We start from the raw sequence: 114,079 nt of genomic DNA on the forward strand, positions 1-114,079 counted from the left end.
GGGCACATGATCTGGGCCGAAAGGCTGTTCAACCACGACCTCAGCTGCGACGATTTCGCCGCCGAGACGTAGTATGGCTTCCTGAACACGGGCGACCAGAACACGGGCTTCTTCAACACCGTCAAGCCCGACGACATCCTGGTGTTCAATAAGCCCTGCAAGCGCTCTGTATGGGACAAGGCTGACGTGCCGTCGTTCCTGCGCTTCGCCATCACCGAGTGGGTCTATGACGACCGCATGACCGATGCCGAGAAGAAGGCAAACCCTCTCTTCTACGTCGCTGGCGGCTATCTCAAGAAAATCCCCTACCAGGAGGCTTTTCAGGAGGCATGGCGCAAGGCATCGGTATCCGACCGCAAGCGCGTGCTGGCGCTGCCGAACTTTGACGCTGCGGTGTTCAAGGACATCAGCGGCATTGATGTGGAGGCGGTGTAATGGCTCGCGTTCGTCAACCCGAAATGACCGGCTGCAAACCACTGCCGCTCAAGTACAAAGAAACTCCGGTCGTCAACGCGGCCGGAACACCCCTCGGCATGTGCGAAAAGTGCCAAGGCTCCGGTGAAATCTGCACGGCCGAGCGCAAGACATTCGACAAGCGCACCGGCGCGGCGGTGTTCGAATGCCTGCCTGAATTCCCTGGCTCCCTCCGCCGTCAACGCGAGAGGGGGGGGTATACAGTTGTTGGCACATGTTGCACCGGATGCAAAGGAGCTGGGCTCTACACGAAGGGGAGCGTTAAGTCATGAACCTTATCTCCTCCCTCAAGAGCGTCCTTGGTTTCGGCCCTGCACTGCCACGGGTGCCGACCATTAAAAAGAAATGCCGGAAAACCCGGGCTATCTGGTTGACCGTCCGGCAGGGCCACATCACCCAACGGGAAATCGCCAACATGGGCGATAACTGCCCATCTAAAACCATCCACCGCTTGCGACTGGATGGCGTGCTGTTCGCCGACCCCGACGACCCGAAGGGGTTTCGCTGGGCGAAGAGCGCCAACGGCGGCCCGGACCACAAGATCTACCTGTGGACCAACAAGCTGCCTCCCGCGCTGGAGCGCCGTAAGAAGCCTCGGCCGTCCGGCAACAGATGAGTTTGCAGCTCTTCTTGCTGGGCCTCGCCTTGTTCATGATCACCGTCATCTTCATGGCCGTCCATGTCCTGACAAGGCAACCACGTAAACTAACGAAAGACGACTAAGTGAAACTCGAAACTGTCCAATGCCTGGCAGAGGGCGAACCCCTCCGCCTGCTCCAAGCCGAAGTCGATGCCGACGACGGCAACCAGACAACTGCGGCTGCCCGGCTGGGCCTGTCACCCAGCCTGGTCAATGCCACCCTGCGCGGTGCCATCGCGGTCGGCCCGCGCGTGCTTTCAGCCCTCGGGCTGGAGGCGCGCCGGGTCATCATCGCCAAGCCCAAGGGAAAGTAAGCTGCATGTGCACCAACCTAGCTTACTGCTTGATGAGCGACACGCCCGGAGGCACATCATCCCAGCCCTGAAGGCATCTGGTGTCGTCAATCGTCAGGATTTGCTTGTCCACTGACACCTTGCATCGGCGAGAGGACCCAGCGGGGTAGGTCACCTGCAACTCGCCGCTGGTCAGGCGCATCCATTTCGCTTCGACGACCATAGCTTGCTTGTTTAGGAATGAGATGGCGCCCCCGTCCTCGACCTGCACGAAGAGTGGCTTGTGCGCCCGGCTAAATTCAGGGCTTTCCCACCGGCCCAGCAGCTCCTTCTGGGGGTCGGGTTTGACCTCTTCGGCGGGGGATTGGCTGCATGCGGTTAGAAAGCCCAAGGCAAAGAGGGCTATGCCGGCGCTACGTTTCAAGCGTCACCTATGAATGAGGGTTCGAACGTGGACGCTTATCCAAAAATCACGAGTTTTGACGGGCCACCGCCGAGGGCTCTGAATCCACCTCGACAGTCAAAATCATGGTGATTCCGGCACAGAATCGCCGGTATTAACCGACGTAAAGCCCCGTTAAAGAAGTAGTCGCCGTATTGCAAAACTCGTAACATCTGCGGGCATGGAACAAACTGCCCGCAATCCGCGTATATTCTCTTCGCCGCCGCCAAAGGGTGGGGCCATGATTTACGGATACGCGAGAGTTTCTACAGAAGGACAGGACCTGGCCGACCAGCTTGAGCGGTTGGCCAAGGCAGGATGTCAGCAGATATTTCATGAGAAGCGCAGCGGCAAGAACGCCGATCGGGCAGAGCTTCAGTCCATGCTTTTGGGTCTGCGGGCAGGCGACACGGTACTCGCCACGGTCACCGACCGCATCGCGCGCGACCCCTTGGACATGCTGACCATCCTGCGCACGGTGAAGGGAGCCGGCGCCGGCCTGCGGCTGCTCGATGAGCCATTCATCGACACCACATCGGAAATGTCAGACCTTATCCTGTATGTCGTCGGCTGGGCCGCTCAGTGGCAGCGGCGGAACATCCTGCGTAACACCGCTATCGGCCGTGAGCGGGCTATGGCTCGGGGCGTGAAGTTCGGGCGCAAACCAAAGCTGTGCGCGGACGCTCGGCGGGCGGCACTGGACCGGCTCAAGGCTGGGGAGAACCCGCGCCAGGTGGCAGCAGCATTCGGGGTGAGCGAAAGCACCATCGCGCGACTGCGAGAGGTTAAGCCAATATGATGGTTTTCAACGTGTCCCGCGCTGCATTGAGAACGAAAAACACCTCATTATACACATAGCCATAGTCTCGCGGGTGGCCTCGCTTCATGGCGATGGGTAAAGCTTTGGTAAGCTGCTGGCGGGTCCAGCCTAGGCGCTGGGCGGCACGTAGGTAGGCGTGTTCGGTGATATACATGGCATAGGGCTTCTCGTTCTATGCCTTATACCTCGGGGCATTAAGCCGTCTGGCACAATTCCTGACAAGTGAGCTTAATCCTTGCCAGCCGAATCCAGCCGCCCCTATAATCAATCATCGCAAGTACTGGACGCCCTTCTGGTTATAAGCCTGAGTTTATTGGTCAGGCCGAAGAGCTGTGCCGTATCGGCGCCATTGACCTTGACCTGGCTGAGCACTTCGGCGTTCACGTTGATACCATCTACGAGTGGAAGAAAGCGCACCCCGAGTTTTCCGAGGCCATAAAGAGGGGCAAGGCGGTTACTGACCGGCGCGTGGCTGAAAAGCTCATCGACCGGGCTATGGGCGCCCATTATTTCCAGCAAAAGGAAGTGAAGCTCAAGAGCGTCAAGTACGATCCGAAAACCTCCAAGAAGGTATCGGAAGAGGAGCGTGTCGAAGTCGTCACACTTGAAATGACCGCACCGCCTGACACACCCGCCATCATCTTCTTCCTGAAGAACCGCCGGCCAGACCTTTGGCGAGACAAGCAGGACCTCACCCTCGGCGGCGACCCCGAAAAACCACTGGTCGTTAAGTGGCAAGACTAGCCTATCGAAATCATCCTGCCCTACCGGCCTCGGGCGCAATTCAGGGCGTATCACCAGCGCACCGAGCGCAATGCCCTGCTCGTCGCACACCGGCGCTTTGGCAAGACGGTCGGCTGCATCAATGACGACATCCGCGCCTGCCTGGTCTCATCCCACTGGCAGACCGGTGAACGGCTGCCCAACTACCGCGCCGCCTATATCGCCCCGCTGCTCAAGCAGGCCAAGGCCATCGCTTGGGATTATGTCAAGCAATACACCGCTCCCATCCCCGGCATTGCCTACAACGAAACGGAACTTCGTTGTGATTTCCCCAATGGCGCCCGCTACCGGTTATTCGGCGCTGATAACCCCGACGGTATGCGCGGGCTCTATCTCGATCGCGCGACGGAAGACGAGCCGGCCGACATGCGGCACGGCTTCCATACCACCATCATCCTGCCCTCACTGGCCGACCGGCAAGGCCGCTGGACGAAGATAGGGACGCCCAAGGGCCACAACGAGTTCTACGACGACTACCAGCGGGCACTAGGCGACCCAGACACGTTTGTAGGGCTCTACAGGGCCTCAGAGACCGGCGTATTGCCCGCGGCCGAGTTGGCAATGCTCCGGGCGTCCATGAGCGCCGACCAGTATGCGCAGGAGCTGGAATGCAGCTTCGAAGCCGCCATCCAGGGCGCCTATTTCGCCCGTGAAATGCAGACGCTGGAAGAGAATGGCCAGATTACCGCCGTGCCTCACGACCCGGCCCTGCTGGTGGACGTGTGGTTCGACCTGGGCTTCAACGATGCCACCTCGATGTGGTTCATCCAGAGCGAGCGCAACGGGTTCCGGCACCGTGTCATCCGCTACTACGGGAACAGCGGCGAGAAGATGGCGCACTATGCCGGCATCCTGAACGACCTGAAGGCCAAGGGCTACAACTTCGGGCGCATCGTCATGCCGCATGACGCCAAGGCCAAAGACCTTCGCACCGGGCAATCCATCGAAGAGATTATGGCCGGTTACGGCATCAAGGTGGAGGTGTTGCCCCGGACTGACGATGTGGTGCGGGACATAGAGCTGTGCCGGACGATGCTGCTGCGGTGCTGGTTTGACCGGGAGAATACCAAGGAGGGCGTCGAGGCGCTTAAACAGTACCGGAAGCAATATGACGACAAGCGCAAGGTGTTCCAGTCACACCCCTACCACGATTGGACCTCCAACCCGGCCGACGCTTTCCGGCAGTTTGCCGTGGGTTTTCAGACCCAAACCTTTACCGCGAATTGGCGTGGCGGCAACGGCGGCAGCGCTTGGACGCGATAAAGGTATTGCGGTAAACCTTTACTTATTGTCTACTTGGGTACAACGAAAGTAATAAACATGCCCACCGCACCACGCTTTACGAATAAGAACGAAAGCCTCGGCCTTCCCGCCGACGCCACCAAGGAACAGATTGCCGCCGCCAAGGCCAAGCAGAAGCAGGAAAATGAAGCCGCAGCAGCCGCCGACGCTGAAGCGGCTCGCGTGGCGGCACAGACCGGTGAACAGCAAGCCATTGCTGCCGAAGACGAGCTGTACGCCAAGGCGCTGAACGAGCGCGCTGACCTGACCCTCGTCCCGCTCTCCAAGATTGAGGGCAACCACACCGTCAAGCGCGTGGGTGACAAGGTCTACCCCGGCAACATGGTCATTGCTGAACGTCTGTAACGCACATCGACTGGCGAGATACCCGCAACGAGGCTGACCGGCACCAATATGCCCGCGACCTTTTCGAGAGCTTCATAGGCTCTCCGCTGTATTGCGCCTTTTTCGATGGGGCAGCCGAGGCCTTTGATTTTGACGAAGGTAAGCAGTGGACGGAGGAAGAGGAGGACGAATTAGCTAGGAACGGCCTCGTCCCCTACGTCTCCAACCAACTCGCCTTCCGCATCGACAACGTAAGCGGCACTGAGGTGATGACGCGCACGCGCTCGCGGTTCGACGCCAAGTCGGCCGACGAAAAGGCCCAGGAATCGGCCACCGCCATCACTGACCTCATCCTGTTCCTCCAGGACGCCAACAACAGCAGCTCCAAATGGTCACAGGCGATGCGCAAGGGGCGCGTGTGCGGACTCGCATGGCACCACATCATCCCGGTCAACGATACCATTGAGGAGGAAATCCCCAGCTCGCTTGATGTGGTTTACGACCCGCTGGACATGTCCATGGATTTCTCGAAGAGCCGTGGGCGCGGCCTGGTTGGCTGGCATACCCGTGATGAGCTGTTCATGAAGTACCCCAATAAGGGTGCCGAGATCGACGCAGCCACCGGCACATGGAACTCCGCGAACATGATGTGCCCCAGGGGGATGGTCAGCAGCCGCATGACCTTTGCTAACTGTGGTTATTTCGACAAGGCATCCAAAAAAGTGATGCTGGTGCGGTTTTATTACCGGGTGCCGAAGAAGTTTTATACCTACCTCTCCAAGGACAACCTCATCGTCAACACCTTCTATAAGGCTGAGGCCGAGAAGGAATCCAAGGACAAGAACGGCGGCTATTCCACGAATGACGGGTATCAGCTGCGCTGCTGCGTGTTCGCAGGCGGTGTCCTGTTTGACGAGTTCGAATATCCCTACCAGCTCGACTATTACCGGGGTGCCTTCCCCCTCACGCCGATCTGCCTGAAACGGGAGGAGAATACCGGCATCCCGTTCGGCATGGTCCGGGCCTCCAAGGACGACCAGAAGCTCTACAACAAGAAAATGAGCAAGCTGAACTGGTATCTGTCCGCCCGGCAGGTGGTGGCGGATTCTGATGCCGTTGATGACCCCAATCAGCTTGTTAGCGAAGTCGCGCGGCCGGACGGCATCATCTTCAAGCGGAAGGGCTCCAGCCTCGAAATCCAGAAGAACCTGGACGAAGTGGCGGCGCACCAAAGCTCCCTGCAAATCCACGTCCAGAACATCGAGCGCAACATGGGCGTGTTTGATGAATCGGCTGGCGCCGAGACCAACGCGTCCAGCGGCAAGGCTATCCAGCTCCGCAAGGCCGGCACACAGACCACCCAGGCGCTGCCGATCGACCTGCTGCGGCTGGCTAAGCGTGATGCAAGCCGCAAGATGGCGACGATGGCGCAGATGAAGTTCGATGACCGCATGGTTTTCACCATTCGCGGTTCGGATGGTCAGCCCCAGCAGCGGGTCATCAACGCGCCGGTGCTGGGCGCCGATGGCAAGCCGGAGAAGGACCCGGATGGCAATGTTGTCCGTCAGGCCGACATTCGCGGGCTCAACTTCGACGTGACACTGGAAGAAATGCCCGACGTTGCCACGGTGGACGAGGATGCCAAGCAGCGCTTGGGCGACATGATCGCCAACGGCGCCAACGTGCAGGCTCTCACGCCCGGAATGCTGAAGACCATCGGCATCCCCGAGACGAACGCGCTCTACCAGGAAGTCGCTCAGGGCTTCCAACAGAAGATCCAACAGGCCGAAGCGACCGCGAAGGAAAACGAGCAGCTCAAGGCTCTCGTTGCCAAGCTTCAGGGCCAACCTATTCAGGGCGCCAAACCGCCCTCAATGCCTGCCGGCGGCGTGCCCGGTAATGCCCAATGAAGGGGATTTGAGTGATGACGACACCTAGCGATGACCAACAACCTTTAGAGCAACCGGGCGAGACGGATGGTGCTGGCGAAGCCGAAGATGGCTGGACCAAGCCCGAGACCGACCCCGCTCTGGTAGAAGAAGCCCCCAAGGCAGAAGCTGAGCCCGAAGAGGAAGGCGAGACAGCCAAGGAAGAGGAAGAGCCCACGGAGGCGGTGACGGACAAGATTCCGGATACCGAATTCCTGAAGCAGCAGACGAAGGACCTTCGCGATAAGTACTCCGCGACGAAAGGCGAAGCGGAAACGCTTCGCAAGGCAATCCGGAAGCTCGAAGCGGACGGCCTGCTCGACCGGGATGAGATTGCAACCGCTGTAGGCGTTGAACGCGGCTACATCGACGCAGTTATTGACCGGAAAGAGCTGCCCGAACCAGGCGAAGACGGCCATATCCAGCAACTGCAAGCCCGGTTTGCGGAGGATTACCATAATCCCACCGTCCAGCGCGGCTTGACGAAGGTATATGGCGACAAGACTGCGCAGGGCGAAATCCTACAGGCTTTTGACTTCGCTGTGGCCAATGACCCGGAACTCCGGGCGAAATACGAGCAAACGTCGCCTGACGACGTGCTTTACTTCGCCATGGATGAAGGTAAGGCCGCGCTCGAAGATTTCCGGGAGGTACAGACGAATGGTGGTGGCGCTCGCGCGCTTGCCGCCAAGCTCCGTGCCGCCAACGCCGAAATCGCTGCGCTGAAGGCAAACCCGAAACCTGTCACCACTCAGGCAGAAACTGAAAACACACCCGCTGCGGAACAAGAGGAGCTTCCGGCGCCTAAGAGCGCCCGTGAGGCTCGTGTTCGAGCGTTTATAAACTAAAAAAAGGGTAAAGTCGTGTCTACAGCGACTATTGCAACTAACGGTACTCTCGCCCGCAAACAGTGGGCGGATACCGCACTTACGCAGCACTTCAACAAGTTCCCGCTGCTCAACATCATGGCCGACGGTAACGGCGGCATGACCCTCAAAGGCGCCATCATCAAGGAAACCCTTGAATCCGGCGAAGGTGACACGAAGGATTACGCTTTCCGCGCTCCGACCAGCACCTCGACGGTGAAGACGGGCGACCAGCGCCTGGAAGGCACCGGCAGCTCCATCACCTACGGTAAGGACAGCATCACGCTGAACGAGTACGGCGATGAGCTTCAGGTGAAAAACCGCACCATGAACAAGACCCGGACCAAGATCGATGTCGATAAGGACACCAGTGAAGCTCTGGGTGAGCAATCTGGCCGCTTTGCCATGGTGAAGGTGCTCCAGGCCCTGACCGACGTGACTGCCGGCCGGACGCAGAAGCGTTACCTCTACGGTTCCGCCGAAGCCAACTACAACGCGACCCACGCGACCGCGCTGGCCAACGTGGATGCGACCGACGACAAGCTGTCGCTGGACCTCCTCGGCGACGCCATCACGAAGTTCCGCACGCAGTCCACCGGCATCGGCTTCATGCAGCCCGCGGAAGTCATCCTCAAGGACGACTCCGTGGTCGAGAAGTTCATCGGTCTCTTCCACCCGGCCGCCATCCGCGACCTGAAGAAGGACACGAACTTCAAGACCGCCGTCCTCCAGAAGGACAACGCGCTGTTCGACGTCATCTCCGGCTCGAACTTCGTCGGCGAGTACGAAGGCTGCCTCATTTACGGTCTCGACCCCGTCGATACCGAGAATGATGTGCTCCTTCTCTCCGGTGTTGGTGCAGCTGGCATCAACGTGGCGCACAACCTCATCCTGGGTAAGGGTGCCATGGTGGTCGCCTACGGCAAGGAGGCCGAACCGGACACGTCCATCAAGTACAGCATGAGCAACAACGGCAACATGATCGTCACCAAGGTAGGTGATGACCATGGCCGCGACACTCTGTGGGCCTGGCGGAACGTGATGGGCTTCAAGAAGCTCGTTGATGGCAACACCAACGAAGACTATGCGGCTGCTCACCTGTTCACGAGCGCCAAGGGCGGTCTGTAGGTGACATCATGAACAAGAACCTCTCTCTGTTCATGGGTCTGGCGATGTTGGGCGCAGCTTTCTGCGCCCACGCCGCCGATACCAGCAGCACCATCACCTCGCGCAAGGCGCCCGATCTGGGCGGAATGGCCCCTATCGTGGGGTACGTCGAAGCGGTCTCCCTGGTTTCCGGGAGCCAGAGCTTCACGTTCGACATTCCCGCCCCGCGTGGCTCCTCCAATATCCTGGGCGTCAACTTCACGACCACGGATGTGAGCGGCACAGCTAAGCCGCTGACGGTTAGCCGCAGTGGCGCGACTGTCACCGTGACCGGCAGCAACGCGACATCCGGTACGCTGGCGGTGGGTGACACCGTCCGTGCCGTGGTGGTCTATCAACGATAACGAAAGTCTCAGAAAATGAGTCAACTCAACCTTCAACTGGCTGACGGCACCGTCCGGCCCTGCGCGGCCGACGTGGCCGTGGTCGCCGTGACCGCTGGCGGCGGAACGAAGACGGTGACGTTCAACAACGTGAAGAAAATTCAGGTTGTGAAAAGCGTCTCCATCACCAGCTCCGCCAACGTCCGTCGTGGCGCTTCCGGTGCGGTGACGATCGGCACCGGTACGAGCGCCAACGTGCTGACGATTGCTGATGGCAGCTATGCCAACGGCGATACCATCATCGCGGAAGTGATCGGCTACAACGGCTAATCCCTTGGGGGCGGGAAAATGCCCCTAGTAAATTTATGAAAGCACGTGGACGTGAATGCTGCTGAGATTATCGCCAACATCAAAAGCCAGGCGCTGGTAGGCAATACCGGTGCCGTTGACGACCTCGACCGCATCCTCCGCTACTTGAACAAGGGCTACAGCCTGGTCTACGCCCGCTGCGCCAAGGCCTGCCCGTCGCTTTACCGCAAGACGCAGGAAGTGACGGTGACGGACGGCGCCGGGGATTTCGCTGAACCCGTTCACGAAGTCCTTGCCGTCTTCGACAAAAACAACGGCTACCGCAGGCTCGATCGACGCTCTACCGCTGATGTCGAGCTTGAAGATGCCGGCCTGTCCGCCACGGGCACGCCGTGCAGTTACGATGTGCGGTTCGGTGGCCTGGAGACTTATCCTCTCAACAGCACCGTCCTCAAAGTGCCTTACATCCCGCCTCCGGCCGCGCTGACGGCGGACACCCTGGAGGCTGACATTCTCATCCCCGTGGTGCATCACGAAGTTCTCGAATGGGCGGCGCTGTATACGCTCGCCTATGATGAACGGGACAAGCTTGTCGGTTCCGAGCTGCAATTCACCAAGGGCACGTTTGACGGCCTGATGGACAGTCTCATCCTGTTCCTGCTCGGCCAGCGCCCGGCTGCTGAAACCCGGGTGAAGGGCCACTAATGGTCGCCACCCGCCCCGGTATCTTTGAGGGAGGGCTGCTGACTCTGTTTCCGCGCCAGCTAGCCAATTCGTCGCTGAGCCCCACGCTGCTCAATTCATCCCAGAACGCCCGCCAGCTCCTCAACATCCTTCCGAACAAGAAGAAGGCGGGTTCCGGGTCGCTGCGCTTCGGCATGGGCAAGAAAGGTCCGGCGGCGCCTGCTGATACGCTGGACGGCTGGCAGTTCCGCCGTGCCGACGGGACGATCGAGACGCTGCATCTAGGGGACGACTTCACCTTGCGTCGCTTTGACGAGAGCCTGAACACCTATGCGACGGTCAAGTCCGGTCTCTCATCGTCTGGCCTTCTCGGCGCCACACAGTTCAACGGAAAGCTGATTTTCTACAACGGCGTCGACCCGAACTTCGCCTATGACGGCACCACAGTGACGGACCTTGGCGAGTATGTGCAAGACCTCCAGGCCTCGACCTATACGTGGGTGGCCAACAACAGCATTTCCCTGGTGCCGGCGCCCGGTCGCACCGATTATCCGGTCGGCAGGAAGGTTCGCGTCACCTTCGCGGTCGCTGGCGTAGTCGTGGGCACGATAACGTCCTCAACGCTCGTCGGAACCGTTCGCACCCTGGTGGTGAGCGGCACACCTTTTCCGGGCTCATCCCAAGCCATCTCGTCAGTGGAATACTTCAACACTCCGCCACCGTTCTCCTTCATGTGGACGGCCAACGACATCCTGTGGGCACTGAGTGGCGGCGTTTCGAAGCCTCGGGTGTACCGCGGGTCTGAGGGCATGAAGGTGTTCTACACCTCCGCCGCCAACAACGAGAATGCCTGGTTCGACCAAGGCACCGTCGATAGCACACAGGAGGTCGCCTTCCTGAACATCCAGAACAAGGCCGGCGTGTTTGACGAGCTTCTGGCTATCTCGGATTTCAACGGCGCGATGGTCTTCCATGGGCGACTGAAAACGTACCTCTACCAGGGTTATGACCCCAGCCAGATCGGCGGCTTCATCCCCCTTAAAACGTTGGAAATCGGCCTCGTCCACCAAAAACTGGTACAGAAAATGCCGAACGATGTGGCGTTCGTCTCGCCCTACGGGTTGCGGACGCTTTCGGTGCAGGTGCAGACGGACGGCGTCGAGGTCACAGCCGACATCGGCAGCAACCAGGATTCCGAATTCGGCCGAAAGATTGCCGCGCTGATGGTCGACGATACCTCTTACCGCCTCGCCCGGAGCTTCAATTATCCGCGGGACGGGCTGTTTGGCTACAAGCTCGATGACGACAACCTGATGGTGTACGTCCTCAACGATAAGGCGAAGGGCTGGACGCAATTCGCCGGCTATTTCGCCGATGCCAATGCATTTATCCCACTCGGCGACGGTCGTCTGATGATTATGTGCGCCGACCAGGCCTATTGCTACGCCAACGGCACCGACCCGCTGGTTGGCGAGGACTATTCGGACGACGGGAACGCCATCAACGCGCTCTGGTGGGTGCCATGGCAGTCGCGCGGTGGGCGGTGGGGTAACAGGGCTTGGGAAATCCTGCTGGAGGATACCGCCAACATCACCTTCAATCTCGATCGCATGGTCGATTTCAACGAGCAGAACGTCGTGACGACTCAGGTTGTTGCTGCCGGGGGCGGGTCGCAATGGGACGAAGCTCAATGGGACGAAGACGGATGGGGCGCCGGTACGATGAACCCCGTCGTCTCCGACAAGTTTCTCGCCGACAAGGCCTTTAGTGTGAGAATATCGTTTTCAGCTACGAGCGGTCCAATAAACCTGCTCGGATTTAGACCAATCGGAAGATAAGTATGTGCGCAGTAAACTCATTCTCTTAGCTAGTGCGGCAGCACTTATAGCTGCTTCTGTCCATGCGGCCAATTGGGAGCGCCCCTCTGGCGGTTATACTCCCACAAACCACTCCGTCAACACGACCAAGTATCAGACAGACCGTGCTAATGGCGTCGCCATTTCCTCGGTCAAGGTGGATGGCGACCTGAACAAGGCCTTTCAGGGCTTAAACGACATCGATGCGCGGACAGCGCCCAGCGTTGTTGGCCAATCGGGCAAGTTTCTCACGAATAACGGAGCGAACTCTGTGTGGGGCTTGGTCTCCACCTCGGCGATCGACAGTGGCCCGGCACCCGCGGGTTACGTTCTTGTCGCTGACGGCGTCAGCGGCACCTCGTTCGGGCTGCTGGACGCCTCCAGCTTCCCCGTCAACGTCACCTCCGGCACCTACGTCCTGCCGACGCTGACGTTGAATAGCGCTGGCATAGTGACCGCGGTCACGCGCACCGACACGGTTTCCGTGACGAACGTTGGCATTTCCAACTCGCTGTTCGTAAGCGGCACCGCCACGGTAAGCGGGTCCGTAACCGTGAATGGCGCGCTGTCGGTTAACGGGAAGGCCACGAACCGCGCTTTTGCCAAAGCGTGGGTTTCTTTCAACGGCGTGGGAGGCGCGACTATCCTCTCCTCTCACAACATCGGATCGGTCGTGAAAAACTCGACCGGCCAGTACACCGTGACGCTCTCGCCAACGATGGCGGACATCAATTATGCGGTGATCATCACCTCTGAGAATGCCTCCGGTGCGTGGTCGGGGCTGGGCAGCCGGTCGTCGTCCGCCTTTGACGTGAAGGTACAGGGAACGGGCGGGTTCGCGGACTCTGGTTACGTCTCGGCGGTCGTCTACGCATATTAATGAACCTCATCCCCGCCACCTTGGGCATGCTGGACTACACGGGCATGTTGGAGCATCCGGAGGCGCGCGAGTTCATGAGCCTTTGGGGTGGCGGAGAATATGCGGTTCTTGATGACGGGGAGCCTTACGGTCTCGTCGCCATCAAGGAACATCCCGAGAGTCCGACCTGGGGCTGGGGTAACGCATGGGTTATTCCTGCCCGCCGTGGTCATTGGCTCACCGACGAAGTGCGCGAGAAGCTTAAAGCCTTTCTATTGGCGCACTACGACTTATTCCTCGCCGCAACCGATAACCCCGTGTGCGGTCGCTTCCTGCGGCGGAATGGCTTTAATATATATTGCCAGAAGGACAGCGTAAGCTATTATTCACTTGCAAGAGAAGTTCAGTAGTTGGGATTAAGCTCACCTAAGACGCCGATAACGCCTATTCCCGCACAGGCTGATTTTGAGACGCAGATTGACAACGTCGCTGGTACCAAGGTTGAGCGCGTAAAACAACCGGACGGCACCTACGCTACGGTGCGCAGTGCGCTCCCCCTCTCGGCCGAAGACCAAGCCCTCCAGGACACCTACAAGGGCATCGCGCAAAGCTCGCTCGACTGGATGACGAAGCTGTCGACCGACTACAACCCCGACGACATCCCGTGGCTCAAGGATTATTTGGCCGACTATAAGGCCACCAACCTCAAGGCCATCAACGACAATGCCGCATCCACGGCCACGTCCGACGAGAAGGCGCTGGCGCGATTCGGGCAGGCGGACAGTACCGCTGCGGCACAGGCGCGGTCAGCGCGGTTCGGCGTTGTTTCCGGTCAGAAAGACCAACTCTCCCGCGACATGAGCGGCATCGCGCAGACCGCCCGCGATTCCGAGCTATCCAAGCAAGGCAGCCTCTACAGCCTCGCGACGGGTGCTCTGAATCAGCAATCCGCGACCCAGATTGGGTCTCTCGCCAATCTGGTCAGCTCCGGACTTACCCAGCAGGGCAATACCCAGAACTTCAACAACAGCGTCGCGGCGACGATTGGCTCCAACAACGCCGCCAAGGCTGCATCGCAACAGGCGGGCTTCAACAATCTGGTCGGCCTCGCATCCCTCGCTGCGGCTCCATTCACAGGTGGCGCCAGTCTCGCGGTGCCCGGACTGTTTGGGGCTGCCGGTGGCGGCGCCTCCGCTGGCGCCAGCACGGGCCTCAGCAGCTTTGGTGGATGGAACACCTACGGCGACGGCACAAGAATCAAATGGAGTTAGGGTCAGACAATGCCACTCGCATCACCGGAACTCGCTAGCCTGACATCGCTCGCAAAGCTTGTCGGCGGCGACAATCTGCCCACTGGGGCACTGCAAACGGCAGCGGAGGCGCCGAACCTCCTGGACGCGCAAGCCAAGCGCTATCAAGGGATTTCCGACCAGTTCAAGGAAGGCCAGCTCACGCCCCTCACGGCCATTATCAAGGGTGTGACCGGTCAAGTGGCGGCGTCCAAGTCCGAAAAAGCCCAGGCTCAACGGGACGCCAAGCAAGCCAAGCTCGATGAACTACTCCAGTGGAAGGCGAATAACGAAAAGCACCAGGCCGAAGTCCAGCAAATGTTGGCGGCGCACCAAGAGGCGTCCCTCACTGGCAACCAGCTCGCTCAATCCATCGACCAGCTCGCCACCGGTGACGAATCCGGAGTGCGCAACTGGCTGGCATCGAACCCAGAGACAGCCAAGATGATGAGCCAGCGCCTCGGTGCGCCGGTGGAGAGCGCGACCTTTACCAAGCTCAACGGCGTCGACACGCTTATTCCCTACGGCCGCGATGCGCAGGGCAACACCGTGACCGGCGAGGCCATCCCGGTCGACACGCTGTTAAAGGGATACGCGCCAGAGGCTTATCAGGCCCGCTACGCCACCCGGCAGGAGCAGGCGCTGAACGACGCCAAGATCAAGACAGAGACGGCCCAGGGGAATTATTATGATGCGCAGGCTGGCGCCAAGACCAATCCACCTGCCAAACCCATCCCGCCAACAGCTGCAAAAATGCAAGGGGAAACGCTACAAATCATCGGCTCTCTCGGACAAACCAACGACAACATCGACAAGATCCTCGCCGACATCAATTCCGGCCAGCTCAAGACCGACCTCGTCAACCGTACGGTTTCAGGCGCAGCCAACTTCACTGGCAACAGCACCCCGCAAAGTCGGGCATTGGCGACCTACCAATCCAACGTCAAAAAAATGGTCAATGATAGCCTGCTGCTGGCGAAAGGTGTGCAGACGGAGGGTGATGCCCAACGCGCCGCCGCCGCCATCATGGCTGCTCCCTTCGACACCGCTGCGGTAGCGGAACGCCTGGCTGAACTACGCCAAATCAATTCTCGTTCGGCCGACCTCCATAAGGCGGCCAACGACCAGATGCGCTCGGAATATGGTCATGACCCTATGGATTACAGCGCCTATGAGCCCCGGACGAAGGCGCCAGCGGCGGCGGCACCGGCAGAGGCAGCGCCCACCTACGCACGGAACCTGAAAACGGGCGAACGCCTGATGTTGCAAGGCGGGCAATGGGTACCGGCAAAATAAATGGCAATTCCACCACTCCCGGCCGGTTTTGAGGTTGAAAACCAGGCTGCTCCGCCGTTGCCGGCTGGTTTCGAGCTGGAGGGAAGCGAAAATGCCGCTCCTCATAGCCGTAAAACGCTTCTCGGGACGGTATCGGCAGGTATTAAAGCCGCTGGCGCCGGTGCCATCGGCACCATGGCGAATGTCATCGACCCCACGCCCATGTTCGGCATGGAAAAGGTCGCCAATCCCATTCGGCCCGACCTCGAAAAGACCAAAACGGCCGCCGCACAGGTTGTCGACCAGCAGCGGGCGCAATATGCGCCGGGCTTTGTCGGCCAAGCCACCGGCTCGCTGGCCGAAGTCGCCGCAAACCCGCTGAACTATGTTGGCGGTGAGGCCAAGGCGTTGGCATCCGGCGCCGAAAGGGCTGCGGTGGGAGTTGGCAAGCGCCTTATCGGCAGTGCCGCTACAGGAGCTGCCAGCGGCTATATTCAGGGCGTCGGCAGTGAGGACAGCCGGAACACCAATGCCGCCGTGGGTGGTGTGCTCAATACAGGTGTAGCAGCCGCAAGTGGGATTGCAAGAGCGGCTAAAAATGGGATTTCCGGATTATTAAACGTCGACGGCTCTGCTGCAACGGAACTCGCCAAGCAGGGCATCGAGGTTAGCCCGGCCACGGCTGGGAGCACGCCCGCCAAAAGCTACGTACGGACGTATCTTGCTAATAGCTGGTTCGGAGGCGGCAAAGTCGCGCAAGCCGCTGGAAGGGTTAGGGGGCAGACGGACGCTGCGCTAGAAAATATCATAAAGCAGGCTGGCAATCCGGATGATTTCTTTACGTCCGGGGCAAAGGTGCGCTCGAGCATCGATGAAAGCCGAAATGCATTCAAAGAGGAAGCTGGGAAACTAGCCGATCAGTGGGAGTCACTCACCGACAAGAGCCAATTGGCCTCTGCACCAAATGTCCTGGGCTTGGGCGCGAAAATAGATAGCTCGGTCGAGGGACTAGCCTCGGTTCAGGCGGTCCGGGGAGCGAACTCAGAGGCGCAAGGTGTCATCAAAAGCGTCACCGATGCCGTGGATGCAGACAGCCGCCGAGGTAAGCTTACGCTCGGAGCCTTATTGCAGATGCGCAGGGACGTTGGTGCCCAGTTGAGCGATCTGCCATTTACGGATGTGCGTCAGGGTGCATTAAAGAAGCTCTATGGAGCGTTATCCGCGGATGTCGAGGGTGCTTTGGCACAACAAGGCACCAAGACGAAAAACGCCGGTTACATCGTCCAATCCAAGGATGGTTATTTCATGCGTCAAGGCTCTTTCGCAGATGGGGGAGCGCAGGGAGACTTTGTTAAGAACCCTGGTGCCGCGACGTTGCTCTCCAAGTCTGATGCTGCGAAGATCGTCGCATATAATCCGGACAAATATGAATTGTCTCCTGCGACGAGCGGAAGCTTCAAGCAAAATGACGCCCTCGCTGGATTCAAACAATTCAACGCGTTCTACAAGCGCGGGATCGGCGATCTTGAACAGCTCGATGCGAAGTTTGGCAATGGCCGGTCAGCGGAGGAGACCTTTAACGCTATCGTAAAAGGGACCAAACAGGACGTCGCGACCACTGGGAGGCTCTTAGAACGTATGTCCCCCGTAGGACGTCAGAACTTGCAAGCATCAGTCCTGCAGCGGCTAGGAGTAAAGCAGGGCGACGCTGCAATCGACAACGTATCGACCGAGACCTTCGTGAACAATTACGCCAAGTTGTCATCTCAGGCAAAGGCGCTTTTAGTACCTGACACGGGACAGCGTGAGCAATTCGATCTCCTAACCCGAAACTGGCAGCGCATCGCCCCTCTGGTGAAGGCGATACCCGAGAACGGTTTCAAGGGAGCTGCAATTGCAATTGATGGAGGCACACTTAGCACCGCCGCCATAGGTGCATTCATAAACCCTGCTACCTTGCTAGCCGCAGCGGCCAAATTTGGCGGCGACAGACTGCTAAGCACAATGCTTACGAAACCGCAGGCAGTGGCAAAAATCAATGCCACCCTCAAGGCCAATTCGGCGCCGGCTGCGAAAACGCTGCTCAAGCTCTTTGCCGACTACGGTATCAAAATGAGTACGGTGGCTATTGGGCGGTCGCTGGCTCCAGACCAGACTACCGAACCCACTGCCCCAGCTACCCCGGCCGCCGCCTCTGCGCTTGTGCCGAGAGGAGACCTCGCGACAACTCCCCCAACCGAACCCCCAAACTTCGGTGTAGGAAATATTGACCTCAACCGGAGACCGGTCGTCAAGAATGCTGACGGCAGCGTCAGCACGGTACGGTCGATCTCGTTCCGTGAGGATGGGCGGGAAATCCTAATACCGACGGTCTCAGACGACGGCCATATAATGTCGGAAGCTGAGGCGATTGACGCCTACCACAAGACAGGAAAATTCCTCGGAAAGTTCAATTCGGTCAGCGAAGCCAACGCGTATGCTGAAAAACTTCATGTGGACCAAGCCAAACTGTATGTCCCAGACCACGTAGTCGACAGGATTATCGGAATTGAGAGCGGCGGGCGCGCCAATGCTCAAAATCCAAATAGCAGCGCGCGTGGCGCCGGGCAGTTCATCAAAAGCACATGGCTGAGCCTGATGAAGGGTGAACCGGAAGCTGACGGCAAATCCCCGCGCGAGATCCTTTCCTTGCGGGATGACCCGGCTATCAGCCGGCGCATGGTCGGGAAGTACGCAAACCAGAATAGCGAGGTTCTGGCCAAGCGCGGTGTGGAAGCCAGCCCGGCCACCATTTACCTGTCGCACTTTCTCGACGGCCCCGTTGCCGCCAAACTGGCTAAGGCGAACCCGGACACTCCGGTCCTGAAGATTGTCGGGATGAGCGCTGTGAAGGCCAACCCGACCATTCTGAAGGGTCGAACGGCCGGAGAAGTGTTAGCGTGGGCAGACCGTAAAACCCGGGCTAAACCAGTTCAAAGCTCCCAAAGTGTTTTACAGGCTCGGTCCCTAATGGTTTAATCAGCCATAATGAAAGTTTTATTTAATGGCTGCTTTGAACGATAGCGTAATGCAATCTTCCTCTACTTCCCCACAAACAGTTCCTTATACCGGCACTGCCGGCTCTTCCACCCCGGTCGCGTCGAACATAGTCCGCTTGGTTTCAAGCTCGGATTGCTATTGGAAAGCCTCAGCTGCTGGCACAGCGGCCACCAGCAGTAACGGTGAATTCTTACCGGCAGGGGTTGTCGAATATAAAAAGGTCAACCTCGGCGACATCATCTCGGCGGTCCAAGCCTCAGCCGCTGGAAACCTCTATGTAAGCCAGCAAGTCTAATGGTGCAGCGCGCCAGCTTTGTTGGGCGGATGGGGCCGCCAAGCCGCAGGCGAGGCACCAGCTACTCGGCATATCCAGCTTTAGCGTCTGCTGTCGCTGCATCCAAGGCTGGGCTCGGCCGCGCGAAAATCCTTTGTGTGGGGGACAGCACCACGGCGGGGTCTGGCGGGCAGGTTGTCAGCAACTCCTACCCGGACAAGCTAAAGAACCTGCTGGCCTCTGATGGCGCCTACCAGAACAACCGCTTCAGCGACGCCAACCTGGCTCTCAGCTTCGATACCCGCATTTCATATGGCGCGGGTTGGGCCACCAACGGCACCAAGTGCCTCGGTGGCTCCACATACCGCAACAGCACCACCAGCAATCCGATTGTCTTCACGCCGCTGACGGCTTTCGATTCCGTCGATATTTACCTCTACGCAGCCTCCAGCGTGAATGTGACCATTGGGGGTGGCACAACGGTCACCGTGTCCGGGGGCGGTGGTGGCGCCATCTACAAGAAAACCGTGACCGTAGCGCAGGCTGGCCTGCCCGCTGGTATCTACCCCGTTTCCATCGTCGCCGTAGGTGATGCCGTCTACGCAGGCGCTGACTGCTACGTGGCCAGCACCGGCATCGACGTGCTGAACGTAGGAGCCAGCGGTTACACTAGCACTGACCTTGCCACCACGCTCTATTCCGTGGCCTCGGTGCTGCCCACCATCGCTCCCCACCTGACCATCATCAACGTCGGAATCAACGATTACAACAATGCCTCCCCAGTGTCGGAAGCTACCTATAAGGCGAATGTGCAAGCGCTCATTGACGCTGCGCAGAACGCCGGTTCTGACGTGCAACTGGTCATTCCAAACCGCATAGGTTCCTCAAACGCAGCAAATGAAGTGGCGTTTCAGCAGTACATCCGCGACCTCGTGACCTTGAACGGCTTACAGCCTGCCCTCGATGTCGGGAGCGTCCTCGGCACCTACGCGGCGGCCAATGCAGCCGGGTACATGAACGATACACTGCACCCCAGCTCGGCCGGCTACACCTTGATAGCGCAGATGTTCTACAACGCGCTGCGGGCGGTCGTTACCTATAACTATGACAGTGCAGCAACGGCCTTGTTCGCCCGCATGACTGCGCCGCCGACCCTTGCCCAGCGCAATCGCATTAATACCCTCATCACCAGCCTCAAAACGGCGGGCGTCTGGGGCAAGCTGGACTGCCTGTATGTCATGGCAGCCCCTAACGCCCAGGCCGCCAATCTCAACTGGATTAGCCCCAACTTCACCCTCACGCCTGTCAACAGCCCAGTATTCACCGCAAACCAGGGTTACTACGGCGACGGCGCATCGAGCTATCTCAAAACCGGCTTTAATCCCGCAGTCGGCACCAATAACTACACGCTCAACAGCGCGTCGTTCGGTGTGTGGATCAATGTGAGCAGCACAGCCTCTGCCACCCTGACCGACATCGGACAATTCGATGGGTCGAACGGCTCGCTGCTTCGGGCCTTCTCCGCCAGCTCATTTGTGGGCAGCCGTCTGAACTCCGCTTCCACTGCCACTACGACCCCGACAACAGTAACGGACGCAAAAGGCATGACCTCGGCCTCTCGGCTTGCTAACGGCAGCTACACGACTTACCGAGACGGCAGCCCCCTGGCCGCGCAATCAGTTGCCAGCTCTGCCATCGCATCGGTTGAATTCGTCCTCGGTGCCCTGAACACGAACGGGACCATCACGCAATATACGCAACGTCCTATGTCAGCCACCGTCATCGGTGGCGGCCTAACAGGTACCGAAGTAGCAGCCCGCGATGCAGCGTTGGCTACCTACCGCACATCCGTGGGGCTCTCATAATGAGTGGAAAGCCGACAGTAGAAAGCATGATGCTCGATGCCATTAACGAATTGAAGCTCACGCTCAGGGCCATTCAAATCGACCTTTCAGCAACCCGCGACCTGGCCGCAGGCGCCCATAAACGCATCGACGTGCGAGAAGGCAAGGAGAAGGGCCTCATGGTCGGCATCGCCATGTCCGGCCTATGCGGCGGTGGTGTGGGCGCCGCCATTGTCAAATTCTTACCACTGCTGTTTTCCTGATGGCCACCGCCACTTGGCCCCTAGCTGCTGCCAAGCTCGGCGTAACCGAAGGCGGTTATTGGGATGACCCAGTAGGCGGACCTACAAATCGTGGCATCACGTTGAACACGCTCCGCTCAAACAGGAAGGTGCTCGGTCTTTCCGCGGCAGACGCGGTGACCCTAGCCACCCTCAAGGCTCTCACCGAAGACGACGCCCGGAAAATCTGGAAGGCAGGATATTGGGACCGCGCTTGCTGCGACCGGCTTCCTGTAGGCCTCGATTATGCGGTTTTCGACGTCGCCATTAACTCCGGCCCGGCAAAGGCCATAGAACTACTCCAAGCAGCACAGGGACTGCATGCTGATGGGATATTTGGCCCGCTGACGGAAAGTTCCATGAAACGCGCCAATATACCCTTGACCATTGCCCGTCTCGGCGCCCTACGCCTGCAATTCATGACCAAACTGAAGAATTGGAAGCCAAACTCGGCGGGCTGGGCGGTGCGGGTGGCGACCGTCACAGCTGATGCGATTGCGCTAGCCTGACGCGATTTCGGCGTGGTATTTTGTTACCACAAGGAAAGAAACTCGGATGAACGATATCAAAGGTATTTTTGAGAGCAAGACCATTTGGTCACTGCTGGTTGGACTGGCTGCAACCCTGCTCCTGAAGGCCGGTTACACGGTTGGTGATGCGGACCAAACGGCAATCGTCAACTACGCTCTGCAGGGTGTAGAGCTGGTCAGCTATGTGGCCGGGATTGTCTTCCGCATCAAGGCCACCAAGGCTATCGCCTAAATGTCATGGACTGCCGCTGCTGCCGCTCTTCTGAAGGCGCTGGAGCCGTATTTTCCAGCGCTGGCGGCTTTCGTGGCAGGCTGGAAGTCGGAAGCGGCTCACCAGGACGCCAAGGAGCTGAAACGTGTTGAAGAAGCCACACGGGCCGCTGCTATTACTGACCATCTGTCTGATGATGATGTCGTGCGCCAGCTCAAGAAGCGCGGCATGTATCGCGTATCAGGCAAATAGGCCGTCCGTGATTGAGGGAGACACCGCGGCTACGCTTCGCGGCGTCCTCAAGCTGGACCTAGCCATGGATGCCGCCTGCCGCTAGCATCCGAGCAGCTTGGCAACCGCGGAATGAGCTATGAACGTCAAATGGTATTTCAAGTTTCGACAGATATCCCCTCGGCCGCCCGGGAAATGGGTTCTTTGCGGGCCGTACGAAAGTCGGGACAAGGCGATGGCGGAACGCGGCAACAGCAAAGCATGGGACGCTGAGGTCACGGTGCCATTTAGCGCGTCTTCGAAAGAAGCGGCAGAGGCGCACCCGGCATAGCTGGGTTCAATCGCTCCGGTCGCTGAAATCAATCAGTGACGCGTGCCGAAGCATCTCTTCGCCGCGTAGGTGCTTCACCTTCCCCACAAGGCCCGGCTGTACCCACTGAGTGGCCGGTCTCTTCATCCCCGCTGGTGCCTGTCCGGGATGCTCCTGCACCCACTCCCAAAGCTGCTCCCGCTTCTCGCGATTTAGGGTGATGAATGCGGACCCGACATATTCGCCCGTCACGCGGTCTGCCATCAAGGCAAAGGCTGGCTTGCCGGTCTCCCGCTCCACGCCCAGCAGGTTGAACTCACCGACCGTGTAGCACTTCGCCTTCAGCCAGCTGGTCGTGTCACCACTGCGGTATTTGCTGCCCAACCGCTTTGAGACCAGGCCTTCCACGCCCGCCTCGCCAACCAGGTGGAATAGGGATAGGGCGTCGCCGGGCATTGGCTCACTGAACTGGATGTGTCCTCCGGCCGGAATCATGCTGGAAAGGATCTCACGCCGGTCCTCAACCGGCATGTCCCGCAGGTCGTGGCCATTCAGGTAAAGCAGGTCAAAGGTCACCAGATACAGGTCTTCCGGGCGCCTTGTGATTGACGAACGGAGGGCGGCGAAATCAGAAAGTCCGGCTTCATTGGTGACAATGATTTCGCCGTCTATTATCGCGTCTTCCACGCTGAGCTTCTGTGACGCCCTCACCAGCGGCTTGTATTTCGCCGTCCAGTCGGCGCCCCTCCGGGTGTAGATGCGCGTGCCGGCGCTCTCGATGATGAGCTGTGAGCGGTAGCCGTCGAATTTGACCTCGTGAATCCATTCGCCGCGCTCGGGAGGCTTCTCCACAAGCGTCGGCATCATCGGCGGTATAAAGGCTAGCCGGCCGTCCGGCGTCCTACGCACCCTCTACACTCCACACATCCCGGCGTATTCAATACCAAGGACGGGTTTCGGTTCCATTAGCAACAGATCATGTTGCCACTATCGTTAACGAGGACCGCCACTATGCCGCTTCGTGGGCTCTTCGCTGGCCGAGGTGGCCGCAAATGAAGTCATAAGCATGAACAAATTATTAAGCGCAGGCATGTAAGGGTTAACGCCAGACAACCATCTGAATGCATCGTGTTCGAGATTCGGACTTGAAAGGCACGACCCATGAGCTACTTCACATACCAGATGCTCCGCGACTTTCTGGCGGACAGCGCAAACCTTGTAAGCGTTGCGACAGCGTTGGTGGCTATCGGCTACTGGTTGCGTCGTCGTAGGGGCGGCCCTTCAAAGTGATTGAGAACAAAAACCCGCCTTAAGGCGGGTTGTGGTAGGCCGAGCGTGATAAACAACGCCCAGAGGGGGCACGTCGCGGTCTGCCATCTGCCTCCGTTGTTGGTGACGGTGGGCTGCACCATAAGCCAGAAGCAAGGAACCCATGAAAGTGGACGTTGGGCTGCTGGACTATTCCCTGCCTGATAAGGCGCGATAGGAACCCCAAAACGATGACGCACCCCTCGGGGCGCGTCAAAGCATTTCGTTATTCGGCCGCCTCAAGCTGCTTCTCCTGCTGGAACGCGGTGTTCCAGAGATAGTCAGCAGCCTGGCCGGCATAGCTCGCCGCGGTGAAGATGGCCCGGTTGTCCTGTTTGAGCACCTTCAGCCAGCTCTCGATGTAGCTGGCCGACCGGAACCCGGCTTCAATGTTAAGCCTGGCGCACAGGAAGGCGCTTCCCAGCTCCGCGATTATCTCCTCGAAGCTGTATTGCTCGTCCCCAAACCGTTTGCCGAGTTTCCGGCCGCACCGCTTCTCATGGGCGGTTGCATGCGTGAACTCGTGCATCAGGGTCTGCCAGTAGGCTTCGTCGTCCACGAAGGTCGACGGCGCCGGCATCTGCACCTCATCTTTCGACGGGATGTAGCAAGCCCGGTTCCCGCCGTGCTGGACGTGAACGCCACAGCCGCGTGCCAGCTTGACCTTGGGCGAACCCTGGTCCTGCGGTTCGGGCTCGGCGCTTTGCTGCGGGCCAAGATAGTCGGCCGGCACCTTGTCGAGTTGGGAGAGGTTGAACACCGGGTAGGTCTTGACGATGGTTCCCGGCTTGCCGTCCTCCTCGCCATCACCCTTGCGCATGACGTGCTTGGTGAAGATGACGTAGGTGGCCTTCTCGCCCTTCTTGACCGAAGCCCCGATGCTGCTCAACTGCTGGTAAGTGCAGAATTGCAGGTTATGGTAGCCAAGGGCTTGGGCAGTCATCCACAGCAACAGGATATTCCCGCCGCTGTAGCGCCTGCCGGTGACAAGGTTGGTAGGAATCATGCCGACGCCATGAAGTTGGTCGTCTTTCCAAGGGCGTACCCAAGGCGGAACTCCGTCTTCAAGCTGCTTAATGACGGTAGCGGTGACAGTGTTGTAGAGGTCGTTGATTTTCATGTGAGCCTCGCTGGAGGCCGCACGGATATCTAGCCGAAGTTTCCTGCGGCCGCACAAAAGGAGGGAAGATGTTTAAGGCTAGATGTGCCTATATTAGCCCATGTCCTTATTCGCAACCATCTTATTCATCTATGGGATTTGCCGGGCTATGAAATTCATGATTACGGCTTTCACTGAACCCTTTCGAATATTATACTGGGTTCTCACGGAGTTTTTAAATCTCCTCCTTGACGGCGGCAAAACCATTGGCATGTATTGGGGTCTGGGGAATAAGAAGCGCGGCATTCATGGTGATGCCAAATTCCAGAGTTGGAAGGACTTAAAGAAGACCAACCATGCTAAACCCGATGGCTGGTACGTTGGCCTTGTCGATGGTCGGCGTGTATTCACTGACAACGAAGCCTGCGCCATCGGCGTAGCCCCGCGCCGCACCGGCAAGTCCAACATGGGCAAGGCCCAAATCCTCGCCCAAGCCGTGCGCAAGGTTAAACCGGACCTGGTGGTGTTCGACCCGCATGGCGATTTAAGACCGGCCACACTCAGCCGCCTTCGGGCTGAAGGCTACAAGGATTATTTCCTGAACTTCGAGGACCCGCTAAAAAGCGATCACCACAATCCCATCTCGTTCGTCCGCACCAACCCCTTCCACCAAGCGAAGGACTGCGACCAGGTTATGAAGCTCGTCATGACGCCGGACAAAAAGTCCGACCACGAGCACTTCACCGATTTCCCCCGGCTGGTGATGGCGGGACTTATCGCCTACCAGCAACGCAAGAACCTTCCTGAAGCCAAGATTCACAAGGTCGTCGACCTGATGATTGCCGACGAGAAAAGCCGTGCGGCCGTCTTTGACGACATGGTGAAAAACGGCGGTGTGGTCGAGCGCGCGGCAGTAACGGCGTTCCGCAATGCCGGTGATAAGGAGCGCGGCAGCTTTGGCACCACCATGGCCCGGAAGCTGGGCATCTGGCTGCGGCCGGGCTTCGTCCACATTACCGGCCAAGACGGCTTCACCTGGCACGACGTATTCCTCGACCCGCAGCCCGTGGTCGTGTTCATCACCACCGGGGGCAGCGATATCGAGGGCGCAGCCGCCCGCCTGATTCTCGGCAATGCCATCAACACCCGTCTCCAGCTCTGGCCGGACGTGGTGGCGAATCACTCCGGCGCCGGGCAGCCGCGCTTTCCGAAGGAGCTGAAGGTGCTGGTGGACGAAACCCGCTTGCTGGGCAACTGCGCGGCCATCGTCACTGCCATCACCGAAACCGGCAAGATGGGCGTGAGCCTGATGATGTGGGTTCTCGGGCTACGCGACATCTTCGACATCTACCCGGAAGCCTCAGTGGTCGTGAACAGCTGCAACGCGCTGATATTCGGCGGCGGCATGGAAATGAGTACCTACGAGGATTTCAGCCGCCGCATCGGCGACTACACCATCGACAACCCCGGCCATTCCCAGAGCGAACACGGCGAAAGCCAGAGCGCAAGTGCGCAGGCCAGACGGCGCCAGAAGGCTGACGAGCTGGCCAACATGCCGAACACAAAGCTAGTGGCCATCATGGGCAACGTATCGGTGCAGCCGGACAAGCCCTTCAGGATTGTGGGTAAAGGCGACAACGCCCGATTGGAATTCCTCTAGGCCGACTTCGGCTTGCGATTGCGCTTGGCGGTCTTGGGCTTATCGACATGGCCATAGGGCATTTGCACCTCGGCCTGGGGTGGCGCGTCCATGTTGTTCGCGTAAACCCCCATGAACGTCTCGTGGTGGCGGGTTTTATATTCGTGAACGCGGGTGTGGTAGGCGTGCAGCTCGTTATGGAGATTGTCGCGCCTGCGCTGGTACTCGTCCTCCAGCCACTGCGGCCTATCCATCGCTCCCATCGGTCTAGTCATCGGCAATGCCAGCCCCTTTCCCCTTGCTGCGCTGCTCAACACTGAGGTCGTAGGCGGCAAGCATCTGCTCCTGCCCGGACGCGACCAGGTAAGCCCGGAACTCGTCAAAGGTAATCTCGTCGCTCATCAAGGCTTCCACCATTTCCTCGGCGGTCACGCCTTGCCCAAGGTTCAGCTCGTTCAATTTATGCAGTTGCCTTTTGATGGAGTTCTGGAACGTTTCCTCGGCCCGGTCCATATCCTGCTCGTTGCCGAAAAGGTCCAACAGCTCGTTACGGCGCAAATGAGCTTCCCGCTCCGCAGCCTGTTCGGCGGCCTCTGCAACTGCGGCGGTATGCTCATACGCCACCTGGTCGCGCTGCAAGATGGTCGCGGCCAGCTTTGCCCGCTCGACGCGGGACGACGCCGCCTCGGCCTCCTTGCGCCCCTGCGTCTTCAGCTCGAAGCCGAGAATGTTGACGCCGAAGCCCTTCAGCCGCCCACGTGAGGTCTGGTGGTCCTTTAAGTCGTGCTCGGCCTGGAAGGCGTTCTGCTTGGCATTTTCGGTTTGGACAAGGTGAACGCTGGCCTCAAGGTGGGCGTCCTCACGTGCCTTGGTCGCTCGCTCTAGCTTCTCCTCGGCTTCCTTTAGCCGGGTGCGCGAGTCCCGCAGATAATTGAGGTTGGTGGTGACCTCGAATATCTTCCGGACCCGGTAGCCGTGGGGCGTGCCGGTATATTCTGCCTCGTCGCCATCATCGATTAGCGCGGCTTGCGCCATCTCTTCCTCGCTGGGCTCTTCATCCTCGCCGGGCAACGTATCAACATCCGGCTCCGCTTCAAGTTCTTCCTCGGGCTGCTGCGGCTCCAGCTCATTGTCATTATCGAAGCCGCGGTGCTCGCCGGCAGGCTCTAACCCGCGCTCAAGGTTGGTGCGTCGGTCGATGCGGATGTCGTAGCCGTGTTCGGCCAGCACATCATTGCACTCCTTCTCCCACACCTTGCGAAGCCATTGCGTGGCGTTCGCCTCAAGCCCGGCCTTCATCCGCTTGGTCCGGCTTGCGCCCATCAACGCCACGCTCTCGCCAGTCTCAATATCCCGGTCGAGCAGGATGACATGGTAGTGCGGGTTATGCGGCTTGTCGGTGTGGTAGAATGCTGCCGCACGGGAGCGGCCCTCGCCGGTGATGGCCCACAGGAATCGCTCCGCCGCTTCCTCGCGGTGTTCCTCGGACATTTCAGCGGGGAGGCTGAGGAGGATCTTGTCACCCAGCCGGGCGTTCTTCCGGGCCAACGCCTCCTCGTGGCGCTCGATGTAATCCCGGATGGCATAGCGATCGGCCGCCATGTTGATGTGGATAATCTTGCCGCACTTGTTGTCATTGGCGGCATAGTTGGCAGACGCAGCAAGGTAGCCGCCACCCTGCTCGGCGCGGTTCACGGATGAGTGCTCTAGGCGGAAATAACCTTGCTTGGCCATGCTCGAATCTACAACAAGCGCAGCACCTGGGGACAATTTGCGGAGCGAATTGTCTAACTGCGCTATCCCTACATGGCCCAGCGTATCGCTAACCCTTCCTCCCCGCACTCCCTACAACGGGGATTAACGGGGCTAGGGTTGGGACTCAGCGCTCGGGGACTTGGTGATGGTGGTCGTAGTGGCCACCCACATGGCGCCGTCCTCGGCTGGTAGGGCAATCACCGCGTCTTCAGGCAGAGGCGGCTCCTCTGGCGCCGGTGGGGCGAGCTGGAACGGGGCCTCGGGAATGAGGTGGTAGTCGTCAAACGCAGCCGCCATCCTTATCGCCCCTGCGCGCTGCACCTGGTCTTCGAGTTCATCCGCGAATGGGTGGACTTCCATCATGTGGCTGCCGGTGGTGAGGCATATACGGTCTTCGAGGGGGTTGACGGGAGGGCGCCCCACCCGTGGCTGAGTCGGCTGCGAGGGGGCGGGGATATTGTCGATGACGGTGACCTGAACGGGCGTGTGGGACGGCTGGGGCGAGGTTGGTGGTGCCCGGTGGACAGGCTGCCAAGGGGCTGCCCGTGGCTGTACTTCGCGCGGAGTTTGCTGCGGTGGCTTTGCGGGCACACTTGCCCGCGACTGCACCCAATAAAAAAGCCGCTTGCTTATCCAGACGGCCACTAACAGGATGATGCCTACAAGCCACGCAATCAACTCCAGCATCAGACCGAAAATCTTCATGGCATCCAACATCCGCAGTAGGTATGCCGCCAAGCTTGCGGCAACAGCGAACCTGAAGCAGAAGTCCCATTCAATCAACTCCCTCAATTCGCTGGTGCTGCTGTTGCCCGCTGGCGAATTTCACTTGGCGATGCTCGACAAAGCAGCAACAAAATTGCCGGTGGTCGGCCATGACGTGACGCTGGAGCAAGTCGCCAAGCTGCATTTCTTCGACGTGCTCAACGATGACGATGAACCGGCCTTCGGGATGACTGAGCCGTTCCTCGTCAGGAAAAGCCACCTTGAAGCTTTGGAGCGGTGGGCGGACTGGAAGACGCTGCAAGGGTATCTGGCGCCGCTGGGTCTTGAACCGGCGATAGTGTTCCGCAACACTCCCATGCGCGTGCAGCGGGGAATCGAGGAGCCATTCTACGTGGGGGACTTGCGCATCATGTTCAACGACGGCCCGGACATCGCCATATCGTAATGGCCGGACAGAAAGCCTACGATTTCAAGCAGGGCGCCACGCTGGTCGGGCTGGCCGTGCTGGTGTGTGCGGCGAACTGGCTCTCGGTCTACTATCTGAAATACCCCTTCCTCTACTGCTGGGGGACGCCGGTGGTCTGGCCGGTGTATCTCGCCTTTGGAAATATCCTCAACGTGGTGGCGATTTGCGTCTTCGCCTATCAGGCATTCAGGTATAACATAAAAGGTATGATAGCGGCCGCAGTGGCCGTTGTTCTAGTCATGGGAATACCCATATACGCTGTGACCCTGTTTAAGCTGGGTGGCAGCTGTGGGGTTTGAGGAGCTGGTGTGGATGCGCGAGGGCATGGCGAAAGAGCGCGGTATTCAGATGTGGCACGAGTATTCGGAGCCCGAAGCCGCAGAGCTGTTTCGCATGAACCTCACCACGCTTAAGGAATTGCGTTATGCGAACAAGGTGCCCCATACCAGTCGCGGCCCTCGGATTAAACGGTATTTCGGGTTTCAGATAATCGACTACATCCTCTTTGGTGATGCATGGCGCGATACAGTAAGAAGCTCTTCCAGTGCGGCGACTTCTGGCTCTCCCAGCGAGAGCGTAGTCCCGCATGGTACCGCACGTCCTACGATGCAAAAGCCCGACGCACAGTCCGCGTTAGCCTTGGCACGGAAAGCCTTGAGCGGGCAAAAGAAGCTTTAACCGAGTGGTATCTGCTCAACCGCAAGCCGGTTGACGAGAAGCCGCAGGACGCCATTCTGGCGGACGTGCTGCGCCGGTACTATACCGAGCACGGCAGCAAGTCCCGCTCGAAGGACCAGGCGCGTGTGGGCGTCAATCACTGGCTCGACTTTTGGGAAACCGCAACCGTCGCCGAACTGCGCGACGTGAAGCGGCAAGAGGAATTTCACGCCTACCTGTTCAAGCGCAAGCTGACCCCCAGCTCGGTCAACCGAATTATTGGCGTGGGCAAGTCGGCGCTCAACCGCGCGTGGAAGCGCGGGGAGCTTCAGCAGCCGCCTTACATCGCCCGCGTGAAGGAGAAGGCTGCCGCGCCTCGCGGGCGGCCGATGACGGTGGAGGAGCTTCAGCAGCTTTATCACCACGCCTCGCCGCACCTGAAAACCTTCATCCGCTGGATGCTCGGCACCGCCGCCCGGCCGGAAGCCATCGTGACGCTAGATAGCTCGCAAGTCTCGTGGACAAGCCGCACCATCAAGCTGAACCCGGACGGCCGGGTGGAGACGAAGAAGCGGCGCCCGGTCATCCGCCTGCCCGAGCCTCTGCATAAGGAGCGATTTGAGGGGCTTTTGGTCAAATACAAGGGCGAGGCGGTCGGCTCCATCAAAACCGCCTGGAACGCCGCGCGGGAGCGTGCAGGGCTGGACGAAGCGTGCAAGCCTTACTCCCTCCGCCACACGGCCTCGAAGTGGATGCGCAAGCATGGCGTGTCCATGGATGAGGTCGGCCAGCAGCTCGGCCACCGGGAGAAGGGTGTTGCCGTCACGGCTATCTACACCGCCGACGACCCGGCGTATCTGCGCAAGGCGGCGAAGGCTTTGGGGGCGCTGGTGGTCGAAGCTACCAAGCCGCCGAAGGTGGTTGCGACCCACTTGCGCGCCACCAAAAAGAAAGTGGCCGAGCTGCCTGCCCCGTAAACCTTTGATTTTATTGGAGGTCGATGGTGCTGCGAGAGAGGATTGAACTCTCGACCTCTCCCTTACCAAGGGAGTGCTCTACCACTGAGCTACCGCAGCCGCTGATGGCGGGGCTTCTGCCATATCGAACCGGCAAGCGCAAGGCCAAGAACAACGCTTCTGTGAATGGCTTTGCCGGATAGCTTTTATTGACATGGCGGCGCCACAATGTTGGCTATCCCTGAAAGCGGGTTGGCCGGGCGCCAGCCGTGGCGGGACAATGAACGACAAGACAAATCCACCGAAGAACAGCGGAACAACCCGCAAGAACCGGCTCGCCGAGCAGTTGCGGGCCAACCTGCAGAAGCGCAAGGCGCAGTCGCGCTCGCGCCGGACAGGCGAGGCCGACCAGCGGCCCGACGGGCTCGGCGCGGCCAAGGAAATGAAGAAAGATTAACTCAAATCGGCCACTCTCAGGCCGGGGTGGGCGAAATCCTATTTCTTGAACCAAATTGGTCAATGGTCTAGACGGGCCGATACTCAAACGATTGAACCGGCCCTTTTCTGGCCGAGAGGGACAGTCTCCAATGGATCGCATCAGAATTGTCGGCGGCAACAAGCTTGCCGGAAGCATTCCGATCTCGGGCGCGAAAAACGCCGCCCTGCCGCTGATGATCGCCTCGCTTCTGACCGACGACACGCTGACACTGGAAAACGTGCCGCATCTGGCCGATGTCGAGCAGTTGATCCGCATCCTCGGCAATCATGGCGTCGACTATTCGGTCAATGGCCGCCGTGAGAAGCAGAATGAGGGCTATTCGCGCACCATCAACTTCTCCGCCCGCAACATCGTCGACACGACGGCGCCTTACGAACTGGTGTCGAAAATGCGCGCCTCGTTCTGGGTGATCGGCCCGCTGCTGGCCCGCATGGGCGAGGCCAAGGTGTCGCTGCCCGGCGGCTGCGCCATCGGCACGCGCCCGGTTGATCTGTTCCTCGAAGGCCTGCAGGCGCTGGGCGCCGACATTGATGTCGATACCGGCTACGTCATCGCCAAGACCCGGAACGGCCGCCTTGTCGGCAACCGCTATGTCTTCCCGAAAGTCTCGGTCGGCGCCACCCATGTGCTGATGATGGCGGCGTCGCTGGCCAAGGGCGAGACGGTGCTTGAAAACGCCGCCTGCGAGCCGGAGATCGTCAATCTCGCCGAATGCCTGAACGCGATGGGCGCCAGGATTTCCGGCGCCGGCACGCCGACCATCACCATCGACGGCGTCGAAGCCCTGTCGGGCGCGCGCGTGCGTGTCATCCCCGACCGCATCGAGACCGGCACCTATGCCATGGCGGTGGCGATGACCGGCGGCGACGTCGTGCTGGAAGGCGCACGGCCGGAGCTGCTGCAGACGGCGCTCGACGTGATTTCCCAGACGGGTGCGGAGATCACCCAGACCAATTCCGGCATCCGCGTGAAGCGCAATGGCGCCGGCATTTCACCCGTCGACGTGACGACGGCCCCCTTCCCGGCCTTCCCGACCGATCTGCAGGCGCAGTTCATGGGCCTGATGACCATGGCCAAGGGCAAATCGCGCATCACCGAGACGATCTTCGAAAACCGCTTCATGCACGTCCAGGAACTGGCTCGGCTCGGCGCCCACATCACGCTCTCGGGGCAGACGGCGATCGTCGACGGCGTGGCGAAGCTGAAGGGCGCGCCAGTCATGGCGACCGACCTTCGCGCTTCCGTCTCGCTGGTCATCGCCGGGCTGGCGGCCGAAGGCGAAACCACGGTCAACCGTGTCTATCATCTCGACCGCGGTTTCGAGCGGCTGGAGGAAAAGCTGTCCAACTGCGGCGCGGTGATCGAACGTATTTCCGCCTGACGGTCGGACAGCAGCAGCTTCTGGCAAAGGGCGGCTCATAGCGCTGCCGCCCGTCTGCCCGCAGCGCAAACCCGAGGCAATGCCTCGGGCGGACGTCGTGGGGTGGTTGCACCGACCGGAAAGACCGCCTAACAGAGGCTGAAACCAACCTGTAGGTCGAAAATCCGGATGACCGCCCTCAAGCTTATCGCGCTCGACGACCAGGATCTGAGCATCGTCTCGGCCCATCTCCAGGACGCCGTGATGAAGGTCTCGGACCTCGAATTCCTGCCCAAGGCCAAACGCTTCGTCCTGACCATGAACCGTTTCGTGTGGGAGGCCAAATCCGGCCTGTTTCGCCAGCACAACGAACGACGGCAGGCCGTGCTGCATTTCGACCGGGTGCTGGGCGCCAAGACCAACGGCATCGCCCGCGACAAGCCCGCCGAAATTCTTTCCTTGCTGGCGATCAGCTTTATCGAGATCAGCAAGCCCGCGGGCATCGTCGAACTGATCTTTTCGGGCGGCGGCACAATCATGCTCGATGTCGAATGCATCGAAGCCCGCCTTGCCGATATTGGCGGTGCGTGGGAAGCCACCTCGCGCCCCATCCACAGGGCTTGAGCATACGATGGCCATCACGCTTGCCCAGTCCGACGCCGATTTCGAGCAGCGTTTCGCCGCGTTTCTCACGACCAAGCGCGAGGTGTCGGCCGACGTCGACGCCGTGGTGCGAGACATCATCGCGCGCGTGCGTGCCGAGGGCGATGCGGCACTGATCGACTACACGCGGAAATTCGGCGGAGGCGACCTCGCCAAGCTCGGCATTGCCGTCTCGGCGGAAGACATCGCCGGCGCCTATGCCGAGGCCGATCCGGCCACGGTCGAGGCGCTGAAATTCGCACGCGACCGCATCCGGTCCCATCACCAGCGGCAAAAGCCCCAGGACGAACGCTACACGGATGCCGTCGGCGTCGAGCTCGGCTCGCGTTGGACGGCGGTCGAAGCGGTCGGACTCTATGTGCCGGGCGGCACGGCAAGCTATCCGAGCTCGGTGCTGATGAACGCCGTGCCGGCCAAGGTAGCCGGCGTCGAGCGCATCGTCATGGTCGTGCCGGCACCGCACGGCGTCGTCAACCCGCTGGTGCTGGTGGCGGCGGATATATCGGGCGTCTCCGAAATCTACCGCGTCGGCGGCGCGCAAGCGATCGCGGCACTCGCCTATGGTACGCAGACGATAAAGCCCGTCGCCAAGATCGTCGGTCCAGGCAATGCCTATGTCGCCGCAGCCAAGCGGCAGGTGTTCGGCACGGTCGGCATCGACATGATCGCCGGCCCTTCCGAAGTGCTCGTCGTGGCGGACAGCGACAACGATCCGGACTGGATCGCCGCCGATCTGCTCGCCCAGGCCGAACATGACGTGTCGGCGCAGTCGATCCTGATCACCGACGACCCAGCATTCGGCAAGGCGGTCGAACGGGCGGTCGAACGCCAGCTGCGGAGCCTGCCGCGCGCGGAAACGGCGGCCCAGAGCTGGCGCGATTTCGGCGCCGTCATCCTGGTTGCGACGGTCGAGGCCGCGCTGCCGCTGGTCGACCGCATCGCCGCCGAACATGTCGAGCTGGCCATCGAGGATGCCGAAGGCTTCCTGGCGAAGATGCGCAACGCGGGCGCGGTTTTCCTCGGCCGCCACACGCCCGAGGTCATCGGCGACTATGTCGGCGGCTCCAACCACGTGCTGCCGACGGCGCGCTCGGCGCGCTTCTCGTCCGGCCTGTCCGTGCTCGACTTCGTCAAGCGCACCTCGGTCCTCAAACTCGGACCGGAGCAGTTGCGCGTGCTGGCACCGGCGGCGATCGCACTCGCGCAGGCGGAAGGGCTTGACGCGCATGGCCGCTCTGTCGCCATACGGCTGAACATGTAGGCCAGTATGACGGGCTCCGGTCAAACCCGCGCAAAACTGATCGATGTCGAACTCGATGAGTCGATCGGCCGTTCGACGCCCGATGTCGAGCATGAGCGGGCGGTGGCGATCTTCGACCTGATCGAGGAGAATAGTTTTCAGCCTGTCAACGACAGCGGTGCGGGTCCCTACCGGCTGAAGCTGTCGCTGGCCGAGTCCCGCCTGGTCTTTGCCGTGGCACGCGAGGACGGCACCGCCGTCGTCACCCACATCCTGTCGCTGACGCCGCTCAGGCGCATCGTCAAGGATTACTACATGATCTGCGAGAGCTATTACGACGCCATCCGCTCCTCGACGCCGAGCCATATCGAGGCGATCGACATGGGCCGCCGTGGCCTGCACAATGAGGGCTCGCAGACGCTGATGGATCGGCTCTCCGGCAAGATCGACATCGACTTCGACACGGCGCGACGGCTGTTCACGCTGGTCTGCGTGCTGCACTGGCGGGGCTGATCCTGGCCCCCGGCGCCCTGCCCCGCTCGGTTCTGTTCCTGTGCGGCATGAATGCCGTGCGCTCGCCGATGGCCGAGCAGCTGGCGCGCCGGATGCTGCCCGCCACCGTCTTCGTCGCCTCGGCCGGCGTGCGCGCCGGCGAGCGCGACCCGTTCGTCGATGCCGTGCTTGCCGAGGACGGGCTGTCGCTGGGTGAGCGTCATCCAAGGACGCTGAACGATCTCGAGGACGACTATTTCGACCTGATCGTGACACTGGCGCCGGAGGCCCACCATGCCGCGCTCGAACTCACGCGCTCGCTTGCCGTCGAGGTGGAATACTGGCCGACGCCGGATCCGACCGATGCCGGCGGCACGCGCGAACACATCATGGCCAGCTATCGCGACGTGCGCGAGCGGCTGAAAGCCCGGATCTACAGCCGGTTCACCGTTCCGAGGCCTGGCGATTAAGCGTGTTCACAAGCGACAGATTATCATATAGGTTCCGCCGAAATTCCAGCCGGGGCGCTGGAACTGCCATCCAAGCAAAGGTATCGAATGCCGAAGGAAGAAGTCCTCGAGTTTCCGGGTATCGTCACGGAATTGTTGCCCAACGCGATGTTCAGGGTGAAGCTCGAAAACGAACACGAGATCATCGCCCATACCGCCGGCCGCATGCGCAAGAACCGCATCCGCGTGCTGACCGGCGACAAGGTTCTGGTCGAGATGACGCCATACGACCTGACCAAGGGCCGCATCACCTACCGCTTCAAGTAAGATCAAGACCCGGCCGGTAAAGCGATGAGCATTTTGCAAAAGCTGGTGCTTGCCTCGGGTTCGCCGCGCCGCATCGAACTCCTGCAGCAGGCCGGCATCGAGCCGGACCGCATCCTGCCAGCCGATATCGACGAAACGCCGCTGCGTGCCGAGCATCCGCGCTCGCTGGCCAAACGGCTGTCGAAGGAAAAGGCCGAGAAGGCGTTCGCGTCGCTGAAGTCCGAGACGGACCATGCGCCGAGCTTCGTGCTGGCGGCTGACACGGTGGTCGCCGTCGGGCGGCGCATCCTGCCCAAGGCCGAGACGCTGGATGACGCCGCCAACTGCCTCGGGCTGTTGTCCGGACGTTCGCACCGGGTCTATTCCGGCATCTGCCTGATCACGCCGGGCGGCAAACTGCGGCAGCGACTGGTCGAGACGCGGGTGCGTTTCAAGCGGCTGCCGCGCGAGGAGATCGACGCCTATGTCGCGTCCGGCGAATGGCGCGGAAAGGCCGGCGGCTATGCCGTGCAAGGATTGGCCGGCGCCTTCGTCGTCAAGCTCGTCGGCTCCTACACCAACATTGTCGGCCTGCCGCTCTACGAGACGGTGGCGCTGCTGTCGGGCGAAGGTTTCAAGACGCATCAAAACTGGTTGTCCGCGCGACCATGAGCCTCGACGACAAGGTCACGCCCCTGCGGCCCAAGCGCCCGTGCCCGGAATGCGGCAAGCCATCGGCGCGCGAGACCTATCCATTCTGCTCGACGCGCTGCAAGGACATCGACCTCAACCGCTGGCTGAAGGGTGCCTATGTCATCTCGGCCCGCGACGACGAGGAAGAACCGGACGCCGACGAGCCGAAGTAGACGAGCGCCGGTCAGGCGGCTTCGTTCTTGCGTTTGACGCGCGCCCAGGCCGGCAGCCAGTCGCCATGTGCGGCCAGGAGATCATCGACCAGTGACCAGATCTGGTCGAGATCGAGTTCGGCCGCGGTGTGCGGATCCATCATCGCCGCGTGATAGATGTGGTCGCGGTTTTCGCTCATCAGCGCCCGCACCGTCAGTTCCTGTACGTTGATGTTGGTGCGGATCAGCGCCGTCAATTGCGGCGGCAGGTCGCCTATATAGGTCGGCTGGATGCCGGACGCATCGACCAGGCACGGCACTTCGGCGGCGCAATCACGCGGCAGCGAGGTGATGCAGCCATTGTTGCGCACATTGCCGTAGATGACCGACGGTTCGCCGGTCCAGACCGAATTCATGATCGAGGAGGCATATTCCTTCGACTCTTCGACCTCGATGCGCTGGGCCGAGCGGTAGGCCTGCGCCTGGTCCTTCCAACGCTCGATCTGCTCGACGCAGCGCTTGGGGTATTCATCGAGCGGAATGCCGTATTTCTCGATCAAATCGGGACGGCCGTCCTTGATGAAATAGGGCGTGTATTCGGCGAAATGCTCCGAGCTCTCGGTGACGAAATAGCCCAGCCGCGTCAGCATCTCATAGCGCACCTTGTTCGGACAGCGCGGATTCCAGCCGGGTTTGGGCGCGCGGCCTTCGCGATAGGCACGCACGAGATCGGGATAGAGGTCGCGATAGGATCCATCCGGCTGGCGATGCTCGAACTGCAGGTAGAAAGCCATGTGGTTGATGCCGGCCGAGCGGTAGCGGATCTCGTCATAGGGAAGGTCGAGATCGTGTGCCAGTTCCATCGCCGTACCTTGCACCGAGTGGCACAGCCCGACCTGCCTGATCTCGGGATATTTCTCCGAGATCGCCCAGGTGTTGATCGCCATGGGGTTGACATATTGCAGCATGATGGCCCGCGGGCAGACGGCAAGCATGTCCTCGCAGATCTTCCACAGATGCGGCACGGTCCTGAGGCCGCGCATGATGCCGCCGACGCCGAGCGTATCGGCGATGGTCTGGCGCAGGCCATATGTCTTCGGCACCTCGAAATCCGTGACGGTGCAGGGCTCATAGCCGCCGATCTGGAAGGCGACGACGACGAAATCGGCGTCCGCCAGCGCCTTGCGCTGGTCCGTGTAGGTCTCGGCCATCGCCTTGACGCCGAGTGTGGCGATCAGTTTGTTGACGACGACGGCGCTTTCTTCCAGCCGCTGCGGATTGATGTCCATCAGCGCGATCGTGGCGCCCGAAAGCGCCGGGCGCTGCAGCACGTCGCCGACGATGTTCTTCATGAACACCGTCGAGCCGGCGCCGATGAAAGTGATCCTGGGATGTCTTGCCACGTTAACCTCCGGCATATGTTCAGGCCACGTCGAAAGCGGCCCTGACGAGCCGTTCGGTGTAGGCGGTCTTGGGATGGGTGAGGACCTGGTCGACAGGTCCCTGCTCGACGATCTTGCCGTGCTGCATGACGATGACGCGGTGGCAGAGCGCCCGCACCACCTTCAGGTCGTGCGAGATGAAGAGATAGCTCAAGCCACGCTCGTCCTGCAGCTTGCGCAGCAGGTCGATGATCTGCGCCTGGACGGAGAGATCCAGCGCCGACGTCGGCTCGTCGAGCAGGATGAATTCGGGTTCGAGCGCGATGGCCCGGGCGATGGCGATGCGCTGCCGCTGGCCGCCGGAAAATTCATGCGGAAACCGCGACAGGATATCGCCCGGCATGCCCGCGCTGACCAACGCCTCGCGCACCCGTTCGACCCGCTCGCGGCGCGTTGCGCCGATGCCGTTGACGACCAGCCCTTCCTCGATGATCTGGCCGATCGTCATGCGTGGGTTAAGCGAGGAGAACGGGTCCTGGAAGACGATCTGCATGCGCGACCGCAGCGGCCGCATCTGCGTTCGCGACAGGCCATGGATCGGCTGGCCATCGAAGCGGATCTCACCGCGTTTCGCTTCGGTCAGCCGGAGCAGCGCCTGGCCGAACGTGGTCTTGCCGGAGCCGGATTCGCCGACCAGCCCAAGCGTCTCATGGCGGCAAAGCTTGAGGTCGAGGTCGTCGACCGCGACCAGTTCACGCCAGTCCGGCTTCAAGAACGTGCCGTGGCGCAGCATGAAGCAGACGCGCACGCCATTCGCTTCGAGGATGGTGCCAGAGCCCGCGGGCAACGGTTGCGGCCGTCCTCTTGGTTCGGAAGCAAGCAATCGCCTGGTGTAGGGATGCCGCGGATCGGCGAACAAGCGTTCAGTGACGTTGTGCTCGCACATTTCGCCATGCTGCATCACATAGACGTAGTCGGAAAACTTGCGCACCACGGTGAGGTCGTGGGTGATCAGGATCACCGCCATCCGCAGCTCTTTCTGCAGATTGCGGATCAGGTTGAGGATCTGCGCCTGGACCGTGACGTCGAGCGCGGTCGTCGGCTCATCGGCGATCAGCACGTCGGGATCGTTGGCGAGCGCCATGGCGATCATCACGCGCTGCCGTTGCCCACCCGAGAGCTGGTGCGGATATTGCTTGAGCCGCGCCTCGGGCTCGGGAATCTGCACATGCCGCAGCAGTTCGAGAGCGCGCGCCCAGGCTTGTTTGCGGCTCACCTTGCGATGCACCCGGATCGCTTCGACGATCTGGCTGCCGACCGTGTAAATCGGGTTGAGCGAGCTCATCGGCTCCTGGAAGATCATCGAGATGCGGTTGCCGCGCAGCTTGCGCCGGGCGCTCTCGGGGAATTTCAGAATGTCCTGTCCGTCATAACAGACGCTCGATTTCGGTGACACCGTTGCGCGGCGCGACAGCAGGCCCATGACGGTGCGCGCCGTCACCGATTTGCCGGAACCGGATTCGCCGACGATCGCGATCGTCTCGCCGCGATAGAGCTGGAACGAGATGTCCTTGACCGCCTCGACGGTACCGTGCTCGACCTTGAAGGCGACCTCGATGTTGCGGGCGTCGATGACGGGCTCTCCCTGGCGCCCATCATGATCGAGGCGAAAGGCTGGTGCGAAGGGCTCGGCGAGTACGACGGTCATTCCTGTCCCCTCAATACGGATCGACGGCATCGCGCAGGCCGTCGCCGAGCGCGTTGAAGGCGAAGACGGTGACCAGCACGAAACCGACCGGCGACAGGATCCAGGGATAGGTACCGATGACGGAATAGGTCGCGGTGTCCTGAAGCATCAGCCCCCAGGAGATCAGGGGCGGCTTGACGGCAAAACCGAGGAAACCGAGGAAGGATTCGAGCAGCACAACCGTCGGGATGGCCAGCGTCACGGCGACGATCACGTGGCTCATCACATTGGGGAAGATGTGCTGCAGGATGATGCGCCGGTCGGTGGAGCCGACCGCCATGGCGGCGCGCACATATTCGATGCGCGCCAGCGCCAGTGTCTTGCCGCGCACCTCGCGCGACATCTGCGCCCAGCCCAACGCCGACATGACGATGATGACAAAGCCGAGGAACACATTGGTCGGCGCGGTGACAGGGATCAGCGTCGTCAGCGCCAGATAGAGCGGCAGTTGTGGGAAGGCGAGCACCAGTTCGACGAAGCGCTGCATCCAGACGTCGAACCGGCCGCCGAAATAGCCCGACACCATGCCGACAGTGGTACCGATGACCGTGATGATGAAGACCACCGTCAGCGCGATCATCAGCGAGACGCGCGAACCATGGATGGCGCGCGACAGCACGTCCCGGCCGAATTTGTCGGTGCCGAGGAAATGCACCGGCTGGCCGTCCGTCGAGGCGAACAAGTGCCGGTTCGCCGGGATCAGCCCGAAGAGCTTGTAGGGCGCGCCCTCGACGAAGAAGCCAAGCAGCCTCGGGTGGTCGTAGTCGGGGCCGACGATGGGCTGGAAGGTGACCGGATCGAGATCGGCCGAATCGGCCAGCGCATAGACCCTAGGCCGCGCGACGAAATTACCATCCTTGTCGTGGAAGGACGGCAGCTGCGGCGGGGCGAAGCCGACATCGGTCGCCTTCGGATCCATCGGGGCCAGGAATTCGGCGAACACGGCCATCACCAGCAGTAGCACGACCAGCCAAAGCCCAGCCATCCCGGTCCAGGAGCGCTTCAGCCGGCGCCAGACAAGCGCCATGTAGCTCTCATTGCCGCGTGCGGGCGCTACTGTGGCTCGCTCGGCCGGCAGTGGCGGTGGTGAAGGCTCTCGCGCCAGCATCTAGCCCTCCCCGAACTGGCGCACGCGCGGATCGAGCAGGACGAGCAGCATGTCGGCGATGATGTTGCCGACGATCAGCGTCGCCGACAGCACCATCATGAAGGTGGCTGTGACATAGACGTCGCCGACCGCCATCGAACCGACGATCGCCGGACCGACGGTCGGCAGCGCGAAGATGATCGCCGTCTCGATCTCGCCGGTCAGCATGTATGGCAGCACCACGCCCTGGTACATGACGAGCGGATGCAAGGCATTGGGCACGGCGTGGCGCATGACGACGGCACTGCCGGTCAGGCCCTTGGCTCTCGCCGTCTCGACATATTGCGCGTTGAGCGTGTCGAGCAGATTGCCGCGCATGACGCGCATATTGTAGGCGAGGCCGCCGAAGGTGGCGATCGCCACCACCGGCCAGACATGCTTGACCAGGTCGACGAATTTGGCCCACGACCATGGCGCGCCGCCATATTGCGGCGAGAAGAATGAGCCGATCTCCGACACGTTGAACTGGAAGACCAGGAAATAGACGATGATCAGCGCCATCAGGAAGCGCGGCACCGTCATGCCGAGAAAGGCGATGGCCGACAGCGTGGAATCGATCCAGGTGTATTGCCGGGTCGCGGCCCATATGCCGAAAGTGATGCCGAGCACCGAGGCGAGCAGATGGCAGACCAGCGCGAGCAGCAGCGTGCGCGGCAGGCGCTCGCCGACGACCTCGGCCACCGGCTTGTTGTAATAGAGGCTGTAGCCGAAATCGCCGCGGGTGACGACGCCGCCGATCCAGTTGAGATACTGGACGGGCAGCGGCTTATCGAGGCCGTGTTCGACGCGATAGGCCTGGGCCTGTGCGTCGGCCTCCGCGAAGGAGGCTCCGCCCTGGTTGATCAGCTGCGAGCGGATGTAATCGGCATAATCGCCAGGCGGCGCCTGGATGATGGCAAAGGTGACGAGACTCAAAATAGCGAGAACCGGGATTGCCGACGCTATGCGCATGAGCAGGAATCGCAGCATGGACGGTCCGCTTCCTCATCTCGCCGGACGCTCCCCTGGAGGGGCGTTCGGAGGGTTGGTTTGTCCCGGCCGCGCCCTCGACGCGGCCGGGTGTCTCTCAGTCGGGGGAGGTAACTTGCATCGGCCCTTAAACTTACATCGGGCCCTTGTCTCCAGGCTTGCCGGGAAGCTCTTCGGGGAACAATTCGTATTTCGCCTGTTTGTCGGCCGCGACGAAGACCCGTTCGCGGATGATCGAATCCTCGGCCCAGTTGAACATGAAGATCGGCGTGCCCTGCGGGATGTTGGAGAAGCGCTTGTTGACGATCAAGGCGCCGGGATATTCCGTCAGGCCGACATTGTAGACGTGCTCGGTCGAGATCTTCTGGAAGTCCCGCATCAGACTGGCGCGCTGGTTGTTATCCGCCGACGAGACGAACTTGTTGACGATGTCGACGAGGTCCTTCTCGAAAGGCATCAGGTCGACCTCGCCGCTTTCCGGCGCGCGGTGATCCCAGCTGGTCTTGGGGCCGACCGGAGCGAGTTGCACGGTGTTCTGCACCACGGAGGTCAGCTCCTGCTCATTGCGCCGGATCAGCCAGTCGAAGCGGCCTGAATATTGCGTGGCATCGCGCTGGGTGCCGTTAAGCCCGTTGAGCACGATCCGGAGGCCAAGCTTCTCCATCTGCGCGACCACGCCTTCGGCGAGGCTCTTGTCGGTCGTGTAGTCGTTGTTGACCAGCATCACGATTTCGACGTTCTTGCCGTCGGCGGTACCGGCCGGGAAGTTGACGATGCCGTCACCGTCTGTGTCCTTCAGACCAGCCTTGGCGAGTTCGGCCTTGGCGCCCTCGAGGTCGAATGGATAGTAGACGGTGGACTTGCGGTCATAGAAGCTGGTGCCCGAGGAGAGGCCGCCTGGATAGATCGCGGTGAACGGCCCCTTGACGAGGGAATCGCCCAACGCCTTGCGGTCAAGCGCCATGGTGACGGCTTTGCGGAAATCCTCGTTGCGGTTCAGTTCGCGGATCGCCTGGCCGCGCTCGTCCGGATTGCCCCAGCCATTGGCGGAGAAGTTCAGGCGCAGATTGTAGCCGATCAGCCGCGGGCCGAAGGCAAGGCGCGCCGGCGCGTTCGCCTCCGCCGCGCGCTTCAGCGAGGCGACGAAGTTTTCCGGCTGCTCGAGGTTGGAGAAGTCGCCGGCGCCGGCGACCGCCTGAACGTCGCGGTCGGCCCAGGTCGACAGTTTGTAATGCAGCTCGTTGAGATAGGGCAGCTGGTTGCCCTTCTCGTCCACTTTCCAATAGTAGGGATTGCGGCGCATGACGATGATGTCGTCGGCCCGATATTCGACCGGCACCCAGGCGCCCATGACAGGCATGTTCATATATTCGGGCGGGAAGGCGTTCTTGAACTGATCGTAGGTGTTCTTCGAATATTTCGGGTGCTGCGGCTTCAAGATATGCGCGGGACCGGGGCAGAAGGTGCCATAGGCCATTGCATAGAGGTGCTGTTTCGGGAAGGCGTCCTTGAAGGTCCATTCGACCGTGTAGTCGTCGATCTTCTTCAGCGTCGTGCCGACGCCGAAGGTTTCCTGGGTGGCGCCATTGAGCGGCGAGACGTTGGGATCCATGACCTCGTCGTCCCAGTAGAACATGACGTCGTCGGCGTTGAACGGCACGCCGTCGGACCATTTGGCACCTTCGACGAGATGCATGGTCAGCTTGTGGCCATCGGCTGACCAATCCCAGCTTTTGGCAAGATTGGGCAGCGGCTCGGTGTCCTTCGCCTCAACCTGGAACAGCGGCGCGGTGCGCGTCAGGCACTCGGAAAGGCCGATGTCGATGCCGCCCCACCCTTGGGTCTGGCCGGCGCCGTAGTTCCAGCCTTCGGGCCGGCCGCCGATGACATGGCGCATCGTATCGCCGTAGACGCCGATGCCGTCCGGCATGTTGGCGGTCTTAAAGACAAGCGGCTCTTTCGGCAGCCGATCTTTCACCGGCGGCAGCTTGCCGGCCTTGACGTATTTTTCCGTGACCCAATCGGGCTCGTGATAGTCGGGCAGCGCCTTGAACTCCAGGATGGAGTCGCGCGGCACGTACTTGATCTTGCCCTCGGCCGGAAACGTCGCCGGAACCGGTGGGATTGTCGGCTCGGAAGCGAAAGCGTTGAGCGCCGGAACGGAGACGCTCAGCGCCAGTCCGGCGGCAATGCCAATGCTGCGTAGGTTCCTCATTGTCTCCTCCCTCCTGTTCACACGTTTGCTGCTGCTCGTATCTTGCCTGGACGGCAGACTGCGGTGGATTTGCCTCCCGTGGATCCGCCGCCGCGCCCGGTTCTCAGACGGCCTGCTTCAGCGCGGCCTTTTCGGCGCGCAGTTCCTCGATCGAGCGCACGCTTCGCCGCGCGGCTCCGGCCCATTCCCGCGTCTTGACCGTGGATTTCGACAGCCTCTCCTTGGCTGCCGGAACCGCGTGGGCATATTGCGGCAGCCATTGCGCCTGGGCGACGACCATTTCGTCTACCATCTGCCAGACCTCCTCCGGCGTCGACACCGCGCCGACCAGCGGATCATGCAGCACGGCAAGCTTCAGAAGATCGATGTCGCCAGATATGGCCGCGTGGACCGACATGCGCTGGACGTTGATCGAGGCCATGCAAGTAGCGGCACAGGCTTCCGGCAACGTGATGCCGGCGGCCATGTTGATGCCGAAACGATCGACGAAACCGGGTGACTCGATGATGGCGTCCCGTGGCAGATTGGTGATCACGCCGTCATTCCTGACGTTGAAGTGGCCACGATAGACGCGGTTGGTTTCCAGCGCCTCCAATATGTGGCTCGCATGCTCATTCGAGCGCCTTGATGCGTCGATCGGTTTCGACGCCGCTTCGAGGAATTGCGGATATTCGGTCTCGAACCAGTTGCGGGTTTCCGTGGAATAGCGGAGGTAGCCGCCGGTCTCGCCATGGATCCAGTCGGACATGTCGATCCAGCGCGTGATCTCGTCGGGGCGCTTGCGGTACCAAGGCAGATATTCGGAGAGATGGCCGTTGCTTTCGGTCGAATAGACGCCGAAGCGCTTGAGCACATCGATGCGCAGCTTTTCCTGCTGGGAATAGACCGGATGTGCCTCGAAGGCGGCAATTAGCTCATCCCTATCAATCTTGCGGCCGTTCAGCCGCAAATCGATGAACCAGGTCTGGTGGTTGATGCCGGAACAGACATAGTCGAGTTCCCGCGGCGATTTCGCGCCCAGCACCTCGGCGATCTGTTCGGCTCCGTGCTGGACGCCATGGCAGAGACCGACCGTGTCGACCTTGCCGTATTCGATCGCCGCCCAGGTGTTCATCGCCATCGGGTTGGCATAGTTGAGGAATTTGGCGTTGGTATCGGCGACTTCGCGGATGTCCTTGCAGAAATCCAGGATCACCGGAATGTTGCGCTGACCGTAGAGAATACCGCCGGCGCAGATCGTGTCGCCGACGCATTGGTCGATGCCGTATCTCAAGGGAATGCGGATATCATCGGCATAGGCTTCGAGGCCGCCGACCCGCACGCAGCTGATGATGTAGCGCGCGCCCTCGAGCGCCTTGCGGCGGTCGGTCGTCGCGGTCACCCTCGTTGGCAGATTGTTTGCCTCGACAATTCTGTCGAGGATCGCCTTGATCATCGCGAGATTGTGCTCGCTGACGTCGGTCAGCGCGAATTCAATGTCCTTGAATTCCGGCACGCACAATATGTCGGTGAACAGCTTCTTGGTGAAACCGACGCTGCCGGCGCCGATAATAGCGATTTTGAAACTCATCACCTTCACCTCGGTCCAATCGAATGCTAGGCAAGGAGCAGCAAGGGAAGAAAGATGGCCACACGCCTTTGGGCGCATGCCATTCAAGCCGGAATCCGGCTTTTCTCTCCTCCGCCCGCTCCTCGTTCGCGGGTTATTCGCGTTCTTCGAGGCGTGATTATGCGCTTATTCGCGGGCGCGACCAGAGAAGGATTATGCTTTCAGGGGTAATTTTGTGCTGCGGGATTTGATCGCTAACGGAGAGTCGATGCGGACGGTCTCGCTGCCGCGCGGCCGCCAGCGCCTGCATGCCATGCCGACGAGTACGGGCTATGAGGTGCGCGAGGACGTGACCTATGACTGGGACGGGCGAAAGCGCGGTCAGACACCGTTCACCGTCCTGCAGCATACGATCGGCGGTACCGGCCGGTTGCGCTACGAAAACCGCGATTACCGCCTGCAGACGAACGACACGCTGCTGGTGCTGGTGCCGCACAACCACCGCTACTGGCTGGCCAGGGGCGAGCGCTGGGAATATTTCTGGATCTCGATGAACGGCGAGGAGGCGTTGCGCGTCCACAAGTCGATCCTCGACGTGTCGGGTCCGGTCTTTCGGCTGCAGCCGGCGACGATCGATCATCTCGCCGATTGCAGTCTGCGTCTTATCAAAGGGGCCGCTTCTCCAGGCGCTGCTTCGGCGATCGCCTACGAGGCGGCGATGGCGCTCTACGACGATGTGTTCGGCTCGCACGCCTTTGCCGAAAAACAGAGTGCCATGCAGCCGGTCATCGATCATATCAACGCCAATCTCGACAAAGCCCTGCCGGTGGCGGACCTTGTCCAGATCAGCGGACTGAGCCGGGCTCATTTCTCACGCTGCTTCGCCGAGAGCGAAGGCCTGCCGCCCGCCGAGTTCGTGCTGCAGCAGCGGCTGCAGCGGGCGGCGAAATTGCTGACCAAGGCGGATTTCCTGCCGGTGAAGGAAGTGGCAATTCTATGCGGGTTCGAGGATGCGAATTATTTTTCGAAGGTCTTTCGCCGCCTCTACGGCACGACGCCCAGCCAGTTCCGCACCACCGGCATGTATGCCAGCTTGCGAACGCCGGCCAGGCGCGGCGCCAAGGTGTCGGACGACGAGACGTGACGCCGCTTGAGACCTAATCAGGCCGCGTGCAGGCTGCCGCCGTCCAGCCACTCGAGTTCGGCCGGCGAAAGCGCGATGTCCAGCGCCCGCAGGCTGTCGTCCAGTTCGCCCAGCGTGCGCGGCCCGATCAACGGGACCGATGGGAAAGGCTGGTTGAGGACATAGGCCAGCGCAATATGGATCGGGCTCTTGCGCAGCCTGGCGGCGAGTTCGATCGCCCGGTCGCGGCGGCCGAAATTGCGCTCGGAGTACCAGACCCGCACCAGTTCCTCGCTGTCCAGCCTGTCGCGCCCGGCGCGGTCGGTGAAGAAGCCGCGTCCCTGGCTCGACCAGGCGAAATTCGGCATCTGCCTGGATGTCAGCCAGGCTTTCCAGTCGTCGGTGGAGGAGGTGATGCAGCCGGCCCAGATCGGCTCCAGCATTTCGGCCAGCGAAAAATTGTTGGAGAGCGCGCCGGGCTTCTGCTTGCCAGTGCGCTCGGCATAGGCAATGGCCTCGTCCATGCGCTGCATCGTCCAGTTGGAGCCGCCGAAGGGACCGCGAATACGCCCGGCCTTGACCTCCGCGTCCATGGCGTCGACGAACTCGCCGACCGGCACGTCCGGATTGTCGCGATGCATGAAATAGATGTCGACATGGTCGGTCTGCAGACGGTCGAGCGACTGGGCAAGCTGCTTTGCGATCACGTCGGGATAGCAGAGCGGCGAGTGCGCGCCTTTGGCGATGATCACCGACTGCTCGCGCACGCCACGGTTTCTCAGCCATTGTCCGAGCAGCGTCTCGGTGTAGCCGCCGCCGTAGACGTAGCCGGTGTCGAACAGATTGCCGCCAGCCTCGAAAAAGGCGTCGAGCAGGATCGACCCGGAGGAGAAGGTGCGGAAATCCTCGAAGCCGAGCGCCACCACGGAGGTGGGTTTCGGCAGGCCCGGAATGGTGCGCTTGCCGATCGCGGTGCCGCCGGGCCGCAGAGGTCGGCCGGAGATGGTGTTGGTGCGCAGCGCGGCCTTCTCGATCTCGTACTCCAGCCCCACCGCCGCGCGCCATCTGTCTAGCACGCGCAAGGTGCCGAGGCTGTCGGCCCAGCCCATGCCCGGCCAGGCGAATTCCTGTCGCCCGGCGCGGATCGCCTCGCCGGCGGCATCGACCTCGAAGGAATAGACATGGCGCTTCTCGTTGACGCTGATGGTCTCTTGCGCGCCGTCGGAGCCGATCACGTCGATCCGGCCGAGGCCGACATCGCGGTCGCCGCCGGCGAACCAGAAGTCCGGCACCTCAATGCGGCCCTTGGTGCCGAAGATGCGCAGGACGTTGTCCTGGTTTAGCGAGATACTGCAGGAAACCTCGGCGACGATGCCACCGGGGAAATGCAGGACAGCGGAGGCCCACTCGTCAACGCCGGACTGGCCAAGGTGGGCGGCGCCCACCACCTTGTCGGGTTCGGCGAATGGCTCTCCCGCGGCAGCGCCGGCAATGAGGCGCACCATCGACACGGGATAGCCGCCGACGTCGAGGATGCCGCCGCCGGCGAGGTCGTTGGCGTAGAGCCGGTGCTCCGGCATGAAATCAGGCATGGCGAAGCCGAAGCTCGACTTGATCATCCTGATCTCGCCGATGACGCCGGACTTGACCAGGCCCACCAGTTGCTGCGTCTGCGGATGCAGCCGGTACATGAAGGCTTCGCCGAGAAAGGTGCCGGCCTTGCGCGCCGCATGCATCATGGCGTCGGCCTCGAAGGCGGTCAGCCCGAGCGGCTTTTCGCAAAGCACATGTTTTCCGGCTTCCGCCGCCCGGATCGCCCATTGCGCGTGGCCGGGATGCGGCACCGCGATATAGATCGCGTCGATTTCCGGATCGGCGAGAAGAGCGTCATAACCGTCGAGGATGCGGGCGCCGGGAAAGCTCTCGGCCAGGCCCGGCTTGCCGGGGTTACGCGCGCCGATGGCGACCAGTTTCCCGGTGCGCGAACCGGCGACGCCGCCGGCAAAAGCCTTGGCAATGCCGCCTGGCCCAAGAATCCCCCAGCGAATGGGCGTTGATGCAGTCATGTCATTCTCCTTGCGGGCTTGGAAAGGGGCGGCCGGTCAGCGCAGCCGCAGCCCCTTTTCGTCGAACAGGTAGGATTTGCGGATGGAAACGGTGACCTCCGAGGTGTCGGGAACCTTTGCCGCGTCGCGCTGGATCACCACATCCTCGCCATGGGTCGTTCGGGCATAGAGAAAGCTCGTGCCGCCGAGGTGCTCGACCACGTCGATGGCGGCGGTGAGGTCGGCGTCGCCTTCACCGGCGCTGCCAAAATGTTCCGGCCGCACGCCGACGATGACTTTGCTACCCAGTTCAGGCCCTGCGCATTTCAACGGTTGCGTGATGCGGGTCTTCTCCTCGCCCGCCAGCTCGACCACGACCCCTTTTTCATCACGCCCGACAATATGGGCCTTGATGAAATTCATCTTCGGCGAACCGACAAAGCCGGCCACGAACATATTGTCGGGATCGTCATAGAGTTCCAGCGGCCGGCCGATCTGCTCGATATGGCCGGCGCGCAGCACGATGATCCGGTCGGCCAGCGTCATCGCCTCGGTCTGGTCGTGGGTGACATAGACCATGGTGGCGCCGAGTTCCTTGTGCAGCCTTGAAATCTCGACCCGCATCTGGACACGCAGTTCGGCATCGAGATTGGAGAGCGGCTCGTCGAACAGGAACACTTGCGGCTCGCGCACGATGGCGCGACCGATGGCGACACGCTGGCGCTGGCCACCGGAAAGTTTCTTCGGACGGCGGTCCATCAATTCGCTGATGCGCAGTATCTCGGCCGCGCGCTTCACCCGCCGCTCGGTATCGGCCTTGGGGTTGCCGGTCATGCGCAGCCCGAAGGAGAGGTTCTGCTCGACGTTCATATGCGGATAGAGCGCGTAGGACTGGAACACCATGGCGATGCCGCGGTCGGCCGGCTCGACATCGTTGACCACCTTGCCGCCGATGGCGATCTCGCCGCCGCTGATGTCCTCCAGCCCGGCGATCATCCTGAGCAGCGTGGACTTGCCGCAGCCCGACGGGCCGACGAAGACGACAAACTCGCCATCGGCGATGTCGATGTTGGCACCGTGGACGACTTCGAACGCGCCGAAGCGCTTGGCGACATTGGTGAGCGTGACGGTTGCCATTCTGCCCCTTACTTGACCGCGCCGGCGGCGATGCCGGCGATGAAATGACGCTGCAGGAGCACGAAGACGATGAGCATCGGCACGGTCAGCATGACCGCGCCCGCCATGATGCCGCCCCACGACACTTTGGTCAGGCCGATCAGCGTGCCAAGCGCCACGGGTGCTGTCATCGAACCCGGCTGGCTGTTGATCAGAAGTGGCCACAGATAATTATTCCAGGAGGCGAGGAACAGGATGATGCAGAGCGCCGCCAGCATCGGCCGCGCCAGCGGCAAGGCGATGAAGACGAAGATCCGCCACTCCTTGACGCCCTCGACGCGGGCCGCATCGAACAGATCGTCCGGCATCATCGAAAAACTCTGGCGCATGAACAGCACGCCCAGCGAATTGAACAGCGGCGGCACGATCAGCGCCACCCAGGTGTTGGCAAGCTTGAAGTCGCGCGCCACCATGATGAATTGCGGGATCAGCACCACCGCATAGGGCAGCGTGATGGTGCCCAGGATGATGGCCACGACCACGCTTTTGCCGAAGAACTGGTAGCGGGCCAGCGCCCAGCCGGCCATCGAGGTCAACAGCACCGACAAGACGGTGTAGGTCACCGCCACGCAAACGGAGATGACGATGGCGCCGACGAAGTCTGTGTCGCGCTGCAAATTGTTGAAATTGTCGATGAAATTGCCGCGCGGCAACAGTTCGATGCCCGGGCTGAATATGCCATTGTCGGGCATGGTCGAGAACACCACCATCATCCACAGCGGAAACAACCAGATCAGCGCCAGCGGCGTCAGGAACAGGTGCAGTGCGATGCTTCGTTTCAGTCTTGCCGACGAGAGCGAACTCATTTCGGTTCCCTCGTCAGCCATAGCTGCACCAGCGTGATGGCGATCGCCAGCCCGGCCATGGTGTAGGCGACGGCAGAGGCATAGCCGAAATTGAGCGAGCGGAAGCCCTGGCGGTAAAGCAGCAGACCGAGTGTCTCGGTGCCGCCGCCCGGCCCGCCACGCTCGGTGATCAGGAACGGCTCGGTGAACAATTGCATGGTGCCGATGATCGACAGCACGGCGCAGAAGACGATGACCGGCTTCAACAGCGGCAGGGTGATGTAGAAGAATTGCTTGAGCTTGCTTACCCGGTCGAGCGTCGCTGCCTCGTAGACATCCTCGGGAATGGACTGCATGCCGGCCAGCAGGATGATGGCGTTGTAGCCGGCCCAGCGCCAGGTGACCGCGATCATGATCAGCGCCATGGCCGGCGTGACATTGGAAAACCAGTCGACCTTGGGCAGGCCGATGCTGTTCAGCAGCTTGTTGACGATCCCGAAATCGAGGCTGAACATCAGCCGGAACACCGCCGAATAAGCGACCTCGCCGACCACCACCGGGGCGAAGAAGGCGAAGCGGTAGAGGCCGCGCGCCTTGAGCAGCGGCGAATTCAGAAGCACCGCCATCACCATGGCCAGCGCCATCATCACCGGAACCTGGATGACGAGGATGAGCAGCGTGTTCTTCAGCGCGTTGAAGAAGGCGGGGTCGCCGATCAGCCGGCCCCAGTTGAAACCGGGCGCGAAGCGCCACGGCACGGTGCGCGTCGCCTGGAACGAGATCAGGAACGAGGAGATGATCGGCCACACCCAGAAGATGGCGAAGATCAGGAGATAGGGCGTAAGGAAGCGATAGGCCGTGGCATTGCGTGCGCGCATCTTTTGTCCTCCTTCATCCCTGGTGTTGAAAGCAAGCGTGCAAGCGGCGGGTCCAGGACGGCATAGCTGCCGTCCCGGACCCCGTCCTGGGAGTTCAGGACTTGACAGGCAGCCCAGTCGCCGAGGCGATCTGGCTGGCGGCATCGTCGAGTGCCGCCTTGGCGTCGGGATATCCGCCGGCGAGATATTTGGTCTGCACGGCGCGCACGATGATCTCGGCATCGCTCTGGAACTGCGTGCCGCGGCTCGGAACGACCTTGGGCAAGGTGCCCAGAATATCCTTCCACACCGCCTGGCCGCCCCAGTAGGGCTGGCCCTGGCTGACATAAGGGTCGTTCAGGGCCGAGACCAGCGATGGGACGAGGCCGAACTCCTTCAGCATGGTGATCTGGCCTTCATTGGTGCCGAGCGTGTATTTCAAATACTCGTAGGCCGCTTCCTTGTTCTTCGACGCCGAGGTGATGGCGAGCGACGAACCGCCGAGATTGGCGGCGTGCGGCCCGTCCGCGGTCAGGCTCGGCATCAGGTAGACGCCCCACTTGCCGTTTTCGCCGGCCGATTCGGTGCGGATGGTGCCTTCGTACCAGCCGCCATAGACCTGGGTGGCGACGGTTCCGGCGGTGTTGTTGGTGATCTTGGTGCCCCAGTCGGCCGACGAGACGATGCCCGCGTCCTTCATCTCCTTGACCTTGGTCATGGCGTCGACGCATTTGGGCTGGTTGACCGTGATCGACTGGCCGTCCTCGGCGAAATAGGCACAGCCCTGTTCGTTGGAGATCATACGGAAGAATTCACTGTCGCCGTTGAAATCGGCATTGGTCATCGAGACCCCTGGATTGGCGGCCTGGATTTTCTTGCCGGCGGCGATGAAATCGTCCCAGGTCTTGATCGATGCCGGATCGACGCCGGCCTTTTCATAGAAGTCGCGGCGATAGAAGGCGGCGACCGGGCCGGAATCCCACGGCATGGCATAGGCCTTGTCGCCGACTTCGAGTTCGGTACGCTTGAAATCGGGGAATTTCTTCTGGTCTTCCGCCGTGTAGCCCAACGTGTGCAGGTCGACGAAACAGTCGGGAAACTGGCTCCAGTAATTCTCGGCCTCGCCGTTCTCGATGGTCACGATATCGGGCAGGCCGACGCCGCCGGCCGCGCACCCGGCGATCGACTTGTCATAGGTCGGCTGGTTGCCGAGATCCTGGACCGTGACCTTGATGTCGGGATGGACCTTGTTGAAACCGGCAACCGTTGCCTTCAGCGACGAGGCGGCGATGTTCCAGCTCCAGATGGTGATTTCGCCGGATTGCGCGAAGGCCGGGGCTGAGCCCAAGGCAAGCGCTAGCGCGGCGCAGGACAGTGTGATGCGCATTGAAATCCTCCCATTTCATTTGCTCTCTCTGCGAGCCTGGCTAGACTAGGCACCGGCAAAGGCCTGTCCCGGACAAAGGGAATACAAAATTGGCGGAAAGTAAGATGCCCGAACGGCCGTTTTACCAGCCTGGTGCCAGCAGTGTGGAAGGCCTGCCGCTGCTGTTGCAGATGTTCCACACCAATCCGCTGGTGATGCTGAAGCCGCATTGGCATGCCCAGGTCGAGGTGAATTTCATCGTCCGCGGCTCCGTCCACTACCGCATGAACGAGCACGAAATCTCGCTCTCGGCCGGCGAGATGTGCCTGTTCTGGGGCGGCCTGCCGCACCAGATGGACGATTTGAGCGACGACGCCGTCTATGCCGGCGCGCACCTGCCGCTGGTGCATTTCTTCCGGCTGCACCTGCCGGCGGATATACGCCACCGGCTGATGACGGGTGCGACGCTGGTGACAAGCGCCACCGATCAATCCGACAATGACAATTTCGCCCGCTGGAACCGCTACGCCCGTTCGGGCGACCCGGCCAAGACCGAGCATGCCGTCAACGAACTCCTGCTGCGGCTGGAGCGGGTGCGGTTCGAGCCCTATCGGCTGGTGCCGGAAAACGCCGCCGGGCAGGAGGCGGGCAGCCCCTTCGACCAGCAGTCCTCACGCAATGTCGGGCGCATGTGCGATTTCATCGCCGAAAATTTCCTCTACGACATCGATTGCATGAACATAGCGGCCGCCGCCGATATCCACCCCAAATACGCCATGAGCCTGTTCAAGAAATCAACCGGCATGACGCTCAACGAATACGTCAACCTGTTGCGGCTGAGCTACGCGCAGGCGCTTCTGATGCATCAGGACGCCAATGTGCTGCGGGTCGCCATGGACTCGGGCTTCGGCTCGCTCAGCGCCTTCAACAAATCCTTCCGCAAGCTGGCCGGCATGACCCCATCCGACTTCCGCAAGGGGCTGCCAAGCGCCAGATAGGCGGGCGCACGGCATGGAAACCGACCCATCGGGCGACATTTCTTTTCCTGCGGGAAATCCACATCTGGGCGCTGGACAGGCCGGATTCCCATGCTATAACCCACGCGCTTTCAAGGGGCGCCCACGGTGCCTTCATGAAATCCGGAGCGCGAGTTTTCGTTAGCCGGAACAGGCCCAGATAGCTCAGTTGGTAGAGCAGCGGACTGAAAATCCGCGTGTCGGTGGTTCGAATCCGCCTCTGGGCACCATCATTTTAAAAATCCAAGCGCTTATGGCGTGACCACCTGATCGCTATCAATCGCATGCGCCTGTTGCAGGCGCGTTCGCGTGTCGTCGCTTAGGTTTTCTTGTCGCCATCGGGATTTGGTGCCGGTGCCTCTCGCACGTCTCGCGGTGGCGGATCGACATGCTCAGGCTCTGACGGCGCTTCGTTGTCCGGCCGACGGACGGGTGGCTGCGGGCCGGGCTTCGGCTGTGGTTCTTGGATCTTGGCTGGCATATCCAGTTAACCGCAACCACAGGCTCTTGTTCCCTTGTGTCTTAAAGAACCGGGAGGCCAAAGCCTTCTGTCGGCTTGGTGCGGGTGCCCGCCCTGTCACAAAGATCGATGGACGGAACGACTTTGCCTTCGCAGGGCTTGTGGAAGATTCAATTTGCTTGGTGATCCCACAACCCTAGGGCAAACTCCCTGCCGGGGCTGCAGGAGGTGAAATGAGAGCACGCGCAGCAACGCTTGGGGATCTCGAGGATGTCTTCCATGGCCTGTCGAAGCGGATGTCGGACGAGTACGCGGCGGCCGGCAAGGACAGCAAGATCGCCTACGACAATCTGATGATGAATTTGAAGGAAGGCCGCGCGCACGCGCTTGTCGAGGGCGAGAAGGCCGTGGCGATCATCGCCTGGCATGAAAACAGCGACGCCGCCGATACGCTGTTCGCCGCGCGGGAGGATTTCTTCCGCGGCTCGACCGTCCGTTTCTGCAAGCGGCATATCAGGCATATCCAGGCGCTTGCCGGCAACCTTCCAATCCACTCGCGCAGTTGGCTCCAAGGGCCCGACGTCGCCAGGTGGTTCGGCATTATCGGCTATGTCGAGCGCGGCCAGGAAAACGGCGCAAAGCTGTTCGAACTGCCGCCTGCGCGCTGAATAGAAATTCTACCGCACCGCGAACGCCGCCTGCACCGCCCGGTTGACCGTCACCGGCAGGATCGACATGTGGTTTTCGCCGGCATGGAGTTCGAAGCTTGCCCGCAGGCCCGGGAGCGCGTCGAGGCGTTCCGCCATCGCCCTGGCGAATTCGTCGGTAAGGATGAGCTTTTTCTGCGCCAGGCGCTTTTCCTCGTCTTCCGCGCCGACCTGGAACGGCGCCAGCTTTTCGGTCTCATACTCTCCGGCCGACAGGATTACGTCGGCCTTCAGGCCGTCGGGAACAGCGGCTTCGAACCTTTCGAGAAAGCGGTCGATAACGCGATCTTCCCAATAGATGGCAGGGCTGGCCGCAATGAAGGTGCTGAATGAGAGCGGGCGGGTAAACAGGGCGTAGAGCGCGAACAGGCCACCGAAAGAGTGGCCGTAAAGTGCCTGGCGGCTCTCGTCGATCCTGGTCCGGGTGGCGACCCACGGCTTCAGCTCGGCTTCGATGAAGGCCAGAAAATCCCCCGCCCCGCCGGTCCTGACTTCCGGCGTGCCCTCGTGGAAGGGCGGATAGGTCCTGCCCGGCGGTGGCCCCAGATCCCATGAGCGGCGCAGCGGGTCATAGGCGCCCTCGACGGGGTAGCCGATGGCGATGATGACGCCCCAGCCGACATTGGTGCCGGCGGGATAGAAGGCCTGCGCGCGCATCGCGTCGACCGCAGTGCCGATAACGGCGTTGCCGTCGGTCATGTAGAGCACCGGCCAGCCGGCCTCGGGCATTGGCCCCGACGGCACATGGATGAAGACCCGCCAGGGATCGCCTCCGCTTTTGCCAACGAAGTCGTGGACGGTGGTGTCGGCAATCAAGGCTGGCGTCGCCATCGGCTTGGATATCTCCACGGGACAAGGCTCAGCGGCGGCGCAAGAGCCACATCAGGACGGGGCCGCCGATCAGCGTCGCGACGAGGCCGGCCGGAATCTGGCGCGGGAAGATGGCGGTGCGGCCGATCCAGTCGGCGCAGACCATGATCAGCGCGCCGGCAAGCATCGCGCCGATCGCTTGCGGCAGCGCACGCGACAGGCCAAGGCGCCACGCCAGGTGCGGCGCCATAAGGCCGATGAAGGTCAGCGGCCCGACGACCAGGGTCGAGGCGGCGGTGAGCGCTGCCACCATCAAAAGCACCAGCAGCCGTGTTGCCTTGAGGTTGACCCCGAGGCTTTGTACCGCGGCGGAGCCGAGCGGCAGCATGTCCAGCCAGCGCAGGAAGAACGGTGCGAGCAGGAACAGGCAAAAGGCAAACGTCGAGGTCAGAAGCGCCGAGCCGGCGTCGACGCCGTAGGTTGAGCCGGTGAGCCAATTGAGCAAAAGCATGGCGCGCGGATCGCCCGTGGCGGTGAGCACCAGGATCAGCGCGTCGAACAGGGCCGTCAAGGCGACACCGGCAAGCAGCAGCCGCTCTGGCGCATAGGCGGTACGGCGGCCGATCGCCAGCGTCACCAGAAGGGCGGCGAAGGCGCCGATCGTGGCGGCCAGGGTCTGTACCGGGCGGCTGGCATCGGCGAGCGCGAACAGCGCCACCATCATGCCGAGCGCAGCGCCGGCGCTGATGCCGAGCACTTCGGGGCTGGCCATCGGATTGCCGGTCAGCCGCTGCATCATCAGCCCGGCCAGCGCCAGCATGGCGCCGGCGGCAAGTGCCGCGGACACTCGAGGCAGCCGCCAGGCCAGCAAGGGCCGCAGCTGATCGCCGGACGCGAATGTCCAACCATCGGTGCCCGGCCCGTAGAGCAGCGCCAGCACGAGCAGCAAAAGCAGGAGGCCGCCGATCGCCGCCAGCACAAGGCCGGGCCTTTTCGTTCTGGGCAAGCGCTCGGCGGCGAGTGCCGGTGCTTCCGCGCCAAGCGCGAGGCGCGGCAGAAGCCAAAGAAGCAGAGGCGCGCCGAGAAGCGCCGTCATCGCGCCGGTCGGCAGCAGGTCGCCCTGTGGCCCGGTCGCGACCTGCACTCCCTGGTCCGCGGCCCACAGCAGTGCCGCGCCGATCAGCGGCGCCATCACCAGTTGCTGGCCTAGCCGGCGGGCGCCGCCGATGCGCGCGAGCGTGGCGGCGGCAAGGCCGACGAAGCCGATGACGCCGATGGCGGCAACGACGAAAGCGATCAGGGCGACCGCCGCCGCCAGTCCGGCGAAGCGATAGGCACCGAGCGGGACGCCGAGGCTGCGCGCGCCTTCGTCGTCGAGGCCAAGCAGAGTCAGCGGCCGCGCCATGAGGCCGATCGCCAGCGCGGCACCGCCAAGGCGCGGCAAGAGCCACCGCGTCACCGACCAGTCCTGCTGGCCGAGCGAACCGGCGCCCCAGAGGAACAGGCTGGCCAGCCATTCATGCCGAAGCACCACAAACGCAGCACCGATGGCGCCGGCATAAAGGCTGACGACCAGCCCGGCCAACACGACCGAAAGCGGCGACAGGCCCTTGTGCCAGGAGAGCGCCAGGACCGCCGCAAGGGCAGTGAAGGCGCCGGCAAGCGCCACCCATTCGCGGCCGAAGGCAAGCAGCGACGGCGCCAGAAGCGTCGCCAGCGCCAGCGCCAGATAGGCGCCGGCCGAGACGCCGACGGTTTCGGGCGAGGCGAGCGGATTGCGCAAAACCTGCTGCAGCACCGTCCCGGCCAGTCCGAGGGCCGCACCGCAGAGAAGGCTGACGGCGAGCCGGGGCAGGAAAGCGTAGTGGACGAGCACCTGCCTGATATCCTCGACATCGGGGCTTGCGAGCGCCCCCAGCCAGAGTGCCGGCGGCAATTGCACGCTCATGTTGGAGAGGGTCGCGGCGCCGGCCGCGCAGAGAAGCACGACGCAAAGCAGGATCGCGCCCAGGGGATATCCGCCTGGTATGCGAGGCGACGGGGTGCGACCGCGGACGAGGACGGCATTGTCGGGCAAGATCGCTTCCTGCTCAACCACGGGCGGTCTCCGCCGTCAGCGCCGCGGCCAGCAGGCGGGCAAAACGGCTCGCCGAGGGCAGCGTGCCGAACATCAGCACCGCAGGCAGGCGCATGATCGAGCCGTTGCGCACGAACGGCATGGCATTCCAGACCGGGCTCTCGGTCAGCGTTCCGCCCGCCCCTTCGGGCAAGGGTTCGAGATAGGCAAGGCGCGCATCATCAGACGTTGCCAGCCCGTCGATGCCGACGGTTGCAAATCCCCAGTAATTGGTCTCTCCGGCCCAGGCGTTGCGGATGCCGATGCGGTCGAACACCGCCTGAAACAGGCTTTTTTCGCCATAGACGCGCACATTGCGCGGATCGAGGAAGCTGACGACATAGATCGGCCGCGCCGAAAGCGGTTCCAGCTGCTGCTTGATGGTCGAAAAATGCGCCTCCGTCGCCGCTATCAGCGCCTCGCCCTCCCTTTCCTTGCCGACAAGCCCGGCCAATTGCCGGGTCGCCTCGATGGCGCGCTGATAGGGCTGACCGCCCGGCGTATAGATGCCGATCGTCGTCACCGGTGCCACGGGCTCGAGCAGCGGCTTGATGCCGTCGAGATAAGGGATGGAGAGGATGATGTCGGGACGAAGCTGTTGCAGGAATTCGAGATTGGGCTCCAGGATCGTGCCGATGTCGGCGACTTGGGGCGGCAGCGGCGGCTCGACCACCCACCTTTCCCAGACCTCACGGTCGGCGATAGCGACCGGCGTGATGCCGAGCATGAGCAAGGTCTCCGCCAAGCCGTCATCGAGGCAGACGATGCGCGGCGGGCTGGCCGCGGCTGGCGTCACGACGCCGGTGAACGGCAGAGTGAACAGCGCGAGCGCGTGGCGACGCGTGATCCGGACGCGCGGACGATTGACCTCTCCTGGCCGGGGTTGATGATCTGTATTCAACTTGGCTTGCCTGTTGCCCGGGGCCCTGGTCTCCGGCGACCAATCCGAGTTGACTATTAAACAGGATATTCTTAGTCAAGTTTTAAGACGAGGCCGGCGGCGACAAACCCCAAGAAGGCAGGTGACGCGATCCGGCAACAGCTCCTAAAATCCGTCAGCAAACTATCCCCGAAAAGGGGCCGGAGGCGGTGCCGGGCGCATCCGCCACAGCGTGATCGGGTTGCGCTCGGCAGGCGTTGATGGTTTGTTGCCGGTCAGCGGAGATCAAGTGATGCGAGAATCCATGGGTCAAGACGAATACGGGTCGGCGAACCCCTTCGATCCGGACGACCTGCCGAATTTGAACGCGATCGGACCAGGGATCGGCAATAACGACTTCGAGAAGTACGCGGTCGCCGTGATCATCGTGTTCGGCGCCCTGATCATCGGCGGCTTGATGGCCGCGTCGATGACTTTCGGCCACCGCAACGGGTTCCTGTTCGCGCTGGGCGGTGCCACGTCGGCCTGGATATCGGGAAACGCGCTGCTGCTCGACCGGCCACGCATCTATGCGCTGTTCGTCGGCATCGCCGCCTTGATGCTGATCGCGTCGACCATCACGCTGGTGACCTGACGGCTCCCGGGCCATGAGGCGGAGGCCGGTCCCGAAAGGCGGAATCCGGCCTCATGCGGAAAGCAACGGTCTTGCGGCCTATCAATATCCGAGCGCTTCGCCGGCTGCCGCGCGGCTGTCGATGGCGCCATTGTAGCGCGCGCCGCCGCCCTTCTCGATTTCCGCCAGGCTCTTGCCGCCGACGAGAATGCCCGCCGCCTGGCCCCAGCTCTGGTCACTGAGATCGAGGCGATAGCCCATCCCGGCCAGCAGTCTTTCTGTATCCGGCGAAAGGCCGAACGGCTCGACATAGACGGTATCGGGCAGCCATTGGTGATGAATGCGCGGCGCGTCGATCGCCTCCTGGATGTTCATGCCGTGGTCGATCACGTTGACGATGGCTTCCAGCGTGATGGTGATGATGCGCGAGCCGCCTGGGCTGCCGATGACCATGAACGGCTTGCCATCCTTGGCCACCACGGTCGGGCTCATCGAGGACAGCGGCGTCTTCTTCGGCTGGATGGCATTGGCTTCGCCCTGGACGAGGCCATAGAGGTTGGGCACGCCGGGTTTCTGGGTGAAGTCGTCCATCTCGTTGTTGAGCAGGATGCCGGTGCCGTCGGCGACCACGCCGGCACCGAACGAACCGTTGAGCGTGTAGGTGACCGCGACCGCGTTGCCGTCCTTGTCGATGATCGAATAGTGCGTCGTCTCCTTCGACTCGCCGAAGCCCTTCGGCATCAGATCCTGCGACACGCCGGCGCGGAACGGATCGATCTTGTCGCGGATGTCCTTGGCATAGGCTTTGTCCAGCAGCCTAGAGACGGGGTTGTCGACGAAATCGGGATCGCCGAGCGCGGAGTTGCGGTCGACATAGGCGTGGCGCATCGCCTCGACCATGACGTGGACGGTCTCGGCCGAGCCGGCGCCGAGATAGGACAGCGGATAGCCTTCCAGCACGTTGAGGATTTCGCAGATGATGACGCCGCCTGAGCTCGGCGGCGGCGAAGAGATGATCTCGTAGCCGCGATAGGAGCAGGTGACGGGCTTCAACTCGCGCACCGCGTATTGTTCGAAATCGCCCTTGGCCAGGATACCGCCCTTGGCGCCGCTCGCCTTGACGATGACGTCGGCGATGGCGCCCTTGTAAAAGGCATCGGGACCTCTCTCGGAAATGGTCGAGAGCGACGCGGCAAGGTCGGGCTGAACCAGCTTCTCGCCGACGCCATAGGGCTTGCCATCGGTTTTGAGGAAGGCCGCCGCCGCCGCTGGGTCCTTCGCCAACCTTTCGGCGCTGCCGGCGAACGAAGCCGCATCGCCCTGGTTGAGGACGAACCCGTCTCTGGCATAGGCGATCGCCGGCGCCATCAGGTCCTGCCTGGACAAGGTGCCATATTTCTGGCGCGCCATCTCGAAACCAGCCACCGAGCCTGGTACGCCGACCGCGAGATAGCCGTCCAGGCTAGCGCCCTTCACCGGGTTGCCGTCCTTGTCGAGATACATGGTCTTGGTCGCGGCAAGCGGCGCCCGCTCGCGGAAATCGAGGAAGGTCGATTTGCCGTCCTTGAAGCGGATGGTCATGAAGCCACCGCCACCGATATTACCGGCATTGGGATAGACGACGGCCAAGGCATAGCCGACGGCGACCGCCGCATCGACGGCATTGCCGCCCTTTTTCAACACCTCGACGCCGACTTCGGAAGCCAGATGCTGGGCCGTGACGACCATGCCGTTCTCGCCCTTGGCCGGTGCCGGCGACGCGGCGAAAGCCGATGGCGAAAAGGCGAAGGCGATGGAAAGACCGAGGGCGATCAATGTCCTACGGGTGAGATGCATGGCGGGTTCTCCAAGTGGTGCTTGCCTAGAAGAGCTACTTGGAGCGATCGAGTCCATCTTCAATAAAGACATTCACGGGTTGGTGACTGCTCGCTTGTGGTGGAGATGCAGGGCAGAGGAGGCATGAAGGATCGCCAACTTTCGGACGTCGGCGCGACAGCGTCCCCTCTGTCCTGCCGGACATCTCCCCCGCAAAGGGGAAGATCGGCTCTACCTCAAACGATCCCGCCGGAACCACCTGCGACGGCTGGCCGCTCCGCCGCGATCTTGGCGCGATAGCCCGCCGCCCGGTATGCGGCGACCGGATCGATGGCGCCACCTGTCTTCAGCCGTGCCATGGCAAGGATCGGCTCGACATCGGTTCGGTAGGCCGCCTTCAGCGTCTGCGTCGCCATCAGCGCGTCATTGCCGTCCTGGAACCCTTCAAGCGCCTTTCGGTCGACCAGCAGCGCCTGCGTATAGGCGCGCTGCACCTCGACCGCCGACAGCATCAGGCTTTCGATCGGATCGGTGACATTGTGGCTCTGGTCGAGCATATGGGCGGGGTCGAACCCCTCGGGGCCTGACAGCTCGGCATCGACCAATTCGTTGAAAACCAGGAACAGCCGATAGGGGTCGATCGACCCGGCATCGAGGTCGTCGTCGCCATATTTCGAATCGTTGAAGTGGAAGCCGCCGAGTTTTTTGAACTGAATCAGCCGTGAGACGATCATCTCGATGTTGACGTTGGGCGCATGATGGCCGAGGTCGACCAGGCAGAAGGCCTTGTCGCCGAGCTCCCTTGATATGATGTAGTTGGTGCCCCAGTCCTGCACGACGGTGGAGTAAAAGGCAGGTTCATACATCTTGTGTTCGGTGAACAGCTTCCAGTCGTCCGGCAGCCCGGCATAGATCTCCTTCATCGCGTCGAGATAGCGCTCGAACGCCTTGGCGAAATTGACCTGGCCGGGGAAGTTGGAGCCGTCGCCGATCCACACCGTCAGCGCCTTCGACCCAAGCGTCTTGCCGATCTCGATGCATTCGAGATTGTGCTCGACCGCCTGACGACGCGTGTCGGCGTCGGCATGCGACAGCGAACCGAATTTGTAGGAAAGCGTCTGGTCCTTCGCGTCGGAAAAGGTGTTGGAGTTCATCGCATCGAAGCCAAGCCCGAAGCGGGAGGCCGCCTGCCTCAGCCGGTTCGGATCGGCCTTGTCCCAAGGAATGTGCAGCGACACGGTCGGCGTCGCCTGCGTCAACTGCTGGATGACAGCGCAATCCTCGATCTTGTCGAAGATGTCGCGCGGCTCACCGGCGCCGGGAAAGCGGGCGAAGCGGGTGCCGCCGGTGCCGACGCCCCAGGACGGGATCGCGACCGCGAACTTTTCCACCTTGTCGCGGATAGAGTCGATGGCGATGCCGCGTCGGTCGAGGCGCTCGCCGAGCGAGGCATAGTCACGCTCGAGGTCAACCTTGCGCGCGGCGTTACTGCTGGCGACGATGTCGGCGGAGATGATGGATTCGGACACTGCTGTTCCTCCCAGAATGCATTCGGTCGGCGGCGCCCCTCATCCGCCTGCCGGAAACTTCTCCCCGTATAGCGACGGGAGAGAAGGGGCCAGCGTGAGCGCCGGCGAGCGGCTACCGCGTAAAGCTCTGTGCGTTGCCGGCGTCGACGTTGATGATGTTGCCTGTCGACTTGGCCGACATGTCGGAGGCGAGGAAATAGATCGCCTCGGCGATGTCTTCCGGGAAGACGGAGCGCTTCAGCATCGAACGCGAGCGGTAGTGCTCTTCCAGATCGTCGGTCGACATCTTGTAGGCGGCGGCACGCTGTTCCTTCCACTCGCCGGTCCATATCTTCGAGCCGCGCAGCACCGCATCCGGGTTGACGACATTGACCCTGATCTGGGCTTCCGCGCCCTCCAGCGCCAGGCAGCGGGCGAGATGAATTTCGGCGGCCTTGGCGGTGCAGTAGGCGGCGGCGTTGGGCGATGCCGCCAGGCCATTCTTGGAGGCGACAAAGACGACGTTGCCGCCGATCTTCTGTACCCGGAACAGCCGGAATGCTTCTCTGGAGACCAGGAAATAGCCTGTGGACAGGATGTCCATGTTCTTGTTCCACAGCGCCAGGGTCGTCTCCTCGATCGGCGCCGACGATGCCAAGCCGGCATTCGAGACCAGAATGTCGATGCCGCCGAACTCGACGGCCGTCTCGGCGAAGCCTGCGACGACCTGGTCCTCCGAGGTGACGTTGATGAGAACTGGGCGGACGAAATCCCTGCCATAGGCTTTTGCCAGTTCCTCGTTGGCGCCGGCGAGTGCCGCCTCGTCGATATCGGCCAGCACGACGCAGGCGCCTTCGCGCAGCAGGCGGTTGGCCGTGGCGCGGCCGATGCCGCCGGCGCCGCCGGTGACCAGCGCGACCTGGCCGGCGAGAGACTTCGGCTTCGGCATGCGCTGCAGCTTCAAATCCTCGAGCAGCCAATACTCGATGTCAAAGGCCTCCTGCGCCGGCAGGCCGACATAGGACGAGACGGTCGACGCACCGCGCATGACGTTGATGGCGTTGACGTAGAATTCGCCCGAGATGCGCGCTGTCGCCTTGTCGCCGGCGAAGGTGAACATGCCGACGCCGGGCATCAGATAGACCACCGCGTTGGGGTCGCGGATAGCAGGCGAGTCCGCATGCTTGCAGCTGTCGTAGTAGGCTTGGTAGCCGACACGATATTCGGCAATGTCGTCGGCGAGTCGCGCGATGACGGCATCGACGTCGGGCTTTGCGGGATCGAATTCGATCACCAGCGGGCGGATCTTGGTGCGCAGGAAGTGGTCCGGGCACGAGGTGCCGAGGGCTGCCAGCGGGCGCAAATCCCTGGAGTTCACGAATTCGAGCACGGCGGGCGAGTCATCGAAGTGGCCAAGCTTGTGGCTCTTTTCCGAGACCAGGCCGCGAATCCTGGGCATCAGCTTGGCGGCAATCGCTCGGCGGGCAGCCGCATCGAGCGACTTCACTACCTCCCCACCGAAGATCGCCACGCCTTCGGAGCGGCGCTCGAACCACTCTATCGCTTGGTTGATCACCGAAATCGTCGTTTCGTAGCACTCCTTCGGCGTATCGCCCCAGGTGAACAGGCCGTGGCTTTCGAGGATGACGCCCTTGGCGGTGGGGTGTTCGACGCAGAATTTCTCCAGCCACAGGCCGAGTTCGAAGCCCGGCCGCTTCCACGGCAGCCAGCCAATGGCACCGCCGAATATCTCGTTCGTCAGCACCCTGGAATCCTTGGCGGCGGCGATGGCGATGATGGCATCGGGATGCATGTGGTCGACAAAAGGCTTCGGCACATAGGCGTGCAGCGGCGTGTCGATCGAGGCCGCGCGCGGATTGAGGTTGAAGGTGCAGTGGGGAAGATAGCCCACCATCTCGTCCTCGTGCTCGACGCCGCGATAAAGCCCCTTCAGCGCCCGCAGCTTGTCCATGTAGAGCGTTGCAAAGCCATCAAGCTTGATCGAGGCGCTGTCGCCGCCCGACCCCTTCACCCACAGCACTTCCACATCCTGGCCGGTGAGCGGATCCTTCTGCCATATCTTCGAGGAGGTGTTGCCGCCGCCATAATTGGTGACGCGCTTGTCGGAGCCGAGCGTGTTCGAGCGATAGACCAGCAGCTCGGGCTCGCTCATCCCCTTCGCCTTCGCGTCGTCCCACAGATTGGCGAGGCGCGAGCCGGAGCGCTTGTCGAGCATAGTAATCCTCCCTTTGGAGCGCGCACCATGCGCTCCTTTTTCGCTCGGGAATGTCTACGCAAGAGGCGAGCTTGTCAATCACAAACGATCAATATCAATCATATTGCACTGCACAATGAAATTATATGATCGGAAATGATTGACACTGCTCGGTTTGGGTGCCTAGATGCTCAGGCAGGGAGGAACCATGCACGAAAAAGAGCGCCACAGGATCATTCTGTCCGCCGTCCAGGAAAAACCTGTGGTGACGGTGCAGGAAATGGTCGACCTGACGGAATCGTCCGAGGCGACGATCCGGCGCGACATCGCGGCTCTCCATGTCCAAAAGCGCCTGCGCCGTGTACGCGGTGGTGCCGAGGCGATCTCGCCGCCGCAGTTCATCGGGCTGGCCGGCCGCCCCTTTTCCGTCAACGAAACCCTCAACGCGGCGCAGAAGCGGGCGATCGCTCGTGAAGCGGTCGAGTTGTGCAAGGACGGCGAGCCGATCATCATCAATGGCGGTACCACCACCTTCCAGATGGTGCATTTCCTGACCGGCCTCCGCATGCCGATCTTCACCAATTCGTTCCCGATCGCCGAGCACCTGCTCAAGCACTCCAAGAACACGGTCATGCTGTCGGGTGGCACCATCTACCGCGAGCAGAACATCATCCTGTCGCCCTTCGACAATGACGTGACGCGCAATTTCTACGCACGCCGCATGTTCATGGGCGCTCAAGGGCTGGGGCCGCTCGGCCTGATGGAAGGCGATCCACTGCTGATCCAGGCGGAGCAGAAGCTGATCGACCAGGCCGACGAGTTGGTGGTGCTGGTCGATTCCTCGAAATTCCGCAAACGCTCCAGCCTGATCCTGTGCGGTCTTTCGCGCATTGCCACCGTCATCACCGACGACGGCATCGAGGACCGCGAGGCAAAGATGCTGGAAGCCGCGGGGGTGACGTTGATCGTCGCCCGCAAGTCGACAAAAGAAGAATCTTCACTGCAGGCCTGAGACACCTCACGCCCGCAGCGGCGATGGAATGCAACGCTCAAGGGAGGAAATTCGATGAGCTTCTTGAAGAAATTGATGGTGACGGCGGCCTTCTCGGCCGCCATGTTCGTGAATGCCGCCTACGCGGAAAACGTCAAGATCGCGCTGGTGGTGAAGTCCCTCGGCAACGGCTTCTTCGATGCCGCCAACAAGGGCGCGCAAGAGGCGGCCAAGGAACTCGGCGACGTCGACATCATCTACACCGGCCCGACCAAGGCGACCGCCGAGGCGCAGATCGAAGTGGTCAATTCGCTGATCGCGCAGAAGGTCAACGCCATCGCGATTTCCGCCAATGACGCCGACGCTCTGGTGCCGGTGCTGAAGAAGGCGATGGAGCGCGGCATCACCGTCATCTCCTGGGATTCGGGCGTCGCCAAGGAAGGCCGCCAGCTTCACCTCAATCCGTCCGACACCGGCCTGATCGGCGAGACCATCATCAAGCTCGCCGCCGACTATCTGCCGGAAGGCGGCGATGTCGCCATCCTGTCGGCTTCCTCTACCGCGACCAACCAGAATTCCTGGATCGAAGCGGCCAAGAAGGTGCTGCCGGAGAAGTTCCCCAAGATCAAGCTCGTCGCCACAGTCTATGGCGATGACGATTCGGCCAAGAGCACGGACGAAGCCAAGGGCCTGTTGAAGTCCTATCCGAACCTCAAGGCGATCATCGCGCCGACCACCGTCGGCGTCGTCGCCGCCGCCCAGGTCGTCACCGACGAGAACCTGATCGGCAAGGTCAATGTCACCGGCCTTGCGCTGCCGTCGGAGTTCAAGAAGTTCATCGACAACGGCGCCAGCCAGGCGGTTGCGCTGTGGAACCCGATCGACCTCGGCTACTCCGCCGTTTACCTCGCCCACGACCTGGCGGTGAAGAAGGAAGAGGCCAAGCCGGGTGCGACGCTGTCGATCGGCCGCGTCGGCAAGGTGACGCTCGACGACACCAACTCGGCCGCGATGGCTCCGCCCTTCCAGTTCGACAAGAGCAACATCGAGAAGTTCTCCAAGATCTATTGATCTCGGAGCTTTCAAGCTGGCGCGGCGGGACTCACATCCCGCCGCGACTTCAAACGGACCTAGTTTCAGGGCTTGATACGGATATGGACACGACGGCCCGACACAGCGAGACTGACGAGCGGCTTCCGGCCTCCGCTCCGCGCCTGGCACTGTCCGGCATCTCCAAGAGCTTCCCCGGTGTCCGTGCCCTGCACAATGTCAGCCTGTCGCTCTATCCCGGCCAGGTGACCGCGCTGATCGGCGAGAATGGCGCCGGCAAGTCGACGCTGGTCAAGATCATGACCGGCATCTACCAGCCCGATGCGGGCACGATCAGCATCGACGGCCAGGCCGTCGCGCTGCCCAGCGCGCACGCCGCCTTCGGCCACGGCGTCACCGCCATCCATCAGGAAACCGTGCTGTTCGATGATCTCAGCGTCGCCGAAAACATCTTCCTCGGCCATGCGCCGCGCACGCGCTTCGGCACCATCGACTGGCGCACGATGCGCAAGAATGCGCGCGAAGTGCTCGACACCATGCATGCCGGCCATATCGATGCCGATGCGCGGCTCAGGGATCTCGGCATCGCCAACAAGCATCTCGTCGCCGTCGCGCGCGCCATGTCGATCGACTCCCAGATCGTCATCATGGACGAGCCGACCGCAGCCCTTTCGATGAAGGAGATCGAGGAGCTTTTCCTTTTGATCGAATTCCTCAAGGAGCAGGGCAAGGCGATCCTGTTCATCAGCCACAAGTTCGACGAGATCTATCGCATTGCCGATCGCTACACGGTGTTCCGCGACGGCGAGATGGTCGGCGAAGGCCTGATCAGGGATGCCGGCCAGAGCCAGATCGTGCGCATGATGGTCGGCCGTTCGGTCGACCACATCTTTCCGCAGCGCAAGGCCGAGATCGGCGCGCCGGTGCTTTCCGTTTCCGGCCTGTCGCATCCGACCGAGTTCAGGGATATCGGGTTCGAACTGCACAAGGGCGAGATTCTCGGCTTCTATGGCCTGGTCGGCGCCGGGCGCAGCGAGGTGATGCAGGCGATTTCAGGCATTACCCGCATAAGCGCCGGCATGATCACGCTGGATGGCAAGGCGATCGCGCCAAAATCGGCCGCGGATTCGATCGAGGCCGGCATCGTCTACGTGCCGGAAGAACGCGGCAAGCAGGGCGTGGTTATCGGCCTGCCGATCTTCCAGAATGTTTCGCTGCCATCGCTCGCCCGCACCTCCAAATCAGGCATGCTGCGGCTGGCGGAGGAATTTTCGCTGGCCCGCTCCTACACGGAACGGCTCGACCTCAGGGCCTCCTCGCTCAGCCAGGATGTCGGCACGCTATCGGGCGGCAACCAGCAGAAGGTGGTCATCGCCAAATGGCTGGCGACCGCGCCCAAGGTGATCATCCTGGACGAGCCGACCAAGGGCATCGATATCGGCTCCAAGGCCGCCGTGCACGGCTTCATGGCCGAACTGGTGGCGCAGGGCTTGTCGGTAATCATGGTGTCGTCCGAACTGCCTGAAATTCTCGGCATGTCCGATCGCGTCGTCGTCATGCGCGAGGGCCTTGTCGCGGCGGTCTACGACAACAAGGGACTGGATGCCGAGACGCTGGTCAGGACAGCAGCAGGGATCGCGGCATGAAAGCTTTCCTCAAATACCGCGAAATCTGGCTGCTCGCGGCCATCGTCGCCTTGATCGGGCTGATCTCGACGCGCTTCCCCGCCTTTGCCGACCCCGGCAACCTGCGCCAGGTGTTCAACGACACCTCGATCCTGATGATCCTGGCGCTCGGCCAGATGGTCGTCATCCTGACGCGCTCGATCGACCTGTCGATGGCGTCGAACCTCTGTTTCACCGGAATGGTGGTGGCGATGCTGAACGCCGCGCACCCGGCGATCCCGATCCCGCTGCTGATCGTCATCGCGCTCGCAGTCGGGCTGGTGCTCGGCGCCATCAACGGCCTTTTGGTGTGGCGTCTGAACATCCCCTCGATCGTGGTGACGCTGGGCACGCTCACCATCTATCGCGGCGCCACTTTCGTCCTGTCCGGCGGCGCCTGGGTCAACGCCGACAGGATGAGCCCGGATTTCATCGGCTTCCAGCGCGCTGCTTTCCTCGGCATTCCGGTTCTGTCCTGGATCGCTATCCTGGTGATCGCGCTGTTCTTCGTGCTGATGACGCGCACCGCGCTCGGCCGCTCGATCTATGCCATCGGCGTCAATCCGACGGCGTCCGTCTACACCGGCATCGATGTCGGGCGGACCAAATTCATCGTCTTCTGCATCTCCGGGATGATCGGTGGCCTCTGCGGTTATCTCTGGATCTCGCGCTATGTGATCGCCTCGGTCGAGGTCGCCAACGGCTACGAGTTGAACATCATCGCCGCCTGCGTCATCGGCGGCATCTCGATCGCCGGCGGCATCGGCTCGGTCGGCGGCGCCGTGCTCGGCGCGCTGTTCCTCGGCATCATCTCCAACGCTTTGCCGGTCATCAACATCTCGCCCTTCTGGCAGATGGCGATTTCGGGCAGCGCCATCATCCTGGCGGTCGTGCTCAACGCGCGCGGCGAACGCCAGCAGGGCCGCATCATCCTCAAGAAAGTGGAAGCGGTGACATGACCGACGTCCCCGCCCCTCGCCACATTCCCGACCGGCTCGACAAGCCGCTCTCTTCGGCGATCTTTTCCTGGGAAGCGCTGCTGGTCGTGGTGGCCATCGCCATCTTTGCCGTCAACAGTTTCGCCTCACCCTATTTTCTCGATCCGTATTCGCTGTCCGATCTGACCTTCAATTTCACAGAGAAGGGCCTGATCGCGTTCGCCATGGCGCTGCTGATCATTTCGGGCGAGATCGACCTGTCGGTGGCCGCCATCATCGCGCTCGCCTCGACCATGATGGGCATGGCGGGGCAGGCCGGCGCCGGCACGCCAGTGCTTGTCCTGATCGGCATCGTCGTCGGGCTCGGCTGCGGCGCCTTCAACGGACTGCTGGTCACGCGCCTCGGCCTGCCTTCCATCGTCGTCACCATCGGCACGATGAGCCTTTTTCGCGGCATCGCCTTCATCACTCTCGGCGACCAGGCCTACAAGGGCTATCCCGAAAGCTTCGCCTTCTTCGGCCAGGGTTATGTCTGGTGGGTGGTGTCGTTCGAACTGGTGCTCTTCCTCATCGCGGCCGTCATCTACTGGTTCCTGCTGCACCGGACTAGCTTCGGCCGCCGGGTCTTCGCGATCGGCAACAATCCGGTCGCGGCGCAGTTTTCCGGCGTGCGCGTCGGCCGTATAAAATTCATCCTGTTTTGCCTGACCGGCCTGATGTCGGGCATCGCCTCGGTGCTGATCACGTCGCGGCTCGGCTCGACGCGTCCGTCGATCGCGCAGGGCTATGAGCTGGAGGTCATCACCATGGTGGTGCTCGGCGGCGTCAGCATCCTCGGCGGCGCCGGCAGCATCGTCGGCGTGGTGCTTGCCGCCCTGATCATGGGGCTGGTGACCTTCGGCCTCGGACTGCTCAACGTGCCCGGCATCGTCATGTCGATCTTCATCGGCCTGCTGCTGATCACCGTCATCGCGCTGCCGATCGTCTGGCGGCGGTTGCGCGGGGGGCGCCTGGCCTGATGCCCGAGAAATACGCATTCAAGATGATGCTCAAACCCGGCATGAAGGCCGAGTACAAAAAGCGCCACGATGAAATCTGGCTGTCGCTGGTCGCGTTGCTGAAGCAGGCCGGCGTCTCCGACTACTCCATCCATCTCGACGAGGAGACGAACATCCTGTTCGGCGTGCTGTGGCGGCGCGATGGTCACGGCATGGACGATCTGCCTAAGCATCCGGTGATGCAGCGCTGGTGGGCTGAAATGGCCGACATCATGGAGACGAAACCGGATAACGAGCCGGTGGCGGTGCCGCTGGAAATAATGTTCCATATGGAATGAGCGCGGTCCGCCACATCGCCGTCATTGACATCGGCAAGACCAACGCCAAGGTGGCGCTGGTCGATCTCGCCACATTGAGCGAGGTGACGCTGCGCCGGATGGCGAACGCGCCGGTGCGACAAGCGCCCTACCCGCATCATGATGTCGGAGCGCTATGGGCGTTCATCCTCGACAGCCTTGCCGACCTCAATCGCGAACAGCGCATCGACGCCGTTTCGATCACCACGCATGGCGCGACCGGCGTGCTGGTCGATGCCACGGGCGAGCTGGTGCTGCCTGTCCTCGATTATGAATACGATGGGCCCGATGAGCTCGCGTCCGACTATGACGCGATCCGCCCGCCCTTCTCCGAGACCGGCACGCCGCGCCTGCCGCTCGGCCTCAATCTCGGCGCGCAATTCTTCTGGCAGCAGCAAAGTTTCCCGACGGAGTTCGCCAGGGCCGCCGCGATGCTGATGTACCCGCAATACTGGGCGCTGCGCCTGACCGGCGTGGCCGCCAACGAGGTCACCTCGCTCGGCTGCCACACCGATTTGTGGAACCCCTGGACGGGGGATTTTTCGGCGCTGGTCGATCGCCTGGGCTGGCGCGAGCTGATGGCGCCGGTGCGGCCGGCTAGGGACCGGCTTGGCTCGATCCTGCCCGCGCTTGCGGAGCGGACCGGGCTCGATCCACAAACCCCGGTCTTTTGCGGCCTGCACGATTCCAACGCCTCGCTGCTGCCCCACCTCCTGTCAGATGCGCCGCCCTTCTGCGTGGTCTCGACCGGCACCTGGGTGGTGTCGATGGCGGTCGGCGGCAAGACGGTGGCGCTCGATCCGGCAAGGGATACGCTGGTCAATGTCAATGCGCTCGGCGACCCCGTGCCCTCGGCGCGGTTCATGGGTGGCCGCGAATTCTCGCTGCTGACCGAGGGCTCGGCGCAGAGCTGGAGCGACAGCGATGTCACCGCGGTGCTGGCGCGCAAGACATTGCTTTTGCCTTCGATCCAGCAAGGCTCGGGGCCGTTTCCGCATCACACCGCCGCATGGCGCAAGGGCGAGGCGATCCCTCCCGGCCAACGCTTTGCCGCCATTTCCTTCTACCTGGCGCTGATGACGGCGACCTGCCTCGACCTCGTGGGCGGCGATGGCCCGACGACCGTCGAGGGGCCTTTCGCGCACAATCAATTGTTCACGCGGATGCTCGCCGCGAGCACTGGCCGCGCCGTCATCGCATCGGAAGCCGCTACCGGCACCAGCATCGGGGCCGCCCTGCTTGCATCGGACCAGCGCGCGGCGCATGGCAAAGGTCAAACACAGGAGCCGCCGGCCGATCCGGCCTGGGCGGAATATATCAGCGCGTGGCGGGCGGCCGTCGAGGCTATTGGCTGATCAGAGAATTCGCTTGCCGAAGGCCGACATGACGAAGTTGACCGCGTCGCTACCGATCCTGGGCTCCAGATCGGTACCCAGGCCGGAGACATCCATCGACAGCAGCCCGCCGGAAAGCGCGATCGCCTCCATCGCCTGATGCGTCTCGCGGACGGTCAGGCCGCCGGAGCCAGCCGCCCAGCCGGCGAATTCGGTCGCCGTGGGCGAATAGCTGACATGAAACCCTTGCGTGCCCGAGGTGGCGACACGGATTGCCTCGTGCATCAGGTCGCGCATGCCCATGGCGTCGATATCGGTCATTGTGAAGGCCGAGACGCGCGAATCCTTCAGGACCCGCACTTCCGCAGGGTCGGCATGGCGCAGTCCGATGATGACGACGTTTTCCGGCGACAGCTGCGGCTGCAGCGCGCCGGCCTTGTGGTCGAGGCCAAGCGAGCGCGCCAGTACCGACGCCTCCGGCAAGTCGATGCCATCTTCGTCCTCCGGCATCAGCGCGGCGATGGAATCGATCCAGATCAGGCCGAAGGAGTGGGTCGCGCGGGCCGTTGCGGTCAGCGCCTTGTGCGCGATGCGTCGATCGGCGCCGGCGGCGAGCCGGATCAGGCCCGAGGGCGGCCGATCGATATCGGCCAGTTCGACGACGTCGAAATTCATCGCCTCCAGCCGGGCGCCGGTTGCTTCGCGCGCGAGGATGCGAGCTGCTTCCGCTTCGGCCGAGATCGACACCATCTTGCGGCCGGAGAAATCCGTGACATCGTGCATCGGTGCTTTTTCGACATATTCCGAGGTCATGGCCAGAAGCATGGCGCCGTAGCTCATGCGGAAGGCGACGCGGTCACCAACGGCGAGCGGCGGGTCGGCATCCTGCACATCGAGCAGCAGATGGTCACTGGAGGCGCCGAGCACCCTTATCCCCTTGGCGATCGGGATCAGCCCTTCGACCAGCACATCCTCGCGGCCGATATTGGCGATGGCACGCAACCTGTCGCCTTCGTCGGGGAAGACAGGCTGGTTGCCGAAGGCGTCGTAGCCGGAGGTGCCGATCGGCCGCGACGGCTTGAGCTTGACCTCGATGACGTCGCTGGTCAGCCGGCAAGCATCGGGTTCGAGTTCCGCCCATGGCGCATCGCGGAAGGTCTCGACACCGCCCTGCAGGATCGCCTCGCCGACGCGCAAATTGTTGATGCCGGCCGGCAATTTGCCTTCAAGCAGCAGCGGCAGGGACGACGACGCGCCGCCGGAGATGAAGTCCAGGCTTTTCCCGGACAGGCGTTCGGTCTTGTAGGCATGAGCGACGAGCTGGCCGAGATTTTCCTCCGTCGGCATGATGGCGCCGAAGCAACCGAGATTGGTGCCGATGCCGGCGATGCGCACGCCCTTCATGTCGAGAATCCGCTCGACGGTGGGGATGAGGTCGTTCGGCCAGATGCCTTCGCGGAGGTCGCCGAGATCGATCATCAGCATGATGTCGTGGACGCGGCCCATACGCTCGGCGATGCGCGAGATCTCGCGGATGATCGTCAGCTCCGACTGCAGGCTGACATCGACGGTGCGCACCACCTCCTCGACGCGGGCCATCGGCGGGCTGCGCAACAGCATGATCGGCGCGCTGATGCCGCTGTCGCGCAGCCGGCGGATGTTTTCGAAACGCGACTCGGCGATCCCGGAGACGCCGCCGCGCAGCATGGCGCGCGCCACCTGCGGCATGCCGCAAGTGCCCTTGGTGACGCCGAAAACCTTGATGCCCGAAAGCGCGCAGCGGTCCACGATGGTGCGCGCATTGCGCTCGATGCGGCCAAGGTCGATGGCGACTTGCGGTCCCGACATCCTATCCCCTGTAGACCAGGCCTTGCGGGTCGATCTCCGGCTTGCGGTCGGCAACGAGGTCGGCGAGAAATTTTCCCGAGCCGCACGCCATGGTCCAGCCGACATGGCCGTGGCCGGTGTCGAGGTAAAGGTTGCGGTATTTCGCCTGGCCGATGACCGGCACCGAGTTCGGCATCATCGGCCGCAAACCCGCCCATAGCTCGGCCTTCCTCTCGTCGAAAGCACCGGGGAACAGGTCCTTGCCGGTTCTGAACATGGTGGCGAAGTCGCTGGGTTTGTGGGTGCGGTCGAAGCCGGTGAACTCGGCGGTCGAAGCCAACCGTAATCGATTGCCGAGGCGCGAATAAGCCATCAGCTGATCCTCGTCGGCGCCGCCCATGGTCGGGCCCTTGCTCTCATCCTCCAGCGGAATCGTCGCGGTATAGCCCTTCACCGGATAGACCGGCAGGTCGAGGCCGTAGCGCCGGCCGAGCAGGCCGCTCTCCGGCCCCATCGATATGACCACTGCATCGCCGGCGATCGGTCCGGACGAGGTCATCACCGCCCGCACCCGGTCGCCCTCGATATCGAGGCCCTCGACCGTCGTCCCATAAAGGAATCTCACGCCGAGCTTTTCGGCGGCATAGGCAGCGAGGTTTTCCACGAACTGCCGGGAATCGCCGGTCTGGTCGATCGGCGAGTAGACACCGCCGGCGATCTTTTCCTTCACCCCGGCAAGACCTGGTTCAAGCTCGACCAGCCGGTCGCGGCCGACGATCTCGATCGGCAGGCCATGCTCGGCAAGATAGCGGTAGTTGTCGGCGCCGGTGTCGAGACTGTGCTGCGAGCGGAAGAAGTAGAGGATGCCCTTCTTGCGCTCGTCGTAGTGGATGCCGGTGTCGGCGGATATGGCGTTGATGCAGTCGCGCGAATAGAGCGCCAGCCGCAGCTTGACCCGGCTGTTGGCCCGCAGGCGGGCCACCGTGCACTGGCGCAGGAAGCGCAGGCTCCAGGCGAGGAAATAGGGATCGAAGCGCAGCCGCACCTTGATGCCGAGATCATGATTGTAGAGCCCGCGCAGGAACGTCTTGAGTGCCGCCGGCGAGGCCCAGGCGGTGGCGTCACCTGGAGACACCAGCCCGGCATTCGACTGGCTGGTGCCTCGCGCCGGCGCCGCATGACGCTCGATCACGGTGACCTCGTGACCGTCGGCGGCCAGATAGTAGGCTGCCGCCGTACCGACGACGCCGGCTCCAAGCACCGTTATCTTCATGCCATCCCCCAAAGCTCTTCGCGGCACCGCCTCCACACGTGTCGCGGATACTTGCATAGCGCGTCGCCGCGCGCCTTGCGAGCCCTGGGCTTGTGAGCCCCTGGGGAAAGCGCGCTCAGCCCCGCGCGGAGTTCTTGCTGGTCAGGATGCGTTCCCAGGCCAGCGCGTCGTTGACGATCTGGTCGAGATCGTCGCGCCGCGGGGTCCAGCCCAGTTCGGACCGGGCGAGATCGGAATTCGCAACCACCGCCGCGGCATCCCCGGGACGCCGGTCGCCCATCCTGACTTCGAAATCATGGCCGAAGGCGCGCCGCACGCTTTCGATCACCTCGAGCACCGAATAGCCATGGCTGTAGCCGCAATTGGCGACGAGGCTGGCGCCTCCGGCGCGCAGCCGCTGCAAAGCCAGGCGATGCGCGGCGGCCAGATCGCTGACGTGGATATAGTCGCGCATGCAGGTGCCGTCCGGCGTCGGATAGTCGGTACCGAAGACCTGCATGAAGGGTCGCTTGCCGAGCGCGGTCTCGCAGGCGACCTTGATCAGATGGGTGGCGCCCGGAGTGGACTGGCCGGTGCGGCCCTTCGGGTCGGCGCCGGCGACGTTGAAATAGCGCAGCGCCGTGTAGCGGATGTCGTGCGCAAGGCCGGCGTCGCGCAGCATCCACTCGCTCATCAGCTTGGACAGGCCATAGGGCGATTCCGGCGCCAGGCGGGCATCCTCGCGCACCGGCTCCAGCCCGGCGCCGCCATAGACGGCGGCTGTCGAGGAGAAGATGAAATTCGGCACGCCTTCGCGGACCGCGGTTTCGATCAGCGTGCGGGTCTTCGAGGTGTTGTTCTCGTAGTAGGCGAGCGGATCGGCTACCGATTCCGGCACCACGATGGAGCCGGCGAAATGGATAATGGCGTCGACATGATTGTCCTGGATGATCCCGCCGACCAATTCCTTATCGGCGACATCGCCGACAATCAGCTTTGCCTCCGGCGCCACTGCCCATTCGAAGCCGGTGGAAAGGCGGTCGAGAACGACCACGCTTTCGCCTGCATCCAGCAATTCCCAGACCATATGGCTGCCGATATAGCCAGCGCCGCCTGTCACCAAAACCGTCATCCCAAGTCCTCGCTTACCCAAGATTTATCGGAAACTGTCTCAACAACCGCCTTACTGGAAAGCCCCGCGGATGGCCATTAGAACGAGAGGTAACCGCCGTTCACTTGATGTGGCATCGTGCGGAAACAAAAGTGATCCACTGAGCGTGTCGTGAAGTGGAATAGGCCACGATCCGCCAACGTTAGGAACAGGTGCGGGGCGTGGCATTTTGACCAAAATGGCCCGGTGGACGGCCAAAAGGCCAATGATTATGATGCCGCGCAAAATTGGGAAGTCGACATGAACTATCAGCGGTTTTTCGAGGAAGCGATCGATCAGCTCCATGCCGAGCGTCGCTACCGCGTCTTCGCCGACCTGGAGCGTATCGCGGGCAAGTTTCCGCGCGCCGTCTGGCGTTCCAACGGCCGCGCCGAGGAAATCACCGTCTGGTGCTCAAACGACTATCTCGGCATGGGCCAGCATCCTGACGTGATCGCCGCGTTCCAGAATGCGGCCGGCAAGATGGGTTCGGGCGCCGGTGGCACCCGCAACATTTCCGGCACGTCCAACCCGCTGGTCGAGCTCGAGCATGAGCTTGCCGGCCTGCATGGCAAGGAGGCGGCACTCGTCTTCACCTCCGGTTTCGTCTCCAACGAAGCCTCGATCTCGACCATCGCGCGGCTTTTGCCCAATTGCCTGATCATCTCGGACGAGCTGAACCATGCCTCGATGATCGAAGGCGTGCGGCGCTCGGGCGCCGAGAAAAAGATCTTCCGCCACAATGACGTCGCGCATCTGGAAAGCCTGCTGCAGACCGCGGGGCGCGAACGCGCCAAGCTGATCGTCTTCGAAAGCGTCTATTCGATGGATGGTGACATCGCGCCGATCAAGGAGATCGTCGAACTCGCCGAACGCTACAACGCCATGACCTATATCGACGAGGTCCACGCCGTCGGCATGTACGGACCGCGCGGCGGCGGCATCACCGAGCGCGAAGGCCTGGCCGACCGCATCGATATCATCGAGGGCACGCTGGCCAAGGCGTTCGGCACGCTGGGCGGCTACATTACCGGCACCAGCGCCGTCATCGACGCGGTGCGCTCCTACGCGCCGGGCTTCATCTTCACCACCGCGCTGCCGCCGGCGATCGCCGCGGCCGCCACCACCTCGATCCGTCACCTGAAGCGCTCGCAGGCCGAGCGCGACGCCCAGCAGCAGCAGGCGAGCCGAACCAAGCAGATCCTGTCGGCGGCCGGTCTGCCGGTGATGGAATCGCCGACACATATCGTGCCGGTACTGGTTGGCGATCCTGAACTCTGCAAGATGGCGAGCGACCGCCTGCTCGGCGTCCACGGCATCTACATCCAGCCGATCAACTACCCGACGGTGCCACGCGGTACCGAACGGTTGCGCATCACGCCGACGCCGTTCCATTCCGATGCGCTGATCGCCGAACTGCAGGACGCGCTGGTCGAAACCTGGGACGCGCTCGGCATCCCCTACGGTTCGGCGGGACGGCCCTCAGTGACCAAGAGCGACCGCATCATTCCACTGCTGGTGCCCAAGTCGGGCGGCTGAAGTCAGGTGGCGGAAGCCGCCGCCGCTCAGACAGTCTTCATCCACCTTGCCAGCCGGTTTGCCGCATCCTCGAGCTGGTCGAGCCGGCGGTGGAAGCACAGCCGCAGGAACGCGTCGCCACCGGGCCCGAAGGCGGTGCCGGGCGCCAGGCCGACATTGGCCTTGTCGACGATTTCGAAAGCGGCTGCCCGCGAGTCCGTGATGCCGTCGACGGTGAAGAACAGGTAGAAGGCGCCCTGCGGCACGGTGAAGCGCGCCTTGCCGGTTTCGCCGAGAATACCGCAGACCAGGTCGCGCGCTTGTCTCGCCCGCTCCACCTGTTCGGCGACGAAGGCATCGCCCTCGTCGAGCGCCGCGACCGCGCCGCGCTGCATGAACTGGGCCACGCCCGAGTTCGAATATTGGATCAGGTTCTCGAACACCTGCTGCAGGCTTGGATGCGTCTTGATCCAGCCGACGCGCCAGCCGGTCATCGCCCAGTTCTTGGAGAAGCTGTTGACGAACAGGATGCGGTCTTCCGCCTCCGCGATGTCGAGGAAGGACGGCGCGCGGCCGTGACCATAGTGGAACAGCGAATAGATCTCGTCGGCGATGATCCACAGGCCCTTGGCGCGGGCGAGATCGAGGATCGCCCGCAAGGTCTCGTGATCGGCGGTCCAGCCGGTCGGATTGGACGGCGTGTTGATGAACAACGCCTTCGTGCGCGGTGTGACCGCCGCCGCTATTTTCTCGACGTCGCATGACCAGCCATTTCCGGAATGGTCGAGCGTGACCGGCACCGGCACGGCACCCGCGATGGCGGCGGCGGCGTCGAAATTCGGCCATGCTGGCGACAGGTAGATCACCTCGTCGCCGGCTCCCGCAAGCGCGTCGAGCGCCAGCTGGATGGCATGCATGCCGGAGCCGGTGACGATGAATTGCTCCTCGGCGAAGGTCTTGGCGAAGTGCCTTTCGTAGTAGCGTGCCAGCGCCTGCCTGAGATCGGGAATGCCCCTCTGCCAGGTGTAGAACGTCTCACCGCCGGCCAGCGCCTTCGACGCCGCATCGGTGATGAAGGACGGCGTCGGGAGGTCGCCCTCGCCGGCCCAAAGCGGGATCAGGCCTTCGCGCAATCTGCCATAGTTGACGACGGCGACGATACCGCTTTCGGGCGCGGCCAGGGCCTCGGGGCGCAGGGTCTGGATCAAGGTCATGGGCAGGTCCATTGTCTCGGGGCGTTCGGAGGTGCTGTTTACCAGATGCGAAAACAGAAAACCCCGGCCGCGAACGACCGGGGTTTTGGTCCAGAAGAACCCTATCCGTCTATCGCCTGGCCAGCAGATCGCGGATTTCGGTCAAAAGCTGCACATCGGCCGGCGGTGGCGCGGCCGCTGGAGCCGGCTTTTCCCTTTCCAGGCGCCTGCGCATGTTGTTCACGGCCTTGACCATGAGGAAGATGATGAAGGCTAGGATGATGAAATTCAGCACCACGGTGATGAAGCTGCCATAGGCAAAAACAGCACCTTGCTTTTTGGCTTCCGCCAGCGAGGTGGCGTTGACGGCCGAGGAAAGCCCAAAGAAGTAGTTGTTGAAGTCCAAGCCGCCGAAGATCGCTCCGACAATCGGCATGATGATGTCGTTGACCAGGGAATCGACGATCTTGCCGAAGGCAGCGCCGATGATGACGCCGACGGCCAAGTCCATCACATTGCCCTTGGAAATGAATTCCTGGAATTCTTTCAGCATTCGACCCTCCTTATCATGGCGGGCCGCGCAGCCGTCCCATCCCGGAAGCACCGCCCCGGCGACACCATAACAAAAACCTCAAGTTGCAACATGGGCAAAAAGGAGAAAACAACCGGTTTCGCCTTACCCTGCGTTACCTCTTTGAAATCAGGTGCCCAAAGCCGTGATGGACTTGGCGTCCAAGCTGTGATTGCGTCTGACCCGGCCAGGTGAAAATCGGCACAGGGAGGATCTTGCCGGCGTGCAGGGCTTGTTCATCGTCATCATCGCGATCGCCTATGTGACGTTGCTGTTCGCCATCGCCAGCCTGGGCGACCGCCGCTCGGCCTTGTCAGGGCCCAGCAGGGCGCGACCTTTCATCTATGCGCTCAGCCTTGCCATTTACTGCACGTCCTGGACCTTCTTCGGCTCGGTCGGCCTTTCCTCCGAACGCGGCCTCGAGTTCCTCGGCATCTATACCGGCCCGGTGCTGGTGTTCGTGTTCGGCTTTCCCTTGCTCAACCGCATCGTGCGGCTGGCCAAGACCGAGAAGATCACCTCGGTCGCCGATTTCCTCGGCGCCCGTTACGGCAAAAGTTTCACCGTGGCCGCGATCGCCACGTTGATCGCCACGATCGGCGCCGTGCCCTATATCGCGCTGCAATTGAAGGCGATCTCCGGCTCGGTCAGCCTGATGGTCGAGCATTATACGGGCTCGCCGCCGTCCTTCGATCCGTTTGTCAGCGACATCTCGCTGGTCGTCGCCATGCTGCTTGCGCTGTTCGCGGTCCTGTTCGGCACGCGCCATGCCGATGCCACCGAACACCAGGATGGGCTGGTGCTGGCGGTGGCGGTGGAGACCGTGGTCAAGCTCGCCGCCTTCCTGGCCATCGGCCTGATGGTCACCTTCCTGATCTTCGGCGGCCCCGGCGACATGTTCGACCGGCTGGCCGAGAATGGCCAGGTGCGGCAGGCAATGGGCTATTCGACATCGCTGGCCACCTGGCTGGTGCTGACGTGCCTGAGCGGCTTCGCCATCATCCTTTTGCCGCGGCAGTTCTACGTCACCATCGTCGAGAACCGCAGCGAGGCCGAACTGCGCACCGCGACCTGGGTGTTCCCGCTGTATCTCGTGGCGATCAACCTGTTCGTGCTGCCGATCGCCTTTGCCGGCCTGACGCTGGTCGGCGCGAGGACGAGCAGCGACCTTTACGTGCTGTCGCTGCCGCTGTTCAGCGGCCACGATTTCCTGGCCATGGCCGCCTTCATCGGCGGCTTGTCGGCGGCAACCGCCATGGTCATCGTGGAGAGCGTGGCGCTGTCGATCATGATCTCCAACGACCTGATCATTCCGCTGTTCGTGCGCCGGCTGTTGCGGACGACCACCTCCGAGAACGAGGATTGGTCGACGCTCATCCTCAATGTGCGGCGGGCGTCGATCTTCATCCTTTTGTTCATCGCCTTTCTCTATTATCGCGAGAGCACCAACAGCGCCCGGCTGTCCTCGATCGGCCTGATGTCCTTCGCCGCGATCGCGCAGTTCGCCCCTGCCCTGATCGGTGGGCTGATCTGGCGCGGCGCCAATGGCCGGGGTGCGGCACTCGGCATGGTCGCCGGCATCCTGGTCTGGGGCTATACGCTGCTGGTGCCGTCGCTCGTCGCGCCCGATACAGGCATCATCGTCCACGGACTGTTCGGCTTCGAGGCACTGCGGCCGCAGGCACTGTTCGGCACCGTCGCCGAGCCGCTGAACCACGGCGTGCTGTGGAGCCTGTCGGTCAACGCGCTGTTTTTCGTCTTCGGCTCACTGTCGCGCGCGTCGGTGCCGCTGGAGCGCATCCAGGCATCGATCTTCGTGCCGCGCGAAGCCGGACCGATGCCGAGCCTGCGCCGCTTCCGCACCGCCATCACCGTCAACGACCTCAAGGATACGATCGCACGCTATCTCGGCGTCGAACGCACCGAGCGGTCGTTTCAATCCTTCGAGAAGAGCAACGGTACCTCGCTGCATGGCAACGAGCAGGCCAGCATGGACGTCATCCGCTTTTCCGAGCAGCTATTGGCCAGCGCCGTCGGCTCTTCCTCGGCACGGTTGATCCTGTCGCTGCTGTTCCGGCGCCACGACCGCGAATCCCGCGACGCCTTCCGCCTGCTCGACGACGCCACGGAAGCGCTGCAGCACAACCGCGACCTGCTGCAGATCGCGCTCGACCAGATGGAGCAAGGCATTACCGTCTTCGACCGCGATTTCCGGCTGATCTGCTGGAACCGCCAGTACCGGGCGCTGTTCGACCTGCCCGACGAGATGGGCCAGGTCGGCGTTTCGCTCGACCAGATCCTTCGCCATCTGGCCGAGCGCGGCGACATTCCCGCCGACCAGCGCGTGACGATGCTCAACCGGCTGACCAGCTTCGTCAGCCCCTGGCAGATGGAGCTGAAGACCAGCGGCCGCATCCTCGAACTGCGCTCCAACCCGATGCCTGACGGCGGCATCGTCGCCACCTATGCCGACATTTCCGGCCGCGTCGAACAGGATCTCGCGCTGAAAAGCGCCAATGAATCACTGGAGCAGCGCGTCAAGACCCGCACCATCGAACTGACTGGGGTTAACGAGGAATTGACCCGGGTCAACGAGGAACTGGCGCAGGCCCAGATGCTCGCCGAGGAGGCCAATCTCGGCAAGACGCGCTTCCTTGCCGCCGCCGGTCACGACATCCTGCAGCCCTTGAACGCCGCCCGGCTCTATTGCTCCTCGCTGATCGAGAAGGCCGGCAAGGGTCCGGCCGGCAAGGCGGCCATCAACATCGAATCCTCGCTGGAATCGGTCGAGACCATTCTCGGCGCCGTGCTCGACATTTCGCGCCTCGATGCCGGCGCCATGAAGCCGGACGATACCGCCTTCAACCTCGACGGCCTGCTCAGCCAGATCGGCAATGATTTTCGACCGATGGCCGCAGCAAAGAAGCTCGAGCTGACCATCATTGCGTCCTCACTGACCGTGATGACGGACCGCAACCTTTTGCGCCGCCTGATCCAGAACCTAGTTTCCAATGCCATCAAGTACACCCGCCAGGGCCGCATCCTGGTCGGCGTGCGGCGGCGCGGCGAACTGGCGGAAATCCAGATCATCGACACCGGCATTGGCATCGCCGGTGACAAGCTGAACACCGTCTTCCATGAGTTTACCCGACTGGACGAAGGCGCACGCGAAGCAGAAGGTCTTGGTCTTGGCCTGTCCATCGTCGACCGCATCGCCAGGGTGTTGCGGCTTGAGATCCGTATCTTCTCCAACCCGGGCAAGGGCACGCGCTTTTCCGTCATCCTGCCCGTGGCGGCCGCGCAGGTGCCGCGACGCGAGGTCGAGACCAGGGCGCCGGCCCGCGCGGCGGCTTCGCTCTCCGGCCTGCATGTGCTGTGCATCGACAATGACATCCGTATCCTCGAGGGCATGCGGCTGCTGCTCGAGGGCTGGGGCTGCAATGTCGCCACGGTGACCGGCTCGGAGGATCTGGAGAGGGCCGCGATCGACCGTCCGGACATCGTGCTTGCCGACTACCATCTCGACCGCGAAACCGGTCTCGATATCATTATCAGGCTGCGAGCCACCCACGGCGACGACCTGCCGGCCGTGCTGGTCACGGCCGACCGTTCCAACGAGGTACGAGCAGCCGCGGCAGGCCTCGACATCCCGATGATCAACAAGCCGTTGAAGCCGGCGGTGCTGCGTTCGATGATGGCCAGGTTCAGGCCGATGGTGCGGGCGGCGGAGTGACGTCGAAGCGCCTGAATCAGGCCTGGTGCTCCAGGGTTTCGAGATAGGCGCAGAACATGTCGGCGAGCGCATCGGAACAGGTCGATGCGGCGAGCCGAAGTTAAAAGTTCCGACTGAGCCAAGCAGCCGGCACTCAGCCCGCCGGCTGCAGCGGGTCGCTGCCTATCTTGGACAGCAGGATCACCGCCTGGGTGCGACTGTCGACGCCGAGCTTTTGCAATATGGCCGAGACATGCGCCTTGATCGTCGCCTCGGAGACGCCGAGTTCATAAGCGATCTGCTTGTTGAGCAGGCCCTCGGCCAGCATGCCGAGCACGCGGGTCTGCTGCGGGGTCAACGTCTGCAATCGTTTGATCAGGTCCGATATTTCGGGATCGCGTTCGACGCCGAGATCGACGCCGACAGGTGCCGCGATATCGCCGGCAAGCACCGACTGCACGGCGCCGCGGATTTCCTCCATGCTGGCCGACTTGGAGATGAAACCGGAGGCGCCGAGATCGAGCGCACGCCGTATGGTCGCCGGGTCGTCATGCGCCGACACCACGACCAGCGGCACCGCAGGATGGATACCGCGCAACGAGATCAGGCCGGAGAGGCCGCTGGCGCCGGGCATCGACAGGTCGAGCAGCACCAGATCGACATCTTCATTGGCCACGACCAGCGCCTTGGCGCTTTCGAAATCACCGGCCTCATGGATGGCGGCGACATTGCCGATGCCGGCAAGCGCCTCGCGCAGCGCGCCGCGAAACAGCGGATGATCGTCGGCGATCACGAAAGAATAGCCTGACGGCAAATGTCCCTCCCCGAATCCCCGATTTACTGCTTTTTGCGGGATCAGTTGGACGATTATGAGGGGCTGCGCACTGTTTTCAAGCGGCAAAGCCAGCGCGCCGCGTTTTCCCTCGTCTATGGCGCTCAGGTCTTCTGCGAGTTGGGCCGGGCGCCGTCGCCGCTGTCCTTGTCCATATCCTTGACGATGCCCATGAAGCTCTTCAGGAAGCGCTCCATGTAGCTCATCGTCGTGTTGAAATCCTCCTCGCTCGGCAGTTTCGATTCGAGACGGGCGGAGAGCGAATTCTCCAGCTTGGTGACGCGCTCGTCCATCGCCTTCATCGAGGCCTGCAAGCGATCGACCTCGTCCTGGTAGGCGGCGCGTTCGTCGGCCGCCATCTTGCAGACGAGCTGGCCCGAACGCTCCTCGCAGATCGACATCGCGCCGGTCTGCGTATCCATGCGGATATAGCCGGTGGCCGACTTTTCCAGCCGGTAGCGGTCCGTTTCTTCCGAATAAGCTGAAGCCGCGACCAGCGAAACGAGCGCGGCGGGGATCAAAATGTGCTGCAGACGCATGTTGTCCTCCATGGCCAAGGCCTCAAATATCGCATGTTTGCGCCGGAAATGGGGAAGACCCTTGGCGTGGCCTTCCCCGCGCGACTGGTTCGGATTATAGCGCAACCATGTCACAGATTATCTACAAGATAACTCCGCAAGCGCCTTGGCGCGAGGCCGAAGCCAAAGGCCGCTTCGCCGGAGCGCCGATCGACACCGCCGACGGCTTCATCCATTTTTCGACGGCGGCGCAGGCCAGGGAAACCGCGGCAAAGCATTTCCAGGGCCAGACCGACCTTCTGCTGGTCGCCGTCGACGAGGCCGTTCTGGGTGATGCGCTGAAATACGAAATCTCGCGCGGCGGCGCGCTGTTTCCGCACCTCTACGGCGTGCTCGACCTGAAAGCGGTGCTCTGGGTCAAGCCGCTGCCGCTTGGGGCCGACGGTACCCACCAGTTCCCGGCCCTGGAGGGGCAATGAGCGTGCTCGACCGGATCGGCCAGAAACTGCTGTTCACCTTCGATCCGGAAACCGCGCATGGCTTGTCGATCGCGGCACTGCGCTGCGGCCTGCCGGGCGGTGCGCGGACGGTACGCGATACGAGGCTGAAGGTCAGCCTTTGCGGTCTCGATTTCCCGAACCCACTTGGCATGGCGGCTGGCTACGACAAGAACGCCGAAGTACCCGACGCGCTGCTTGGCCTCGGCTTTGGCTTTGCCGAAGTCGGCACGGTGACGCCGCTGCCGCAGGCCGGCAACCCGAAGCCGCGCATCTTCCGGCTGACATCGGATGAAGCTGTCATCAACCGGCTGGGCTTCAACAATGAGGGCCATGCGGCCGCCGAAAAAAGGCTTGTGGCGCGCTTGGGGCGCGGCGGCATCGTCGGCGTCAACATTGGTGCCAACAAGGACAGCACCGACCGCGTCGGCGACTATGAGAGCGGCGTTTCCCGCTTTGCTCCTTATGCCAGCTATCTCACCGTCAACATTTCCTCGCCCAACACACCAGGCCTGCGCACCATGCAGGCGCGCGAGCAGCTCGGCGAATTATTGTCCCGGGTCAGGGCCGCGCGCACTGCAGCGTCCGCGCAGCCGCCGATCTTCCTCAAGATCGCGCCTGACCTGGTCGAGGCCGAGCTGCAGGATATCGCCGCCGAGGTCATCGAAAAGCAGATCGACGGCATCATCGTTTCCAACACAACCATTTCCCGCCCGGCGCTGCGCAGCGAGGATGCCGCGCGGGAGACAGGCGGGCTTTCGGGAAAGCCGCTATTCGAGCGCTCGACCATCGTGCTGGCCAGGATGCGCAAGCTGCTCGGGCCCGAAATGGCCATCATCGGTGTCGGCGGTGTCAACTCAATGGAGACGGCTCTGGAAAAGATCCGCGCCGGCGCCGATCTCGTCCAGCTCTACACCGGCATGATCTATGACGGACCGGCGCTGCCGGGCCGGATCGTCGCCGGAATGGCACGTTTTGCCGAGACGGAAAAACTCAGGTCGATGCGCGAGTTGCGCGACAGCCATCTCGACCGATGGGCGTCGAAGCCGCTCAGCTGAACGCGGTTTGCATCCGCAGCCGCAGAATTGTCAGCAGGCTCAATCCACGCACCAGCAGAAAGACGTGCAGCGCCGCCCACAGGCCGTGATTGCCGAAGGCGGGCGCCAGCGTGATCAGCGCGGCGGCAAAGGCGAGGAATGACAAGAGCATCATGTTGCGCATGTCGCGCGACCAGGTCGCGCCGATGAAAACACCATCCATCTGGAAGGCGAGCACACCGCTCAGCGCGGTGAACGCGGCCCAAGGCAGGTATGTGTCGGCCACGGCGCGGACCTGCTGCGACGTCGTTACGACGGCAATCAGGTTGGTGCCGGCCATGAGCAGCACCAGCGTCGCGGCACCGGCCAGACCAAGGCCCCAGAACAGGGTCAGCCGCACCGCCTGCCGGAAGGGCTGTTCGGAGCGCGCGCCGACGGCGCGGCCGGCGAGTTGTTCGGCGGCGGTGGCGAAACCGTCGAGGAAATAGCCGGCGACGAGAAAGAAGTTCATCAGCACCGCATTGGCGGCCAGCGTCACCGTGCCGAACTGCGCGCCCTGGCGGGTGAACAGCGCGAAGGCGGCGAGCAGCGAGAACGAGCGGATCATGATGTCGCGGTTGAGCGACAGCATGCGCAGGAAGGCGCCCATATCGAGCAGGCGCTGCCGAGGCAGGGGCGGGGTGGATCGGAACCGGCGAACCACGATCGCGAGACCAAGCAGCATGGCGAGGAATTCGCCGGTGACGGTTGCCCAGGCGACGCCGGAAACACCCCAGCCGAGCTCAAGGCCGAGCAGGAAGCACAGCGCGATGTTGGTGCCGTTCAGCACCAGTTGGAGGATTAAGCCGAGCCCGCCCTCGCCGCGCGCCAGCACGTAGCCGAGGATGGCGTAGTTGATCAGCGAGAACGGGGCGGCAAGCAGCCTGATCCTGATGTAGACACCCATCGCGTCGCTGACGCGTGGCCCGGCGTCCATGAACCACCGGCCGCCAACGGCGATGAGCGGTGAAAGCGCTGCCAGCACGACACCGGCAACGACCGCGATCAGCACGGCGCGCCAGAACACCGCCTGTTCCTCCAGCGCGTCGCCACGCCCGAAAGCCTGGGCGACGAGGCCGGTGGTACCCGAGCGCAGAAAATTGAAGGTGGTGAAGACGACGTCGAAAGCCAGCGCGCCGGCGGCCAGGCCGCCAAGCAAGGCGGCGTCACCGAACTGGCCGACAACAGCCGTATCGACGAGGCCAAGCAGCGGCGTCGTCAGATAGGCGAGCGTCATCGGCACGGCGATGGCAAGCACCGACCGGTTGGTGACGGAAAACGCCCTGGCTTCGGTTGGGATGGCGCCCTTGTCCAAAGGATTGCTGCCTTGCTGATTTGCGGCTTGATCGGGGAACCGATGTGCCCCATTTTCCGGCCGCCGCGCAATCGCCCTTCCGCGGCGGCCAACCGAAATCCCGCTCTGGCGCGAAACCGTCCGATCCAGTTCATGCCCCTGCAGATCGTCCACCATCCCGACTACGACGCCGGCTTCGCGACCAGCCATCGCTTTCCGATGAGCAAATATCCGCTGCTGATGGAGGCCTTGCGAGCACGCGGCCTGGCCGGAGCCGGGGCGCTCAACACAGCCGAACCCGCGCCTGCGTCGTGGCTTAAGCTCGCCCATGCGACAGATTATGTCGAGCAGGTTCTCGGTTGTTCGGTCCCGGAAAAAATCGAGCGAGAGATCGGCTTTCCGGTCGGCCCGCGCGTCTCGTTGCGCGCGCAGCTTGCCACCGGTGGCACGGTGGCGGCGGCGCGGCTTGCCTTGCGTCACGGCATTGCCTGCAATACCGCCGGCGGCAGCCATCATGCGCGGCGCGCGCAAGGCGCCGGCTTCTGCACTTTCAACGACGTCGCCGTCGCCTCGCTGGTGCTGCTTGAGGAGGGCGCGGCACACAATATCCTGGTGGTCGATCTCGACGTGCACCAGGGCGACGGCACGGCGGATATTCTGGGCGACGAGCCGCGCGCCTTTACCTTCTCCATGCATGGCGAGCGCAACTACCCCGCGCGCAAGATCGCCTCCGACCTCGACGTCGCCCTGCCCGACGGCACGGACGACGCCGCCTATGTCGAAAGGCTCGATACCATCCTGCCGGAGCTGTCGGCCAAGGCGCGTTGGGACATCGTCTTCTACAATGCCGGCGTCGACGTCCATGCCGAGGACCGGCTCGGCAGGCTGTCGCTTTCCGACAAAGGCCTGCGCGCCCGCGACAAGATGGTCATCGGCCATTTCCGGGCGCTCGGCATTCCCGTCTGCGGTGTCATCGGCGGCGGCTATTCCACCGATGTGCCGGCACTTGCCGCGCGCCACGCCATCCTGTTCGAGGTCGCATCGGACTATGCCTGAAGGTCACTTCCGGTAGTTGGCGATCCTGAGCAGGATGAAGGCTGGCACGACGATCGCGGCACCGAGCAGGATGTAGCCGAGGAAGCGGTCGATGGCGTGGAAGCCGAGATTCCATAGATCAATGAAGAACTTTTGGATGCCGTAGAACACGTCCATCGGCGACCAACCGAAAGCGTTCATGACCAGGCCGACGAGAAAGGATACCACCAGCAGCTTCAGAACAATCCTGAGCGGCGAGTCGCCGAGAAAGCGCGTCAGTGCGGACAAGGCCGTCTCCCGATTGAGATGCCCCGACTCATGGGCACCCGTGCAGAGATACGTGCTTGGCGGCCATCCATCAAGCCGGCAGGGGCCGGCGCGGGGGAATTGATAAGCCGCGGCAATGTTGGGCATCGGGAGGGCGCTCTGCCCTGCCACAGCTGGTGAAAGCCGGATCCTGGCGGGCTTATGGCGCGGTGCCCGCATCCGCATGGAACTGCCGGTTCGTTCGTGACACGTGCCATCGGCGCCGCCAAGCGTGGCGGCCGCACGACCCCCGGCTTACCTGTTTTCTGTTTTCTAACCAATTGCCGCTATTGCCATTCCCAAGCGGGAGCCAGGCTTTGGTGGGAACGGGAAAAATCGGCGCGCACCGCGCACCCATGTTGTCGGTCGTCGTGCCTTGCTACAATGAGCGCGACGGCGTGGCGGAGCTTCATCGACGCGTCAGCGCGGCATGCCTCGAGCAAAGCCTCTCCTACGAGGTCGTGCTCGTCATCGATGGAGCGACCGACGGAACCCGTGATGCCGTTTTCGAACTGGCCGAAAAGGACGACCATGTGGTCGCCATCGACCTTGCCCGCAACTACGGCCATCAGATCGCCTTGAGCGCCGGGCTGGAATTCTGCCGCGGCCAACGCATCCTCATTCTCGACGCCGACCTTCAGGATCCGCCGGAACTGCTTGGCGCGATGATGGCGAAGATGGATGAAGGCTTCGACGTGGTCTACGGCCAAAGGGTAAAACGGGAGGGCGAAAGCTGGTTCAAGCTGGCCTCCGCCTCGATGTTCTACCGCCTGCTCGGCCGGATGGTCGATGTCGAGATCGCGCCGGACTCCGGAGATTTCCGGCTGATGAGCCGGCGCGCGCTGGACCATCTGATCGCGATGCCCGAACGCTACAGGTTCATTCGCGGCATGGTGAGCTGGATCGGGCTGAGGCAGGTTGCCTTTCCCTATGAACGGCAGCGGCGCTTTGCCGGCGCAACGCACTACCCGCTGAAGAAGATGGTTCTTCTGGCGGTCGACGCTATGACCAGCTTTTCGATCGTGCCTTTGCGCTTCGCTTCGCTGCTGGGCATGATGTTCGGCCTGCTCGGCCTGGTCGTGCTTGGCTATACGCTGTTCGAATGGTCTATCGGCAATGTTCTGCCGGGCTGGACGAGCCTTGCCGCGATCATGCTTATCCTGGGCAGCGTCCAGCTTCTGGTGCTGGGCATTTTCGGCGAGTATCTCGGCCGCATGTACATGGAGACGAAGCGGCGACCGCTTTACTTCGTCAACGAGATCGTTTCACGAAGCCAGGCGGCGGCCGAGGACCAGGACCTGCCGGTCCACCGCCTCCAGGAAATAGTGAAACGGGCGGCGCGTCGTTGAGGTAAGGGTCGACCGTGGGTAACGGGAACGCCATGGGCAGGATATGGTCGACTGTTCCGGCCGGCTTTTCGCGGATGCTGCGGTTTGGCGCGGTCGGGCTGCTCAACACGGCGCTGGGCTGTTGTCTTATCCTGGCTGGGCTGAAGCTGGGCCTTGGCGACATCGCCGCCAACATGACCGGCTATGCCGGCGGTCTTGTCCTTGGCTTCTTCCTCAACCGCCGCTGGACCTTCGGCCGTGCGGGTGGCTTTCGCTCCGGCACGGCGGTGCGGTATGCGCTTGCCTTCGTTGTGGCTTATACCGCAAATCTGACGATAGTGGTCGCCGCCATGTCCGCCGGCGTCGTCGAAAATCCGTTTGTCCACCTGGCGGGAAACTGCCTCTACTCGGTCCTCTTCTATCTCGGCTCGGTCCGTTTCGTCTTCGTTGGCGCGGCAAAAGACGCTGTCTTGGTCGCGATCGACATGAAGTCCCCTGGAGCGGCGACATGAACAAGGTCGAGGCAATCGTTCCAGTGTTCTCGCCGCTCGAGGACGCACAGCGCGCCAGGCTGATATTCTGCCTGATCGGCGCGGGTGTCATGGCGACGGTTCTGGCAACCTTTGCCAGCGCAACCCTGCAGGACCCCGACAGCTGGTGGCATGTCAAAGTGGGACTGGATTTCCTGGCAAACGGAACGCTTCCGACCGTCGACACCTATTCCTACACCTTCGCCGGCCAACCGTGGATCGCCAAGGAATGGCTGGGGCAGGTTCTGCTGGCCCTTGCCTACAGCGCGGGTGGCTGGAACGGCGTCGTCACGCTGATCATCGGCACGATCTGTCTCGCGGTCTTCCTGTCGGGATGGTTCCTCAGCGCGCACCTGAAACCGGTCCTGGCCGTGGCGCTGGCATTCGTCGCGGCCTTCCTGATCAGCCCGATCTATACGGCGCGCCCGCATGTCTTTACCTTGCCGATCATCGTCGTCTGGACGACGATGCTGTTTCGTGCCGCGCAGGACGAGAAGGCTCCGCCGCTCTGGCTGCTCGGTCTGGTCGTATTGTGGGCGAACCTGCATGCCACGTTCACCCTGAGCTTCATCATCGCCGCCTTCGCCGGCCTCGATCTCCTGGCGCGCACCGGCCTGTCGAAACCCGCACTTTTGGCGAAGTGGGTGGCGTTTGGCCTGCTCTGTCCGTTGGTCAGCCTGATACACCCTTATGGCGTGCAGGCCATCCTGGCCACGCTCACCGTCGCCTATGGCAATGAGGCGGTGCCGCTGATCCTGGAGTGGCGGCCGTTCAATGCCCAGGAACAGGTCCTCCAGGAAGCCGCGATACTGCTGGCCTTTTTCGGGCTTCTGACATCGAGGCTACGGATCGGCTGGGCCAAGGCGTTGTTCATCGTCTTCACCTTGCACGTCTACCTTTCGCATCTGCGGTTCGTCTATCTGTTCTTCCTGCTTGTTCCCCTGGTGGTCGCGGTCGAGGTCGCGCGCCAATATCCCGCCCTGTCCGCAGGCGCCTGGCTGGAAGAAGAGCGCGATGGACTGGAAAAATTCTTCGCCAGCCGATTCCATCTGCTCGGCGGCGCGACGGCGGTGTCGCTGGTCGTTGCGATGCTTGGGCTCAACAATGCCTACCAGGTCGCGCCGAGCCCGAAGACATCAGCCAGCGGCGCCCTTGCGTTCGCCAGGGATCACCACCTCGCAGGCAATGTGCTGAATTCCTACAATTTCGGCGGCACACTGATTTTCCACGACATCAAGACCTATGTCGACGGCAGGACGGACCAACTGTTCCTAGGCGGGTTCACGAAAGCGGATGAGGCGACGGGGCAGACCGGCGGAAAACCACTGCTCGAGGCGCAGTTGAAGAAATACGCCATCGGCTGGGCACTGCTTACAGCCGCGGATACCCGCATCCCCTTCTTCGCCGAGTTGGGCTGGAAGCGGGTCTATGCCGATGACTATGCCGTGATCTACCTGCCGGCAACCTGATCGGGCGCTTCCAAACCGGCTTCGCCGGCGTCCAAAGCATGGCGTTCCGGCTTGACACTCATGTTGCAGTGCAGCAAAATCGTTTCGCAGAGGAGAGCCTGTGAACCCCACGCGTCACGATTTTTCGCACAACCAAGGCATCGTCGCATGAGCGGCGTGGCATGCTTTGCACGAGATCGGCGGGCCGCGAGCCGCGGACTGTCCGAATGAACTACAGGCGCGACATCGACGGCTTGCGGGCCGTTGCCGTGCTGCCCGTGGTGCTCTTTCATTTTGGCGTGTCCGCCATCCCAGGGGGATTCACCGGCGTCGATATTTTCTTTGTCATATCGGGCTATCTGATCAGCGGCAGCTTGCTGGATGATCTCGAGCGCGGCCAGTTTTCGATAGGCCGCTTCTACTGGCGCCGCGCACGGCGCATCCTGCCGGCGCTGACCTTCGTCATCCTGCTTGCAAGCATCGCGGCATGGTTCATCCTCCTGCCGTCGGACCTGCACGAGTTCAGCCTCAGCGTGATCGCTGCCTCGACCTTCTGGTCGAACATCTATTTCTGGAAGACGACGAACTATTTTTCGATCGACGCCGAACTGCGGCCGCTGCTGCACACATGGTCGCTTTCGGTCGAGGAACAGTACTACATCTTCGCGCCGATCCTGGTTTATCTGATCTACCGCTATGCCTCGAAGCGCTGGCTGACGATACTTCTGCCCATCACCATCGGCAGTTTTGCCCTGGCGGTGATGGCGACCACGCTGGCGCCGACCGCCGGCTTCTACCTGCTGCCGACACGCATCTGGGAACTGGCGCTGGGCGCCATGCTGATGCTGAAAAGGCCGCCGCCACTTGCCAGCCGGCCGGCGACGGAACTGATCGGCCTGGCCGGCTTTGCACTGCTCGGCTTCGGCTTCCTGACGATCTCGGAGAGCGACCCGTTTCCGGGCTATAACGCCCTGTTTCCCTGCGTCGGGACGGCCCTGCTGATCTATGCGGGCCAGAACCATGCGAACCGACCCGTGCCCCTCGCCACGCGTGTGCTTCAGTTCGCCCCGATGGTCTGGATCGGCCTCATCTCCTATTCGCTCTACCTTGTTCACTGGCCGATCAACTCCTTCGTCCACTACCTCTCGCTGAAGGCCATCTCGGTGCCGATGATCGTCGCGATGACGGTGGCCAGCGTCGCCCTGGCGACCTTCTCGTGGAAATATGTCGAGCAGCCTTTCCGGCGGAAGCGGGCCTTCACCGCCCCGCTGCCGATCTTCGCCTTTTCGGCGACGGCGATCGCCCTGCTGTGCGTCGGCGGTCTGGCCGGTGTGCTGGGCAAGGGCTTTCCGCAGCGGTTCCCGGATTTCTCGACGCAACGGATCCTGGTGGGCGACTGGCGCAACGGTGTCTGCTTCAATGAGGGTGCGAGCCGGATCGAGGATTGGAACCTTGCCGACTGCACGCGCACGCACGGCTTTGCCACCAATGTGCTGCTGTGGGGCGATTCCTTCGCGGCTCACTACGTATCGGGCCTGGAAGCCAACGCGCAGAAAATCCAGGCCAACGTCGTCCAATATACCTATGCCGGCTGCCCACCCAACCTGAGCTATTTTTCCTATGCCCGGCCGGCCTGCACCCGCTTCAACGAACGGGCGCTGTCGATCATCCGCGATGCCAACATCCAGGCGGTGATCCTGAGCGGTCGATGGACCGACTACCAGGCCAGGGGCTTCGACGGCCTGCAGACGACGATCGACCGGCTGCGCGACATGGGTGTCAAGGTCTATGTCATCGGCCAGTCTCCGGAGTTCATCGCCGACGTCCAGAAGATCGCTTTCTTTGCAAAACACGAGGGCGCCGCGAATACATCCTGGCCGATGGCCATGGATCCCGACATCAACAAGCAGGTGCAACTCTTCGCCAACGGCGCGACCTTCATCGACCCGCTCACCTATCTGTGCGACGCCACCGGTTGCTCCTATGCGGATGCCGGCAGCAAGCAATTTCTCTATTTCGACTATGGCCATTTCTCTTCCGCCGGCGCGACGCTGGCCATCTCGAAATACTGGCCGAGCTTCGCCGCCGGCGGCGAAGTCGCAAAGGCCAGGGAACCAACGCCGACCGTCACCGGTGAGCTGGCGAAGCCCGCCTTGTGAGACCGGTTTGCGATTGCCCGAGGCCATGCCGTCATGATAACGAGGCTGCAGCGCGGGTATGATGTAATGGTAGCCTGTCAGCTTCCCAAGCTGAACGCGCGGGTTCGATTCCCGCTACCCGCTCCAGCTTGATGCGAAAAGCCGATTGCCTAGCCCGGCCCCTGTCCGATTGGCAGCACTATCGGGATTCGCCTAGGCCTGTCCGGTTAGCATCTGCTTCTTGAGGAGGAACCGGGCGAGATTGTTGATGTTCCGCGGCGCCACCTTCCTGGGCAGATGCGCCAGCAAGTCTTCCGATTTGACGTCGTTGCGGAACCGCTCCGCCCAATCTTCGGTGAGATCGTCCCGCTGCAGGCGTAAATTCGTTTCGAACTCTCCGTCCGGCATTTCAACCGACAACTGCCGGGCCACCGACGCAACGTACGGCCGAGGATCGTCCAACAAATCCTCATAAAAAAAGTGATCGTATGCCAGGTCGGCCAGCCGCAGGTAAGCTTCCCAGAAGGCATAGCTCTGCTCGATCAGGAAATAGGCCTGGCAGATGCCGGCGAAGTCGTATCGCGGAACCAGATCGGCGCCGTCCATCGTACTTTTCCAGTGCCCCGACGCCTTTGCCCGGCAATAGGAAATCGCCTGGCGAAGGCGGTCCCGCCGCTCCAACAGGACCAAGCCCATGGCATGGCGCCGGCTGCATTCAGCGAGGAAGTCAACTCCATATCTGGCCTGCGACCAGTGAAGATGCCGCGGAAACAGTTTCACGGCGAACGTGCCGTTTGCGGTTCCGCCGCGATCGATCACGGCGGACATCAGGTCATCGAAGGATTTCGGCTTGCACCCCAGATTGGCCGTATCGAGCCACTCGGCCGACTTGCCCAACAATCCCGTGCTGTTCGTGAGACTGCCAAGCCATTCGGAGCCGCTGCGGGCTTCGGTCAGTATGGCGACGCCCTTCATGCGTGCCGCTTCTCCGCGGCACGCATGATCTTGATTGCAGAATGCCGTTCTTCTTGGTGGTCCCTCGGCCTGGTCAAAGCTCCGCTTTAAACAGGCTTCAACGGACAAAGGCTCATATGGTTCCGCCGATTCGGCGGCAGCTAGGCAAAAGTGCGAGTCCCAAACACGTTACAGTTGGGTAATCAACGCCGGACTTGAAGAGACTGAACACAGGTGCCGGCCACCTGCGGTGGCCGGCTTAGCGTCAGCAAGAAGAGATTACAGCCATACGCGGAGCCAGACGCGCTCGCGCCAGCAGCGGGTACGGCGGCGGCCATGGCGCCAGTAGCTGCGGCAAACTCGTCTCCAGCCGCGGCGACGCCCGTGGCGACGACGCCAGTAGCCATCGTGGCCATGATGGCGGCGAAAATGCCAGTCGCGATGCGAGACCTGCTCTACCTCGACCGCTTCATCCCCTTCGAAGACAGCCGGATCCGGCTTGTCCAGTTCATCGAGAATTCCGTTTCCCTGGGGAACACCGGCTACCGCGCGGCCGGGTCCGGCCACGCTCGCAAACGCCGCTGCCCCCGCGAGGCCAAGCATTCCAGTAAGAAACAACCGACGTTCCATAAAAACCTCCCGAGTTGTTAATCGTCGACACCTCGTTTCCTCGCCCGCAACGGGCTCCAGCGCGCATGCCGAACGGTTTGAACGCGCGGCAGCGGTTCTCGTTCCATCACCCCACTTCGCGCAGGATGAAATCATGCAGCATTTTGGCAGCCGGCGACAGTACGCGATTCCTGACGGTGATCAGGCTGTAAGGCCTGACCTCGATGTCGAATTCGGTTTGGACGACATCGATGGCGCCGGCAAGCCCGTCCGGGTTCTGGATGAACTTCGCCACCTGCACCGAGACCGGCGCGATGGCATCGGATTGCGCGACCATGACCAGCGTGAGCAGCAGCGAACTGGTGTTCAAGATCCGGTCCGGCAGCGCGATGTTGCGGTTCAGGAAGTTGCTCTCCATCGCTTGACGCAAGGGCGAACCGCCCGACTGGAACACCCAGTCATAGGCAGCGGTGTCTTCCAGCCGCACCACATTGCCTCCGGCGAGCGGGTGGCCGCGGCGCACGATCAGGCAGGCCTTCTCGACGCCGATCACACGGGATTCGAACAGTCGTGGATTGAGGTCGTCGGGAATGCGGGCGATGATGAAGTCGTGGCGCGAGCCGATCAGCTCGCGGGCGAGCACGTTCGACGTCTCGACCTGCATGGTGATCTCGATGCGCGGGTAGATGCGGCGGATTTCACGGATCGCCGGCACCGCCAATTCGATCGCCGGCGCGGTCACGGCGCCGAGGAACACCGAACCGCCCTTGCCAGCCTTGAGCTCGGCAATCTCGCGGTCGGCTTCGCGCATCTCGAGCAGGATCGAGCGGGCCCGCCTGGCAAGCGCCTGGCCATAGGGAGTGAGGGTCACTCCGCGCGGCAGCCGTTCGCACAGCTTCACGTCGAGCACCGCCTCCATCTCGGCGATCATGCGCGAAGCGGCCGGCTGGGAGATGTTCATGACCTGGGCCGCGGCGCTCACCCGTCCGTGATCGTCGAGGGCGGCGATCATGCGCATGTGGCGCAAGCTCAAACCACTGCGCAGGAGTGTCTCACCGTCTCCCGGGAGCTTCTCGTAACTTACTGGAATCGCATCCGGATCGCGCAATGCCGCCATGATCTCCAGCTTTCTCGCCGATTGCTTTCCGGATGCTAGATCATACCGGTTTCGGTATAGCAACCACCAAAGATCGCATTTGACAGTTATGGCAAAGGGACCCACCCTTCGCGCGTTCCGGGACGCAAGGGTCGGTAGCGATCAAAATCGTATCGATTGAAACTGCGTCGCGGAGCCGATTGGGAGGATACCGGAGATCGATAATGCCGACAGCGGCGCGTTTGCGCTCCTGTCTGGCTGCGCGGCCCGCGAAGCCCCGAGGTGTCGCGTCCATCAACCAGGGAGAGTAATGTGAAGATTATCAAGACGCTGGCCGCCGTGGCGGCCCTTGGCATCGCTGCCATGACCTATCAGGCGCACGCGGCCGACAAGGGTCTTGTCGGCGTGCTGATGCCGACCAAGACCTCGCAACGCTGGATCAATGACGGCGACGCCGTCAAATCCCAGCTCGAGGCGCTCGGCTACACTGTCGACCTGCAATACGCGCAGGACGACATCCCCAACCAGCTCAGCCAGCTGGAAAACGAAATCACCAAGGGTCCGAAGGCGCTGATCATCGCCTCGATCGACGGCACCACGCTGTCGGATGCGCTGCAGAAGGCCAACGACGCGGGCGTCGTCGTCGTCGCTTATGACCGCCTGATCAAGAAGACCAAGAATGTCGACTATTACACCACCTTCGACAATTTCGGCGTCGGCGTGATCCAGGCAAATTCCCTGGTCAAGGGCCTCAAGGAGCGTTTCCCGAACACCAAGCCGTGGAACGTCGAACTGTTCGGCGGCTCGCCCGACGACAACAACGCCTTCTTCTTCTACAATGGCGCGATCTCCGTCCTGCAGCCGCTGATCGACGACGGCTCGATCAAGATCAAGTCCGGCCAGACCGGCATGGACAAGGTCGGCACGCTGCGCTGGCTCGCCGCTACCGCCCAGGCGCGCATGGACAACCTTCTGTCGGCCAACTACTCGGACGGCAGCCGCGTCGATGGCGTTCTGTCGCCCTATGACGGCCTGTCGCGCGGCATCACCGCCTCGCTGCGCGCTGTCGGTTACGGCACCGACGCACAGCCCTGGCCGATCGTGACCGGTCAGGACGCTGAGACCGCCTCGGTCAAGCTGATCATCTCGGGCGAGCAGTACTCGACCGTGTTCAAGGACACCCGCGAACTGGCCAAGGCCACGGTGCAGCTGGTCGACAAGGTGCTCTCCGGCGGCAAGCCGGAAGGCCTCGACGAAAAGACCTACAACAACGACGTCAAGGTGGTTCCCTCGATCCTGCTGACGCCGCATGAGGTCGACAAGTCGAACTACCAGGCCCTGGTCGTCGACTCCGGCTACATCAAGGCCGAAGACCTGAAGTAATCCCGGTTACAAAGGCAGGGGTCCTGCGCGACGCAGGGCCCCTTTTCGTTCACAAGCGGCCCCGGTATTGTCTCTGCCGGCCTAGAGCCATTCCCGGAAAGTGCGCAGCGGTTTTCCGTCAGGAATCGCCTAAAAAAGAAAGTCTAGGAGGAGCTTGCCCTGATGACCTCGACGATTTTGGAGATGCGCGACATCACCAAGACGTTCCCCGGCGTGAAGGCGCTGTCGAACGTCAACCTCCGCGTCGAGGAAGGCGAAATCCATGCCGTGGTCGGCGAGAACGGCGCCGGAAAATCGACACTGATGAAGGTGCTTTCGGGCGTCTATCCCTCCGGCACCTATGATGGCCAGATCATCTTTCAGGGCCAGGAATGCCAGTTCAAAGGCATTCATGACAGCGAACACAAGGGCATCGTCATCATCCACCAGGAGCTCGCGCTGGTGCCGATGCTGTCGATCGCCGAAAACATTTTCCTCGGCAACGAGCAAGCCAGATACGGCGTCATCGACTGGGACGCCAACGAGGCGCGCACGGCCGAGCTTTTGAAGAAAGTCGGGCTCAAGGAAGACCCCAAGACGCTGATCACCCATATCGGCGTCGGCAAGCAGCAGCTGGTCGAGATCGCCAAGGCGCTCAGCAAGGAAGTGAAGCTGCTGATCCTCGACGAGCCGACAGCATCGCTCAGCGAGAAGGACAGCCAGGCGCTGCTCGATCTATTGCTCGAGTTCAAGCGGCAGGGCATGACCTCGATTCTGATCTCCCACAAGCTCAACGAGGTGAACCGCGTCGCCGACAAGGTGACGGTGATCCGCGACGGGCGCACGATCGAGACATTGCCGAGGAAGGACATCAGCGAGGACCGCATCATCACCTCGATGGTCGGCCGATCCCTCGACGATCGCTACCCGCCGCGCGAACCTAGCATCGGCGACGTCATTTTCGAGGTCAAGGACTGGTCCGTCTACCACCCGATCCATGCCGAACGGCAAGTGATCAAGAGCATCGACCTCAAGGTGCGCAAGGGCGAAGTTGTCGGCATAGCGGGACTGATGGGCGCCGGTCGCACCGAATTCGCCATGAGCCTGTTCGGCCGCTCCTATGGCCGGCGCATCAGCGGCGAGGTGCTGCTCAACGGCAAGCCCGTGGACCTTTCCACAGTGGGCAAGGCCGTGCAGAACGGCATCGCCTATGTCACCGAGGACCGCAAGACCTACGGGCTGAACCTCATCGACCATATCAAGCACAATGTGACGCTGGCCAACCTCGGCGGCGTTTCCAGTGGCGGCGTGATCGACGATATGCGCGAAATGAGCGTCGCCAACGACTATCGCAAGAAGACCAATATCCGCGCCTCCAGCGTCTATCAGCTGACCGGCAACCTCTCTGGCGGCAACCAGCAGAAGGTGGTGCTGTCGAAATGGCTGTTCGCCGACCCGGAAGTCCTGATCCTCGATGAGCCGACGCGCGGCATCGACGTCGGCGCCAAGTACGAAATCTATACAATCATCGCTCGCCTTGCTGCCGAGGGCAAAGCGATCATCGTCATCTCGTCTGAAATGCCGGAATTGCTCGGCATCACCGACAGAATCTATGTCATGAACGAAGGACGCATCGTCGGCGAGATGGCGGCAAGCGACGCCAGCCAGGAAAAAATCATGCGCGCCATTGTTCGCGGAGAAGGAAAAGCATCATGAGCACAGACAGCGCTCCCGCACCTCAAAGCGGCACCGCCGAGGACGTCAAGCAGGGTCCTCGCGTCGCCGTCTCGGCGCTGACGACGAACCTGCGCGAATACGGCCTGATCATCGCGCTGATCGTCATCATGCTGTTCTTCCAGTACACGACGTCGGGAACGCTGTTCAAACCGGTCAACCTCAGCAACCTGGTGCAGCAGAACTCGTTCATCATCGTGATGGCGCTCGGCATGCTGCTGGTCATCGTCGCCGGCTACATCGATCTCAGCGTAGGATCGGTCGCCGGCTTCATCGGCGCGCTTGCCGCCATGATGATGGTCATCTGGCCGCTTGGCATATTCAGCAATCCGCTCGTTGTCTCGATCGTCTGCCTCATCGTCGGCGGGTTGATCGGTGGCGCGCAAGGGTACTGGATCGCCTATCACCGCATACCAAGCTTCATCGTGACGCTCGCCGGCATGCTGATCTTCCGCGGCATCTGCCAGGCGCTGCTTGGCGGCGGCTCCTCGGTCGGCCCGCTTCCCGACAGTTTCAAGGCGCTGAGTTCCGGTTTCATCCCCGATGTGATCGGCCCGCTGACCCTGATCCCGCCGACGGTGAACGCGGCCGGCAAGACCGTTTTGGGCAGTGGCCTGACGCTTCACATGACGACAGTCGTGCTGGGCCTGATCGCGGTGCTCGCCTACGCCTATTTCGGCTTCAGGACGCGACGCAAGCGCGAACTCCACGGTTATGAGGCCGAGCCTTTCACCCTGTTCGTCATCAAGACCTTGGTCGGCAGCGCGCTGGCGCTCTTCCTGGTCTTCCAGTTCGCGACCTATCGGGGCCTGCCGATCGTGCTGCTGGTGATGGGCGTGCTGATCTCGCTGTTCGTCTTCGTCACCAAGCGCATGACCATCGGCCGCCGCATCTACGCCATGGGAGGCAACGCCAAGGCGGCGCAACTGTCGGGCATCAACACCGAAAGGCTGACGCTCTGGGTGTTCGTCAATATGGGCGTTCTGTCGGCGCTCGGCGGGCTGATCATCGCCGCACGTCTCGGCCAGGCCGTGCCGGCGGCCGGCCTCGGCAGCGAGCTCGACGTGATCGCGGCCGTCTTCATCGGCGGCGCCTCGGCGATGGGCGGCGTCGGCCAGGTCATCGGCGCGGTGGTCGGCGGCTTCATCATGGGCGTGATGAACAACGGCATGTCGATCATGGGCGTCAATGTCGACTGGCAGCAGGTGGTCAAGGGCCTGGTGCTGCTCGGGGCCGTGATCTTCGACGTCTACAACAAGAACAAGGCTTGAGGGCCGGGGGCGAGGACTAGGAGGCATACGGGTTCTAGATCGCGAGGCTGCCGGCAGCCCGTCGGCACCAAGAAGTCCGGGGAAGGACCAGGCTCGCGAACGCAATCCGGACGAAGCGTTTCAACCGTGGCGCGTTTCCGCGCCGCGCCGGTCAGGATTTGCCCATCGGCAGCCGGATACAGATAAATGAGAGAGGACTGATCATGCTGATCTCGCAGATTCTCGACGACGCCGAGACGATCCGTGTCGTTGCCCGCAGCGGCGGGAAGACCCGGATCATCAACGGTGCGCGCAGCGTCTATTCGCTGGCGATGGAAGCCGCCCGCACCGGCGTCGGCCTGGCCGCCCTGATCGAACGCAAGGGGCTTGGCGAGACGATCGATCTCGACGCCGCCTACAAGCGGGGGCGCCTGCTGTCGCCGATCAATCACCCCGACCCAGCGCATCTGCACCTGACCGGCACCGGGCTGACGCATCTGGGGTCGGCCGCGACGCGCGATTCCATGCACAAGAAGCTCAGCACCGACGGCGAGGAGCAACTCACCGATTCCATGAAGATGTTCCGCATGGGACTGGAAGGCGGCAAGCCTGCGAAAGGCCAGGTCGGCGTGCAGCCGGAATGGTTCTACAAGGGCAACGGCACCATGGCGGTCGCGCCTGGCGCGGCGCTCATGTCACCGGCCTTTGCCAAGGATGCCGGCGAGGAACCCGAGGTCGCCGGAATCTATGTCATCGGCGACGACGGCGCGCCATTCCGCGTCGGTTTCACCTTGTCGAACGAATTCTCGGACCATGTGACCGAGCGCGTCAACTATCTCTTCCTCGCCCATTCCAAGCTGCGCAATGCCTCCTTCGGCCCGGAGATCCTGATCGGAGACCTGCCTTCGGACATCCGCGGCACGTCGCGCATCCTGCGCGACGGCAAGGCATTGTGGGAAAAGCCCTTCCTGTCGGGTGAAACGAACATGTCCCACACCATCGCCAATCTCGAACACCACCACTTCAAATATTCGGCCTTCCGCCAACCTGGCGACGTGCATGTGCATATGTTCGGCACCGCGACGCTATCCTTCGCCGACGGCATCAAGACGGAAGCCGGCGACGTGTTCGAGATCGAGGCCGGGGATTTCGGACTGCCGCTGCGCAACCCGCTCGAGATCGAAAAGCCGGTGAAGGTGTCGGTGAAGGCGCTTTGAAGCCATGAGCGCGTGATTCCCCTCTCGTGGGGAATGGCTGGCAAGCCAGAGCGGGGCGCTGTCCCGCCGATCTAGCAATAGGTTTCCGTCACGCCTTCGGCTCTCAACAGATCGCAGGGATGAATGAGGGCAGCAACCCTTCGCGTCCCCTCTGCCCTGCCGGGCTTCTCTTCCACAAGGGCCCCTCGTGGGGGGATCGGCAGCTTCGACCTTAGCGCACGGCGCGGAAATGCTTTGACAGCTTCAGGCCCTGCGCCTGGTAGTTCGAGCCGAGATCGGTGCCGTAGAGCGCCTGCGGTCGCTTCAGCATATGCTCGTAGACCAGCCGGCCGACGATCTGGCCGTGGTCGAGGATGAACGGCACTTCGTGGCTGCGCACTTCGAGCACCGCCCGGCTGCCGGTGCCGCCGGCCGCCGAATGGCCGAAACCCGGATCGAAAAAGCCGGCATAGTGGACACGAAACTCGCCGACCAGCGGATCGAACGGCGTCATCTCGGCGGCGTAGAGCGGCGGCACATGCACCGCCTCCTGGCTGACGAGGATGTAGAACTCGTCGGGATCGAGCACCAGTTCGCCGGCGCGGCTCTTGTGGATCGGCTCCCAGAAGTCGAGGACATCCTGCGCGGCGCGCTTGTCGACATCGACGAGGCCGGTGTGGTGCTTGCCGCGATAGCCGACCAACCCATCCTTGTCGCCATTGAGGTCGATCGACAGCGCGATGCCGCCGCCGGAAATGTTCGGCGGCTCCGTGGCGACCAGCATCTCGGCACGATGCAGCTCATGCAACTCGGCTTCCGAGAGCAGCGCGTTGCCGGTGCGAAAGCGGATTTGAGACAGGCGCGAACCCGTGCGCGCGATGATCGGAAAGGTGCGCGGGCTGACCTCGAGATAGAGCGGACCGTTGTAGCCGGCGGCGATCTTATCGAACTCATGGCCCCGATCGGTCATGACGCGGGTGAAGATGTCGAGCCGCCCGGTCGAGCTCTTCGGATTGGCCGAGGCCGAAATGTCAGCCGGCAGGGCCAGACTTTCGAGCAGCGGCACAATATAGACGCAGCCGGTTTCGAGGACCGCGCCTTCGGTCAGACTGATCTCGTGCAGTTGCAGCCGATCGAGCTTTTCCGACACCTTGTGGTTGGGACCGGGCAGGAACGAGGCGCGAACCCGCCAGGCCTTTTCGCCCAATCTGAGATCAAGGCTCGCCGGCTGGATCTGGTCGGCATCGAGCGCACGCGGCGACTTCAGCGCGCCGGACCGGAACAGCGCCGAAATGTCCTGATCGGGAAGAATGCCTGTCTGCCGCAAAGTCTGGCTCCGCCCCAAGACTGGTCTCTTTCGTTGCAGGTTCTTGTTTGTTGCAGGTTCTTGCCGCAAAACCGCCGGGCACTTCTGCGGAACCTGCCTTGGTACAAACGTCTTAATGAAGCCGGCAATTGACGCAAGCGTGGCGCGGGTCTAAAGGGTCGTTATCCCGTGGTGATTTGGCCGGTCGGCTTGCAGCCACGTTAAACAAGTCGCTAAAGGACCGTCGGGCCGCAAGGCCGTATGGACCGGTTGCGACTTTCGCGGCCGGTTTTTTTGTGTCTGGAACAAAGCGATGAGCACCAAGAAGCGCAACTGGAAACCTCAGACGGCACTCGTGCATGGCGGAACCCTGCGTTCCGGCTTCGGCGAAACCTCCGAGGCGATGTACCTGACCCAGGGTTATGTCTATCAGACGGCGCAGGCCGCCGAGGCCCGCTTCAAGGGCGAAGAGCCTGGTTTCATCTATTCGCGCTACGCCAACCCGACCGTCGACATGTTCGAAAAGCGCATGTGCGCGCTTGAAGGCGCCGAAGACGCGCGCGCCACGGCGTCGGGCATGGCGGCGGTGACGGCTGCCCTTCTGTGCAGCGTCAAGGCCGGCGACCACATCGTGGCCGCGCGCGCGCTTTTCGGCTCCTGTCGCTGGGTCGTCGAGACGCTGGCGCCGCGCTATGGCATCGAGGCGACCTTGGTCGACGGCACCGATATCGCCAATTGGGAAAAGGCGGTCAGGCCCAATACCAAGCTGTTCTTCCTGGAAAGCCCGACCAACCCGACGCTGGAAGTCGTCGACATCGCCGCCGTCGCCTCGCTTGCCAATTCGATCGGCGCGCGGCTGGTCGTCGACAATGTCTTCGCCACGCCGCTGCAGCAGAAGCCGTTGCAGCTTGGTGCGCACATCGTCGTCTACTCGGCCACCAAGCATATTGACGGCCAGGGCCGCTGCCTTGGCGGCGTCATCCTGTCAGACAAGAAGTGGATCGACGAGAACCTGCACGACTATTTCCGCCACACCGGCCCGAGCCTGTCGCCGTTCAATGCCTGGACCTTGCTGAAGGGCCTAGAGACGCTGCCGCTGCGCGTGCGCCAGCAGACCGAGAGCGCCGGCAAGATCGCCGACTTCCTGGCCGAGCAGCCGCAGATCGCCCGCGTCATCTATCCCGGCCGCGCCGACCACCCGCAGGCCGATATCGTCAAGAAGCAGATGTCGGGGGGCTCGACGCTGATCTGCCTCGACGTCAAGGGCGGCAAGCCGGCGGCCTTCGCCCTGCAGAACGCCCTCGACATCGTGCTGATCTCGAACAATCTCGGCGACGCCAAAAGCCTGATCACCCATCCGGCGACGACCACCCACAAGAACCTCAGCGACGAGGCCCGCGCCGAACTCGGCATCGGGCCAGGTACGCTCAGGCTGTCGGTCGGCCTGGAGGATACGGACGACCTGCTGGAAGATATCGCCCAAGCATTGAAGGCCGCCAAATAGGTTTCGTCCAGGCAGCGTCGTCAGCAGCGATCAGGCGCTCGACGGCGTCTCCTCCAGTTCCGCCGTCTTGGTCCGGATGGTCATGGCGTTGCCGCGCCAGTCGACAGCGCCGCCGAGCCAGCCGCGCGCCCAGATGGCCGGGAGCATGACGTCCCGCGCGACCGTCGCCGCGATCATGCGCGTCGAGACGTGCCAACCCTTGGCCAGGGCCAGAGCGCATTCCGGAAGATAGAATGCCGCCAGCACGGCAATCGCGGTCGCCCAGAGACTGACGCCGGCGCTCGCCGCGGCAATCAGCGCAAGAACCAGCGGGACCGCCGCACCAGTCAGGATCTCGGGCGCGAAGAACAGCGGGAAAGTGACGCGGCGCAGGCGCGCCCAGCGGGCCTGGCGCGACCAGATTTCGCCAAACGTGCGCTGGCCGAGGGGCTGCTCGAAGGGCGCCGCAACGAGGTTGACACGCAGGCCGAGGCCGTTCACCAGCTTGGTTGCGGCGGCGTCCTCGGCGATCTCGGCGGCCAGCGCGCGGATGCCGCCGTTGGCGTCGAGCATCGGCTTGTTCCACAGCATGCTCTTGCCCTGCGCGAAGCCGAGGCCGAGCGCCGCACCGGCATACTGCCAGCGGGCCTGCAATGTGTTGAGGAAGGCGCATTCGACGTCGGCCCAGAAACCATCTGGCCTGGAGCCGATCGGCGTCGAGCAGACAAGGCCGGTACCGTGCTGCCACGCCGCCATCATGTGCTCGACATAGTCCCTCGGCATCAGAACGTTGGAATCGGCAAGAATGACCCAGGCGTGGCGCGCCGCTTCCCAGCCTTTGACGCAATTGTTGAGCTTTGGATTGGCACTGACACGGTCGTCGCCGATCAACAGCCGGGCCGGCACCTGCGGAAACCGGGCAATCGCCCTGTTTATCAGTTTGACCACCGGGTCGTCGGCATGGGCGACGCAGAAGATCAGTTCGTAGCGTGGCCAGTCGAGCGCGAAGGCCCGTTCCAGCGTCTCATGTGTGAACGGCTCGACGCCGCGCGACGGGACGACAATCGACACCGCCGGCGATCTGCCCGCCGGCGGGGCGATCGTGGTGCGCCGTTTCAGCTGTGAAGCGGCAAGCAGGATGCTGGCAGCGTTCGAGAGGATGAGGGCAGTCGAAAGCGAGGCGGATATGAGAGTGAGTTCCATCGAGATCTGGTCACTCCGGAAGTCGGCCCGCGTCGCGGCCGTTTTCAACAGTTCGACAGAGGGCCGAGTCGCCCGGTTCGCGCACACCACCATTGTCGTGTGTCACTTAAATGACATTCTTTGCCGGCACCTGCGTTTCAATCCCAGGCGCGACAAGACGCGCACGTTGACCTGCTCACCGCGAGCGTCGAAAGTCGTCGGATTGTTTTGGAGCCGCTCATGTACCGCGCCGTGACGCGCAACATCGAAGTGCAGGTCAGGCCGTTCTATCTGGAGGATCGTTCGGATCCCCAGGAGAACCGCTACGTCTGGGGCTATCAGATAACGATCGACAACCAGTCTGACGAGTTCGTGCAGCTTCTGTCGCGCTATTGGCACATCACCGATGGTGCCGGCCGGGTCGAGGAAGTCCGCGGGCCGGGCGTTGTCGGCGACCAGCCGGAACTCAATCCCGGCGACAGCTATCAGTACACGTCCGGCTGCCCGCTCTCGACACCCTCCGGGATCATGGTCGGACGCTACACGATGCGCAACAAGCGCGGCGAGACGTTCGACATCGCCATCCCGGCCTTCTCGCTCGATCTGCCGGGGACAAGGCGCACGGTGAACTGAGGGCCGACGGTCGCGTCGCCCCTCATCCGCCCTTCGGGCACCTTCTCCCCGCAGAACGGAGAGAAGGAAAGGCTTTACTGAGCCGCAAACTCGGCTGGATCGAAGTCGTACTGCGTCGAGCAGAATTCGCAGGCGACATGGATGCCGCCATCCTCGGTGCTGTCCTTGATCTCCTGCGCTGAGAAGCCTTCGAGGATGCCACGGATCTTGTCGCGGGAGCATGAGCACTGGTCGGCCACGGGAACGCCGCCGAAGACGCGCACGCCATGCTCATGGAACAGACGATAGAGCAGCCGCTCGGCGCCGATGGTCGGGTCGATCAATTCGGTCGGCTCGATGGTGCCGAGCAAGGCCAGGAGTTCCTGCCAGGAATTATCGGCCGGATCGTGGACTTCCTCGCGCGGATCGCCGTCCCCACCCGGCAGGTCCGGAATGCGCATGCGCTCGGGCGATTGCGGCAGGAACTGCGCCAGGATGCCGCCGGCGCGCCATTGCTCGCGCGCGCCGCCGATCCCGGGCGTCAGCAGCTTGGCGACCGAGAGCCTGATATCGGTCGGGATCTGTTCCGACTGACGGAAATAGGTGCGCGCCGCGTCTTCCAGCGTTTCGCCGTCGAGCTGGACGATGCCTTGATAGCGCTGAGTATGGGCGCCCTGGTCGATGGTCAGCGCCAGCACGCCGCTGCCAAGCAGCGTCTGCTGGGACGTCTCGCCTGCCGCGACCAGTGCTTCGAGCCGATCCGCATCGAAGCGTGCATAGGCGCGCAGTGCCGAGGGCGTGGAGAAGTCCGCGACCAGCATGTCTACAGGCCCGTCGGTACGGGTCTGCAGGATGAACTTGCCTTCGAATTTGAGCGAGGTGCCGAGCAGAACGGTCAGCACGCAGGCTTCCGCCAGCAGGCGGGCGACCGGCTCGGGATAATCGTGGCGGCCAAGGATGGCGTCGAGCATCGGCCCAAGCTGGACCGTGCGGCCGCGCACGTCGAGCGGACCGACCTCGAAGGGAACGACGTGATCGTCGCCGGCGTAGCCGAACTCGCCGAGTTTGGGGTGATGTTCAGTCACTTGATGGCTTTCCAACATGACAAAGCTCCAGGGCGCGGCCATGCGGCCCTGGTGGGCACATGCGTCCAAACGCGCTTGATTTGCGTGATGCGGCGCAGATAGGCATCGCGCCGCCGCAGATCAAGCGCCTGGGCATTTCAGGCGCCTGGGCATTTCGGGCGCCCAAGACACTTCAAGCCCCAAGACACTTCAAGCACCAAGACACTTCAAGCACCGAGGCACCAGGCAAGCACTGCCTTCTGGGCATGGAGCCGGTTCTCGGCCTCGTCGAAGACCACCGAATGCGGCCCGTCGATGACCTCGTCGGTCACTTCCTCGCCGCGATGGGCCGGCAGGCAGTGCATGAACAATGCATCCGGCTTGGCCTTGGCCATCAGCGCCGCGTTGACCTGATAGGGCGAGAAGACATTGTGCCCGCGAGCACGGTGTTCCTGCCCCATCGACACCCAGCAGTCGGTGACGATGCAGTCGGCCTGGTCGACGGCTTCCTCGGGCGAGCGGGTGAAATGCAGCTTGCCGCCATGCGCCTTGGACCAGTCGACATGCTTCTGCGCCGGTTCGCTGCCTTCGGGCACGGCGACGTTGAGGTTGAAGCGGAACCGTGCCGAGGCCTCGAGCAGCGAGTGCAGCACATTGTTGCCGTCGCCGGTCCAGGCAATCGTCTTGCCGGCCACCGGACCGCGATGCTCCTCGAAAGTCATGATGTCGGCCATCAGCTGGCAAGGGTGGGTGTCGTCGGTCAGTCCGTTGATCACCGGAACGGTGGCATTCTCGGTCAGCTCCAGCAGCCGCTCATGCGAAGTGGTGCGGATCATGATCGCATCGACGTAGCGCGACAGCACCTTGGCGGTGTCGGCGATTGTCTCGGAGCGGCCGAGCTGCATCTCGGTGCCGGTCAGCATGATGGTCTCGCCGCCGAGCTGGCGCATGCCGACGTCGAAAGAAACGCGCGTGCGCGTCGACGGCTTGTCGAAGATCATGGCCAGCACCTTGCCTTCGAGCGGCTTGGTCCGCTCGCCGGCCTTGAGACGCGCCTTTCGCGTCACCGCATCATCCAGCATGAAGCGCAAATCGCCTTCGGAAACGGTGGAAAGATCGGTGAAATGGCGAACTGACATCAGGAATGGTTCCGGATTACTTCGCGGCGGCGGAGGCGATCGCCTCCGACAGGCCCTTGGCGCCGGCGCGGATGCGGTTGAGCGCTTCGTGAATCTCGGCGTCGGTGACGGTGAGCGGTGGCAGCAGGCGAATGACGTTGTCGCCGGCCGGAACCGCCAGCAAATGCTGGTCGCGCAGCGCCATGTTCACCTTGCCGTTGGGCATCGCGCATTTGAGGCCGAGCATCAGCCCGGTGCCCCTGATATCCTCGACGATTTCGGGGAATTCGTCGGCTATCGAGGCTAGCCCCTGCTTCATCAGCAGCGCCTTGCGCTGGACATCCTCCAGGAAGCCGTCTTCCAGAACGACGTCGAGCACGGCGTTGCCGACCGCCATTGCGAGCGGATTGCCGCCGAATGTGGTGCCGTGCACGCCGGCGGTCATGCCGACGGCCGCCTCGTCGGTGGCAAGGCAGGCGCCCATCGGGAAGCCGCCGCCAATGCCCTTGGCGATTGCCATGATATCGGGCGTCACCGCGGACCACTCATGCGCGAACAGCTTGCCGGTACGGCCAATGCCGCACTGGACCTCGTCGTATATCAACAACAGGCCGTGCTGTTCGCAGAGCTGCCGCAGCCGCTTGAGCGACTGTGTCGGTACTGGGCGGATACCGCCCTCGCCTTGCACCGGCTCGATCAGGATCGCGGCGGTCTCGGGCGTGATCGCCTTCTCGGCGGCGTCGATGTCGTCGAAGCCAACCTGGTCGAAGCCTTCGACCTTGGGTCCGAAGCCTTCGAGATATTTGTACTGGCCGCCTGCCGCGATGGTCGCCAGCGTGCGGCCATGGAAGGCGCCCTCGAAGGTGATGATGCGGAAGCGCTCGGGATTGCCCTTGACGAAATGGTAGCGCCGCGCCGTCTTGATCGCGCATTCCAGCGCCTCGGCGCCGGAATTGGTGAAGAACACCTTGTCGGCGAAGGTGGCATCAGCCAGCCGCTCGCCAAGCCTGCTCTGCCCCGGGATCTCATAGAGATTGGAGACGTGCCAGAGTTTCGCCGCCTGCTCGGTGAGGGCCGCGACAAGGTGCGGATGGCCATGGCCAAGCGAATTGACCGCGATGCCGCCGGCGAAATCGAGATATCGCTCGCCCTTGTCGGTAACCAGCCAAGTGCCTTCCCCATGGTCGAAGGCCAGGGGTGCGCGAGCAAAGGTCTCGTAAAGCGCCGAACCGCTCATTATATGCGTCTCCGGTACCGGAAAATCAAAAAAGCCGCCAAAGCGGCGGCCTTCTGCGGCTTATCGTGTTTTTCGGCCATGAAGTCAACGAAAACGTCGCGTAGTGGCGCGCGGCAAGCTCCCCGACGCAACGCCGGCTCATGAGCGACCGGGCAAGTTGGGGAAAACCGAAAAAACCGATTCGTGTTGCACTTGGGACTCTTGTCACCGAGTCAGCGCATAGAGTAGTTGTAGTTGAGAATAACTAGATTTCGTGCGGCGGACCTAATCACCAGATATATGTGGTGTCTGCCCCAGCAGTGGTGCTGGGTCGGGAATGGATTCTGATTGCCGCACGCTTATGAGGAGCGCGGTCATGAACTGGACTGACGAGCGGGTAGAACTCTTGAGAAAACTGTGGTCGGAGGGTCTGAGCGCAAGCCAGATTGCTGCGCAGCTTGGAGGGGTCAGCCGCAATGCCGTCATCGGCAAGGTGCACCGGCTGAAGCTGTCGGGTCGCGGTCGCGCAACGGCGACGCCGGCGCGCCAGAAGAAGGCTACGCAGGGATCGACCGTCCAGAAATCGGTGGCGCGCGCCGCAAGCACGGCACGCCACGTCACGACTTCGATCGGCGCGACGGCCCTTCAGACGCAATTCGACGCCGAACCGGTGGCGCGGCACTACATCCGTCCGGTCGAGAACGTCGTAGTGCCGATCTCACGGCATCTGCAGCTCGTTGAACTGACCGAGCGCACCTGCAAATGGCCGAACGGCGATCCACTTTCGGAGGACTTCAATTTCTGCGGCAACGAAGCCGCTGAAACCGGTCCCTACTGTAAATACCATGCCCGCGTGGCGTTCCAGCCGGCGGCGGAGCGGCGGCGGAATAGATAAGCGGTGAGTAGTGAGTAGTGAGTAGTGAGTAGTGAGTAGTGAGGAAACAAGCGCTCCCACCAACCACTACCGACTACTCACTACCGACTACCGACTACCGTCCACTGACTACTGACTTCCTCACAGCCAGCCGTTCTTCCTGAAGCGCCAATAAAGGAAGCAGCAGATAAGCGCGATGGTGGCCAGCACCATCGGATAGCCATATGCCATCTTCAGCTCCGGCATGTCGGTGAAGTTCATGCCGTAGATGCCGGCGAATGCGGTTGGCACCGCCAGGATGGCCGCCCATGAGGCGAGTTTCTTGGAGATCGCCGTTTCCTGGCTTTGGCCGACCAGAAGACTGGCCTCGAAGGCAAAGGCCAGCACCTCGCGCAGACTGTCGATCTTCTCCTGGACGGTACGGATATGATCCGTAACGTCGCGGAACAGCGGGTGCATGGCCGAATGGATCTGCGGCAGGTCGGCGCTGGTCAGCCGGCGACAGACTTCCACCAGGGGCAATGCCGCGTTGCGCAGGCGCAGGAGGTCGCGGCGCAGCATGTAAAGGCGTTCGATGTCGGGGCCGGTCATTGGCTTCAGCAGGACCTTGTCCTCGATCGCCTCGACCTCGTCCTCGATCTGCTCGAGCACGGGCATGTAATTGTCGACGATGAAGTCGAGAATGGCATAGAGGACGAAATCCTCTCCCTTGGCCAGCGAGTGCGGGCAGCTTTCCCAGTGCTGCCGCACGGCGGCATAGGATGTCGAAGGACCGTGCCTGACGCTGACGATATAGCCTGAGCCGACAAACAGATGTGTCTCGCCGAAGGTGACGCGCCCGTCGATCAGCTGCGCCGTGCGGGCGACGATGAACAGCGCATCGCCATATTGCTCGATCTTTGGCCGCTGGTGCGGATGCTCGGCATCCTCGATCGCCAGTTCATGCAGATGAAACTGCGCCTTGACGCGCAGCAGAAGTTCGCGGTCAGGCTCAAGCAGCCCGATCCAGACGACATGTCCCGACTTCTTGGCCCATTCGCCCGCTTCCTCGATCGGAATATCGGCGATGCGGCGCCCGGCGGTATAGACACCGCAGGCGATGATGCCCGATGTCGGCGGCGAGGCCTTGAACTCCCGGACATATTCCATGGCAGCCTCCCGAAAGCGTTGCCTTCCCTGGGGAACCAGCAAGCTTATCTCGGGATAGTCTAGCGCAATATGATCAAGCGTTCGAGAGGACGTGCGTTCACTTCACCGGCAGCGCCTCGGGGAGGCCGATCTTGTCGGTCTTGTCGCCTTTCGGCCGGTCGGCGGGCATCTGGTCGCCGGTGACGATATAGTAGATGGTCTCGGCGATGTTGGTGGCGTGATCGCCGATCCGCTCGATATTCTTGGCGCAGAACAGCAGATGCGTACAGGGCGTGATGTTGCGCGGATCTTCCATCATGTAGGTCAGCAATTCGCGAAACAGCGACGTGTACATGGCATCGATCTGGTCGTCACGGTCGCGCACGAAGCCGATCTTGTCGACTGAGCGCGATGCATAGACGTCGAGGACTTCCTTCAGCTGGGTCAGCGCCAAATTGGCCAGAGCCTCCAAGCCGCGAAACAGGCTGGTCGGCTGCCGGCCGTCGGTAACGGCAACCACCCGCTTGGCGACGTTCTTGCCGAGGTCGCCGACGCGCTCGAGGTCGGCCGAAATGCGGATGGCGCCGACGATCTCGCGCAGGTCAGTCGCCATAGGCTGACGCCTGGCGATAATGATGATCGCCTTGTCGTCGATCTCACGCTGTCCCTCGTCCAGGACGGCGTCGTCTCGGATGACCTTCTGAGCCAGCCCCGGATCGGCATTGACCAGGGCGGCGACCGCCTGCTCGACCATGCGCTCGGCGTGCCCACCCATCGCGGCGATGCGCTTCGAAAGATATTTCAGTTCCTCGTCATAGGCGCTGACAATGTGAACGGACTGCATGGATGAAATGCCTTCCCACGGGATCTTGTCTTTGAGTCGTTTCCTCGAATCCCCGCTGATACGCTAACGGGATGACAGAAAAAAGAAACGGCCCCGTGGAAAACTAGGGCAGTATCAGTGCGCCGGCAAATGGACCGAGAAGGCGGCGCCCTTGCCGACCTCGGACCTGATCGTCAGCCT

At 62.3% G+C, this 114,079-nt stretch carries 108 protein-coding genes, 3 tRNA genes and 1 riboswitch (1 of these 112 cut by a window edge); of the genes, 67 read left to right on the forward strand and 44 right to left on the reverse strand.

What is annotated here, in order from left to right; genetic code table 11:
• Positions 1-141: 141 nt before the first annotated feature.
• From FJ943_RS15480 to FJ943_RS15490, 3 genes are all read left to right on the forward strand, one after another.
• Positions 142-435: a hypothetical protein gene (locus FJ943_RS15480; protein ID WP_140722684.1), complete on the forward strand. Its 294-nt coding sequence runs from the start codon at positions 142-144 to the stop codon at positions 433-435.
• A 307-nt stretch (positions 436-742) separates the two neighbouring features.
• Positions 743-1,090 carry a hypothetical protein gene (locus tag FJ943_RS15485; protein WP_140722687.1) on the forward strand — a complete coding sequence of 116 codons (348 nt, stop codon included), beginning with the start codon at positions 743-745 and terminating at the stop codon, positions 1,088-1,090.
• Positions 1,091-1,197: 107 nt separating this feature from the next.
• On the forward strand, positions 1,198-1,428 hold the full coding sequence (locus FJ943_RS15490) for a hypothetical protein (protein ID WP_140722689.1): 231 nt from the start codon (positions 1,198-1,200) through the stop codon (positions 1,426-1,428).
• Between the two features lie 22 nt (positions 1,429-1,450).
• On the opposite strand, the gene FJ943_RS15495 is transcribed toward FJ943_RS15490, so the two are convergent.
• The gene (locus tag FJ943_RS15495) at positions 1,451-1,831 is read right to left on the reverse strand and encodes a hypothetical protein (RefSeq protein WP_140722692.1); all 381 of its coding nucleotides are present in this window, start codon (positions 1,829-1,831) and stop codon (positions 1,451-1,453) included.
• A 259-nt stretch (positions 1,832-2,090) separates the two neighbouring features.
• On the opposite strand from FJ943_RS15495, the gene FJ943_RS15500 reads away from it, so the two are divergent.
• Positions 2,091-2,648, forward strand: a complete 558-nt coding sequence (locus tag FJ943_RS15500) for a recombinase family protein (protein ID WP_140722694.1) — start codon at positions 2,091-2,093, stop codon at positions 2,646-2,648.
• Here the strand turns inward: FJ943_RS15500 and FJ943_RS15505 are convergent.
• A complete protein-coding gene (locus FJ943_RS15505) occupies positions 2,635-2,823 on the reverse strand; it encodes a hypothetical protein (protein ID WP_140722697.1) in 189 nt (62 codons plus the stop codon). The genes FJ943_RS15500 and FJ943_RS15505 overlap by 14 nt on opposite strands.
• Before the next feature lie 314 nt (positions 2,824-3,137).
• Here FJ943_RS15505 and FJ943_RS15515 point away from each other — a divergent pair, with 314 nt between their 5' ends.
• The 20 genes from FJ943_RS15515 to FJ943_RS15610 all read left to right on the forward strand — a co-directional run bounded on the left by FJ943_RS15515 (position 3,138) and on the right by FJ943_RS15610 (position 22,065).
• On the forward strand, positions 3,138-3,413 hold the full coding sequence (locus FJ943_RS15515) for a hypothetical protein (protein ID WP_181174567.1): 276 nt from the start codon (positions 3,138-3,140) through the stop codon (positions 3,411-3,413).
• 198 nt (positions 3,414-3,611) lie between these two features.
• The gene (locus tag FJ943_RS15520; RefSeq protein WP_348642092.1) at positions 3,612-4,715 is read left to right on the forward strand and encodes a hypothetical protein; all 1,104 of its coding nucleotides are present in this window, start codon (positions 3,612-3,614) and stop codon (positions 4,713-4,715) included.
• A 57-nt stretch (positions 4,716-4,772) separates the two neighbouring features.
• Complete coding sequence (locus FJ943_RS15525; protein ID WP_140722708.1) at positions 4,773-5,099, forward strand: hypothetical protein; 327 nt, start codon at positions 4,773-4,775, stop codon at positions 5,097-5,099.
• Between the two features lie 248 nt (positions 5,100-5,347).
• Positions 5,348-6,988: a hypothetical protein gene (locus FJ943_RS15530; protein ID WP_140722711.1), complete on the forward strand. Its 1,641-nt coding sequence runs from the start codon at positions 5,348-5,350 to the stop codon at positions 6,986-6,988.
• A gap of 14 nt (positions 6,989-7,002) precedes the next feature.
• Positions 7,003-7,854, forward strand: a complete 852-nt coding sequence (locus FJ943_RS15535) for a hypothetical protein (RefSeq protein WP_140722714.1) — start codon at positions 7,003-7,005, stop codon at positions 7,852-7,854.
• A gap of 15 nt (positions 7,855-7,869) precedes the next feature.
• Positions 7,870-9,000 (forward strand): DUF4043 family protein, encoded by a 1,131-nt coding sequence (locus FJ943_RS15540; RefSeq protein WP_140722717.1) that lies wholly within the window; start codon positions 7,870-7,872, stop codon positions 8,998-9,000.
• Between the two features lie 8 nt (positions 9,001-9,008).
• Entirely contained in the window at positions 9,009-9,383 is a 375-nt protein-coding gene (locus tag FJ943_RS15545; protein WP_140722720.1) for a hypothetical protein, read from the forward strand.
• A 15-nt stretch (positions 9,384-9,398) separates the two neighbouring features.
• The gene (locus tag FJ943_RS15550; RefSeq protein WP_140722723.1) at positions 9,399-9,692 is read left to right on the forward strand and encodes a hypothetical protein; all 294 of its coding nucleotides are present in this window, start codon (positions 9,399-9,401) and stop codon (positions 9,690-9,692) included.
• A gap of 45 nt (positions 9,693-9,737) precedes the next feature.
• The gene (locus tag FJ943_RS15555; RefSeq protein WP_140722726.1) at positions 9,738-10,376 is read left to right on the forward strand and encodes a hypothetical protein; all 639 of its coding nucleotides are present in this window, start codon (positions 9,738-9,740) and stop codon (positions 10,374-10,376) included.
• Complete coding sequence (locus FJ943_RS15560; RefSeq protein ID WP_140722729.1) at positions 10,376-12,193, forward strand: hypothetical protein; 1,818 nt, start codon at positions 10,376-10,378, stop codon at positions 12,191-12,193. Before FJ943_RS15555 ends, FJ943_RS15560 begins: the two co-directional genes overlap by 1 nt.
• A 4-nt stretch (positions 12,194-12,197) precedes the next feature.
• Positions 12,198-13,091, forward strand: a complete 894-nt coding sequence (locus FJ943_RS15565) for a hypothetical protein (protein ID WP_140722732.1) — start codon at positions 12,198-12,200, stop codon at positions 13,089-13,091.
• Positions 13,091-13,480 carry a hypothetical protein gene (locus FJ943_RS15570; RefSeq protein WP_140722733.1) on the forward strand — a complete coding sequence of 130 codons (390 nt, stop codon included), beginning with the start codon at positions 13,091-13,093 and terminating at the stop codon, positions 13,478-13,480. Before FJ943_RS15565 ends, FJ943_RS15570 begins: the two co-directional genes overlap by 1 nt.
• Positions 13,481-14,341 carry a hypothetical protein gene (locus FJ943_RS15575; RefSeq protein WP_140722736.1) on the forward strand — a complete coding sequence of 287 codons (861 nt, stop codon included), beginning with the start codon at positions 13,481-13,483 and terminating at the stop codon, positions 14,339-14,341.
• Between the two features lie 9 nt (positions 14,342-14,350).
• Positions 14,351-15,655, forward strand: a complete 1,305-nt coding sequence (locus FJ943_RS15580; RefSeq protein WP_140722739.1) for a hypothetical protein — start codon at positions 14,351-14,353, stop codon at positions 15,653-15,655.
• Positions 15,656-18,652: a hypothetical protein gene (locus tag FJ943_RS15585; protein WP_140722742.1), complete on the forward strand. Its 2,997-nt coding sequence runs from the start codon at positions 15,656-15,658 to the stop codon at positions 18,650-18,652.
• Positions 18,653-18,967: 315 nt separating this feature from the next.
• Positions 18,968-20,812 carry an SGNH/GDSL hydrolase family protein gene (locus FJ943_RS15590; protein WP_140722745.1) on the forward strand — a complete coding sequence of 615 codons (1,845 nt, stop codon included), beginning with the start codon at positions 18,968-18,970 and terminating at the stop codon, positions 20,810-20,812.
• Between the two features lie 29 nt (positions 20,813-20,841).
• Complete coding sequence (locus FJ943_RS15595; protein WP_140722748.1) at positions 20,842-21,054, forward strand: hypothetical protein; 213 nt, start codon at positions 20,842-20,844, stop codon at positions 21,052-21,054.
• On the forward strand, positions 21,054-21,581 hold the full coding sequence (locus tag FJ943_RS15600) for a glycosyl hydrolase 108 family protein (protein ID WP_181174568.1): 528 nt from the start codon (positions 21,054-21,056) through the stop codon (positions 21,579-21,581). Before FJ943_RS15595 ends, FJ943_RS15600 begins: the two co-directional genes overlap by 1 nt.
• A 46-nt stretch (positions 21,582-21,627) precedes the next feature.
• Positions 21,628-21,834 carry a hypothetical protein gene (locus FJ943_RS15605; protein WP_140722754.1) on the forward strand — a complete coding sequence of 69 codons (207 nt, stop codon included), beginning with the start codon at positions 21,628-21,630 and terminating at the stop codon, positions 21,832-21,834.
• Complete coding sequence (locus tag FJ943_RS15610; RefSeq protein WP_140722757.1) at positions 21,835-22,065, forward strand: hypothetical protein; 231 nt, start codon at positions 21,835-21,837, stop codon at positions 22,063-22,065.
• A 316-nt stretch (positions 22,066-22,381) separates the two neighbouring features.
• Here FJ943_RS15610 and FJ943_RS15615 read toward each other — a convergent pair whose 3' ends face one another.
• Both FJ943_RS15615 and FJ943_RS15620 read right to left on the reverse strand, forming a co-directional pair.
• A complete protein-coding gene (locus tag FJ943_RS15615; RefSeq protein ID WP_140723461.1) occupies positions 22,382-23,218 on the reverse strand; it encodes an ATP-dependent DNA ligase in 837 nt (278 codons plus the stop codon).
• Between the two features lie 670 nt (positions 23,219-23,888).
• Complete coding sequence (locus tag FJ943_RS15620) at positions 23,889-24,782, reverse strand: zincin-like metallopeptidase domain-containing protein (RefSeq protein ID WP_140722760.1); 894 nt, start codon at positions 24,780-24,782, stop codon at positions 23,889-23,891.
• Positions 24,783-24,930: 148 nt separating this feature from the next.
• Between FJ943_RS15620 and FJ943_RS15625 the strand changes: the two genes are divergently transcribed.
• Entirely contained in the window at positions 24,931-26,421 is a 1,491-nt protein-coding gene (locus tag FJ943_RS15625) for a type IV secretory system conjugative DNA transfer family protein (protein WP_181174569.1), read from the forward strand.
• On the opposite strand, the gene FJ943_RS15630 is transcribed toward FJ943_RS15625, so the two are convergent.
• The 3 genes from FJ943_RS15630 to FJ943_RS15640 form a co-directional block, all read right to left on the reverse strand.
• Positions 26,418-26,654 (reverse strand): hypothetical protein, encoded by a 237-nt coding sequence (locus tag FJ943_RS15630; protein ID WP_140722765.1) that lies wholly within the window; start codon positions 26,652-26,654, stop codon positions 26,418-26,420. The genes FJ943_RS15625 and FJ943_RS15630 overlap by 4 nt on opposite strands.
• 13 nt (positions 26,655-26,667) lie before the next feature.
• Positions 26,668-28,134, reverse strand: coding sequence for a MobA/MobL family protein (locus FJ943_RS15635; RefSeq protein WP_140722768.1), 1,467 nt, complete (start codon positions 28,132-28,134; stop codon positions 26,668-26,670).
• A 132-nt stretch (positions 28,135-28,266) separates the two neighbouring features.
• Entirely contained in the window at positions 28,267-28,860 is a 594-nt protein-coding gene (locus FJ943_RS15640; RefSeq protein WP_140722771.1) for a hypothetical protein, read from the reverse strand.
• On the opposite strand from FJ943_RS15640, the gene FJ943_RS15645 reads away from it, so the two are divergent.
• The 3 genes from FJ943_RS15645 to FJ943_RS15660 all read left to right on the forward strand — a co-directional run bounded on the left by FJ943_RS15645 (position 28,859) and on the right by FJ943_RS15660 (position 30,981).
• Positions 28,859-29,326: a hypothetical protein gene (locus FJ943_RS15645; protein WP_140722773.1), complete on the forward strand. Its 468-nt coding sequence runs from the start codon at positions 28,859-28,861 to the stop codon at positions 29,324-29,326. The two genes, FJ943_RS15640 and FJ943_RS15645, sit on opposite strands and share 2 nt — an antisense overlap.
• On the forward strand, positions 29,326-29,646 hold the full coding sequence (locus tag FJ943_RS15650; protein ID WP_140722776.1) for a hypothetical protein: 321 nt from the start codon (positions 29,326-29,328) through the stop codon (positions 29,644-29,646). Before FJ943_RS15645 ends, FJ943_RS15650 begins: the two co-directional genes overlap by 1 nt.
• A 216-nt stretch (positions 29,647-29,862) precedes the next feature.
• Positions 29,863-30,981: a tyrosine-type recombinase/integrase gene (locus FJ943_RS15660; RefSeq protein WP_140722779.1), complete on the forward strand. Its 1,119-nt coding sequence runs from the start codon at positions 29,863-29,865 to the stop codon at positions 30,979-30,981.
• Positions 30,982-31,005: 24 nt separating this feature from the next.
• On the opposite strand, the gene FJ943_RS15665 is transcribed toward FJ943_RS15660, so the two are convergent.
• Positions 31,006-31,080 (reverse strand) — tRNA-Thr (locus FJ943_RS15665).
• A 160-nt stretch (positions 31,081-31,240) separates the two neighbouring features.
• Between FJ943_RS15665 and FJ943_RS15670 the strand changes: the two genes are divergently transcribed.
• The 9 genes from FJ943_RS15670 (at position 31,241) to yacG (ending at position 36,835) form a co-directional block, all read left to right on the forward strand.
• Positions 31,241-31,417 (forward strand): hypothetical protein, encoded by a 177-nt coding sequence (locus tag FJ943_RS15670; protein ID WP_015316270.1) that lies wholly within the window; start codon positions 31,241-31,243, stop codon positions 31,415-31,417.
• 130 nt (positions 31,418-31,547) lie between these two features.
• Positions 31,548-32,840, forward strand: coding sequence for a UDP-N-acetylglucosamine 1-carboxyvinyltransferase (gene murA, locus FJ943_RS15675; protein WP_015316269.1), 1,293 nt, complete (start codon positions 31,548-31,550; stop codon positions 32,838-32,840).
• Between the two features lie 168 nt (positions 32,841-33,008).
• A complete protein-coding gene (locus tag FJ943_RS15680) occupies positions 33,009-33,443 on the forward strand; it encodes a DUF2948 family protein (protein ID WP_015316268.1) in 435 nt (144 codons plus the stop codon).
• Between the two features lie 7 nt (positions 33,444-33,450).
• Positions 33,451-34,743, forward strand: a complete 1,293-nt coding sequence (gene hisD / locus FJ943_RS15685) for a histidinol dehydrogenase (protein WP_140715864.1) — start codon at positions 33,451-33,453, stop codon at positions 34,741-34,743.
• Positions 34,744-34,749: 6 nt separating this feature from the next.
• Positions 34,750-35,235: a UPF0262 family protein gene (locus FJ943_RS15690; protein ID WP_015316266.1), complete on the forward strand. Its 486-nt coding sequence runs from the start codon at positions 34,750-34,752 to the stop codon at positions 35,233-35,235.
• Positions 35,223-35,684, forward strand: a complete 462-nt coding sequence (locus tag FJ943_RS15695) for a low molecular weight phosphatase family protein (protein WP_140614683.1) — start codon at positions 35,223-35,225, stop codon at positions 35,682-35,684. Before FJ943_RS15690 ends, FJ943_RS15695 begins: the two co-directional genes overlap by 13 nt.
• Positions 35,685-35,771: 87 nt before the next feature.
• On the forward strand, positions 35,772-35,990 hold the full coding sequence (gene infA, locus FJ943_RS15700) for a translation initiation factor IF-1 (RefSeq protein WP_006329283.1): 219 nt from the start codon (positions 35,772-35,774) through the stop codon (positions 35,988-35,990).
• Between the two features lie 24 nt (positions 35,991-36,014).
• Positions 36,015-36,641: a Maf-like protein gene (locus FJ943_RS15705; RefSeq protein ID WP_015316264.1), complete on the forward strand. Its 627-nt coding sequence runs from the start codon at positions 36,015-36,017 to the stop codon at positions 36,639-36,641.
• On the forward strand, positions 36,638-36,835 hold the full coding sequence (gene yacG, locus FJ943_RS15710) for a DNA gyrase inhibitor YacG (RefSeq protein WP_023772777.1): 198 nt from the start codon (positions 36,638-36,640) through the stop codon (positions 36,833-36,835). Before FJ943_RS15705 ends, yacG begins: the two co-directional genes overlap by 4 nt.
• A gap of 11 nt (positions 36,836-36,846) precedes the next feature.
• Here the strand turns inward: yacG and FJ943_RS15715 are convergent, their stop codons facing one another.
• From FJ943_RS15715 to FJ943_RS15740, 6 genes are all read right to left on the reverse strand, one after another.
• Entirely contained in the window at positions 36,847-38,217 is a 1,371-nt protein-coding gene (locus FJ943_RS15715; protein ID WP_140614685.1) for an alpha-glucosidase/alpha-galactosidase, read from the reverse strand.
• A gap of 19 nt (positions 38,218-38,236) precedes the next feature.
• The gene (locus FJ943_RS15720; protein ID WP_140614686.1) at positions 38,237-39,904 is read right to left on the reverse strand and encodes an ABC transporter ATP-binding protein; all 1,668 of its coding nucleotides are present in this window, start codon (positions 39,902-39,904) and stop codon (positions 38,237-38,239) included.
• Positions 39,905-39,914: 10 nt separating this feature from the next.
• Positions 39,915-41,051 (reverse strand): ABC transporter permease, encoded by a 1,137-nt coding sequence (locus FJ943_RS15725; protein ID WP_015316260.1) that lies wholly within the window; start codon positions 41,049-41,051, stop codon positions 39,915-39,917.
• Positions 41,052-42,059, reverse strand: coding sequence for an ABC transporter permease (locus tag FJ943_RS15730; RefSeq protein ID WP_015316259.1), 1,008 nt, complete (start codon positions 42,057-42,059; stop codon positions 41,052-41,054). It lies immediately after the preceding gene.
• A 133-nt stretch (positions 42,060-42,192) separates the two neighbouring features.
• The gene (locus tag FJ943_RS15735) at positions 42,193-44,274 is read right to left on the reverse strand and encodes an ABC transporter substrate-binding protein (RefSeq protein ID WP_140722782.1); all 2,082 of its coding nucleotides are present in this window, start codon (positions 44,272-44,274) and stop codon (positions 42,193-42,195) included.
• 103 nt (positions 44,275-44,377) lie between these two features.
• A complete protein-coding gene (locus FJ943_RS15740) occupies positions 44,378-45,844 on the reverse strand; it encodes an alpha-glucosidase/alpha-galactosidase (RefSeq protein ID WP_140715870.1) in 1,467 nt (488 codons plus the stop codon).
• A gap of 247 nt (positions 45,845-46,091) precedes the next feature.
• Here FJ943_RS15740 and FJ943_RS15745 point away from each other — a divergent pair, with 247 nt between their 5' ends.
• Positions 46,092-46,967: an AraC family transcriptional regulator gene (locus FJ943_RS15745; RefSeq protein ID WP_140614689.1), complete on the forward strand. Its 876-nt coding sequence runs from the start codon at positions 46,092-46,094 to the stop codon at positions 46,965-46,967.
• A 17-nt stretch (positions 46,968-46,984) separates the two neighbouring features.
• Here the strand turns inward: FJ943_RS15745 and FJ943_RS15750 are convergent, their stop codons facing one another.
• The 5 genes from FJ943_RS15750 to FJ943_RS15770 all read right to left on the reverse strand — a co-directional run bounded on the left by FJ943_RS15750 (position 46,985) and on the right by FJ943_RS15770 (position 53,196).
• Positions 46,985-49,012: an aldo/keto reductase gene (locus FJ943_RS15750; protein ID WP_140722785.1), complete on the reverse strand. Its 2,028-nt coding sequence runs from the start codon at positions 49,010-49,012 to the stop codon at positions 46,985-46,987.
• A 36-nt stretch (positions 49,013-49,048) separates the two neighbouring features.
• Positions 49,049-50,128 (reverse strand): sn-glycerol-3-phosphate ABC transporter ATP-binding protein UgpC, encoded by a 1,080-nt coding sequence (gene ugpC, locus FJ943_RS15755; RefSeq protein ID WP_140722788.1) that lies wholly within the window; start codon positions 50,126-50,128, stop codon positions 49,049-49,051.
• An 8-nt stretch (positions 50,129-50,136) separates the two neighbouring features.
• Positions 50,137-50,973 (reverse strand): carbohydrate ABC transporter permease, encoded by an 837-nt coding sequence (locus tag FJ943_RS15760; protein ID WP_140660715.1) that lies wholly within the window; start codon positions 50,971-50,973, stop codon positions 50,137-50,139.
• Entirely contained in the window at positions 50,970-51,830 is an 861-nt protein-coding gene (locus FJ943_RS15765; protein ID WP_140722791.1) for a sugar ABC transporter permease, read from the reverse strand. The genes FJ943_RS15760 and FJ943_RS15765 overlap by 4 nt, the downstream gene beginning before the upstream one ends.
• 94 nt (positions 51,831-51,924) lie before the next feature.
• Positions 51,925-53,196: an ABC transporter substrate-binding protein gene (locus FJ943_RS15770; protein ID WP_140660714.1), complete on the reverse strand. Its 1,272-nt coding sequence runs from the start codon at positions 53,194-53,196 to the stop codon at positions 51,925-51,927.
• 104 nt (positions 53,197-53,300) lie between these two features.
• Between FJ943_RS15770 and FJ943_RS15775 the strand changes: the two genes are divergently transcribed.
• The 3 genes from FJ943_RS15775 to FJ943_RS15785 all read left to right on the forward strand — a co-directional run bounded on the left by FJ943_RS15775 (position 53,301) and on the right by FJ943_RS15785 (position 55,319).
• Positions 53,301-54,173, forward strand: a complete 873-nt coding sequence (locus FJ943_RS15775) for a helix-turn-helix domain-containing protein (protein ID WP_140614694.1) — start codon at positions 53,301-53,303, stop codon at positions 54,171-54,173.
• A gap of 172 nt (positions 54,174-54,345) precedes the next feature.
• Positions 54,346-54,421, forward strand: a tRNA-Phe gene (locus FJ943_RS15780).
• Between the two features lie 463 nt (positions 54,422-54,884).
• Entirely contained in the window at positions 54,885-55,319 is a 435-nt protein-coding gene (locus tag FJ943_RS15785) for a hypothetical protein (protein ID WP_015319225.1), read from the forward strand.
• A gap of 9 nt (positions 55,320-55,328) precedes the next feature.
• Here the strand turns inward: FJ943_RS15785 and FJ943_RS15790 are convergent, their stop codons facing one another.
• Genes FJ943_RS15790 through FJ943_RS15800 form a run of 3 tightly spaced genes read right to left on the reverse strand, consistent with a single transcriptional unit; the run spans position 55,329 to position 59,185 of the window.
• The gene (locus FJ943_RS15790; RefSeq protein ID WP_140722794.1) at positions 55,329-56,189 is read right to left on the reverse strand and encodes an alpha/beta hydrolase-fold protein; all 861 of its coding nucleotides are present in this window, start codon (positions 56,187-56,189) and stop codon (positions 55,329-55,331) included.
• Positions 56,190-56,217: 28 nt separating this feature from the next.
• Complete coding sequence (gene fhuB, locus FJ943_RS15795) at positions 56,218-58,266, reverse strand: Fe(3+)-hydroxamate ABC transporter permease FhuB (protein ID WP_140722797.1); 2,049 nt, start codon at positions 58,264-58,266, stop codon at positions 56,218-56,220.
• Complete coding sequence (locus tag FJ943_RS15800; RefSeq protein ID WP_246671892.1) at positions 58,259-59,185, reverse strand: ABC transporter substrate-binding protein; 927 nt, start codon at positions 59,183-59,185, stop codon at positions 58,259-58,261. The genes fhuB and FJ943_RS15800 overlap by 8 nt, the downstream gene beginning before the upstream one ends.
• 271 nt (positions 59,186-59,456) lie before the next feature.
• Between FJ943_RS15800 and FJ943_RS15805 the strand changes: the two genes are divergently transcribed.
• The gene (locus FJ943_RS15805; protein WP_015319229.1) at positions 59,457-59,798 is read left to right on the forward strand and encodes a hypothetical protein; all 342 of its coding nucleotides are present in this window, start codon (positions 59,457-59,459) and stop codon (positions 59,796-59,798) included.
• Between the two features lie 81 nt (positions 59,799-59,879).
• On the opposite strand, the gene ggt is transcribed toward FJ943_RS15805, so the two are convergent.
• From ggt to FJ943_RS15820, 3 genes are all read right to left on the reverse strand, one after another.
• Positions 59,880-61,613 (reverse strand): gamma-glutamyltransferase, encoded by a 1,734-nt coding sequence (gene ggt / locus FJ943_RS15810; RefSeq protein WP_140722800.1) that lies wholly within the window; start codon positions 61,611-61,613, stop codon positions 59,880-59,882.
• Between the two features lie 215 nt (positions 61,614-61,828).
• Positions 61,829-63,121 carry an L-rhamnose catabolism isomerase gene (gene rhaI, locus FJ943_RS15815; protein ID WP_140722802.1) on the reverse strand — a complete coding sequence of 431 codons (1,293 nt, stop codon included), beginning with the start codon at positions 63,119-63,121 and terminating at the stop codon, positions 61,829-61,831.
• A 112-nt stretch (positions 63,122-63,233) separates the two neighbouring features.
• Positions 63,234-65,336, reverse strand: a complete 2,103-nt coding sequence (locus tag FJ943_RS15820) for a bifunctional rhamnulose-1-phosphate aldolase/short-chain dehydrogenase (RefSeq protein ID WP_015319232.1) — start codon at positions 65,334-65,336, stop codon at positions 63,234-63,236.
• Positions 65,337-65,523: 187 nt separating this feature from the next.
• Between FJ943_RS15820 and FJ943_RS15825 the strand changes: the two genes are divergently transcribed.
• The 7 genes from FJ943_RS15825 (at position 65,524) to FJ943_RS15855 (ending at position 72,667) form a co-directional block, all read left to right on the forward strand.
• Positions 65,524-66,327 carry a DeoR/GlpR family DNA-binding transcription regulator gene (locus FJ943_RS15825; protein WP_140614716.1) on the forward strand — a complete coding sequence of 268 codons (804 nt, stop codon included), beginning with the start codon at positions 65,524-65,526 and terminating at the stop codon, positions 66,325-66,327.
• 54 nt (positions 66,328-66,381) lie between these two features.
• Positions 66,382-67,377, forward strand: coding sequence for a rhamnose ABC transporter substrate-binding protein (gene rhaS, locus FJ943_RS15830; protein WP_015319234.1), 996 nt, complete (start codon positions 66,382-66,384; stop codon positions 67,375-67,377).
• Positions 67,378-67,460: 83 nt separating this feature from the next.
• Positions 67,461-69,002 carry a sugar ABC transporter ATP-binding protein gene (locus FJ943_RS15835; RefSeq protein ID WP_140722805.1) on the forward strand — a complete coding sequence of 514 codons (1,542 nt, stop codon included), beginning with the start codon at positions 67,461-67,463 and terminating at the stop codon, positions 69,000-69,002.
• A complete protein-coding gene (locus tag FJ943_RS15840; protein WP_015319236.1) occupies positions 68,999-69,979 on the forward strand; it encodes an ABC transporter permease in 981 nt (326 codons plus the stop codon). The genes FJ943_RS15835 and FJ943_RS15840 overlap by 4 nt, the downstream gene beginning before the upstream one ends.
• A complete protein-coding gene (locus FJ943_RS15845) occupies positions 69,976-70,977 on the forward strand; it encodes an ABC transporter permease (protein WP_140722808.1) in 1,002 nt (333 codons plus the stop codon). The genes FJ943_RS15840 and FJ943_RS15845 overlap by 4 nt, the downstream gene beginning before the upstream one ends.
• On the forward strand, positions 70,977-71,294 hold the full coding sequence (locus FJ943_RS15850) for an L-rhamnose mutarotase (RefSeq protein ID WP_015319238.1): 318 nt from the start codon (positions 70,977-70,979) through the stop codon (positions 71,292-71,294). Before FJ943_RS15845 ends, FJ943_RS15850 begins: the two co-directional genes overlap by 1 nt.
• Positions 71,291-72,667: an FGGY-family carbohydrate kinase gene (locus FJ943_RS15855; RefSeq protein ID WP_140722811.1), complete on the forward strand. Its 1,377-nt coding sequence runs from the start codon at positions 71,291-71,293 to the stop codon at positions 72,665-72,667. The genes FJ943_RS15850 and FJ943_RS15855 overlap by 4 nt, the downstream gene beginning before the upstream one ends.
• On the opposite strand, the gene FJ943_RS15860 is transcribed toward FJ943_RS15855, so the two are convergent.
• The 3 genes from FJ943_RS15860 to galE form a co-directional block, all read right to left on the reverse strand.
• Positions 72,668-74,494, reverse strand: coding sequence for an alanine racemase (locus FJ943_RS15860; RefSeq protein WP_140722814.1), 1,827 nt, complete (start codon positions 74,492-74,494; stop codon positions 72,668-72,670). It lies immediately after the preceding gene.
• Between the two features lies 1 nt (position 74,495).
• Positions 74,496-75,746: a D-amino acid dehydrogenase gene (locus tag FJ943_RS15865; RefSeq protein ID WP_140722817.1), complete on the reverse strand. Its 1,251-nt coding sequence runs from the start codon at positions 75,744-75,746 to the stop codon at positions 74,496-74,498.
• Between the two features lie 115 nt (positions 75,747-75,861).
• The gene (gene galE / locus FJ943_RS15870) at positions 75,862-76,857 is read right to left on the reverse strand and encodes a UDP-glucose 4-epimerase GalE (RefSeq protein WP_140722820.1); all 996 of its coding nucleotides are present in this window, start codon (positions 76,855-76,857) and stop codon (positions 75,862-75,864) included.
• 279 nt (positions 76,858-77,136) lie between these two features.
• On the opposite strand from galE, the gene hemA reads away from it, so the two are divergent.
• The gene (hemA, locus tag FJ943_RS15875; protein ID WP_140722823.1) at positions 77,137-78,414 is read left to right on the forward strand and encodes a 5-aminolevulinate synthase; all 1,278 of its coding nucleotides are present in this window, start codon (positions 77,137-77,139) and stop codon (positions 78,412-78,414) included.
• Positions 78,415-78,440: 26 nt separating this feature from the next.
• Here the strand turns inward: hemA and FJ943_RS15880 are convergent, their stop codons facing one another.
• The gene (locus tag FJ943_RS15880) at positions 78,441-79,607 is read right to left on the reverse strand and encodes a pyridoxal phosphate-dependent aminotransferase (protein ID WP_140722825.1); all 1,167 of its coding nucleotides are present in this window, start codon (positions 79,605-79,607) and stop codon (positions 78,441-78,443) included.
• Positions 79,608-79,716: 109 nt separating this feature from the next.
• On the reverse strand, positions 79,717-80,139 hold the full coding sequence (mscL, locus tag FJ943_RS15885; RefSeq protein WP_015319245.1) for a large conductance mechanosensitive channel protein MscL: 423 nt from the start codon (positions 80,137-80,139) through the stop codon (positions 79,717-79,719).
• 241 nt (positions 80,140-80,380) lie between these two features.
• Here mscL and FJ943_RS15890 point away from each other — a divergent pair, with 241 nt between their 5' ends.
• Positions 80,381-83,890, forward strand: coding sequence for a PAS domain-containing hybrid sensor histidine kinase/response regulator (locus FJ943_RS15890; protein WP_140722828.1), 3,510 nt, complete (start codon positions 80,381-80,383; stop codon positions 83,888-83,890).
• Positions 83,891-84,023: 133 nt separating this feature from the next.
• Here FJ943_RS15890 and FJ943_RS15895 read toward each other — a convergent pair whose 3' ends face one another.
• Together FJ943_RS15895 and FJ943_RS15900 are read right to left on the reverse strand one after the other, a co-directional pair.
• A complete protein-coding gene (locus FJ943_RS15895; RefSeq protein WP_015319247.1) occupies positions 84,024-84,683 on the reverse strand; it encodes a response regulator transcription factor in 660 nt (219 codons plus the stop codon).
• A gap of 122 nt (positions 84,684-84,805) precedes the next feature.
• A complete protein-coding gene (locus FJ943_RS15900) occupies positions 84,806-85,240 on the reverse strand; it encodes a hypothetical protein (protein ID WP_015319249.1) in 435 nt (144 codons plus the stop codon).
• A 107-nt stretch (positions 85,241-85,347) separates the two neighbouring features.
• Between FJ943_RS15900 and FJ943_RS15905 the strand changes: the two genes are divergently transcribed.
• Complete coding sequence (locus tag FJ943_RS15905; protein WP_140614728.1) at positions 85,348-85,698, forward strand: DUF952 domain-containing protein; 351 nt, start codon at positions 85,348-85,350, stop codon at positions 85,696-85,698.
• Positions 85,695-86,774, forward strand: coding sequence for a quinone-dependent dihydroorotate dehydrogenase (locus FJ943_RS15910; protein ID WP_140722829.1), 1,080 nt, complete (start codon positions 85,695-85,697; stop codon positions 86,772-86,774). Before FJ943_RS15905 ends, FJ943_RS15910 begins: the two co-directional genes overlap by 4 nt.
• Here the strand turns inward: FJ943_RS15910 and FJ943_RS15915 are convergent.
• On the reverse strand, positions 86,767-88,107 hold the full coding sequence (locus FJ943_RS15915) for an MATE family efflux transporter (protein ID WP_140722832.1): 1,341 nt from the start codon (positions 88,105-88,107) through the stop codon (positions 86,767-86,769). The genes FJ943_RS15910 and FJ943_RS15915 overlap by 8 nt on opposite strands.
• Positions 88,108-88,239: 132 nt before the next feature.
• Here FJ943_RS15915 and FJ943_RS15920 point away from each other — a divergent pair, with 132 nt between their 5' ends.
• A complete protein-coding gene (locus tag FJ943_RS15920; protein ID WP_140722835.1) occupies positions 88,240-89,142 on the forward strand; it encodes a histone deacetylase in 903 nt (300 codons plus the stop codon).
• Between the two features lie 3 nt (positions 89,143-89,145).
• Here FJ943_RS15920 and FJ943_RS15925 read toward each other — a convergent pair whose 3' ends face one another.
• Positions 89,146-89,409: a DUF6460 domain-containing protein gene (locus tag FJ943_RS15925; RefSeq protein ID WP_140614732.1), complete on the reverse strand. Its 264-nt coding sequence runs from the start codon at positions 89,407-89,409 to the stop codon at positions 89,146-89,148.
• A gap of 338 nt (positions 89,410-89,747) precedes the next feature.
• On the opposite strand from FJ943_RS15925, the gene FJ943_RS15930 reads away from it, so the two are divergent.
• The 5 genes from FJ943_RS15930 to FJ943_RS15950 all read left to right on the forward strand — a co-directional run bounded on the left by FJ943_RS15930 (position 89,748) and on the right by FJ943_RS15950 (position 95,018).
• Complete coding sequence (locus tag FJ943_RS15930; protein ID WP_210242411.1) at positions 89,748-90,776, forward strand: glycosyltransferase family 2 protein; 1,029 nt, start codon at positions 89,748-89,750, stop codon at positions 90,774-90,776.
• A 32-nt stretch (positions 90,777-90,808) separates the two neighbouring features.
• Positions 90,809-91,267: a GtrA family protein gene (locus tag FJ943_RS15935; RefSeq protein ID WP_140722838.1), complete on the forward strand. Its 459-nt coding sequence runs from the start codon at positions 90,809-90,811 to the stop codon at positions 91,265-91,267.
• The gene (locus tag FJ943_RS15940; RefSeq protein ID WP_140722841.1) at positions 91,264-92,754 is read left to right on the forward strand and encodes a hypothetical protein; all 1,491 of its coding nucleotides are present in this window, start codon (positions 91,264-91,266) and stop codon (positions 92,752-92,754) included. Before FJ943_RS15935 ends, FJ943_RS15940 begins: the two co-directional genes overlap by 4 nt.
• A 206-nt stretch (positions 92,755-92,960) precedes the next feature.
• The gene (locus tag FJ943_RS15945) at positions 92,961-94,892 is read left to right on the forward strand and encodes an acyltransferase family protein (RefSeq protein ID WP_140660689.1); all 1,932 of its coding nucleotides are present in this window, start codon (positions 92,961-92,963) and stop codon (positions 94,890-94,892) included.
• A 52-nt stretch (positions 94,893-94,944) separates the two neighbouring features.
• A tRNA-Gly gene (locus FJ943_RS15950) sits at positions 94,945-95,018 on the forward strand.
• Between the two features lie 66 nt (positions 95,019-95,084).
• Here FJ943_RS15950 and FJ943_RS15955 read toward each other — a convergent pair.
• The gene (locus tag FJ943_RS15955) at positions 95,085-95,846 is read right to left on the reverse strand and encodes a Stf0 family sulfotransferase (protein WP_140614736.1); all 762 of its coding nucleotides are present in this window, start codon (positions 95,844-95,846) and stop codon (positions 95,085-95,087) included.
• 363 nt (positions 95,847-96,209) lie between these two features.
• Here FJ943_RS15955 and FJ943_RS29670 point away from each other — a divergent pair, with 363 nt between their 5' ends.
• Positions 96,210-96,476, forward strand: coding sequence for a hypothetical protein (locus tag FJ943_RS29670; protein ID WP_181171003.1), 267 nt, complete (start codon positions 96,210-96,212; stop codon positions 96,474-96,476).
• A gap of 85 nt (positions 96,477-96,561) precedes the next feature.
• Here the strand turns inward: FJ943_RS29670 and FJ943_RS15965 are convergent, their stop codons facing one another.
• Positions 96,562-97,551, reverse strand: coding sequence for a LysR family transcriptional regulator (locus FJ943_RS15965; RefSeq protein WP_140722844.1), 990 nt, complete (start codon positions 97,549-97,551; stop codon positions 96,562-96,564).
• 291 nt (positions 97,552-97,842) lie between these two features.
• Between FJ943_RS15965 and chvE the strand changes: the two genes are divergently transcribed.
• The 4 genes from chvE (at position 97,843) to araD1 (ending at position 103,093) form a co-directional block, all read left to right on the forward strand.
• A complete protein-coding gene (chvE, locus tag FJ943_RS15970; RefSeq protein ID WP_015319282.1) occupies positions 97,843-98,913 on the forward strand; it encodes a multiple monosaccharide ABC transporter substrate-binding protein in 1,071 nt (356 codons plus the stop codon).
• A gap of 162 nt (positions 98,914-99,075) precedes the next feature.
• The gene (mmsA, locus tag FJ943_RS15975) at positions 99,076-100,608 is read left to right on the forward strand and encodes a multiple monosaccharide ABC transporter ATP-binding protein (protein WP_015319283.1); all 1,533 of its coding nucleotides are present in this window, start codon (positions 99,076-99,078) and stop codon (positions 100,606-100,608) included.
• Positions 100,605-101,897: a multiple monosaccharide ABC transporter permease gene (gene mmsB / locus FJ943_RS15980; RefSeq protein ID WP_015319284.1), complete on the forward strand. Its 1,293-nt coding sequence runs from the start codon at positions 100,605-100,607 to the stop codon at positions 101,895-101,897. Before mmsA ends, mmsB begins: the two co-directional genes overlap by 4 nt.
• Before the next feature lie 203 nt (positions 101,898-102,100).
• On the forward strand, positions 102,101-103,093 hold the full coding sequence (araD1, locus tag FJ943_RS15985) for an AraD1 family protein (protein ID WP_015319285.1): 993 nt from the start codon (positions 102,101-102,103) through the stop codon (positions 103,091-103,093).
• 211 nt (positions 103,094-103,304) lie between these two features.
• Here araD1 and FJ943_RS15990 read toward each other — a convergent pair whose 3' ends face one another.
• On the reverse strand, positions 103,305-104,399 hold the full coding sequence (locus FJ943_RS15990; RefSeq protein WP_140713983.1) for a 2'-deoxycytidine 5'-triphosphate deaminase: 1,095 nt from the start codon (positions 104,397-104,399) through the stop codon (positions 103,305-103,307).
• 158 nt (positions 104,400-104,557) lie between these two features.
• Positions 104,558-104,635: riboswitch (SAM riboswitch) on the forward strand.
• A 56-nt stretch (positions 104,636-104,691) separates the two neighbouring features.
• Here FJ943_RS15990 and FJ943_RS15995 point away from each other — a divergent pair.
• Positions 104,692-105,882 carry an O-succinylhomoserine sulfhydrylase gene (locus tag FJ943_RS15995; RefSeq protein WP_140722847.1) on the forward strand — a complete coding sequence of 397 codons (1,191 nt, stop codon included), beginning with the start codon at positions 104,692-104,694 and terminating at the stop codon, positions 105,880-105,882.
• Positions 105,883-105,912: 30 nt separating this feature from the next.
• On the opposite strand, the gene FJ943_RS16000 is transcribed toward FJ943_RS15995, so the two are convergent.
• Positions 105,913-107,064 carry a ceramide glucosyltransferase gene (locus FJ943_RS16000; RefSeq protein ID WP_140722851.1) on the reverse strand — a complete coding sequence of 384 codons (1,152 nt, stop codon included), beginning with the start codon at positions 107,062-107,064 and terminating at the stop codon, positions 105,913-105,915.
• A gap of 219 nt (positions 107,065-107,283) precedes the next feature.
• Here FJ943_RS16000 and apaG point away from each other — a divergent pair, with 219 nt between their 5' ends.
• Positions 107,284-107,676 carry a Co2+/Mg2+ efflux protein ApaG gene (gene apaG / locus FJ943_RS16005; RefSeq protein WP_023772981.1) on the forward strand — a complete coding sequence of 131 codons (393 nt, stop codon included), beginning with the start codon at positions 107,284-107,286 and terminating at the stop codon, positions 107,674-107,676.
• 74 nt (positions 107,677-107,750) lie between these two features.
• Here the strand turns inward: apaG and FJ943_RS16010 are convergent, their stop codons facing one another.
• The 3 genes from FJ943_RS16010 to FJ943_RS16020 form a co-directional block, all read right to left on the reverse strand.
• Positions 107,751-108,782, reverse strand: a complete 1,032-nt coding sequence (locus FJ943_RS16010; protein ID WP_140660684.1) for an Hsp33 family molecular chaperone — start codon at positions 108,780-108,782, stop codon at positions 107,751-107,753.
• Positions 108,783-108,946: 164 nt separating this feature from the next.
• Positions 108,947-109,858: an ornithine carbamoyltransferase gene (gene argF, locus FJ943_RS16015; protein ID WP_140614742.1), complete on the reverse strand. Its 912-nt coding sequence runs from the start codon at positions 109,856-109,858 to the stop codon at positions 108,947-108,949.
• 16 nt (positions 109,859-109,874) lie between these two features.
• The gene (locus FJ943_RS16020; RefSeq protein WP_140722854.1) at positions 109,875-111,074 is read right to left on the reverse strand and encodes an aspartate aminotransferase family protein; all 1,200 of its coding nucleotides are present in this window, start codon (positions 111,072-111,074) and stop codon (positions 109,875-109,877) included.
• Positions 111,075-111,429: 355 nt separating this feature from the next.
• On the opposite strand from FJ943_RS16020, the gene FJ943_RS16025 reads away from it, so the two are divergent.
• Positions 111,430-111,948 carry a GcrA family cell cycle regulator gene (locus FJ943_RS16025; protein ID WP_140614743.1) on the forward strand — a complete coding sequence of 173 codons (519 nt, stop codon included), beginning with the start codon at positions 111,430-111,432 and terminating at the stop codon, positions 111,946-111,948.
• 120 nt (positions 111,949-112,068) lie between these two features.
• Here the strand turns inward: FJ943_RS16025 and FJ943_RS16030 are convergent, their stop codons facing one another.
• From FJ943_RS16030 to FJ943_RS16040, 3 genes are all read right to left on the reverse strand, one after another.
• The gene (locus tag FJ943_RS16030; protein WP_015319294.1) at positions 112,069-113,076 is read right to left on the reverse strand and encodes a magnesium and cobalt transport protein CorA; all 1,008 of its coding nucleotides are present in this window, start codon (positions 113,074-113,076) and stop codon (positions 112,069-112,071) included.
• Between the two features lie 97 nt (positions 113,077-113,173).
• Complete coding sequence (phoU, locus tag FJ943_RS16035) at positions 113,174-113,899, reverse strand: phosphate signaling complex protein PhoU (protein ID WP_015319295.1); 726 nt, start codon at positions 113,897-113,899, stop codon at positions 113,174-113,176.
• A gap of 114 nt (positions 113,900-114,013) precedes the next feature.
• Positions 114,014-114,079 carry the final stretch of an ATP-binding protein gene (locus FJ943_RS16040; protein ID WP_140722857.1) on the reverse strand. It continues 1,200 nt past the right edge of the window, so 66 of the gene's 1,266 nt are visible here — the last part of the coding sequence; its start codon lies beyond the right edge, outside the window — the gene reads right to left on this strand; it ends in the stop codon at positions 114,014-114,016.

This window comes from Mesorhizobium sp. B2-3-10 (genome assembly GCF_006442275.1).
GTDB classification, from domain to species: domain Bacteria; phylum Pseudomonadota; class Alphaproteobacteria; order Rhizobiales; family Rhizobiaceae; genus Mesorhizobium; species Mesorhizobium australicum.

Excerpts from the sequence above, each read along its gene's own strand:
- FJ943_RS15485 (WP_140722687.1), top strand. The coding sequence starts at position 743 with ATGAACCTTATCTCCTCCCTCAAGAGCGTCCTTGGTTTCGGCCCTGCA.
- FJ943_RS15500 (WP_140722694.1), top strand. The coding sequence starts at position 2,091 with ATGATTTACGGATACGCGAGAGTTTCTACAGAAGGACAGGACCTGGCC.
- FJ943_RS15505 (WP_140722697.1), bottom strand. The coding sequence starts at position 2,823 with ATGTATATCACCGAACACGCCTACCTACGTGCCGCCCAGCGCCTAGGC.
- FJ943_RS15525 (WP_140722708.1), top strand. The coding sequence starts at position 4,773 with ATGCCCACCGCACCACGCTTTACGAATAAGAACGAAAGCCTCGGCCTT.
- FJ943_RS15530 (WP_140722711.1), top strand. The coding sequence starts at position 5,348 with ATGACGCGCACGCGCTCGCGGTTCGACGCCAAGTCGGCCGACGAAAAG.
- FJ943_RS15535 (WP_140722714.1), top strand. The coding sequence starts at position 7,003 with ATGACGACACCTAGCGATGACCAACAACCTTTAGAGCAACCGGGCGAG.
- FJ943_RS15545 (WP_140722720.1), top strand. The coding sequence starts at position 9,009 with ATGAACAAGAACCTCTCTCTGTTCATGGGTCTGGCGATGTTGGGCGCA.
- FJ943_RS15550 (WP_140722723.1), top strand. The coding sequence starts at position 9,399 with ATGAGTCAACTCAACCTTCAACTGGCTGACGGCACCGTCCGGCCCTGC.
- FJ943_RS15560 (WP_140722729.1), top strand. The coding sequence starts at position 10,376 with ATGGTCGCCACCCGCCCCGGTATCTTTGAGGGAGGGCTGCTGACTCTG.
- FJ943_RS15570 (WP_140722733.1), top strand. The coding sequence starts at position 13,091 with ATGAACCTCATCCCCGCCACCTTGGGCATGCTGGACTACACGGGCATG.
- FJ943_RS15580 (WP_140722739.1), top strand. The coding sequence starts at position 14,351 with ATGCCACTCGCATCACCGGAACTCGCTAGCCTGACATCGCTCGCAAAG.
- FJ943_RS15585 (WP_140722742.1), top strand. The coding sequence starts at position 15,656 with ATGGCAATTCCACCACTCCCGGCCGGTTTTGAGGTTGAAAACCAGGCT.
- FJ943_RS15590 (WP_140722745.1), top strand. The coding sequence starts at position 18,968 with ATGGTGCAGCGCGCCAGCTTTGTTGGGCGGATGGGGCCGCCAAGCCGC.
- FJ943_RS15595 (WP_140722748.1), top strand. The coding sequence starts at position 20,842 with ATGCTCGATGCCATTAACGAATTGAAGCTCACGCTCAGGGCCATTCAA.
- FJ943_RS15600 (WP_181174568.1), top strand. The coding sequence starts at position 21,054 with ATGGCCACCGCCACTTGGCCCCTAGCTGCTGCCAAGCTCGGCGTAACC.
- FJ943_RS15605 (WP_140722754.1), top strand. The coding sequence starts at position 21,628 with ATGAACGATATCAAAGGTATTTTTGAGAGCAAGACCATTTGGTCACTG.
- FJ943_RS15610 (WP_140722757.1), top strand. The coding sequence starts at position 21,835 with ATGTCATGGACTGCCGCTGCTGCCGCTCTTCTGAAGGCGCTGGAGCCG.
- FJ943_RS15615 (WP_140723461.1), bottom strand. The coding sequence starts at position 23,218 with ATGCCGACGCTTGTGGAGAAGCCTCCCGAGCGCGGCGAATGGATTCAC.
- FJ943_RS15620 (WP_140722760.1), bottom strand. The coding sequence starts at position 24,782 with ATGAAAATCAACGACCTCTACAACACTGTCACCGCTACCGTCATTAAG.
- FJ943_RS15625 (WP_181174569.1), top strand. The coding sequence starts at position 24,931 with ATGAAATTCATGATTACGGCTTTCACTGAACCCTTTCGAATATTATAC.
- FJ943_RS15630 (WP_140722765.1), bottom strand. The coding sequence starts at position 26,654 with ATGGATAGGCCGCAGTGGCTGGAGGACGAGTACCAGCGCAGGCGCGAC.
- FJ943_RS15635 (WP_140722768.1), bottom strand. The coding sequence starts at position 28,134 with ATGGCCAAGCAAGGTTATTTCCGCCTAGAGCACTCATCCGTGAACCGC.
- FJ943_RS15645 (WP_140722773.1), top strand. The coding sequence starts at position 28,859 with ATGGCATCCAACATCCGCAGTAGGTATGCCGCCAAGCTTGCGGCAACA.
- FJ943_RS15640 (WP_140722771.1), bottom strand. The coding sequence starts at position 28,860 with ATGAAGATTTTCGGTCTGATGCTGGAGTTGATTGCGTGGCTTGTAGGC.
- FJ943_RS15650 (WP_140722776.1), top strand. The coding sequence starts at position 29,326 with ATGGCCGGACAGAAAGCCTACGATTTCAAGCAGGGCGCCACGCTGGTC.
- FJ943_RS15660 (WP_140722779.1), top strand. The coding sequence starts at position 29,863 with ATGGCGCGATACAGTAAGAAGCTCTTCCAGTGCGGCGACTTCTGGCTC.
- FJ943_RS15670 (WP_015316270.1), top strand. The coding sequence starts at position 31,241 with ATGAACGACAAGACAAATCCACCGAAGAACAGCGGAACAACCCGCAAG.
- murA (WP_015316269.1), top strand. The coding sequence starts at position 31,548 with ATGGATCGCATCAGAATTGTCGGCGGCAACAAGCTTGCCGGAAGCATT.
- FJ943_RS15680 (WP_015316268.1), top strand. The coding sequence starts at position 33,009 with ATGACCGCCCTCAAGCTTATCGCGCTCGACGACCAGGATCTGAGCATC.
- hisD (WP_140715864.1), top strand. The coding sequence starts at position 33,451 with ATGGCCATCACGCTTGCCCAGTCCGACGCCGATTTCGAGCAGCGTTTC.
- FJ943_RS15690 (WP_015316266.1), top strand. The coding sequence starts at position 34,750 with ATGACGGGCTCCGGTCAAACCCGCGCAAAACTGATCGATGTCGAACTC.
- infA (WP_006329283.1), top strand. The coding sequence starts at position 35,772 with ATGCCGAAGGAAGAAGTCCTCGAGTTTCCGGGTATCGTCACGGAATTG.
- FJ943_RS15705 (WP_015316264.1), top strand. The coding sequence starts at position 36,015 with ATGAGCATTTTGCAAAAGCTGGTGCTTGCCTCGGGTTCGCCGCGCCGC.
- yacG (WP_023772777.1), top strand. The coding sequence starts at position 36,638 with ATGAGCCTCGACGACAAGGTCACGCCCCTGCGGCCCAAGCGCCCGTGC.
- FJ943_RS15720 (WP_140614686.1), bottom strand. The coding sequence starts at position 39,904 with ATGACCGTCGTACTCGCCGAGCCCTTCGCACCAGCCTTTCGCCTCGAT.
- FJ943_RS15725 (WP_015316260.1), bottom strand. The coding sequence starts at position 41,051 with ATGCTGGCGCGAGAGCCTTCACCACCGCCACTGCCGGCCGAGCGAGCC.
- FJ943_RS15730 (WP_015316259.1), bottom strand. The coding sequence starts at position 42,059 with ATGCTGCGATTCCTGCTCATGCGCATAGCGTCGGCAATCCCGGTTCTC.
- FJ943_RS15735 (WP_140722782.1), bottom strand. The coding sequence starts at position 44,274 with ATGAGGAACCTACGCAGCATTGGCATTGCCGCCGGACTGGCGCTGAGC.
- FJ943_RS15740 (WP_140715870.1), bottom strand. The coding sequence starts at position 45,844 with ATGAGTTTCAAAATCGCTATTATCGGCGCCGGCAGCGTCGGTTTCACC.
- FJ943_RS15745 (WP_140614689.1), top strand. The coding sequence starts at position 46,092 with ATGCGGACGGTCTCGCTGCCGCGCGGCCGCCAGCGCCTGCATGCCATG.
- FJ943_RS15750 (WP_140722785.1), bottom strand. The coding sequence starts at position 49,012 with ATGACTGCATCAACGCCCATTCGCTGGGGGATTCTTGGGCCAGGCGGC.
- ugpC (WP_140722788.1), bottom strand. The coding sequence starts at position 50,128 with ATGGCAACCGTCACGCTCACCAATGTCGCCAAGCGCTTCGGCGCGTTC.
- FJ943_RS15760 (WP_140660715.1), bottom strand. The coding sequence starts at position 50,973 with ATGAGTTCGCTCTCGTCGGCAAGACTGAAACGAAGCATCGCACTGCAC.
- FJ943_RS15765 (WP_140722791.1), bottom strand. The coding sequence starts at position 51,830 with ATGCGCGCACGCAATGCCACGGCCTATCGCTTCCTTACGCCCTATCTC.
- FJ943_RS15770 (WP_140660714.1), bottom strand. The coding sequence starts at position 53,196 with ATGCGCATCACACTGTCCTGCGCCGCGCTAGCGCTTGCCTTGGGCTCA.
- FJ943_RS15775 (WP_140614694.1), top strand. The coding sequence starts at position 53,301 with ATGCCCGAACGGCCGTTTTACCAGCCTGGTGCCAGCAGTGTGGAAGGC.
- FJ943_RS15785 (WP_015319225.1), top strand. The coding sequence starts at position 54,885 with ATGAGAGCACGCGCAGCAACGCTTGGGGATCTCGAGGATGTCTTCCAT.
- FJ943_RS15790 (WP_140722794.1), bottom strand. The coding sequence starts at position 56,189 with ATGGCGACGCCAGCCTTGATTGCCGACACCACCGTCCACGACTTCGTT.
- FJ943_RS15805 (WP_015319229.1), top strand. The coding sequence starts at position 59,457 with ATGCGAGAATCCATGGGTCAAGACGAATACGGGTCGGCGAACCCCTTC.
- ggt (WP_140722800.1), bottom strand. The coding sequence starts at position 61,613 with ATGCATCTCACCCGTAGGACATTGATCGCCCTCGGTCTTTCCATCGCC.
- FJ943_RS15820 (WP_015319232.1), bottom strand. The coding sequence starts at position 65,336 with ATGCTCGACAAGCGCTCCGGCTCGCGCCTCGCCAATCTGTGGGACGAC.
- FJ943_RS15825 (WP_140614716.1), top strand. The coding sequence starts at position 65,524 with ATGCACGAAAAAGAGCGCCACAGGATCATTCTGTCCGCCGTCCAGGAA.
- rhaS (WP_015319234.1), top strand. The coding sequence starts at position 66,382 with ATGAGCTTCTTGAAGAAATTGATGGTGACGGCGGCCTTCTCGGCCGCC.
- FJ943_RS15835 (WP_140722805.1), top strand. The coding sequence starts at position 67,461 with ATGGACACGACGGCCCGACACAGCGAGACTGACGAGCGGCTTCCGGCC.
- FJ943_RS15840 (WP_015319236.1), top strand. The coding sequence starts at position 68,999 with ATGAAAGCTTTCCTCAAATACCGCGAAATCTGGCTGCTCGCGGCCATC.
- FJ943_RS15845 (WP_140722808.1), top strand. The coding sequence starts at position 69,976 with ATGACCGACGTCCCCGCCCCTCGCCACATTCCCGACCGGCTCGACAAG.
- FJ943_RS15850 (WP_015319238.1), top strand. The coding sequence starts at position 70,977 with ATGCCCGAGAAATACGCATTCAAGATGATGCTCAAACCCGGCATGAAG.
- FJ943_RS15855 (WP_140722811.1), top strand. The coding sequence starts at position 71,291 with ATGAGCGCGGTCCGCCACATCGCCGTCATTGACATCGGCAAGACCAAC.
- FJ943_RS15860 (WP_140722814.1), bottom strand. The coding sequence starts at position 74,494 with ATGTCGGGACCGCAAGTCGCCATCGACCTTGGCCGCATCGAGCGCAAT.
- FJ943_RS15865 (WP_140722817.1), bottom strand. The coding sequence starts at position 75,746 with ATGAAGATAACGGTGCTTGGAGCCGGCGTCGTCGGTACGGCGGCAGCC.
- galE (WP_140722820.1), bottom strand. The coding sequence starts at position 76,857 with ATGACGGTTTTGGTGACAGGCGGCGCTGGCTATATCGGCAGCCATATG.
- hemA (WP_140722823.1), top strand. The coding sequence starts at position 77,137 with ATGAACTATCAGCGGTTTTTCGAGGAAGCGATCGATCAGCTCCATGCC.
- FJ943_RS15880 (WP_140722825.1), bottom strand. The coding sequence starts at position 79,607 with ATGACCTTGATCCAGACCCTGCGCCCCGAGGCCCTGGCCGCGCCCGAA.
- mscL (WP_015319245.1), bottom strand. The coding sequence starts at position 80,139 with ATGCTGAAAGAATTCCAGGAATTCATTTCCAAGGGCAATGTGATGGAC.
- FJ943_RS15900 (WP_015319249.1), bottom strand. The coding sequence starts at position 85,240 with ATGCGTCTGCAGCACATTTTGATCCCCGCCGCGCTCGTTTCGCTGGTC.
- FJ943_RS15905 (WP_140614728.1), top strand. The coding sequence starts at position 85,348 with ATGTCACAGATTATCTACAAGATAACTCCGCAAGCGCCTTGGCGCGAG.
- FJ943_RS15910 (WP_140722829.1), top strand. The coding sequence starts at position 85,695 with ATGAGCGTGCTCGACCGGATCGGCCAGAAACTGCTGTTCACCTTCGAT.
- FJ943_RS15920 (WP_140722835.1), top strand. The coding sequence starts at position 88,240 with ATGCCCCTGCAGATCGTCCACCATCCCGACTACGACGCCGGCTTCGCG.
- FJ943_RS15935 (WP_140722838.1), top strand. The coding sequence starts at position 90,809 with ATGGGCAGGATATGGTCGACTGTTCCGGCCGGCTTTTCGCGGATGCTG.
- FJ943_RS15940 (WP_140722841.1), top strand. The coding sequence starts at position 91,264 with ATGAACAAGGTCGAGGCAATCGTTCCAGTGTTCTCGCCGCTCGAGGAC.
- FJ943_RS15945 (WP_140660689.1), top strand. The coding sequence starts at position 92,961 with ATGAACTACAGGCGCGACATCGACGGCTTGCGGGCCGTTGCCGTGCTG.
- FJ943_RS15955 (WP_140614736.1), bottom strand. The coding sequence starts at position 95,846 with ATGAAGGGCGTCGCCATACTGACCGAAGCCCGCAGCGGCTCCGAATGG.
- FJ943_RS15965 (WP_140722844.1), bottom strand. The coding sequence starts at position 97,551 with ATGGCGGCATTGCGCGATCCGGATGCGATTCCAGTAAGTTACGAGAAG.
- mmsA (WP_015319283.1), top strand. The coding sequence starts at position 99,076 with ATGACCTCGACGATTTTGGAGATGCGCGACATCACCAAGACGTTCCCC.
- mmsB (WP_015319284.1), top strand. The coding sequence starts at position 100,605 with ATGAGCACAGACAGCGCTCCCGCACCTCAAAGCGGCACCGCCGAGGAC.
- araD1 (WP_015319285.1), top strand. The coding sequence starts at position 102,101 with ATGCTGATCTCGCAGATTCTCGACGACGCCGAGACGATCCGTGTCGTT.
- FJ943_RS15995 (WP_140722847.1), top strand. The coding sequence starts at position 104,692 with ATGAGCACCAAGAAGCGCAACTGGAAACCTCAGACGGCACTCGTGCAT.
- FJ943_RS16000 (WP_140722851.1), bottom strand. The coding sequence starts at position 107,064 with ATGGAACTCACTCTCATATCCGCCTCGCTTTCGACTGCCCTCATCCTC.
- apaG (WP_023772981.1), top strand. The coding sequence starts at position 107,284 with ATGTACCGCGCCGTGACGCGCAACATCGAAGTGCAGGTCAGGCCGTTC.
- FJ943_RS16010 (WP_140660684.1), bottom strand. The coding sequence starts at position 108,782 with ATGGCCGCGCCCTGGAGCTTTGTCATGTTGGAAAGCCATCAAGTGACT.
- argF (WP_140614742.1), bottom strand. The coding sequence starts at position 109,858 with ATGTCAGTTCGCCATTTCACCGATCTTTCCACCGTTTCCGAAGGCGAT.
- FJ943_RS16020 (WP_140722854.1), bottom strand. The coding sequence starts at position 111,074 with ATGAGCGGTTCGGCGCTTTACGAGACCTTTGCTCGCGCACCCCTGGCC.
- FJ943_RS16025 (WP_140614743.1), top strand. The coding sequence starts at position 111,430 with ATGAACTGGACTGACGAGCGGGTAGAACTCTTGAGAAAACTGTGGTCG.
- FJ943_RS16030 (WP_015319294.1), bottom strand. The coding sequence starts at position 113,076 with ATGGAATATGTCCGGGAGTTCAAGGCCTCGCCGCCGACATCGGGCATC.
- phoU (WP_015319295.1), bottom strand. The coding sequence starts at position 113,899 with ATGCAGTCCGTTCACATTGTCAGCGCCTATGACGAGGAACTGAAATAT.